The 114535-nt window shown below is 70.8% G+C and carries 102 protein-coding genes, 2 tRNA genes, 1 pseudogene and 1 riboswitch (1 of these 106 cut by a window edge); of the genes and pseudogenes, 48 read left to right on the top strand and 57 right to left on the bottom strand.

Going from position 1 to position 114535, the window contains the following annotated elements; genetic code table 11:
- From B072_RS0137890 to B072_RS0137880, 3 genes are all read left to right on the top strand, one after another.
- Positions 1 to 41 carry the 3' end of a hypothetical protein gene (locus B072_RS0137890; RefSeq protein WP_026246730.1) on the top strand. Its footprint begins 193 nt before the window's first position, so only the last 41 of its 234 coding nucleotides appear in the window; its start codon lies beyond the left edge, outside the window; its stop codon occupies positions 39 to 41.
- A 319-nt stretch (positions 42 to 360) separates the two neighbouring features.
- Positions 361 to 951 carry an N-acetylmuramoyl-L-alanine amidase gene (locus B072_RS0137885; RefSeq protein ID WP_026246729.1) on the top strand — a complete coding sequence of 197 codons (591 nt, stop codon included), beginning with the start codon at positions 361 to 363 and terminating at the stop codon, positions 949 to 951.
- A 65-nt stretch (positions 952 to 1016) separates the two neighbouring features.
- The gene (locus B072_RS0137880) at positions 1017 to 1916 is read left to right on the top strand and encodes a 1-aminocyclopropane-1-carboxylate deaminase/D-cysteine desulfhydrase (protein ID WP_018535201.1); all 900 of its coding nucleotides are present in this window, start codon (positions 1017 to 1019) and stop codon (positions 1914 to 1916) included.
- A 19-nt stretch (positions 1917 to 1935) separates the two neighbouring features.
- On the opposite strand, the gene B072_RS0137875 is transcribed toward B072_RS0137880, so the two are convergent.
- Positions 1936 to 3534, bottom strand: a complete 1599-nt coding sequence (locus B072_RS0137875; RefSeq protein WP_026246728.1) for a Na+/H+ antiporter — start codon at positions 3532 to 3534, stop codon at positions 1936 to 1938.
- A gap of 51 nt (positions 3535 to 3585) precedes the next feature.
- Between B072_RS0137875 and B072_RS0137870 the strand changes: the two genes are divergently transcribed.
- The 3 genes from B072_RS0137870 to B072_RS0137860 all read left to right on the top strand — a co-directional run bounded on the left by B072_RS0137870 (position 3586) and on the right by B072_RS0137860 (position 5548).
- The gene (locus B072_RS0137870) at positions 3586 to 3846 is read left to right on the top strand and encodes a UBP-type zinc finger domain-containing protein (RefSeq protein WP_018535199.1); all 261 of its coding nucleotides are present in this window, start codon (positions 3586 to 3588) and stop codon (positions 3844 to 3846) included.
- Positions 3847 to 4103: 257 nt separating this feature from the next.
- A complete protein-coding gene (locus tag B072_RS0137865; protein ID WP_026246727.1) occupies positions 4104 to 4517 on the top strand; it encodes an anti-sigma regulatory factor in 414 nt (137 codons plus the stop codon).
- Positions 4514 to 5548 (top strand): RNA polymerase sigma factor SigF, encoded by a 1035-nt coding sequence (locus B072_RS0137860; protein WP_078506724.1) that lies wholly within the window; start codon positions 4514 to 4516, stop codon positions 5546 to 5548. The genes B072_RS0137865 and B072_RS0137860 overlap by 4 nt, the downstream gene beginning before the upstream one ends.
- A 90-nt stretch (positions 5549 to 5638) precedes the next feature.
- On the opposite strand, the gene B072_RS0137855 is transcribed toward B072_RS0137860, so the two are convergent.
- Entirely contained in the window at positions 5639 to 6091 is a 453-nt protein-coding gene (locus B072_RS0137855) for a hypothetical protein (RefSeq protein WP_018535196.1), read from the bottom strand.
- A gap of 126 nt (positions 6092 to 6217) precedes the next feature.
- Here B072_RS0137855 and B072_RS0137850 point away from each other — a divergent pair, with 126 nt between their 5' ends.
- Positions 6218 to 7186 carry a diacylglycerol/lipid kinase family protein gene (locus B072_RS0137850; RefSeq protein WP_026246725.1) on the top strand — a complete coding sequence of 323 codons (969 nt, stop codon included), beginning with the start codon at positions 6218 to 6220 and terminating at the stop codon, positions 7184 to 7186.
- A 319-nt stretch (positions 7187 to 7505) separates the two neighbouring features.
- Positions 7506 to 7763: a WhiB family transcriptional regulator gene (locus tag B072_RS0137845; RefSeq protein WP_016639615.1), complete on the top strand. Its 258-nt coding sequence runs from the start codon at positions 7506 to 7508 to the stop codon at positions 7761 to 7763.
- Between the two features lie 212 nt (positions 7764 to 7975).
- Here the strand turns inward: B072_RS0137845 and B072_RS0137840 are convergent, their stop codons facing one another.
- From B072_RS0137840 to B072_RS0137830, 3 genes are all read right to left on the bottom strand, one after another.
- Positions 7976 to 9442: a sensor histidine kinase gene (locus tag B072_RS0137840; protein WP_026246724.1), complete on the bottom strand. Its 1467-nt coding sequence runs from the start codon at positions 9440 to 9442 to the stop codon at positions 7976 to 7978.
- Between the two features lie 405 nt (positions 9443 to 9847).
- Complete coding sequence (locus tag B072_RS0137835) at positions 9848 to 10444, bottom strand: TetR/AcrR family transcriptional regulator (RefSeq protein ID WP_018535193.1); 597 nt, start codon at positions 10442 to 10444, stop codon at positions 9848 to 9850.
- A 65-nt stretch (positions 10445 to 10509) separates the two neighbouring features.
- Positions 10510 to 11577, bottom strand: coding sequence for an SIS domain-containing protein (locus tag B072_RS0137830; protein WP_018535192.1), 1068 nt, complete (start codon positions 11575 to 11577; stop codon positions 10510 to 10512).
- A 274-nt stretch (positions 11578 to 11851) separates the two neighbouring features.
- Here B072_RS0137830 and nagB point away from each other — a divergent pair, with 274 nt between their 5' ends.
- Positions 11852 to 12637: a glucosamine-6-phosphate deaminase gene (gene nagB / locus B072_RS0137825; RefSeq protein ID WP_026246723.1), complete on the top strand. Its 786-nt coding sequence runs from the start codon at positions 11852 to 11854 to the stop codon at positions 12635 to 12637.
- 84 nt (positions 12638 to 12721) lie between these two features.
- Here the strand turns inward: nagB and B072_RS0137820 are convergent, their stop codons facing one another.
- The 4 genes from B072_RS0137820 to B072_RS0137805 all read right to left on the bottom strand — a co-directional run bounded on the left by B072_RS0137820 (position 12722) and on the right by B072_RS0137805 (position 17522).
- Complete coding sequence (locus tag B072_RS0137820) at positions 12722 to 14215, bottom strand: glycoside hydrolase family 3 protein (RefSeq protein WP_018535190.1); 1494 nt, start codon at positions 14213 to 14215, stop codon at positions 12722 to 12724.
- Positions 14216 to 14224: 9 nt separating this feature from the next.
- Positions 14225 to 15067, bottom strand: coding sequence for a carbohydrate ABC transporter permease (locus tag B072_RS0137815; protein WP_026246722.1), 843 nt, complete (start codon positions 15065 to 15067; stop codon positions 14225 to 14227).
- Between the two features lie 41 nt (positions 15068 to 15108).
- Positions 15109 to 16101 (bottom strand): carbohydrate ABC transporter permease, encoded by a 993-nt coding sequence (locus tag B072_RS0137810; RefSeq protein ID WP_018535188.1) that lies wholly within the window; start codon positions 16099 to 16101, stop codon positions 15109 to 15111.
- Between the two features lie 140 nt (positions 16102 to 16241).
- A complete protein-coding gene (locus B072_RS0137805) occupies positions 16242 to 17522 on the bottom strand; it encodes an extracellular solute-binding protein (RefSeq protein WP_018535187.1) in 1281 nt (426 codons plus the stop codon).
- A gap of 424 nt (positions 17523 to 17946) precedes the next feature.
- Between B072_RS0137805 and B072_RS0137800 the strand changes: the two genes are divergently transcribed.
- The 7 genes from B072_RS0137800 to B072_RS0137770 all read left to right on the top strand — a co-directional run bounded on the left by B072_RS0137800 (position 17947) and on the right by B072_RS0137770 (position 24770).
- The gene (locus B072_RS0137800; RefSeq protein WP_018535186.1) at positions 17947 to 18711 is read left to right on the top strand and encodes a GntR family transcriptional regulator; all 765 of its coding nucleotides are present in this window, start codon (positions 17947 to 17949) and stop codon (positions 18709 to 18711) included.
- 107 nt (positions 18712 to 18818) lie between these two features.
- Entirely contained in the window at positions 18819 to 20960 is a 2142-nt protein-coding gene (locus tag B072_RS0137795) for a carbon starvation CstA family protein (protein WP_043245476.1), read from the top strand.
- 16 nt (positions 20961 to 20976) lie between these two features.
- The gene (locus B072_RS0137790; RefSeq protein WP_234019012.1) at positions 20977 to 21132 is read left to right on the top strand and encodes a YbdD/YjiX family protein; all 156 of its coding nucleotides are present in this window, start codon (positions 20977 to 20979) and stop codon (positions 21130 to 21132) included.
- A gap of 131 nt (positions 21133 to 21263) precedes the next feature.
- A complete protein-coding gene (locus B072_RS0137785; RefSeq protein WP_078506723.1) occupies positions 21264 to 21551 on the top strand; it encodes a DUF3311 domain-containing protein in 288 nt (95 codons plus the stop codon).
- Entirely contained in the window at positions 21548 to 23173 is a 1626-nt protein-coding gene (gene mctP / locus B072_RS0137780) for a monocarboxylate uptake permease MctP (RefSeq protein ID WP_018535182.1), read from the top strand. Before B072_RS0137785 ends, mctP begins: the two co-directional genes overlap by 4 nt.
- Before the next feature lie 104 nt (positions 23174 to 23277).
- Positions 23278 to 24258 (top strand): nucleoside hydrolase, encoded by a 981-nt coding sequence (locus tag B072_RS0137775; protein ID WP_018535181.1) that lies wholly within the window; start codon positions 23278 to 23280, stop codon positions 24256 to 24258.
- Positions 24255 to 24770, top strand: coding sequence for a GNAT family N-acetyltransferase (locus tag B072_RS0137770; protein WP_018535180.1), 516 nt, complete (start codon positions 24255 to 24257; stop codon positions 24768 to 24770). Before B072_RS0137775 ends, B072_RS0137770 begins: the two co-directional genes overlap by 4 nt.
- On the opposite strand, the gene B072_RS0137765 is transcribed toward B072_RS0137770, so the two are convergent.
- Positions 24760 to 25590, bottom strand: coding sequence for a hypothetical protein (locus B072_RS0137765; RefSeq protein ID WP_158689285.1), 831 nt, complete (start codon positions 25588 to 25590; stop codon positions 24760 to 24762). The two genes, B072_RS0137770 and B072_RS0137765, sit on opposite strands and share 11 nt — an antisense overlap.
- Before the next feature lie 77 nt (positions 25591 to 25667).
- Positions 25668 to 25811, top strand: a riboswitch (cobalamin riboswitch).
- Between the two features lie 126 nt (positions 25812 to 25937).
- On the opposite strand from B072_RS0137765, the gene B072_RS0137760 reads away from it, so the two are divergent.
- Together B072_RS0137760 and B072_RS0137755 are read left to right on the top strand one after the other, a co-directional pair.
- Positions 25938 to 28298 carry a ribonucleoside-diphosphate reductase subunit alpha gene (locus tag B072_RS0137760; protein ID WP_026246718.1) on the top strand — a complete coding sequence of 787 codons (2361 nt, stop codon included), beginning with the start codon at positions 25938 to 25940 and terminating at the stop codon, positions 28296 to 28298.
- Complete coding sequence (locus tag B072_RS0137755; protein WP_018535177.1) at positions 28298 to 29317, top strand: ribonucleotide-diphosphate reductase subunit beta; 1020 nt, start codon at positions 28298 to 28300, stop codon at positions 29315 to 29317. Before B072_RS0137760 ends, B072_RS0137755 begins: the two co-directional genes overlap by 1 nt.
- Positions 29318 to 29343: 26 nt before the next feature.
- Here the strand turns inward: B072_RS0137755 and B072_RS48890 are convergent, their stop codons facing one another.
- Positions 29344 to 29511 carry a hypothetical protein gene (locus tag B072_RS48890; protein ID WP_199791133.1) on the bottom strand — a complete coding sequence of 56 codons (168 nt, stop codon included), beginning with the start codon at positions 29509 to 29511 and terminating at the stop codon, positions 29344 to 29346.
- A 94-nt stretch (positions 29512 to 29605) separates the two neighbouring features.
- Between B072_RS48890 and B072_RS0137745 the strand changes: the two genes are divergently transcribed.
- The gene (locus B072_RS0137745; protein ID WP_018535175.1) at positions 29606 to 30568 is read left to right on the top strand and encodes a helix-turn-helix domain-containing protein; all 963 of its coding nucleotides are present in this window, start codon (positions 29606 to 29608) and stop codon (positions 30566 to 30568) included.
- A 16-nt stretch (positions 30569 to 30584) separates the two neighbouring features.
- Here the strand turns inward: B072_RS0137745 and B072_RS0137740 are convergent, their stop codons facing one another.
- From B072_RS0137740 to B072_RS0137695, 10 genes are all read right to left on the bottom strand, one after another.
- The gene (locus B072_RS0137740; protein ID WP_018535174.1) at positions 30585 to 31970 is read right to left on the bottom strand and encodes a cytochrome P450; all 1386 of its coding nucleotides are present in this window, start codon (positions 31968 to 31970) and stop codon (positions 30585 to 30587) included.
- Positions 31967 to 33043 (bottom strand): terpene synthase family protein, encoded by a 1077-nt coding sequence (locus tag B072_RS0137735; RefSeq protein WP_420707611.1) that lies wholly within the window; start codon positions 33041 to 33043, stop codon positions 31967 to 31969. The genes B072_RS0137740 and B072_RS0137735 overlap by 4 nt, the downstream gene beginning before the upstream one ends.
- A gap of 345 nt (positions 33044 to 33388) precedes the next feature.
- A complete protein-coding gene (def, locus tag B072_RS0137730) occupies positions 33389 to 34042 on the bottom strand; it encodes a peptide deformylase (RefSeq protein WP_018535172.1) in 654 nt (217 codons plus the stop codon).
- A 127-nt stretch (positions 34043 to 34169) separates the two neighbouring features.
- Entirely contained in the window at positions 34170 to 35150 is a 981-nt protein-coding gene (locus B072_RS0137725) for a tetratricopeptide repeat protein (protein WP_026246716.1), read from the bottom strand.
- Positions 35151 to 35255: 105 nt separating this feature from the next.
- Positions 35256 to 36488 carry an HD domain-containing protein gene (locus B072_RS0137720; RefSeq protein WP_018535170.1) on the bottom strand — a complete coding sequence of 411 codons (1233 nt, stop codon included), beginning with the start codon at positions 36486 to 36488 and terminating at the stop codon, positions 35256 to 35258.
- Positions 36489 to 36862: 374 nt separating this feature from the next.
- Positions 36863 to 38176 (bottom strand): HD-GYP domain-containing protein, encoded by a 1314-nt coding sequence (locus B072_RS44970; RefSeq protein WP_018535169.1) that lies wholly within the window; start codon positions 38174 to 38176, stop codon positions 36863 to 36865.
- Positions 38177 to 38385: 209 nt separating this feature from the next.
- On the bottom strand, positions 38386 to 38676 hold the full coding sequence (gene rsrA, locus B072_RS0137710) for a mycothiol system anti-sigma-R factor (protein ID WP_018535168.1): 291 nt from the start codon (positions 38674 to 38676) through the stop codon (positions 38386 to 38388).
- A complete protein-coding gene (gene sigR / locus B072_RS0137705) occupies positions 38673 to 39347 on the bottom strand; it encodes an RNA polymerase sigma factor SigR (RefSeq protein WP_018535167.1) in 675 nt (224 codons plus the stop codon). The genes rsrA and sigR overlap by 4 nt, the downstream gene beginning before the upstream one ends.
- 244 nt (positions 39348 to 39591) lie before the next feature.
- Complete coding sequence (locus tag B072_RS0137700; RefSeq protein WP_018535166.1) at positions 39592 to 40239, bottom strand: alpha/beta family hydrolase; 648 nt, start codon at positions 40237 to 40239, stop codon at positions 39592 to 39594.
- Between the two features lie 199 nt (positions 40240 to 40438).
- Positions 40439 to 41254, bottom strand: coding sequence for an SOS response-associated peptidase (locus B072_RS0137695; RefSeq protein ID WP_078506721.1), 816 nt, complete (start codon positions 41252 to 41254; stop codon positions 40439 to 40441).
- Positions 41255 to 41308: 54 nt separating this feature from the next.
- On the opposite strand from B072_RS0137695, the gene B072_RS0137690 reads away from it, so the two are divergent.
- From B072_RS0137690 to B072_RS0137675, 4 genes are all read left to right on the top strand, one after another.
- Positions 41309 to 42010 (top strand): M50 family metallopeptidase, encoded by a 702-nt coding sequence (locus tag B072_RS0137690; RefSeq protein WP_018535164.1) that lies wholly within the window; start codon positions 41309 to 41311, stop codon positions 42008 to 42010.
- A gap of 36 nt (positions 42011 to 42046) precedes the next feature.
- A complete protein-coding gene (gene aroA, locus B072_RS0137685) occupies positions 42047 to 43363 on the top strand; it encodes a 3-phosphoshikimate 1-carboxyvinyltransferase (RefSeq protein ID WP_018535163.1) in 1317 nt (438 codons plus the stop codon).
- 11 nt (positions 43364 to 43374) lie between these two features.
- Positions 43375 to 44385: a ribosome small subunit-dependent GTPase A gene (gene rsgA, locus B072_RS0137680; protein WP_018535162.1), complete on the top strand. Its 1011-nt coding sequence runs from the start codon at positions 43375 to 43377 to the stop codon at positions 44383 to 44385.
- Between the two features lie 108 nt (positions 44386 to 44493).
- On the top strand, positions 44494 to 44817 hold the full coding sequence (locus B072_RS0137675; protein WP_018535161.1) for a DMT family transporter: 324 nt from the start codon (positions 44494 to 44496) through the stop codon (positions 44815 to 44817).
- A 32-nt stretch (positions 44818 to 44849) separates the two neighbouring features.
- Here B072_RS0137675 and B072_RS0137670 read toward each other — a convergent pair whose 3' ends face one another.
- Positions 44850 to 45446 carry a TetR/AcrR family transcriptional regulator gene (locus tag B072_RS0137670; RefSeq protein WP_026246715.1) on the bottom strand — a complete coding sequence of 199 codons (597 nt, stop codon included), beginning with the start codon at positions 45444 to 45446 and terminating at the stop codon, positions 44850 to 44852.
- A 164-nt stretch (positions 45447 to 45610) separates the two neighbouring features.
- Here B072_RS0137670 and hisN point away from each other — a divergent pair, with 164 nt between their 5' ends.
- Both hisN and B072_RS0137660 read left to right on the top strand, forming a co-directional pair.
- Entirely contained in the window at positions 45611 to 46408 is a 798-nt protein-coding gene (gene hisN / locus B072_RS0137665; RefSeq protein ID WP_018535159.1) for a histidinol-phosphatase, read from the top strand.
- A gap of 186 nt (positions 46409 to 46594) precedes the next feature.
- Positions 46595 to 46996, top strand: coding sequence for a cyclic nucleotide-binding/CBS domain-containing protein (locus B072_RS0137660; RefSeq protein ID WP_018535158.1), 402 nt, complete (start codon positions 46595 to 46597; stop codon positions 46994 to 46996).
- A 152-nt stretch (positions 46997 to 47148) separates the two neighbouring features.
- Here the strand turns inward: B072_RS0137660 and katG are convergent, their stop codons facing one another.
- The gene (gene katG / locus B072_RS0137655; RefSeq protein ID WP_018535157.1) at positions 47149 to 49365 is read right to left on the bottom strand and encodes a catalase/peroxidase HPI; all 2217 of its coding nucleotides are present in this window, start codon (positions 49363 to 49365) and stop codon (positions 47149 to 47151) included.
- A gap of 136 nt (positions 49366 to 49501) precedes the next feature.
- Between katG and B072_RS0137650 the strand changes: the two genes are divergently transcribed.
- The 4 genes from B072_RS0137650 to B072_RS0137635 all read left to right on the top strand — a co-directional run bounded on the left by B072_RS0137650 (position 49502) and on the right by B072_RS0137635 (position 52959).
- A complete protein-coding gene (locus B072_RS0137650; RefSeq protein ID WP_026246714.1) occupies positions 49502 to 49924 on the top strand; it encodes a Fur family transcriptional regulator in 423 nt (140 codons plus the stop codon).
- A gap of 227 nt (positions 49925 to 50151) precedes the next feature.
- Positions 50152 to 50919 carry an ABC transporter ATP-binding protein gene (locus B072_RS0137645; protein ID WP_018535155.1) on the top strand — a complete coding sequence of 256 codons (768 nt, stop codon included), beginning with the start codon at positions 50152 to 50154 and terminating at the stop codon, positions 50917 to 50919.
- Positions 50916 to 51785, top strand: coding sequence for an ABC transporter permease (locus B072_RS0137640; protein WP_018535154.1), 870 nt, complete (start codon positions 50916 to 50918; stop codon positions 51783 to 51785). The genes B072_RS0137645 and B072_RS0137640 overlap by 4 nt, the downstream gene beginning before the upstream one ends.
- Before the next feature lie 34 nt (positions 51786 to 51819).
- Complete coding sequence (locus B072_RS0137635) at positions 51820 to 52959, top strand: ABC transporter substrate-binding protein (protein ID WP_018535153.1); 1140 nt, start codon at positions 51820 to 51822, stop codon at positions 52957 to 52959.
- A 46-nt stretch (positions 52960 to 53005) separates the two neighbouring features.
- Here the strand turns inward: B072_RS0137635 and B072_RS0137630 are convergent.
- The 4 genes from B072_RS0137630 to B072_RS0137615 all read right to left on the bottom strand — a co-directional run bounded on the left by B072_RS0137630 (position 53006) and on the right by B072_RS0137615 (position 58441).
- Positions 53006 to 53079: transfer RNA gene (locus B072_RS0137630), tRNA-Met, on the bottom strand.
- Positions 53080 to 53304: 225 nt separating this feature from the next.
- Positions 53305 to 55110, bottom strand: coding sequence for a tetratricopeptide repeat protein (locus B072_RS0137625; protein ID WP_078506720.1), 1806 nt, complete (start codon positions 55108 to 55110; stop codon positions 53305 to 53307).
- A 281-nt stretch (positions 55111 to 55391) separates the two neighbouring features.
- A tRNA-Met gene (locus B072_RS0137620) sits at positions 55392 to 55465 on the bottom strand.
- A gap of 42 nt (positions 55466 to 55507) precedes the next feature.
- On the bottom strand, positions 55508 to 58441 hold the full coding sequence (locus B072_RS0137615; RefSeq protein WP_078506719.1) for a UPF0182 family protein: 2934 nt from the start codon (positions 58439 to 58441) through the stop codon (positions 55508 to 55510).
- 141 nt (positions 58442 to 58582) lie between these two features.
- Here B072_RS0137615 and B072_RS0137610 point away from each other — a divergent pair, with 141 nt between their 5' ends.
- Complete coding sequence (locus B072_RS0137610; protein ID WP_018535150.1) at positions 58583 to 59125, top strand: PPA1309 family protein; 543 nt, start codon at positions 58583 to 58585, stop codon at positions 59123 to 59125.
- A gap of 109 nt (positions 59126 to 59234) precedes the next feature.
- On the opposite strand, the gene B072_RS0137605 is transcribed toward B072_RS0137610, so the two are convergent.
- The 4 genes from B072_RS0137605 to B072_RS0137590 all read right to left on the bottom strand — a co-directional run bounded on the left by B072_RS0137605 (position 59235) and on the right by B072_RS0137590 (position 62354).
- Positions 59235 to 60323, bottom strand: a complete 1089-nt coding sequence (locus B072_RS0137605) for a PDZ domain-containing protein (protein ID WP_018535149.1) — start codon at positions 60321 to 60323, stop codon at positions 59235 to 59237.
- Positions 60324 to 60398: 75 nt separating this feature from the next.
- Positions 60399 to 60563, bottom strand: coding sequence for a hypothetical protein (locus B072_RS48885; protein WP_018535148.1), 165 nt, complete (start codon positions 60561 to 60563; stop codon positions 60399 to 60401).
- Positions 60564 to 60666: 103 nt separating this feature from the next.
- Positions 60667 to 61131: a molybdenum cofactor biosynthesis protein MoaE gene (locus B072_RS0137595; protein WP_018535147.1), complete on the bottom strand. Its 465-nt coding sequence runs from the start codon at positions 61129 to 61131 to the stop codon at positions 60667 to 60669.
- A 110-nt stretch (positions 61132 to 61241) separates the two neighbouring features.
- Positions 61242 to 62354 (bottom strand): SDR family oxidoreductase, encoded by a 1113-nt coding sequence (locus B072_RS0137590; RefSeq protein WP_026246712.1) that lies wholly within the window; start codon positions 62352 to 62354, stop codon positions 61242 to 61244.
- 192 nt (positions 62355 to 62546) lie between these two features.
- On the opposite strand from B072_RS0137590, the gene B072_RS0137585 reads away from it, so the two are divergent.
- Both B072_RS0137585 and B072_RS0137580 read left to right on the top strand, forming a co-directional pair.
- Complete coding sequence (locus B072_RS0137585; RefSeq protein WP_018535145.1) at positions 62547 to 63998, top strand: zinc-dependent metalloprotease; 1452 nt, start codon at positions 62547 to 62549, stop codon at positions 63996 to 63998.
- Positions 63995 to 64519 carry an NUDIX hydrolase gene (locus B072_RS0137580; protein ID WP_018535144.1) on the top strand — a complete coding sequence of 175 codons (525 nt, stop codon included), beginning with the start codon at positions 63995 to 63997 and terminating at the stop codon, positions 64517 to 64519. The genes B072_RS0137585 and B072_RS0137580 overlap by 4 nt, the downstream gene beginning before the upstream one ends.
- 92 nt (positions 64520 to 64611) lie before the next feature.
- On the opposite strand, the gene B072_RS0137575 is transcribed toward B072_RS0137580, so the two are convergent.
- The 4 genes from B072_RS0137575 to B072_RS0137560 all read right to left on the bottom strand — a co-directional run bounded on the left by B072_RS0137575 (position 64612) and on the right by B072_RS0137560 (position 68461).
- Positions 64612 to 65367: an AIM24 family protein gene (locus B072_RS0137575; RefSeq protein WP_018535143.1), complete on the bottom strand. Its 756-nt coding sequence runs from the start codon at positions 65365 to 65367 to the stop codon at positions 64612 to 64614.
- A gap of 17 nt (positions 65368 to 65384) precedes the next feature.
- Entirely contained in the window at positions 65385 to 66065 is a 681-nt protein-coding gene (locus tag B072_RS0137570) for an AIM24 family protein (RefSeq protein ID WP_018535142.1), read from the bottom strand.
- 11 nt (positions 66066 to 66076) lie between these two features.
- On the bottom strand, positions 66077 to 67732 hold the full coding sequence (locus tag B072_RS0137565) for a TerD family protein (RefSeq protein WP_018535141.1): 1656 nt from the start codon (positions 67730 to 67732) through the stop codon (positions 66077 to 66079).
- A 132-nt stretch (positions 67733 to 67864) separates the two neighbouring features.
- On the bottom strand, positions 67865 to 68461 hold the full coding sequence (locus B072_RS0137560; protein ID WP_026246711.1) for a M48 family metallopeptidase: 597 nt from the start codon (positions 68459 to 68461) through the stop codon (positions 67865 to 67867).
- A gap of 209 nt (positions 68462 to 68670) precedes the next feature.
- Here B072_RS0137560 and B072_RS44965 point away from each other — a divergent pair, with 209 nt between their 5' ends.
- Entirely contained in the window at positions 68671 to 69834 is a 1164-nt protein-coding gene (locus tag B072_RS44965) for a TOMM precursor leader peptide-binding protein (RefSeq protein ID WP_018535139.1), read from the top strand.
- Positions 69835 to 69901: 67 nt separating this feature from the next.
- A complete protein-coding gene (locus tag B072_RS0137550) occupies positions 69902 to 71290 on the top strand; it encodes an ABC1 kinase family protein (RefSeq protein ID WP_018535138.1) in 1389 nt (462 codons plus the stop codon).
- Here B072_RS0137550 and B072_RS47135 read toward each other — a convergent pair whose 3' ends face one another.
- The 5 genes from B072_RS47135 to B072_RS0137525 all read right to left on the bottom strand — a co-directional run bounded on the left by B072_RS47135 (position 71291) and on the right by B072_RS0137525 (position 75187).
- Positions 71291 to 71494 (bottom strand): hypothetical protein, encoded by a 204-nt coding sequence (locus B072_RS47135; RefSeq protein WP_078506718.1) that lies wholly within the window; start codon positions 71492 to 71494, stop codon positions 71291 to 71293.
- 108 nt (positions 71495 to 71602) lie between these two features.
- Positions 71603 to 71926, bottom strand: a complete 324-nt coding sequence (locus B072_RS0137540) for a hypothetical protein (RefSeq protein ID WP_018535136.1) — start codon at positions 71924 to 71926, stop codon at positions 71603 to 71605.
- The gene (locus tag B072_RS0137535) at positions 71923 to 72291 is read right to left on the bottom strand and encodes a WhiB family transcriptional regulator (protein ID WP_026246710.1); all 369 of its coding nucleotides are present in this window, start codon (positions 72289 to 72291) and stop codon (positions 71923 to 71925) included. Before B072_RS0137535 ends, B072_RS0137540 begins: the two co-directional genes overlap by 4 nt.
- 188 nt (positions 72292 to 72479) lie before the next feature.
- Entirely contained in the window at positions 72480 to 72803 is a 324-nt protein-coding gene (locus B072_RS47130; protein ID WP_078506717.1) for a hypothetical protein, read from the bottom strand.
- Between the two features lie 161 nt (positions 72804 to 72964).
- Positions 72965 to 75187: an ATP-dependent DNA helicase UvrD2 gene (locus B072_RS0137525; RefSeq protein WP_078506731.1), complete on the bottom strand. Its 2223-nt coding sequence runs from the start codon at positions 75185 to 75187 to the stop codon at positions 72965 to 72967.
- Between the two features lie 162 nt (positions 75188 to 75349).
- Between B072_RS0137525 and B072_RS0137520 the strand changes: the two genes are divergently transcribed.
- Positions 75350 to 75592: a mycoredoxin gene (locus B072_RS0137520; protein WP_018535132.1), complete on the top strand. Its 243-nt coding sequence runs from the start codon at positions 75350 to 75352 to the stop codon at positions 75590 to 75592.
- Between the two features lie 18 nt (positions 75593 to 75610).
- Here the strand turns inward: B072_RS0137520 and nudC are convergent, their stop codons facing one another.
- The 5 genes from nudC to B072_RS0137495 all read right to left on the bottom strand — a co-directional run bounded on the left by nudC (position 75611) and on the right by B072_RS0137495 (position 85656).
- Positions 75611 to 76558 (bottom strand): NAD(+) diphosphatase, encoded by a 948-nt coding sequence (gene nudC, locus B072_RS0137515; RefSeq protein ID WP_018535131.1) that lies wholly within the window; start codon positions 76556 to 76558, stop codon positions 75611 to 75613.
- An 86-nt stretch (positions 76559 to 76644) separates the two neighbouring features.
- Positions 76645 to 78057, bottom strand: a complete 1413-nt coding sequence (locus tag B072_RS0137510; protein WP_026246709.1) for a dipeptidase — start codon at positions 78055 to 78057, stop codon at positions 76645 to 76647.
- Between the two features lie 10 nt (positions 78058 to 78067).
- Entirely contained in the window at positions 78068 to 81586 is a 3519-nt protein-coding gene (locus tag B072_RS0137505) for an ATP-dependent DNA helicase (protein WP_018535129.1), read from the bottom strand.
- A 63-nt stretch (positions 81587 to 81649) separates the two neighbouring features.
- Entirely contained in the window at positions 81650 to 85012 is a 3363-nt protein-coding gene (locus tag B072_RS0137500) for an ATP-dependent helicase (protein ID WP_078506715.1), read from the bottom strand.
- Between the two features lie 278 nt (positions 85013 to 85290).
- Positions 85291 to 85656 carry an MGMT family protein gene (locus tag B072_RS0137495; protein WP_018535127.1) on the bottom strand — a complete coding sequence of 122 codons (366 nt, stop codon included), beginning with the start codon at positions 85654 to 85656 and terminating at the stop codon, positions 85291 to 85293.
- A gap of 164 nt (positions 85657 to 85820) precedes the next feature.
- Between B072_RS0137495 and B072_RS0137490 the strand changes: the two genes are divergently transcribed.
- The 3 genes from B072_RS0137490 (at position 85821) to B072_RS0137480 (ending at position 91957) form a co-directional block, all read left to right on the top strand.
- A complete protein-coding gene (locus B072_RS0137490) occupies positions 85821 to 88598 on the top strand; it encodes a lysylphosphatidylglycerol synthase transmembrane domain-containing protein (protein ID WP_026246707.1) in 2778 nt (925 codons plus the stop codon).
- Between the two features lie 78 nt (positions 88599 to 88676).
- Positions 88677 to 90224 carry an alpha/beta hydrolase gene (locus B072_RS0137485; RefSeq protein WP_018535125.1) on the top strand — a complete coding sequence of 516 codons (1548 nt, stop codon included), beginning with the start codon at positions 88677 to 88679 and terminating at the stop codon, positions 90222 to 90224.
- 185 nt (positions 90225 to 90409) lie between these two features.
- Positions 90410 to 91957, top strand: coding sequence for an alpha/beta hydrolase (locus tag B072_RS0137480; protein WP_043245495.1), 1548 nt, complete (start codon positions 90410 to 90412; stop codon positions 91955 to 91957).
- Between the two features lie 97 nt (positions 91958 to 92054).
- Here B072_RS0137480 and moeZ read toward each other — a convergent pair whose 3' ends face one another.
- The 7 genes from moeZ to B072_RS44950 form a co-directional block, all read right to left on the bottom strand.
- On the bottom strand, positions 92055 to 93233 hold the full coding sequence (gene moeZ, locus B072_RS0137475) for an adenylyltransferase/sulfurtransferase MoeZ (protein WP_018535123.1): 1179 nt from the start codon (positions 93231 to 93233) through the stop codon (positions 92055 to 92057).
- 72 nt (positions 93234 to 93305) lie between these two features.
- Positions 93306 to 94055 (bottom strand): spherulation-specific family 4 protein, encoded by a 750-nt coding sequence (locus tag B072_RS0137470; RefSeq protein ID WP_018535122.1) that lies wholly within the window; start codon positions 94053 to 94055, stop codon positions 93306 to 93308.
- Positions 94043 to 95011 (bottom strand): NAD-dependent epimerase/dehydratase family protein, encoded by a 969-nt coding sequence (locus B072_RS0137465; RefSeq protein ID WP_018535121.1) that lies wholly within the window; start codon positions 95009 to 95011, stop codon positions 94043 to 94045. The genes B072_RS0137470 and B072_RS0137465 overlap by 13 nt, the downstream gene beginning before the upstream one ends.
- A gap of 292 nt (positions 95012 to 95303) precedes the next feature.
- On the bottom strand, positions 95304 to 96764 hold the full coding sequence (locus B072_RS0137460) for a hypothetical protein (RefSeq protein ID WP_018535120.1): 1461 nt from the start codon (positions 96762 to 96764) through the stop codon (positions 95304 to 95306).
- Positions 96761 to 98680 (bottom strand): DUF3492 domain-containing protein, encoded by a 1920-nt coding sequence (locus tag B072_RS44960; RefSeq protein WP_051127386.1) that lies wholly within the window; start codon positions 98678 to 98680, stop codon positions 96761 to 96763. The genes B072_RS0137460 and B072_RS44960 overlap by 4 nt, the downstream gene beginning before the upstream one ends.
- Before the next feature lie 200 nt (positions 98681 to 98880).
- Positions 98881 to 100212 (bottom strand): DUF3152 domain-containing protein, encoded by a 1332-nt coding sequence (locus B072_RS44955; RefSeq protein WP_026246704.1) that lies wholly within the window; start codon positions 100210 to 100212, stop codon positions 98881 to 98883.
- Between the two features lie 8 nt (positions 100213 to 100220).
- Positions 100221 to 101351: an alpha/beta fold hydrolase gene (locus B072_RS44950; protein WP_051127385.1), complete on the bottom strand. Its 1131-nt coding sequence runs from the start codon at positions 101349 to 101351 to the stop codon at positions 100221 to 100223.
- A 253-nt stretch (positions 101352 to 101604) separates the two neighbouring features.
- Between B072_RS44950 and B072_RS0137440 the strand changes: the two genes are divergently transcribed.
- The 4 genes from B072_RS0137440 to B072_RS0137425 all read left to right on the top strand — a co-directional run bounded on the left by B072_RS0137440 (position 101605) and on the right by B072_RS0137425 (position 103595).
- Positions 101605 to 101823 carry a hypothetical protein gene (locus tag B072_RS0137440; RefSeq protein WP_026246703.1) on the top strand — a complete coding sequence of 73 codons (219 nt, stop codon included), beginning with the start codon at positions 101605 to 101607 and terminating at the stop codon, positions 101821 to 101823.
- Positions 101824 to 102042: 219 nt separating this feature from the next.
- Complete coding sequence (locus B072_RS0137435) at positions 102043 to 102684, top strand: TetR/AcrR family transcriptional regulator (RefSeq protein ID WP_026246702.1); 642 nt, start codon at positions 102043 to 102045, stop codon at positions 102682 to 102684.
- Positions 102685 to 102837: 153 nt separating this feature from the next.
- Entirely contained in the window at positions 102838 to 103065 is a 228-nt protein-coding gene (locus B072_RS0137430; RefSeq protein ID WP_018535114.1) for a DUF3107 domain-containing protein, read from the top strand.
- 257 nt (positions 103066 to 103322) lie between these two features.
- Positions 103323 to 103595 (top strand): hypothetical protein, encoded by a 273-nt coding sequence (locus B072_RS0137425; RefSeq protein WP_018535113.1) that lies wholly within the window; start codon positions 103323 to 103325, stop codon positions 103593 to 103595.
- A 17-nt stretch (positions 103596 to 103612) separates the two neighbouring features.
- Here the strand turns inward: B072_RS0137425 and B072_RS0137420 are convergent, their stop codons facing one another.
- Positions 103613 to 104359, bottom strand: a complete 747-nt coding sequence (locus B072_RS0137420; RefSeq protein WP_018535112.1) for a ferritin-like fold-containing protein — start codon at positions 104357 to 104359, stop codon at positions 103613 to 103615.
- 189 nt (positions 104360 to 104548) lie between these two features.
- Here B072_RS0137420 and B072_RS0137415 point away from each other — a divergent pair.
- Both B072_RS0137415 and B072_RS0137410 read left to right on the top strand, forming a co-directional pair.
- Positions 104549 to 107138, top strand: a pseudogene (locus tag B072_RS0137415) (DEAD/DEAH box helicase).
- Between the two features lie 127 nt (positions 107139 to 107265).
- Complete coding sequence (locus B072_RS0137410) at positions 107266 to 108141, top strand: alpha/beta fold hydrolase (protein WP_018535110.1); 876 nt, start codon at positions 107266 to 107268, stop codon at positions 108139 to 108141.
- A gap of 7 nt (positions 108142 to 108148) precedes the next feature.
- Here B072_RS0137410 and B072_RS0137405 read toward each other — a convergent pair whose 3' ends face one another.
- Positions 108149 to 109063, bottom strand: a complete 915-nt coding sequence (locus B072_RS0137405) for an NYN domain-containing protein (RefSeq protein ID WP_018535109.1) — start codon at positions 109061 to 109063, stop codon at positions 108149 to 108151.
- Between the two features lie 261 nt (positions 109064 to 109324).
- Between B072_RS0137405 and B072_RS48880 the strand changes: the two genes are divergently transcribed.
- A complete protein-coding gene (locus B072_RS48880) occupies positions 109325 to 109477 on the top strand; it encodes a hypothetical protein (protein ID WP_018535108.1) in 153 nt (50 codons plus the stop codon).
- 75 nt (positions 109478 to 109552) lie between these two features.
- On the opposite strand, the gene B072_RS0137395 is transcribed toward B072_RS48880, so the two are convergent.
- The 3 genes from B072_RS0137395 to B072_RS0137385 all read right to left on the bottom strand — a co-directional run bounded on the left by B072_RS0137395 (position 109553) and on the right by B072_RS0137385 (position 111849).
- The gene (locus tag B072_RS0137395; RefSeq protein ID WP_026246700.1) at positions 109553 to 110158 is read right to left on the bottom strand and encodes a MarC family protein; all 606 of its coding nucleotides are present in this window, start codon (positions 110156 to 110158) and stop codon (positions 109553 to 109555) included.
- A gap of 47 nt (positions 110159 to 110205) precedes the next feature.
- Positions 110206 to 111069, bottom strand: a complete 864-nt coding sequence (locus tag B072_RS0137390; protein WP_018535106.1) for a PHP domain-containing protein — start codon at positions 111067 to 111069, stop codon at positions 110206 to 110208.
- 141 nt (positions 111070 to 111210) lie between these two features.
- On the bottom strand, positions 111211 to 111849 hold the full coding sequence (locus B072_RS0137385) for a DUF6758 family protein (protein WP_026246699.1): 639 nt from the start codon (positions 111847 to 111849) through the stop codon (positions 111211 to 111213).
- Between the two features lie 198 nt (positions 111850 to 112047).
- On the opposite strand from B072_RS0137385, the gene B072_RS0137380 reads away from it, so the two are divergent.
- From B072_RS0137380 to B072_RS0137370, 3 genes are all read left to right on the top strand, one after another.
- Positions 112048 to 113313 (top strand): MFS transporter, encoded by a 1266-nt coding sequence (locus B072_RS0137380; protein WP_018535104.1) that lies wholly within the window; start codon positions 112048 to 112050, stop codon positions 113311 to 113313.
- Positions 113314 to 113387: 74 nt separating this feature from the next.
- Positions 113388 to 113969, top strand: coding sequence for a helix-turn-helix domain-containing protein (locus B072_RS0137375; RefSeq protein WP_018529728.1), 582 nt, complete (start codon positions 113388 to 113390; stop codon positions 113967 to 113969).
- Entirely contained in the window at positions 113966 to 114520 is a 555-nt protein-coding gene (locus tag B072_RS0137370; protein WP_018529727.1) for a transposase, read from the top strand. Before B072_RS0137375 ends, B072_RS0137370 begins: the two co-directional genes overlap by 4 nt.
- Positions 114521 to 114535 lie beyond the last annotated feature (15 nt).

Raw genomic sequence — 114535 nt, 5'->3', positions numbered from 1 at the left:
CACACATCGCGACGAACGGGGACGGGGTCCTGCGCTCCTAGGTCGTGTCCGCAAAGTCCCTCCGTCCGCCCGGAGGGCGGGCCCCGCGGCGTCAATGGGGTCTCCCCTGCTCGAACGGAGTTGAGAGCTTGGGGAAGCGTGCTCTCGGCGTGCCAGGCGTCGCGAGGCAGGAGGGACTTTGCGGACACGACCTAGCCCACCGGGCCCGTCGGCCTCTCCTTCTCCTCGGCCGCGTCGCCGATGTCCGGAACGACTCGCACGGAATACGAACGAGTCGTCCGCACAAGGCCGTTGCGGGTACAAGCAGCGGTACGAGACGGCGCGCGCGAGGCGCCCGTCGCGCGCGCGAAGGAGACGGCCATGGCCCCACCCATGTCCGCGAGCAGTTTTCTCGACGCCCTCAAGGACGAGGGTCTGACGGTGGTCGAAGTCGGCGACTGGCGGCATCACAACCGGAACCACAAGGGCTCCTGGGGCCCGGTGAACGGCGTGATGATCCACCACACCGTCACGCAGGGCAGCGCGGCCACCGTCCGGATCTGCCGCGACGGGCACGCGGACCTGCCGGGCCCGCTCTGCCACGGCGTGATCACCAAGGACGGTCACGTCCACCTGGTCGGCTACGGCCGGGCGAACCATGCGGGGCTCGGCGACGACGACGTGCTGCGCGCGGTGATCGCGGAGAAGTCGCTGCCGCACGACAACGAGGCGAACACGGACGGCAACAGCCGCTTCTACGGCTTCGAGTGCGAGAACCTCGGCGACGGCGAGGATCCGTGGCCCGCGGCCCAGCTGGAGGCGATCGAGAAGGCCGCCGCGGCGCTCTGCCGCCACCACGGCTGGTCGGAGCGCTCGGTCATCGGCCACCTGGAGTGGCAGCCCGGAAAGATCGACCCCAAGGGCTTCACGATGGCGTCGATGCGGGAGCGCATCCGGGCCCGCCTGAAGTAGTCCGCCCCCGGCAGGCGGCTCCCCACAGGCGGCGGGCACCCGGACACGTGTCCGACAATGACCGGGTGCCCCGCCCGACCACCGCCGACCTGCGCCCCCGTCTCCCGTCACCCCTGACGGAGATCGACGACGACCGCTTCGCCCGCCACGGCGTCCGCGTCCTCCTCAAGCGGGACGACCTGATCCACCCGGACCTGGTCGGCAACAAATGGCGCAAACTCGCCCCGAACCTCCAGGAGGCGCACGGCCGCCCGATCGTCACGTTCGGTGGCGCCTACTCGAACCATCTGCGGGCCACCGCCGCCGCGGGCCGCCTTCTGGACGTCCCCACGGTCGGCATCGTCCGCGGCGACGAACTGGCCGGGCGCCCGCTCAATCCCTCCCTGGCACGCTGCACGGCCGACGGCATGCGCCTGCACTTCGTCGACCGGTCGACGTACCGGCGCAAGAGCGACCCCGCCACGCTCACCGGCCTCCTCGACGCGGCCGGCGCCCGGGGCGCCCACGTGGTCCCGGAGGGCGGCAGCAACTCCCTCGCGGTGCGCGGCTGTACGGCCCTCGGACACGAACTGCGCGGCCGCGCCGACGTCGTCGCCCTCGCCTGCGGCACCGGCGGCACCCTCGCGGGCCTGGCCGCGGGTCTCGCCCCCGACCAGCGCGCCCTCGGGGTGGCGGTGCTCAAGGGCGGCTTCCTGACCGCGGAGGTCCGCGCGCTGCAGGAAGCGGCGTTCGGCGGCGTCCGCGGCACCTGGCACGTGGCGGACGACTTCCACTTCGGCGGCTACGCGCGCGTGCCCGCCGAACTCACCGCGTTCGCCGCCGACTTCGAGGACCGGCACGGCGTCCCCGTCGAACCGCTCTACGTCGCCAAGACGCTGTACGCCCTGCTCGCACTCACCGAGTCGGGCACGTTCCCCCGGGGCACGACGATCGCGGCCGTCGTCACAGGAGCGCCCTGGCCGTAGGGCCTGCTCGCCGCCCGGCTCAGTCGTCGACCTCCCGGTAGGCGGCCGCCTCCTCCAGGTCCAGCTTGCGCAGCAGCGTCCGCATCATCTCGTCGTCGATGCGCCGCTCGTCGCGCATCCGCACGAACACCTCGCGCTCGGCCGCGATCGCCTCGCGGGCGAGCCGCCGGTAGGTGTCGTCGGCGGACTCCCCGGTCACCGGGTTGGGCTGCCCGAGCCGCTCCCACACCGAGTTGCGCCGCCGCTCCAGAACGGTGTGCAGCCGGTCCTGGAGGGCCTGCGGGAGGCAGTTGCTCTCGTCCCGCATCAGCTCGTCCACCCGCTCCTCCGCGGCCGTGGACGCGGCGTTCTGGGCCTGTGCCTCGGCGAGCGTCTCGGCCTGCACGTCGCGTCCCGGGATCTTCAGCGCCTTGATGAGCGGCGGCAGCGAAAGACCCTGGACGACCAGGGTCCCGATCACCGTGGTGAAGGTCAGGAAGAGCACCAGGTTCCGCGCGGGGAAGTCCGCCCCGTCCTCCGTCGTGAGCGGGATCGAGAAGGCGATGGCCAGCGACACCACACCGCGCATCCCGGCCCAGCTCACGATGAGCGGCTTGCGCCAGTCCATGTCGCCCTCGCGCTCCCGGGTCCGCGGCCGCAGCCACCACGGCAGGTAGGTCGCCGGATACGACCACACGAAGCGCATCAGGACCACGAGGACGAACACCCCGACCGCGTACCAGACGGCCTGCGCGACGCTGTACTCGCCGAGCCGCTCGACGACGTAGCGCAGTTGCAGGCCGATGAGCGCGAAGACGGACGACTCCAGGATGAAGGCGACGACCTTCCAGACCGCGGCCTCCTGGAGCCGCGTCTCGAAGTCGACCTGCCAGGACCGGTGCCCCAGGTAGAGCGCGACGGTCACGACGGCGAGCACCCCGGACGCCCCCACCTGCTCCGCCGCGGCGTACGCGGCGAAGGGGATGAGCAGGGAGAGCGTGTTCTGCAGCACGGCCTCCTTGAGGTGCGTGCGCAGCCAGTGCAGCGGCACCATCAGCAGCAGCCCCACCCCGACCCCGCCGACGGCCGCCACCAGGAACTCCCGGATACCGCCCGCCCAACTGGCCCCCTCCCCCACGGCGGCGGCGAGCGCCACCTTGTAGGCGGTGATCGCGGTCGCGTCGTTCACCAGGGACTCGCCCTGCAGGATCGTCGTGATCCGCGACGGCAGCCCCACCCGCCGGGCGATCGCCGTGGCCGCCACCGCGTCGGGCGGCGCGATCACGGCGCCCAGGACGAGCGCGGCGGTCAGCGGCAGGTCCGGGATCAGCTCGTACGCGAGCCAGCCCACCGCCACCGTGGCGAACAGGACGTAGCCCACCGACAGCAGCGCCACGGGCCTGATGTTCGCCCGCAGGTCGAGGTACGAGCTCTCCAGCGCGGCGGTGTGCAGCAGCGGCGGGAGGATCAGCGGCAGCACGATGTGCGGGTCGAGCGTGTACTCCGGAATTCCCGGCACATAGGAGGCCACCAGGCCGACCGCGACAAGAAGGAGGGGCGCCGGCACCGGTGTCCTGCGTGCCGCCCCCGCCACCGCGGCACTCACCGCGACCAGTCCCACCAGTGGGAATACGTCCATGACTCGCCTTCCGCCCTACCTGATCACGCCGCCCGTCGTAACCTGGCCATCATGAACGAGTGCCTGCACGCCGACGCACTGCCGCACCCCGAACCGGCACCTCTCAGCGAGACCTGCCTGGAGTGTCTGGCCGCCGGCAGTCACCCTGTGCAACTGCGGCTGTGTCTGGTCTGCGGCCACGTGGGCTGCTGCGACTCCTCGCCGTACAAGCACGGCACGGAGCACTACAAGGAGACCGGCCACCCGGTGATGCGCACCTTCGAGCCTGGTGAGAGCTGGCGCTGGTGCTTCGTGGACGCCGTACTGGTCTGATCCGGAGCGGCAGCGGGATTCGATCGGCGGACGCATGGGTACGTCAACCCGGCGCCCGCTCTTTCCAATTGGGCCCGCACACCCCCTAGCCACTGTCCGTACCCGAGGGCTTACTATGAGTGACAGCAACGGGCCGGGGGTCCCCGGGACAGGAAAGTCGGGCGCGCGGTAGCGTCACCGCAGATATATGTGGCGCGTCACCCGGGGGACGACACCTCCCGGAGCCCGAAAGAGCTTGTACCACCTTGGAGGTGAGGGTGTCCCAGTTTGCAGGCGAGCCCGGGAATCAGGACTTCGTGGAAGTCCGGCTGCCGGCTGCGGGTGCCTACCTGTCGGTGCTGCGGACGGCCACGGCCGGCCTCGCGGCACGTTTGGACTTCACCCTCGACGAGATCGAGGACCTGCGCATCGCGGTCGACGAGGCCTGCGCCATCCTGCTCCAGCAGGCCGTCGCCGGCTCAGTGCTCAGCTGCGTGTTCCGTCTCGTCGACGACTCCTTGGAGGTGACGGTCTCCGCGCCGACCACCGACGGCCGGGCCCCGGAGCGCGACACCTTCGCGTGGACAGTGCTGTCGGCCCTCGCGGGCCAGGTCGACTCCACCGTGGCCGAGGACAACACCGTCTCGATCAGTCTCTACAAGAAGCGCGGCGCGGGCCCCGGCCCGGCGTGATGAACGGGGACGGTCCGGTGCGGGACGACAAACGCGGCACACGGGATCTCCCGGCCGACGGCTCGGACGGGATGCGACGGCTGACCACCGGCATCCCCGAACAGCAGGCCCGGCCGCATCCGGAAGACCGGGCGGACCCGGCCACGGACGCTCCACAACAGGCAGCGCCGACCATCAGGGCCGACGTTCGCGGGGGCTCAGGGGGATCGGACGCGCGACGGGCGGGATTGATGAGCGACCACCAGCGAAGCGGTGAGCAGCACGGCCGGCGAGATCCGCAGGACCGCAGCGGTGCACGGGCGATGTTCATCGAGCTGCGCACCCTCAAGGACGGCAGCCCGGAGTACGCGGAGCTGCGCAACAAGCTCGTGCGCATGCATCTGCCCCTGGTCGAGCACCTGGCACGCCGCTTCCGCAACCGCGGCGAGCCGCTGGACGACCTCACCCAGGTCGCGACGATCGGCCTGATCAAGTCGGTGGACCGGTTCGACCCGGAGCGCGGCGTGGAGTTCTCCACGTACGCGACCCCGACCGTGGTCGGCGAGATCAAGCGGCACTTCCGCGACAAGGGCTGGGCCGTGCGCGTCCCGCGCCGTCTCCAGGAGCTGCGCCTGGCCCTGACGACGGCGACGGCCGAGCTGTCCCAGATGCACGGCCGCTCCCCCACGGTCCACGAGCTGGCCGAGAAGCTCGCCATCTCCGAGGAGGAGGTCCTGGAGGGCCTGGAGTCCGCGAACGCGTACTCCACGCTGTCCCTGGACGTCCCGGACACGGACGACGAGTCCCCGGCGGTCGCCGACACCCTGGGCGCCGAGGACGAGGCGCTGGAGGGCGTCGAGTACCGCGAGTCGCTCAAGCCGCTCCTGGAGGACCTGCCGCCGCGCGAGAAGCGCATTCTGCTCCTGCGCTTCTTCGGGAACATGACGCAGTCGCAGATCGCCCAGGAGGTCGGTATCTCCCAGATGCACGTGTCCCGTCTTCTGGCGCGCACACTCGCGCAGTTGCGCGAGAAGCTCCTCGTGGAGGAGTGAGAGCGCGCTCCCTGTGGGCGGCTGTCCTCCTGCGCGCGAAAAGGCGCCCGGTGCACACCTCGCACCGGGCGCCTTTCCGTGCGTCCAGGTCTATTCGGATTCCTGCGCGCTTCCCGGCGTACGGATGCCGAGCGCGCGCGTGGTCTCCCGGTTCACGAGCATCACCAGCGCGACGACCGCCACCACTCCCAGCACGATGCCGCCGCCGATGGCGGCGCTGTCGGCCTGCAGCAACGTATAGGCGACGGGCAGCGCCATGATCTGCGTGATGATCGCGGGGCCGCGGCTCCAGCTCTTGCGGGCCAGCAGTCCGCGGGCGGCGAGCAGCGGCAGCAGCGCGAGCACGATGAGCGTGATGCCGCCGGTGATGGCCTGCTCCGGGTTGTCGGGGTGTCCGGCGAGCCCGGCGACCAGCATGTAGCCACCGCCGACGACGAGCGCGGCTCCTTCGAGTCCGGCCAGGGCGGCGGCCAGGGTCAGCCGGCCGGGGCGCGGGCCTTCTTCTTCGGAGGTCTCGGGGGCGGGATTCTGCTCTGAGGTCACCTTTGCAGCGTAGCCCCCGCACGGCGCCCCCGGAGAGGCCGCACCCCGCCCCGCGGGCCCGCGCGCTCTTACCCGACTCCTACCTCGGTCTGGGCGCGATCAAGGCCGCTAGGTACGCTGCCTTGCATGCGTGCACTTCTCGTGGTCAATCCAGCGGCAACCACCACCAGCGAGCGCACGCGTGACGTGTTGATCCACGCCCTGGCGAGCGAGATGAAGCTGGAGGCGGTCACCACCGAGTACCGCGGCCACGCACGTGACCTCGGCCGGCAGGCCGCGGAGAGCAAGGACATCGAGCTGGTCGTCGCCCTCGGCGGCGACGGCACGGTCAACGAGGTGGTGAACGGGCTGCTGCACCACGGCCCCGACCTCGACCGACTGCCGGGCCTGGCCGTCGTCCCCGGCGGCTCCACGAACGTCTTCGCCCGCGCCCTCGGCCTGCCGAACGAACCCGTGGAGGCCACGGGGCAGCTCCTGGACGCCCTGCGGGAGGGCCGGCAGCGCACGGTGGGCCTGGGCCTCGCCGGGGGCACCCCGGGCACGGAGGACGAGGCGGTGCCGTCGCGCTGGTTCACCTTCAGCGCGGGTCTCGGTTTCGACGCGGGGGTGGTCGGCCGGGTCGAGCAGCAGCGCGAACGCGGCAAGCGTTCGACGCACGCCCTGTATGTGCGACAGGTGGTGCGCCAGTTCCTCGGCGAGCAGGACCGCCGGCACGGCACGATCACGCTCGAACGGCCGGACGAGGATCCGGTCACGGATCTGGTCGTCTCCATAATCAGCAACACGTCGCCGTGGTCGTTCCTGGGCAACCGGCCGCTGTACCCGACCCCCCAGGCGTCCTTCGACACCGGCCTTGACGTGCTCGGACTCAAGAAATTGTCGACTCCGGCGGTGACCCGTTACGGCACCCAGCTGCTGATGTCGACGCCCGAACGGGGACCCCAGGGTAAGAACGCGGTCACGCTCCATGACCTGACGGACTTCACCTTGCATTCGAAGGTGCCCCTGCCCCTTCAGATGGACGGTGACCACCTGGGGCTGCGGACTAGCGTGACGTTCACAGGCGTACGCCGTGCACTGCGTGTGATTGTGTGAGTGGAAGGGCCCAAAGTCCTTTATCTCGAACGTTTGGGCCAGGCTCCACCCCATGGAAGTACGGCTGTGACCTAGCCGACACCGAGGAATCAAAAAAAACTTTCCTGAAGGGGTTGTATCCGCCGCCGAGGTTTGCGAATCTCTACATGGCGCTCGGGACGGCCCGCAACATCGGCCCCACAGAGAGCCCGAATCCCCTCCTCAAAACAACGGACCACCGTCGCGTTCGTGACGTTCGGCCCTTCACTTGTTGAGGGATTCGTGAAAGCGTTCACATTCACAAGCAACCTGCACGTAATACCAAGGAGAGGTAGCAGACATGGACTGGCGTCACAACGCCGTTTGCCGCGAGGAAGACCCCGAGCTCTTCTTCCCCATCGGCAACACCGGTCCTGCGCTGCTGCAGATCGAGGAAGCCAAGGCCGTCTGCCGCCGCTGCCCCGTCATGGAGCAGTGCCTGCAGTGGGCGCTCGAGTCCGGCCAGGACTCCGGCGTCTGGGGTGGCCTCAGCGAGGACGAGCGCCGCGCGATGAAGCGCCGCGCCGCTCGCAACCGGGCCCGTCAGGCCTCCGCCTGATTCCCCACCCCCCACGAGCCTGAGCCCGGCGGCGCGTACAGCGAGTACGCATCTCCCGCCCCCGAGCCGCAGCGCGCAGTACCCCCGATGCTCCCCCAGGCTCAGCCCGGGACATGACCCGAGCACGCGAGTATGGAGCCCCGAACCGTTCAACGGTCCGGGGCTCTCTGCTGTTCGCGTACGCGTAGCCCCGCCGGGGCTGCCGCCCGGGGCTACTTCTGGGAGCGCACGGGGATGTCGAGGATGACCTGGGTGCCGCGCTCGGGTGCGGGCACCATGTCGAACGTGCCGCCCAACTCGCCCTCCACCAGGGTGCGTACGATCTGCAGCCCCAGGTTCCCGGCCCGCTTCGGGTCGAAGTTCTCGGGCAGGCCGACACCGTCGTCCTGGACGGTGATCAGGAGGCGGGCGTCCTTGCTCGTGCCGCCGCGCACCGCCGAGACCTCCACCGTGCCGGTGTCGCCCTGGCGGTAACCGTGCTCAAGTGCGTTCTGCAGCACCTCGGTCAGGACCATCGAGAGCGGGGTCGCCACCTCGGCGTCGAGGATGCCGAAGCGGCCGGTGCGCCGGCCGGTCACCTGGCCCGGCGAGATCTCGGCCACCATGGCGAGCACCCGGTCGGCGATCTCGTCGAACTCCACGCGCTCGTCAAGGTTCTGGGAGAGCGTCTCGTGCACGATCGCGATGGAACCGACGCGCCGGACGGCTTCCTCCAGCGCTTCGCGCCCCCTGTCCGACTCAATGCGCCGGGCTTGGAGGCGGAGCAGCGCGGCGACGGTCTGGAGGTTGTTCTTCACCCGGTGGTGGATCTCCCGGATGGTGGCGTCCTTGGTGATCAACTCCCGCTCGCGGCGGCGCAGTTCGGTGACGTCGCGAAGGAGGACCAGGGAGCCGATCCGGGCACCCTTCGGCTTGAGCGGGATCGCGCGCAGCTGGATCGACCCCTCCTCGCCCTCGATCTCGAACTCGCGCGGCGCCCAGCCGCTGGCCACCTTGGCGAGCGCCTCGTCCACCGGTCCGCGGGACGGCGCGAGTTCGGCCGTCGTGCTGCCGAGATGGTGGCCGACCAGATCGGCCTGGAAGCCCAACCGGTGGTAGGCGGAGAGGGCGTTGGGGGACGCGTACTGGACGACGCCGTCGGCGTCGAGCCGGATCAGGCCGTCGCCGACGCGCGGGGACGCGTCCATGTCGACCTGCTGGCCGGGGAACGGAAACGATCCGGCGGCGATCATCTGCGCGAGGTCGGAGGCGGACTGGAGGTAGGTCAGCTCCAGTCGTGAGGGGGTGCGCACGGTGAGCAGGTTGGTGTTCCTGGCGATGACGCCGAGGACGCGCCCTTCCCTGCGGACGGGGATGGACTCGACCCGCACCGGCACCTCCTCGCGCCACTCGGGGTCGCCCTCGCGCACGATGCGGCCCTCGTCGAGAGCGGCGTCGAGCATCGGGCGGCGGCCGCGCGGCACCAGGTGCCCCACCATGTCGTCCTGGTAGGAGGTGGGCCCGGTGTTGGGGCGCATCTGCGCGACGGAGACGTACCGCGTGCCGTCGTGCGTGGGGACCCACAGCACGAGGTCGGCGAAGGAGAGGTCGGAGAGCAACTGCCACTCCGAGACCAGCAGGTGGAGCCACTCGAGGTCGGAGTCACCGAGGGCGGTGTGCTGGCGTACGAGATCGTTCATGGAGGGCACCAGGCGAGCGTACCTGTCGGCCGACAGGGTGCCGAAAAGTCCCGTGAAGACCGACGGGCCGCGGCGCCGGGGGTCGGGACCCTCAACCCTTTCCCTGGCACCGCAGCCCTTCAGGTGCATCGGCTTCCAGGTGTGCGGTGCCCGGGGCCGATCGAGGATCCGACGCAGTCAGGGCAGAGAGCGGCGGGTCCTCTGTCCGTCCTCCTGTGCGGGGAGGGCGGAGGTCTCCGTTACGCATTGTGGACTAGACCATTCTCCGATGTCCATGCATCGGCGGAGGTTTGTTGTCGTCTCTTCCTACGACTGTTCCTCCGATGTCCGCGATCGTCGCGCCCACGGTTACTCCAACGTACGTCCTTACCCACGCGTGCCGGAACGGGCCGGTTCAGATCCCGGTCACTTCCCCGGCCAGACCGCCATCGCGAGCTCGGCCACGGCTTCGAGCTCGGCCCTGGTCGCGCCGTCCCGCGCCTGCTGCGACATGCCCTGGAAGACCGCGGCGATGTGCCGGGCCAGAACCGTCGTGTCCGTGTCCCGCGACAGTTCCCCCGCCGCCACCCCCTGCCGCAGCCGGTCCTCGATGGCGGCGATGCTGGTCCCCCGCTGCTCGCGCAGGGCCTGCTCGACCTCGGGCGTCGTGCAGTTCGTCGCGGCGTGGATCACCAGGCAGCCGTACGGGTGCGCGGGGTCGGTGAACTCGTCGGCCGCCTCGCGCAGCAGCCGCTCGACGGCGCCGCGCGCCGTGGGCTCCTCGGCGAGGGCGCGGGCGGGGCCGGCGCCGTGGGTGGTGCCGTAGACCCGCACGACCTCCTCGAACAGGGAGCGCTTGTCGCCGAAGGCGGCGTACAGGCTGGGGGCGCCGATGCCCATCTCGCGGGTCAGGTCGGAGACGGACGTGGCCTCGTACCCGTGCTCCCAGAAGGCCCGCAGGGCCTTCTCCAGGGCGGTCTCCCGGTCGAAGGAGCGGGGCCGCCCGCGCTGCTTGGTCGCCATGGCGGCAATTCTATAGCGCCCACTAGGAAACTAGTAGCAGGGGGGACTGCCGGGATGCGGGGGGACTACCGGGTCTCGGTCACCTTGACGAGGGCTCGCGGGGCGTCCGGGTTCTGGCCGCGGGCGACGGCCACCTCGTACGCGAGCAGTTGCAGCGGCAGGATCTCCAGGACCGGCTGCACGTCCTCCGTCACCCCGGTGGTGGGCAGGACGAAACCGGCGGAGGCCTCGGCGACCCGGGCCTCGGGGCCGACGACCATCAGGTCCGCGCCGCGGTCGCGCAGCCGGTCGAGCACGGGCTGAAGCGCGAGGCCGCCCTGGCCGTCGGTGACCACGGCGACGACCGGGGAGATGTTGTCGACCATGGCGAGCGGGCCGTGCAGCAGGTCGGCGCCGGAGTAGGCGAGGGCGGGGATGTAGCTGGTCTCCATCAGCTTGAGGGCCACCTCCTTAGCCGTCGGGTAGCCGTAGCCGCGGGACGTGATCACCATGCGCTCGGCGAAGCGGTAGCGGGAGGCGAGGGTGCGAACCTCGTCGTGCCGGGCGAGCAGACCGGCGGCCAGGTCGGGCAGGGCGGCGGCCGCCGTCGAGCCGTCGGCGCCGCGCAGCCCCTCCACGAAGAGGTAAAGGGCCAGGAGCGAGGCGGTGTACGTCTTCGTCGCGGGCAGCGCCTTCTCCGGTCCGGCCATGATGTCGATGTGGTGCTCGGAGACCGCGGCGAGCGGGGAGTCCGGGTTGTTGGTGACGGCGACGGTGATCGCGCCGGCCTCGCGGGCGGCCTTCGTCGAGGCGACCAGGTCGGGAGAGCCGCCGGACTGGCTCACCGTGATCACGAGGACGTCGCGCAGATCGGGGCGGGCGCCGTACGCCGTCGTGGTGGACATGGAGGCGAGGCCGCAGGGCAGCCCGAGACGGATCTCCAGGAGGTACTTGGCGTAGAGCGCGGCGTTGTCGGAGGAGCCGCGGGCGGTGAGCAGGACGAAGCGGGGGCCGCGCGCCGCGACCTGGCGGGCCACGTCCTGGATGCGGGAGGCGCCGGTGGCGAGCAGGCGGCGCAGGGTTTCGGGCTGCTCGCGGATCTCCCGGGACATGATCCGGCCCGGGTGTTGCTGCTCCTGTTCAGGGTTGCTCATGGGCTTCCTCCGGTGGGCGGGGCGTGGGCCGGTGCTTCCACTGTGGCTGCCCGGCGCGCGGGACGCCCACCGGGCGGGGTCCCGTCGGCGGGAGGGGCCGCTCGCGCGGTTCCCCGCGCCCCCGACGGGGCGCTTCGAAGTGCCGTTGTCCGCGGGAGCGCTGAGCATGGGCAGAGAGGCCCCGCGGGGGCCTGACCCGCGGGGGGTCGCTCTGCTAGATTGGTCTATACCACATGCAGTACCCGTCCCCTCTGACCAGAACGGCAGGCCCAGCGTGGAAGTTGTGATCGTTCCGGACGCCAAGGCAGGTGGCGAGCTGATCGCCGAGGCCATGGCCCAGCTGCTGCGGCGCAAGCCCGACGCATTGCTCGGTGTGGCCACCGGCTCGACCCCGCTGCCCATCTACCAGGCGCTGACCGCGAAGGTCCGCGGCGGCGAGGTCGACGCGTCCAAGGCGCGGATCGCCCAGCTCGACGAGTACGTGGGCCTGCCGACCGGGCACCCCGAGTCGTACCGGGCGACGGTGCTGCGCGAGGTCGTGGAGCCGCTCGGGCTCGGCGAGGACTCCTTCATCGGCCCCGACGGCAGCGCCGCGGACGTGCAGGCCGCCTGCGTCGCGTACGACAAGGCGCTGGCCGAGGCCGGGGGCGTCGACCTCCAGCTGCTCGGCATCGGGACCGACGGGCACATCGGGTTCAACGAGCCGTGCTCGTCGATCGCGTCCAGGACCCGGATCAAGACGCTGACCGAGCAGACCATCACGGACAACGCGCGCTTCTTCGACGGGGACCTGAGCCAGGTCCCGCGGCACGTCATCACGCAGGGCATCGGGACCATCCTGGAGGCGCGGCACCTGGTGCTGCTCGCCACGGGTGAGGGCAAGGCCGACGCCGTCGCCGCGACCGTCGAGGGCCCCGTCGCCTCCGTCGTGCCCGCCTCCGCGCTGCAGCTGCACCCGCACGCGACCGTCGTCGTGGACGAGGCCGCCGCGTCCAAGCTGAAGCTGGCGGACTACTTCCGGCACACGTACGTCAACAAGCCTCAGTGGCAGGGCCTGTAGGCCCACCGGGCAGCACGCCCGACATGACAAAGGTGCCGGTCACCCCCCGTCCGGGGTGACCGGCACCAGTCATGTGCGGAACCGTCAGCCGCCCACGATGACCTCGGCGGCAGCCACCCCGCACACCCGCGCCGCACCGTGCGTGGCGATGTGCAGGGCGCCGCGCGGCGCGGCCTGGGGCACGCCCATCTCCACGACCGCCGTGTCGGGCCGGGCGGCCAGCAGCGTGGAGACGGCGTCGGACATCCACGCGTGCCGGTGCTCGTCGCGGACGACCGCGACGACGCGCCGCTCCCCCGCGGCGGCGAGCGCCGACGCGGCCGCGTCCGGGCCGGTGTACGAGCCCGTGGTCGTGCCGGGCAGCAGGCGCTCCAGTTCGGCGGCGACGCCCCAGGGGGTCTCGTCGCCGACGGCGATGTTGGCGACGGGCGAGAAGGCGGCCACGTGGACCGGGGCGCCGTCCACCGGCGGGACGTACCCGCCACGGGTCACCGTCAGCGCGCGGCGGGCCGCCACCAGACCGATCTCCGTGTCGGGCACGCCCCCCGACGTGCCCGACGCACCCGACATCACGGTCCATTCGGCGAGGGCGCGCACCCGGGCGGCCGCGTCCGCGAGCCGCTCCTCGGACAGTTCGCCGGAGCGGACCGCGGTGACCAGGGCGTCGCGCAGCCGCGTCACCGTCTCGTCGTCGGCGAGACCGCCGCCCACGCAGATGGCGTCGGCGCCGGCCGCGATGGCGAGGACGCTGCCGCGCTCGATGCCGTACGTGGCGGAGATGGCCTGCATCTCCATGCCGTCGGTGACGATGAGCCCGTCGTAGCCCATCTCCTCGCGCAGCAGTCCGGTCAGGATGCGGCGGGACAACGTTGCCGGGCGGTCCGGGTCGAGGGCCGGGACCAGGATGTGCGCGCTCATGACCGCCCGCGAGCCCGCCTCGATCGCCGCGCGGAACGGGGCGAGGTCACGGGCGTGCAGCACGTCGAGGCCGACGTCGATGCGGGGCATGTCGTGGTGCGAGTCGACGCCGGTGTCGCCGTGGCCCGGGAAGTGCTTGGTGCAGGCGGCGACGCCGGCGGACTGCATGCCGTTCACGTACGCCGCCGTGTGCCGGGCGACCAGGCCGGTGTCGGCGCCGAACGAGCGGACGCCGATCACCGGGTTGTCCGGGTTGGAGTTGACGTCGGCGGACGGCGCCCAGTTCAGGTTCACGCCGCACTCGGCGAGCCGGCGGCCCAGCTCGAAGGCGACCGCCCGGGTCAGCTCGACGTCGTCGACCGCGCCGAGGGCGTGGTTGCCGGGGAACGAGGAGCCCGTACGGACCTCGAGGCGGGTGACGTCGCCGCCCTCCTCGTCGATCGCGACCAGGATGTCGCCGCGCTCGGCCCTCAACTGGGCGGTCAGGGCGGACAGTTGGTCGGGGGAGGCGATGTTGCGGCCGAAGAGCCCGACCGACGCGAGCCCTTCCCCGAGGCGCCGCAGCAGCCAGTCGGGGGCGGTCGTGCCGGTGAAGCCGGGCTGCAGGACCGTCAGGGCGTCCCGCGTCAGGGTGTCCGTACCGGTTGCGAGTGTCGTCATCAGGTGGCGTTATCCCTTCACGGCGCCGGCGGTCAGGCCCGCGGCCATCTTGCGCTGGACGAAGAGGAACAGGACCACGATCGGCACGGCCATCAGGGTGGAACCGGCCATCATCGGGGCGTACTCCGTACCGTGCTTGGTGGTGAAGTTGCCGAGCCAGACCGTGGCCGTCTGGTGCTTCTGGCTCATCAGCATGAGGGCGTACAGGTACTCGTTCCACGCCTGGATGAACGCGTAGACCGACGTCGCGACCATGCCCGGGGCGAGCAGCGGGAACACCACGCGGACGAAGGCGCCGGTGCGGGTGCACCCGTCGACCTGGGCGGCCTCCTCCAGCTCCTTGGGGATGTTGACGATGAAGCCGCGCAGCGTCCACACCGTGAACGGCAGCACGAAGGTCAGGTACGTGATGACCAGGCCCGAGAGCTTGTCGTACTGGTCGAGGTCGTTCAGGAGCAGGAAGACCGGGATGATCATGGCGACCAGGGGCACCATCTGCACCGCGAGGATGCCGACGATCACGATCTTGCGGCCGCGGAAGGCGAACCGGGAGATGGCGAGCGCCGCCAGCATGCCGATCACGATGCCGATGACGACCACGACGAGCGAGACGACGAGGCTGCGGCCGACCGGGCCCCAGAAGTCCGCGATGTCGAGCGCGCGCTTGAAGTTGTCGAGCGTGAACCCGGTCGGGAAGAGGCTCGGGTCCGGGTCGATGGCGTCCTTGGCGGGCTTGAACGCCGTGTTGAGCATCCAGTAGACCGGGAAGCCGACGACGAGGAAGACGAGCAGCCCGAGGACGTTCCAGCCGGCCTTGGACTTGCGGCGGCCGCTGTCGGCGGTGATCTTCACCGGGGCGGGGGCCGCCGGCTTCACAGGGGCGGTGGTGGTGCTCACTCGACCTCTCCGATCTTGAGCATCTGGCGCATGTAGACGGCGACGACGCCGAGCAGCAGGATCACCGTGACGAGGGCGATCGCGGAGCCCTGGGCGTAGTCGTTGACCTGGAACGCCCGGTCGTACGAGTAGGTGGTGAGCAGCTGGAACTCGTCCTCGGGGTGGCCGCCGCGCATGACGAAGACCTGCGGGAAGACGCCCATGTCCCAGATCACCGAGAGCGTCGTGAGCATCACGATGATCGGCTTGAGGATCGGCAGGGTGACGAAGCGGAAGACGCCCCAGGCGCCGGCGCCGTCGAGGCGCGCGGCCTCCTCCATCTCCTTGGGCACCTGGGTCAGGCCCGCGCTGAGCGTGATGACCACGAACGGCACGGCGCCCCAGACCACCAGGAGCATGATGACGGCGAGACCCTGCGGGCCGCTGGCGAACCAGTTGTGGCCGACCATGTCGACGCCCGGCAGCTTGCTGAGCAGCGCGTTGAAGACGCCGTAGTCGGAGTCGAAGAGCCACTTGAAGACGGTGGTGGCGACGATGATGGGCATGCCCCAGCTCGCCACGAGCACGATGTTGATGAGGGTCTTCACCCAGCCCGAGACGCGCTGCAGGAGCAGCGCGATGAGCATGCCGACCACCATCGTGAAGATGACGGCCCCGGCGGCGAAGACGATCGTGCGGACGACGACCTGCCAGAACTGGCTGTCGCCGAGGATCGCGGAGAAGTTGTCGAAGCCGACCGACTCCGGCTCCTGGAAGCCCCACAGCTGGGCCTGGCCGAACTTCTGGAAGGAGAGCGTGACCAGCCTGACCAGGGGATAACCCAGGATCAGGACGAGGATCAGCAGACAGGGCGCGAGCAGGGCCCACGGGGTGGCGGCGCCGCCCGAGCGCTTCTTGCGCGGCCCTCGCGGGGACCCGCTCGCGGTGTCCGGGGGCGGTGACTGCCGCGGCGGCGGCATCTTGGCAGTGGTCGTGTCAGCGGCACTCATCCGCGCGCTCCTCAGCGGTCCCTCAGGTCGTGCAATAGGTCGAGCTAAGCCGTGTGTACGTGCCCGACGCACGGGCTGTACAGGGGTACGAGCCGCGGGGCCCCGTCGCTGGGAAGCAGCCGACGGGGCCCCGCGTCAGGTCACTTGTTGTTGATGACCTTGTCGATCTTGGCGTCCGCGTCCTTCGCGGCCTGCTCGACCGACTTCTTGCCGGTGCCGATCTCCTGCAGCATCGTCTGCAGGACCTGGGCCTTCTCGACCTTGCCCCAGCCCGGAGCCATCGGGACGAACCAGTTGGACTCGGCCGCGGTGGCCGGGACCTCGGTCTTCGGGTCGGACTTCATGGTGGCGAGGTCCGTCTTGTTGTTGGGCAGGTTGCCCTTGGCCATCAGGCCCTTCTGGCCCTTGGCGCCGGTGAAGGCGTCGATCCACTCGGCGGCGACGGCCTGCGCGTCCGACTTCGCCGGGATGGCGAGGTCCGAGCCGCCGAGGAAGACGGGCATCGCCTTGCCGGACGGACCCGGCATCACGAAGTTCTCGAGGTTGTCCTTGAGCTTGCCGGTCTTGTCGTTCTTCGGGTCGGCGGAGGTCGCGCCCTCCCAGGCCGCGCCGAAGATCAGGTCCGACTTGCCCTGCCCGTACACGATGTAACGGTCGGACTCGTCCTTGGTCTTGTCACCGTGCATGTACTTGTCGATGACGTTCTTGAACTCGGTGAGGCCCTTCTGGGACTCCGCCGAGGACAGGTTGGCGACCCACTTGCCGCCGTCCTCCTTGGCGATCGAGCCGCCGGCGTCGTAGACGAAGGACATGGCCGCGTACCAGTCACGGGTGGGCTGGTACCAGGCGTTGAACTTGTCGCCCTGCTTCTTCTGGACCTTGTCCAGGGAGGCGGTGAGCTCGTCGTACGTCTTCGGCGCGGACTTGATGCCCGAGGCCTTGGCGATGTCGGTGCGCCAGGTCGCCACGCGGCCACCGGCGTAGTAGGGGACACCGTAGGTCTTGCCGTCGTACGTCACCGAGGCCTTGAGGCCGTCCAGCCACTGCGCCGAGTTCTCGAACTTCGACGCGTCGACCGGGGCGAGCGCGCCCTGGACCATGTAGCTGAGCATCTCGGTGTTGCCCATCTCGACCACGTCCGGCACCTTGTCGGTGGCGAGGACGGCGTCGAACTTCGCGGGCTTGTCCGGCCAGCCGTAGTACTCGTGGTTGATCTTGATGCCGGGGTGCTTCTTCTTGAGCGCCGCGTCGGCCGCCTTGACCAGGTCCGGCCAGTTGTTCTGAGCGTCGACCGTCAGCCAGACGGTGATCTCCTTGGCGTCCGCCCCCGCATTGTCGGACTTCTTGTCACCGTCGCCGCACGCCGCGACCGAGACCATGATGCCCGCGATACCGATGGCCGCAATGAGCTTGCGCTTCACGTCACCCTCCTCAGGGATGCCAGCAACCCCCCACCCACAGCGACGCATCAGACGAGTAGTGCACGTGGGACTGGGACCCGGTCTCCGTTTAATGGTGTAGACCAGTACCGGGAGCTTGGCCCAGACCAATAGGCGTGTCAAGGGTGGCTGAGAAAGGTCTGTGCGTCCGTTATCGGAACGACACCAGCCCGACGCGGCAAGGGGGTTGGGCCCACACTGCCCCTCTTGCACGGGAACGCTCCCACCAATCGGCGATGTGGACTAGACCAGACCGTCAGCGGGCGGTATAAGGAGGGGTCACGGAGCGTGCGGACGCCGCAAGAGGGGTCCCGCGAAGCGAGCCGTGCCACGATGTGAACCGTGGAGCCGTGACCGATGTGCGTGAGCGTCGGTCGCATCGGCACAGGAGCCGGGAAGGCGGAGCATGAGCACCGACGTCAGCAGTGCGGAGAACGAGAGCGGGGCGCCCGTCCGTACCGCACGCGTGCCCAAGTACTACCGCCTGAAGAAGCACCTGCTCGACATGACGGAGACCCTGCCGCCGGGCACCCCGGTGCCGCCGGAGCGCACGCTCGCGGCCGAGTTCGACACCTCCCGCACCACCGTCCGCCAGGCCCTTCAGGAACTCGTCGTCGAGGGCCGGCTGGAGCGGATCCAGGGCAAGGGCACCTTCGTCGCCAAGCCGAAGGTCTCGCAGGCGCTCCAACTCACCTCGTACACCGAGGACATGAGGGCCCAGGGCCTGGAGCCCACCTCGCAGCTGCTCGACATCGGGTACGTCACCGCCGACGACACCCTCGCGGGACTCCTCGACATCACGGCCGGCGGGCGCGTGCTGCGCATCGAGCGCCTCCGCCTGGCGAGCGGCGAGCCGATGGCCATCGAGACCACGCACCTGTCGGCCAAGCGCTTCCCCGCGCTGCGCAGGTCGCTCGTCAAGTACACGTCCCTCTATACGGCGTTGGCCGAGGTCTACGACGTGCACCTCGCCGAGGCCGAGGAGACCATCGAGACGTCGCTGGCCACGCCCCGCGAGGCGGGCCTGCTCGGCACGGACGTGGGCCTGCCGATGCTGATGCTGTCGCGGCACTCGATCGACGGCTCGGGCCAGCCGGTGGAGTGGGTGCGCTCCGTCTACCGCGGCGACCGGTACAAGTTCGTGGCGCGGCTCAAGCGCCCGATGGACTGATTACCGCTCAACTTCCGCCACCACGAGCCGTGTTCGCGCCGTAGCGCACATCACACTTTCTGCCCTACGGTCCTCCCGTCGCCGCATGGACGGGAGGGGACCACCCCGTGCGTACCGCATCTCCTCGCACCATCGCCCTATGGACCGTCGTCGCCCTCGTGGGCGCCGCCGGCTGGACCGTGCTCGCACTCTCACGCGGTGAGAACGTCTCCGCCGCCTGGATGGTGGCCGCCGCCCTCGGCACGTACGCCATCGCCTACCGCTTCTACTCGAAGTTCATCGCGCACAGGGTCCTGAAGGTCGACGCGACGCGGGCCACGCCCGCCGAACGCCTCGACAACGGCATGGACTTCCACCCGACCGACCGGCGCGTGCTGCTCGGGCACCACTTCGCCGCGATCGCCGGGGCCGGGCCGCTAGTGGGACCGGTGCTCGCCGCGCAGATGGGCTATCTGCCGGGCACCATCTGGATCATCGTGGGCGTCATCCTCGCGGGTGCCGTTCAGGACATGGTGGTGCTGTTCTTCTCGACCCGCCGCGACGGACGCTCGCTCGGGCAGATGGCCCGCGAGGAGATCGGCCCGTTCGGCGGAGCCGCCGCCCTGATCGCGGCCTTCGCCATCATGATCATCCTGCTCGGGGTGCTCGCGCTGGTCGTCGTGAACGCGCTGGCCGCCTCCCCGTGGGGCACCTTCTCCATCGCGATGACGATCCCGATCGCGCTGTTCATGGGCTTCTACCTGCGGGTGCTCAGGCCGGGCCGGGTCAGCGAGGTCTCGCTCATCGGGGTCGCGCTGCTGCTGTTCGCGCTGGTGGCCGGGCGCTGGGTCGCCGAGTCGTCGTGGGCCGACACCTTCACGCTGAAGCCCTCCACGCTCGTCGTCTGGTTGGTCGCGTACGGGTTCGTCGCCTCGGTGCTGCCGGTGTGGATGCTGCTCGCGCCGCGCGACTACCTCTCGACCTTCATGAAGCTCGGCACGATCGCGCTGCTCGCCATCGGCGTCGTCGTCACGCTGCCGACGCTGAAGATGGACGCGGTCACCGGCTTCGCCTCGCGCGGCGACGGCCCGGTCTTCGCGGGTTCGCTGTTCCCCTTCGTCTTCATCACCATCGCGTGCGGCGCCCTGTCCGGGTTCCACGCGCTCATCTCGTCCGGTACGACACCGAAGATGATCCAGAAGGAGACGCAGGTCCGGATGATCGGCTACGGCTCCATGCTCATGGAGTCGTCGGTCGCCGTGATGGCGCTGATCGCCGCCTCGATCATCGACCCCGGTCTGTACTTCGCGATGAACGCGCCCGCCGGCGTCATCGGCGACACCGTGCAGTCCGCGTCGCAGGCCGTGGCGAACCTCGGGTACTCGATCTCGCCGGACGATCTGGCGCAGGCCGCGAAGAACGTCGAGGAGTCGACCCTGCTGTCCCGCACGGGCGGCGCTCCCACCCTCGCGGTCGGCGTCTCGGAGATCTTCTCGAAGGTGACCGGGGACGGGCTCCGGTCCTTCTGGTATCACTTCGCGATCATGTTCGAGGCCCTGTTCATCCTGACCGCGCTGGACGCCGGGACACGCGTGGGCCGCTTCATGCTCCAGGACATGCTGGGCAACGTCATCAAGCCCTTCAAGAACGTGAGTTGGAAGCCCGGACTGCTGATCACCAGCGCCGTCGTCGTCGGCCTGTGGGGGTACTTCCTCTGGGTCGGCGTGCACGAGCCGCTCGGCGGGATCAACCAGCTCTTCCCGATCTTCGGCATCTCCAACCAGCTCCTCGCGGCGGTGGCGCTGGCCGTGTGCACGACCCTGCTCGTGAAGTCCGGACGGCTCAAGTGGGCCTGGATCACCGGGATTCCGCTCGTCTGGGACGCCACCGTCACGCTCACCGCGAGCTGGCAGAAGGTGTTCTCGTCCGACCCGCGCGTGGGCTTCTTCCAGCAGCGCTCGAACTACCAGGACGCGATCGACGCCGGGAAGGTACTGCCGCCCGCCAAGAACATGGACGACATGCACACCGTGGTCACCAACTCCACGGTGGACGGCGTCCTTTCGGCCGTGCTCGCGCTGCTCATCGTGGTCGTCATCGTGGACGCGACACGGGTCTGCATCAAGCACGTACGGAATCCGGACTCGTCCAGGCTCAGCGAGGCACCGTACGTGGAGTCCGGCCTGACGGCACCGGCCGGGCTGATCCCGACCCGGCGGGAGAAGGAGGAACTCCGTGACGCTGGCGTCGGCAGTGCTTCGCGTGGCTAGGCAAGTGCGCTGGTACATGAGGGAGTTGACGGACGAGGCGGCGTACGAGCGGTACGTCGCGCACCTGCGGGCCACCCATCCGGAGGCCTGCGCGCCCTCGCGCCGCGAGTTCGAGCGGATGCGGACGGACCGCCAGGAATCGGATCCGCGGCAGGGGTTCCGCTGCTGCTAGAGCGGCCGTTGGGACACGACAAGGCTTCGTCCGTTATGCGGACAGGGGTTCCATGGAGCAAGACTCTCGCTTAGATTTCCCGCACGTTAAGCGTGAGATAAGTGGGACCAGCGAGGGGACGGAGCCGCGTCATGTCCGATGTTCCGGCAGGTGCGCCACAGGGTGCGCCCGAAGTGAGACAACCGGTGGTCACGCCGGTGCGCGTGATCATCGCAATCTGTTTGGCAGCACCGTTCGTGGCGATGCTCTGGGTCAGCTCGTACGCCAAGATCGACCCGACGTTCATCGGCATCCCGTTCTTCTACTGGTACCAGATGCTGTGGGTACTGATCTCGACCGCGCTCACGATGATCGCGTACAAGCTGTGGCAGCGCGATCAGCGCGGCCGTAAGGCCACTTCGGAAGGGGCGGGCGCGTGAACGGCGGCGTCAACGGTGTCGCGCTCACCGTCTTCATCATCTTCTTCCTGGCCGTCACGGTCATGGGCTTCCTGGCCGCGCGCTGGCGCAGGTCCGAGACCGAGTCGCTCGACGAATGGGGCCTGGGCGGCCGCTCGTTCGGCACCTGGATCACCTGGTTCCTGCTCGGCGGCGACCTGTACACCGCGTACACCTTCGTGGCCGTCCCGGCGGCGATCTACGCGGCAGGCGCCTCCGGCTTCTTCGCGGTCCCGTACACCATCCTCGTGTACCCGCTCATCTTCACGTTCCTGCCGCGCCTGTGGTCGGTCTCGCACAAGCACGGGTACGTGACGACGTCCGACTTCGTGCGCGGGCGCTTCGGCTCGAAAGGGCTCTCGCTCGCGGTCGCGATCACCGGCATCCTCGCCACGATGCCGTACATCGCGCTCCAACTGGTCGGCATCCAGGCCGTCCTGGACGTCATGGGCGTCGGCGGCGGCGAGAACACCAACTGGTTCATCAAGGACCTGCCGCTGCTCATCGCCTTCGGCGTGCTGGCCGCGTACACGTACTCCTCGGGTCTGCGGGCCCCCGCGCTGATCGCGTTCGTCAAGGACACGCTGATCTACATCGTCATCGCGGTCGCCATCATCTACATCCCGATCAAGCTGGGCGGCTTCGACGACATCTTCGCGGCCGCGGGCAAGAAGTTCGAGCAGATCAACCCCGCGACGGACAAGCCCGTCGGGGCGCTCGCACCCGGTTCGGCCGGCACCTGGACGTACGCGACGCTCGCGCTCGGCTCGGCCCTCGCGCTGTTCATGTACCCGCACTCGATCACCGCGACCCTCTCCTCCAAGAGCCGCAACGTGATCCGCCGCAACACCACGATCCTGCCGCTGTACTCGCTCATGCTGGGCCTGCTCGCGCTGCTCGGGTTCATGGCGATCGCGGCCGGGATCAAGGTGCAGAACGGGCAGTTGGCGATTCCGCAGCTGTTCGAGGACATGTTCCCCGACTGGTTCACGGGCGTGGCCTTCGCGGCCATCGGCATCGGCGCGCTGGTGCCCGCGGCCATCATGTCCATCGCCGCGGCGAACCTGTTCACGCGCAACATCTACAAGGACTTCATCAAGCCGGACGCCACGCCCGCGCAGGAGACCAAGGTCTCCAAGCTGGTCTCGCTCCTGGTGAAGGTCGGCGCGCTCGCCTTCGTCCTGACCATGGACAAGACGGTCGCCATCAACTTCCAGCTGCTCGGCGGCATCTGGATCCTCCAGACCTTCCCGGCGCTCGTCGGCGGTCTGTTCACCCGCTGGTTCCACCGCTGGGCGCTGCTCGCCGGCTGGGCGGTCGGCATGGTGTACGGCACGGTCGCCGCGTGGGGCGTCGCGTCGCCGACGCAGAAGCACTTCGGCGGGTCCTCCGCGGAGATCCCGGGCATCGGCGAGATCGGCTACATCGGCATGACGGCGATCGTCCTGAACGTCATCGTGACCGTGGTGCTGACCTTCGTCCTCAAGGCCATGAAGGCGCCCGACGGCATCGACGAGACGTCGCCGTCGGACTACACCGCGGACGCGGGCGACAAGGGCGTGCAGGTCGAGCTGCCCACCGTCGGGGCCGGCTCCGGTCACTAGCACCGCCGTCCGTCCTCCTGTCCGTCTGACGAGCCCCTCCGGTCCGGAGGGGCTCGTCCCGTTACGGTGACCCGGTACAGCCCACCCCCCGCCCTGGAGGAATCGTGCCCGCGCCCATCGTTCTCGACAGTGATCCCGGTATCGACGACGCCGTCGCGCTCCAGTACCTGCTCGGCACCGGCCTGTGGGACCTGAAGGCGTACACGACCGTCGGCGGCAACGTGCCCGCCGAGCAGACCTTCCGCAACGGCCGCGCCCTCGCCCGCGTCTTCGGCATCGACGGGGACGTGTCCGTGCACCGCGGCGCCGGGCGCCCCATCACCCGGCTGCCCTACTCGGCGGCCGGTGAGTTCCACGGCGCCTCGGGGCTCGGCGCCGAGACGCTGCCCGACTCGGCCGCGCCCGAGCAGGCCGAGTCCTCCGCGCAGGCGCTGCTGCGGCTCTCGCGGGAGTACGAGGGCGAGCTCACCGTGTGCGCGACGGGACCGCTCACCAATGTGGCGCTCGCGCTCAGCGAGGACCCCGGCTTCGCGCGGCGCGTGAAGAAGCTCGTGTTCATGGGCGGCGCCGCCGACGTGCCCGGGAACATCACGCCCGTCGCCGAGTTCAACGCCTGGGCCGACCCGGACGCCGTCGACCTCGTCGTCTCGTCCGGCATCGCGTACACGATGGTCGGGCTCGACGCGACGCACGGCTGGCGGTTCTCCACCGACGACCTGGCCACGCTGCGGGCGGCCGGCGAGGGCATGGCGCTCACCGCCCGTCTGATGGACTTCTACCTCGGCGCGTACCGCGAGACCGGCGGCTCACCGCTGCACGACCCGCTGGCCGTGGGCGTCTGCGCCGACGAGTCGTTCGTGACCGCCGCCGAGGGCACGGTCGTCGTGGAGTGCGCGAGCGAACTGACCCGCGGCAAGACCGTGTTCATCCCCTACGACGCCGACTACCCGCGCGCCTACTACCAGGAGTCCCCGCTGGTCAGCGCCCGCACCGCGCACCGCGGCCGGATCGCCCTCGGCACCGGGCCACGCAACTTCACCGAGGACTTCGTGAACACCCTCCTCAAGCAGCCGAGCGTCGCGTGAGCGGCCCCTCCGTCACCGTGCGGGGCGTGCGCCCCGAGGAGCACGCCCGGCTCGGTGAGCTCAGCGCCGCCGCCTATCTGGACAGCGGGCTGCTCGCGTTCGGCGAGGGCGACTGGTACGCGGACGAGCTGCGGGACGTCGCGCGCCGCGCCGGGCAGGCCGAGGTGTTCGTCGCGGTCGGCGCGGACGGGGCCGTGCTCGGCGGGGTCACGTACGTGCCCTCGCACGACCATCCGTACGCGGAGGTGGCACGCGAGGGCGAGGCCGAGTTCCGGATGCTCGCCGTCGCCGCCGAGGCGCGCGGACAGGGCGCGGGGGCCGCGCTCGTCCGGACCGTGGTGGACCGGGCGCGGGCCGACGGGCGCGACGCCGTGGTGCTGTCCACACAGCCCCTCGCCACCGCCTCGCACCGGCTGTACGAGCGGCTCGGGTTCCGCAGGGCGCCCGAGCGGGACTGGACCCCCGTCCCCGAAGTGAACCTGCGGGGCTACGAGTTGAGGCTCAGCCACTGACCTCGTAGAGGTCACTGCCGACGTTCCGGGCGAGCCGCGCGGCCCAGCGGACGGCCGCGTCGCGGTCCGCGCCCTCGCCGCTCTCCACCCGGACGAGGACGCCGCCGACGCGGACGTGGGCGCGGTAGGAGGTTCTGGTGTCGCCCTCGTACGCGATCTCCTGGACCTCCAGGTACGCCTCGTCGCCGAGCCCCTCCAGGGGCTCCACGCGGTACCGCTCGGTCGCCGTGCCCGCCTCCATGTCGGAGGCGAACTCCGGGCAGTGGCGCAGGATGTCCCGCTCGACGCGCTGCAGGTCGCGGGCGGCGGCGACCGGCAGCGACACGAGCGACTGGGTGACCACGATGTGCCCCTGGGGCGGCTGGGGCTTGCGGTCCACCCACTGGGCGTGGGACGAAGCCGTGGTGCCGCGATAGGCCGCCGTGCCGAGCCACCCCGGGTTCTCCTCGGAGTCCAGGCAGTACGACCACTGGCCGCGCCGCTGCTCCCGCGTGGACTCGAACGGCATCGTGAGCACCTCGCCGCGCTCCAGGCCCCGCCCGAAGACGGATTCGGGGAGCAGATTCTTCTTCAACTCGTCGGCCGTGAAGGTGCGTCGGGGCGCCACGGCGGCGTCCAGGCCGGGTGCGGTCGACGGGCCCGTGGGCAGGACCACGCCCGGGCCCGAGGGCGTGGCGGAGGCCGACGCCGACCGGGACGTCTCCGGCACCGGCTTGTCCGCCGCGCTCGCCTTGTCGTCATCCTGGGTGCCACAGCCCGCCAGCAGCCCCACCAGCACCGGCACCGCCGCCATCACGGCTCTCAGTCGCCCCGTACGCATGGATCCACTCTCCCCAAGATCGTCCACTTGCCGACGGCCGTCACCCTAGCCGACACAAGATGTGGGGTTGCAGCGGAAGCCCAACACAACATGTATGCTCGCTCTCGCTGTCGCCGCAGGGAAATCCGGTGGAAATCCGGAACTGTCCCGCAACGGTGAACGTAAGCCCACAAAGCGCGCGTACGTGAGTCCGATGACCTGCCGACGGTACGCCCGAGCCATCCGGCCCGGGTGTCGACGACGTCAGGGCCTCGCGGAAAGGGCCGGTGACGCGGACCCCGCCGTGCACGGGTCCGGGCCACTTCTCCTCCCCGCGGGCCCCGAGCCGAGCGAGGGAGAGCCCCACCGTGACCATCGCGCCCGCTGATCCTGCCTCAGTCGTGGCCGAGCCCGAGGCGCACGACGCCCCCGGCACCACGCTGCTGCGCACCCTGACCGAGCTGACCGCCGATCTCCCCGACGCGGATCCCGGCCGGGTCGCAGCCGCCGCGTTGCGCGGCCGCAGCGCGCACGCCGACGAGGCCGAGCTGCGCGAGCTCGCCACCGAGGCCGCGGCCGGGCTGATCTCCGAGGATCCCGTCTACTCCCGGCTCGCGGCGCGTCTGCTCACGCTCTCCATCGCCGCCGAGGCCGCCTCCCAGGGCGTCACCCGCTTCACCGAGTCGATCGCGGTCGGGCACCGCGAGGGCCTGATCGCGGACCGCACGGCCGAGTTCGTCCGGGTCCACGCGGCCCGGCTCGACGCGCTGATCGACACGGCGGGCGACGACCGCTTCGGCTACTTCGGCCTGCGCACCCTGCACAGCCGCTACCTGCTGCGCCACCCGATCACCCGCAAGGTCGTGGAGACCCCGCAGCACTTCATGCTGCGCGTCGCGGCGGGCCTGGCCGAGGACGACTCCGTACGCGCCCTGGACGAAGTCGCGGCGCTGTACGGCCTGATGAGCCGCCTCGACTACCTGCCCTCCTCCCCCACGCTCTTCAACTCCGGCACCCGGCACCCGCAGATGTCGAGCTGCTACCTGCTCGACTCCCCGCTCGACGAGCTGGACTCGATCTACGACCGCTACCACCAGGTGGCCCGCCTCTCGAAGCACGCGGGCGGCATCGGGCTCTCGTACTCCCGCATCCGCAGCCGCGGTTCGCTGATCCGGGGCACGAACGGGCACTCCAACGGCATCGTCCCGTTCCTGAAGACCCTCGACGCGTCGGTCGCCGCCGTGAACCAGGGCGGGCGCCGCAAGGGCGCGGCCGCCGTCTACCTGGAGACGTGGCACTCCGACATCGAGGAGTTCCTGGAGCTGCGCGACAACACCGGTGAGGACGCGCGCCGCACGCACAACCTCAACCTGGCGCACTGGATCCCGGACGAGTTCATGCGCCGCGTGAACGCCGACCAGCCGTGGTCGCTGTTCTCGCCGGCCGACGTGCCCGAGCTCGTCGACCTGTGGGGCGAGGAGTTCGACGCCGCGTACCGCAAGGCCGAGGCCGAGGGGAAGGCCCTCAAGACCATCCCGGCCCGCGACCTGTACGGCCGCATGATGCGCACCCTCGCGCAGACCGGCAACGGCTGGCTGACCTTCAAGGACGCCGCCAACCGCACCGCGAACCAGACCGCGGAGCCCGGCCACACCGTCCACTCCTCGAACCTGTGCACCGAGATCCTGGAGGTCACGGACGACGGCGAGACGGCGGTCTGCAACCTGGGTTCGGTCAATCTGGGTTCCTTCGTGGCCGACGGTGACATCGACTGGGAGCGCCTCGACGAGACGGTCCGCACGGCCGTCACCTTCCTCGACCGCGTCGTCGACATCAACTTCTACCCGACCGAGCAGGCGGGCCGCTCCAACGCCAAGTGGCGCCCGGTGGGTCTCGGCGCGATGGGTCTGCAGGACGTCTTCTTCAAGCTGCGGCTGCCCTTCGACTCGGCGCAGGCGCGCGAGCTGTCCACGCGGATCCAGGAGCGCATCATGCTCGCCGCGTACGAGGCGTCGGCGGACCTCGCCGAGCGCAACGGCCCGCTGCCCGCGTGGGAGAAGACCCGTACGGCGAGGGGTGTGCTGCACCCCGACCACTACGGCGTCGAGTTCACCTGGCCGGAGCGCTGGGCGGCCCTGCGGGAACGTATCGCCGCCGTCGGCATGCGCAACTCGCTGCTCCTCGCCATCGCGCCGACGGCGACCATCGCCTCCATCGCGGGCGTCTACGAGTGCATCGAGCCGCAGGTCTCCAACCTGTTCAAGCGCGAGACGCTGTCGGGCGAGTTCCTCCAGGTCAACTCCTACCTGGTGCGGGAGCTGAAGCGGCTCGGCGTGTGGGACGCGCAGAGCCGTGAGGCGCTGCGCGAGTCCAACGGCTCGGTGCAGGGCTTCACCTGGGTCCCCGAGGAGGTCCGCGCGCTGTACCGCACCGCGTGGGAGATCCCGCAGCGCGGCCTCATCGACATGGCGGCGGCGCGGACCCCGTTCCTCGACCAGGCCCAGTCGCTGAACCTGTTCCTGGAGACGCCGACGATCGGCAAGCTCTCCTCGATGTACGCGTACGCCTGGAAGTCGGGCCTGAAGACGACGTACTACCTGCGCTCGCGTCCGGCGACGCGCATCGCGCGGGCGGCGGCGCGCTCCACCGTCCCCGTGCAGACCGTGTCCGAGCCCGACGCGGTCGCCTGCTCCCTGGAAAACCCCGAGTCCTGCGAGGCCTGCCAGTAATGACGGACACCACTCCCGAGAAGAACCTGCTCGACCCGGGCTTCGAACTGACCCTGCGGCCCATGCGCTACCCGGACTTCTACGAGCGCTACCGGGACGCCATCAAGAACACGTGGACCGTCGAGGAGGTCGACCTCCACTCGGACGTCGCCGACCTGGCGAAGCTGTCGCCGGGCGAGCAGCACATGATCGGCCGGCTGGTCGCGTTCTTCGCGACGGGCGACTCGATCGTCGCGAACAACCTGGTGCTCACGCTCTACAAGCACATCAACTCCCCCGAGGCGCGGCTCTACTTGAGCCGTCAGCTCTTCGAGGAGGCCGTGCACGTCCAGTTCTATCTGACGCTCCTGGACACGTACCTGCCCGACCCGGAGGACCGCACGGCCGCCTTCGCCGCGGTCGAGAACATCCCGTCGATCCGTGAGAAGGCCGAGTTCTGCTTCAAGTGGATGGACTCGGTCGAGCAGATGGACCGGCTGGAGTCGCGGGCCGACCGCCGCCGCTTCCTGCTCAACCTGATCTGCTTCGCCGCGTGCATCGAGGGCCTGTTCTTCTACGGCGCCTTCGCGTACGTCTACTGGTTCCGCAGCCGGGGCCTGCTGCACGGTCTGGCCACCGGCACCAACTGGGTGTTCCGCGACGAGACGATGCACATGTCGTTCGCCTTCGACGTGGTCGACACGGTCCGCAAGGAGGAGCCGGACCTCTTCGACGACCAACTGCGGCAGCAGGTCACCGACATGATCAAGGAGGCCGTCGAGGCGGAGCTGCAGTTCGGCCGCGACCTGTGCGGTGACGGCCTGCCGGGCATGAACACCGAGTCCATGCGCGAGTACCTCCAGTGCGTCGCCGACCAACGCCTGCAGCGCCTCGGGTTCGCGCCGGTCTACGGCTCGGAGAACCCGTTCTCCTTCATGGAGCTGCAGGGCGTCCAGGAGCTGACGAACTTCTTCGAGCGGCGCCCGTCCGCCTACCAGGTGGCGGTCGAGGGCTCGGTCGGCTTCGACGAGGAGTTCTAGGCCGCGGGGTTCTGGGCCGCGGAGTTCTAGGCGGCGGTCTCGAACCGGGCGCGGTGGGAGGGGTGTTCCTCGTCCCGCCGCGCCTTCTTGATCTGCCGGTCGATCCGGCGGTCGTGCGCGATCCCGTACAGGGACGGGGCGGCGAGGAGGAGGAAGACGACGAGGACGGTGAGGTAGTTCATCGCTGTGTTCATGTCCCTTACTCTCCCGCTGCCCGGCCCCGCCCGGCAGTGGCAGGACTGTCACTGACCCTCGAATTACTGCCAGGCGTGCGGCACACTGGGAAGCATGCTGAAGAACGTGGCCGCAGTACTGCTCGACGGTGTCCATCCCTTCGAACTCGGCGTTGTCTGCGAGGTGTTCGGCCTCGACCGCAGCGACGCGGGACTCCCGGTGTACGACTTCGCGGTCGCCTCCACCGAGGGCCCCTCGCTCACCACGCACGTGCCCGGCATGACGGTCTCCACCCCGTACGGCCTCGAACGCCTGGAGGAGGCCGACCTCATCGCGATCCCGTCGGCGGGACGCCGCTTCGACGGCTATCCGCCGGAGCTGCTCGACTCCCTGCGGCGGGCGGTCGACCGGGGGGCGCGCGTGCTCAGCCTGTGCGCGGGGGTGTTCGTGCTCGGCGAGGCCGGACTGCTCGACGGGCGCCGGTGCGCGGTCCACTGGCGGTACGCGCGCGATCTCGCCGTCACCTATCCGCGCACCCGGGTCGATCCCGATGTGCTGTACGTCGACGAGGGACCGGTCATCACCTCGGCCGGCACCGCCGCGGGCATCGACGCCTGCCTGCACATCGTGCGCTCCGAGCACGGCGCCGAGGTCGCCAACGCCGTCGCGCGCCGCATGGTCGTGCCGCCGCACCGCGACGGCGGCCAGGCCCAGTACGTGGAGCGGCCGCTGCCCGCGACGCGCTGCGACACCGTGGGGGACGTACTGGCCTGGATGGAGCGGCACTTGGGCGACCCGGTGACCGTGGAGGACCTCGCCGCCCGGGCGCTGATGTCCCCGCGCACCTTCGCCCGGCGCTTCCTCCAGGAGACGGGCACCACCCCGTACCGCTGGCTGCTGCGCCAACGGGTGCTGTTCGCGCAGGAGTTGCTGGAGAGCTCGGACGAGACGGTGGAGGCGATCGCCGGGCGTGCCGGGTTCGGCAACGCCGCGGCGATGCGCCACCAGTTCATGAAGGTCCTGGGAACGACACCGAACGCCTTCCGCAGGACCTTCCGGGTGAGGCTCGCGAGCTAGCCCGTCGGCGGGCGGGCTAGCTTCTGGCCTCCACCCGCAGCAGCGGGCTCTTCGGCTGCAGGGTGATCCCCATCTGCGGCGTGGCATCCGTCTCGGGGACCTGCACGAAGCGCCACTTGGCCACCAACGCGCCGAGGATCAGCGCGAGTTCGGCCATGCTGAAGTGGTCGCCGGGGCACTTGCGGTTGCCGGTGCTGAACGGCTGGTGCGCCCTCTGCGCGGCGGCCGTGGCCCGATCCGGCAGCCAGCGGTCCGGGTCGAAGTCCAGCACCCGCTCGAACGAACGCGGGTCGCGCTGCATCGCGTAGGGGCTGTACACGATGTCCGTCCCGGCCGGAATCCGATACCCGCCGAGCGTCGTGTCGACCGCCGCGACGCGCGTGAATATCCAGACAGTCGGCCGAATCCGCATCGACTCGGTGATGAGGTTCCGCATATATGCGAGTTCTTTGAGGTCACCGAAGGCGACCGGCCCGCCACCCGTAACGGATTCAACTTCTTCGTACAACCTCCTTTCGTGCTCCGGGTGTTCGGCGAGAAGCTGGAGGGTCCAAGTCAGGGTCTTCGCGACATTCTCGCCACCCGCCACGAGGAGGGCGATGACTTGGTCGTGGACCTCTTGTTCATCCACCTGTTCACCGTTCTCGTCCCGGGCCTCGAGCAATGTGGTGAGGAGGTCCTCCGCATTGCTTCCCCGAGTCCCTTCGGCCCTTCGCTCGGCGATGATCTCGTCGACGAGACGATGCAAATCGGCCAGTGCTCGCTCGAATCGCCGATTGGCCGGAAGAGGCAGCCGGTAGAGCGGTCCCACGGAGAGGATCATGCGTCGGTACATCCCGTTGAAGACGGTGCCGAGCGCTGTGCACAGCCGCTCCGAACGCTCGTCGAGCGCCCCGACGTGCAGCAGGGTGCGGGCCGCGATCCGGGTCGCCGTGCGAAACATCTCGGCCGCGACGTCGACGGTCTGCCCGTCGCGCAGCCGCTCCGCCGTGGCGTGCGCCTCCTCCGCCATCAGCGCGCCGTACTCCGCGACCCGCTCCGCCCGGAACGCGGGCTGCACGGCCCGCCGCTGACGCCGGTGCCGCGGCCCGTTGCTGGTCGCCACGCCCTGGCCGAGCAGCACGCCGAGCGTTTCCCACAGAGCCCCGCCGACCAGGTAGTCCGGGCTCTTCAGGAGCGTCTCGACGAGCGCCGGGTCGCAGACCGCGACGGCGGTCCTCGGGCCCAGCTTCAGCCGCACCACGTCGCCGCCGTCGCGCAGCGAGGCGAGGAAGCCCAGCGGGTCGCGCAGCAGGTTCCAGGCGTGGCCGACGAGCGGCGCGCCGCCGGGGGCGGGCGGCGGCGGTCCGTGGTCCGCGTCCGGTGCGGGTGCCGGGTTCGGCACGGTGGATTCGATGGTCATGCTCGCTCACCCACTTGATCGGTCTGGGGTGCGTCGGTGATGTACGGCGGGGTGGCCCGGTCGTCCCAGGTGTCGACCTGATAGCGCCCCGATTCGTGGTGGAACCAGTACACGGAACTGAACCAGTTCCGCATGTTCTCCACACTCGACCTGATGGCCGCCGCGAGTTCCTTTCCGTGCGCACCGATGTGCTCCGCGGCGCTCGCGGTCCGCTCGATGTCGCGCTCCGCGGCGATGAATTCGGCGACCGTTCCCTCAACCCTTCGATGGACTTCCGCAGCGGCTTCCCGTACGGAAATTCCCTCGTGCTTGATGAGGCTGATCCCGAGGTTGTGCAATTCCTTTCCCGCGAGTTCCTTGGGCAGCGAGCACAGGTCGTTGTACCAGGCGGAGAAATCCTGGGTGGCGAGCGCCGCCCGCATGAATGCCTCGTTCTTCCGCACCCATGTGGGGAGTTCGTACTGGGCGACCGGCTCGAGCAGGTCTATCCAGATCCAGTGGGCGAATGTCCGCCGGCGAAGGCCGATGTATTCGTCGACCGTCGGCACCTTCCCCGTCATGCGGTTGCGGAACTCCTCGTCGTACGCGTCGATCACCACATGGAAGTGGCGGGCGAACCGCGCGTCCCAGGACCGGCTGAGCCGGCCGTAGAACCGGCGGAAGCAGTCCGCGAAGCCCGCGACCAGTGGATCCGCGTGGTCCAGGTGAAGATGTGGCGCTTCCGTGGCCGCGTGCAGCTGGACGGCGAGCCGCCGCCAGCTCGCCGTCCTTCCGTGCACCACGTCACGGTCGTGCCGGTCGTCCCAGGCGAAGAACCACGCGCTGAAGTCCGCTATCGCCGCGAGCAGTTCGTCGGGGGCGCCGATGTAGTAGCCCGCCACCAAGTCCGTGTAGCACAGACCATCGGCATATTTCTCCACCTTGTCGGCGGGCATCAGTCGTTTTTCGAGCAGCCAGGTGCGCGTCCTCTGCTGAAGCTTTGGCCAATACGGATGCAGTTTGCGAGGAAACGCATCCTCGATCACCGGCAGCGCAAGCGCCGGTGGGACTGCTGCATGTGGATAAGCAGGCACGAACAAACCCCTCTCTGTCGCCCGAAGGCGTACGCCCCTCCCGCACTGCCGGGCGCGCGCCGTTGCGTATCCCCGCGCTTTCTATTCAGCACCACAACTGACCGTTCTGGGAACGGATTTGCTCCCCTCACTACCCCTAGTCACCGGATTCGTCCCCTTACATGACCGGATCTGAATCACGTCCGGCCTGTCCTGTTCGCACACGCGGGCGCACGCGGGTACGTACGATCGGCGGCGGGACCGCGGCCCGCGGCAGTGGGCGCACACGCGAACGGCGCCCGGCCGGAATCATCCGTACCAGGCGCCGCTTCAGGGCTCAACTACCCCACAGGGCCGAAGAGTTGCTCAGTCGTTGGCGACCACGGGGTAGCGCGGGGTGCCCTCGGCCATCTGCTTCAGGGCGTTCTTGCGCTCACGCTTGGAGAGGCGGTCGATGTACAGGTACCCGTACAGGTGGTCCGTCTCGTGCTGCAGGCAGCGCGCGAAGTAGCCGGTGCCGCGCACGGTGATCGGGTTGCCCTTCTCGTCCTGGCCGGTGACCACCGCGTAGTCCGGGCGTGCCAGCTCGGCGTAGGCGGTCGGCACGGACAGGCAGCCCTCGTTCGAGTCGTCGAGGCGCCGCTGCTCGGCGGGCAGTTCCCGCAGGACCGGGTTGACGACGACACCGGTGTGGCGCACGCCCTCGTCGTCCGGGCAGTCGTAGACGAAGACCTTGCGGTCGACGCCGATCTGGTTGGCGGCGAGGCCGACGCCCTCGGCGGTGCGCTGGCTGGCGAACATGTCGTCGACGAGCTGCGCGAGCTCCGCGTCGAACTCGGTGACGTCCTTGCACTCCTTGTGCAGGACCGGGTTCCCGACGACGGTGATCGGGCGCGACGTCCCCCGCTCCCGGTATGCCGCCTCGCGCGCCTCGCAGTCCTCGGTGTCGACGACGAAGCCCTCGTCGTCGACGGGAAGCACGCCGTCGTGCTGCTGGTCGTCGGTGTCCTGCTGAGCCATGACGGACGTAAGCCTTCCTAGGGAAACGGGGTGTTCCTACAGGGTACGGGGAGGCAAGGAGCGCCCCGTCAGGGGCGCGGGGGAACGGCGCGAGCGACCACGACGGGTCCGCGGACGGCAACGCACCTCAACACACCTCTTCGAGATCCCGCCAGTCCCGAGAGTCCGGCGAATCCGCGACCCACCCGTCCAGCAACCCCCGCACCAGAGAGGCCGGCGCGGCCACCCCGCACTCGCGCTCCGGCACCCACAGCTGCCCGTCGGTCCGGTGCCCCAGCGGCCCGGGGTGCCCCGGCTCACTGTGGTCGTGCGGATCGAGGTGCTCCCCGTCGCCCTCGTCGGACGGCATCCGCGACTCCGAGCACATCCGGCACAGCAGCCGCACCGACGACGACCAGTCCTCGGCGGCGAACCCGGCGTCGGCGGCCAGCCGCTCCAGGGCGTCCCGGTCGGACTCGGTGGCCGCCTCCAGGAGCACGACCCACGTGGGTACGGGCGAGGGCGCCCAGAGCTCGATCTCGTCGAAGACGGGGTACGAGTGCCCGGCGGTGGTGGTCCGCTCGCCGTGCGGCACCCCGTCGTGCAGGACGACCTCGCCCCAGCGGCGCCCGGAGGAGGGCAGCGGGATGGACAGCACCTCGATGCGCGCGGGGTCCAGCCTGCGCCCCCACACGACCTCGGCCTCGCCCTCCGGCGAGAGCCGCACGGCGGCGCTGCCGAGCTCCATCCCCGTGGGCTCCCCGGCCGCGGTGGCGCCGCCGGGCACCTTGAGCCCGTACGCCTGCCAGGCCCGCCGGGCCAGCGGCCAGTCCTGCAGGGCGGTGGCGGCGATGCCCACGTTCCACCAGTCAGGGGCGCCGGTCTCCCGGTCGAGCAGCGCGACGGCCCGCAGACCGGCGGTGCGCGCCTGCTCCCAGTCGTGCCGGAACTTGTGCAGCAGCGCGAGGTTGAACCAGGACTCGGACAGCCACGGCTCCAGGTCCGCGGCGCGGGTCAGCAGCGCGCCCGCGTCCTCGTACCGGCCGTCGCCGATCAGCGTGAACGCACGATCTGTGGCCTGCCGCCACGAGGCGGAGGGCCGGTGCCGTCCCTTGCCGAAGATCCTCACGATTCCCGCCTGCCGATACTTGAGGTCTGTGCCCCCGGACACCCTCTTTGGTCGCTCCTTCGCATCCAACCACGGACGGTCGGACACCCGCTCATTACCCATGGGTTACCCAGCCGACCCTAGGCTCAGACCGGGGTGCGAGACCACCCGCGCGAGCGCCTCCACCACCTCCGGCTGGTACTGCCGGCCGGTGGCCAGACGCAGCTTCTCCAGGGCGGCGAGCGGCCCCTGGGGCCCTGTTCCCCTGGACATCTCCTCGTAGGCGTTCGCTGTCCGCACAATCCGCGCGGTGAGCGGCTGTTCACGGTACGGATCGGCCTGCCGCTCGACGACGACGGCGACCTGCGCGTCCACGCCGGTCTGCCGGACGACGGCGCCGCCGAGGAGGGCTATGCGCCGCTGCTGGGCGGGCGGCAGCTCCGCGGTGGCCCCTTCGGCCACGGGATCGACGAGGGAGAGCTGCCCGATGTCGTGCATCAGCGCCGCGTACTCCAGAACGGTCAGATCGGGCCCGGACAGCCCCAGGTCACGCCCTATGGCACGGCTCAGCGCCGCCACCCGGTGGGCGTGCCCGTGCGGGGTGTAGCCGGCGATCTCGGTGGCGCGGGCCAGCGAGGCGATGGTCTGCCGGTACGTGGCCTTGACCGCGGAGTAGCGCCGGAAGGCCAGCTGGGTCAGGAGCAGCGGCAGGCTGATGACGGGCAGCGCCCACAGTCCGGCGACGGCGACGGCGAGCGCCATGACGGCCCCCGTCGCGCACACGGCGGACCCGATGCCGAGCATGGCCCGCATCTCGTCGCGCAACAGCGGCCCGAACGGCCAGCGCGTGCGCGCTCGGGACATGGCGGCGGCGAGCACGGCGTCGCACAGCCCGGTCAGCGCGAGCAGTCCGACGACGGCCAGCGCGTAGTACGCCCCGTCGCCGAACCAGTCCGCCAACCTGCGCTGGTTGTACAGCGGTTGGAAACAGACCGCGGCGAACCACACGGTCAGTACGCGCCGCGCCATGTGATCGAGCGAGGGACCCTTTCCGCGGGCCACATGCGGTACGCACCCGACGAGCGCGCCCGCGACGGCGACGGCGACGACCTGCAGCACCCCGTGGTGCGTGGCTTCCCCTGCCTTCTCCCCCAGCAGCGCGTACCCCAGCGCCCCCGCGGCCCCGAGCGGCGCCGACTCCCGGTCCCCGCCCCCGCCCCACCGCGTCAGCTCCCCCACGGCGACGAGCAGCCCGAACCCCACGGCGATCGCCCGCTCGTCGAGCCCCCGCCACGCGGTGCTCCACAGAGCGAGCAGTGTGACGGCCCCGGCGACGACATACACAAGCACCACCACCACAGGCACCCGCCCCCTCCCCCGAACCTCACCCCCCGCCCGGGCCCCACCCCACGCCTTGGGCAACCCGCCCCCCACTCCCACCCTGGTCCACTCGCCCATCGCTCTCGCCTCGGTCCCCCCGGCCACCGTCTCCGGCAGGTCGCCCGCCGCCCCCGACCTGGGCGACTTCGCGGCCGCCCTCGCCTTGGGCAATCGGCCACTTTGGGCGGCATGGTGGGCAAGGCGGCCCCCGGCGCCGGGCGCCTCCTGGGCGGGCCGCCACCCCGGCGCGGGGCGGCGCCCCCCGGCACCCCGCGCCCCGCCGCCGGCCCCCCGCACCGGCTCCGAGCCGCGCCCACCACCACCGGGCACCCCTGAATCAGCCCCCGGCCCCGTCACAGCGACGCCGCCCCCGGCACCGGCACCCCTTCGGACCGGGCCGCGGGCACCCCGCCCGCCTCGTCCGCCGTCACCACCGGATGCCACCCCTCCCGTCGCAGCGCCCGCACCAACGCCCCGACCATCACCGGATCGAACTGCGTCCCCGCGCACCGCTCCAGCTCCGCGACAGCGACCTCCACCGGCCGCGCCCGCGAGTACGTACGCGTGGAGGTCATGGCGTCGAACGCGTCCGCCACCGCCACCACCCGCGCGAACTCCGGGATCTGCGTCCCGACGAGCCCGTACGGATACCCGCTGCCGTCGAGCCGCTCGTGATGGTGGAGGATCGCCGCCCGCGCCTCCCCCAGGAACCCGATCCCGCGCACCATCTCGTGCCCGTACTCGGGATGCAGCTGGATGATCTCCCGTTCCTCGGGAGTCAGCGGGCCGTCCTTCCTCAACAGCCGTGTGGGAACGCCGAGTTTGCCCACGTCGTGCAGGATCCCGGCGAACCGCAGCACCTCGGCCCGCTCGTCCGGCATCCCCAGCTCGCGCGCGATCATCATCGACGCCTGGCCGACCCGTTCGCTGTGCCCGCGGGTGTACCCGTCCTTGATGTCGACGGCCTGGACGAGGGCACGGATCGTCGCCTGATGGGCGGACCGCTCGCGCTGGTACTGGGCGAACACCCAGCAGGAGATGTACATCGGCAGCAGGATGAGCAGCGCGGAGACGGGCCCGTACGAGCTCGTCCAGAGCACCGCCATCATGAGCCCGGCAAGCCCGTGCACCGCGACCGGCGCCAGCGAGCGCAGCAGCAACCCGCGCCACGCGGCCCGCAGCGGGACCCGCTCGGCCGCGGCGAGGATCCCCCCGTCGAGCACGGCGAGCACCCCGCAGAAGACGAGGACGGCGGCGCCGCCGGGTGCGAGGGCGTAGGGAAATCGCGGCGCGGAGATCGCCTCGGGCCCGCCGAACGCACCGAAGACCTGCGCGGACGCCCATACGGCGAGGGCGAGTTGAGCCGCCCGCCACACCCGGCGCAGCCCTTTGGGGCGCCGCTCGACGGGACCGAGCAGAGCGCCCGGAACAGCGACGAGCGCGGCGGCGGCCGGCGGCAGCACAAACGCTCCTGCGAGCAGTACCGGGAAGAACGTCCCCATCCCCCGAGGCGCCCGTCCGGCCTGCCCGCAGCCCACGTACACGCAGGCGAGCAGCGCGACGGCGGGCCAGGAGGTGTCGGAGAAGAAGGCGGGCGCGGCACAGAGGGCACCGGCTCCCGCTGTCAGCAGCACATACGCACCGGCCACCGGCGGAACCGACCGCATGCCCAACTCCCTCCCCGTGACACTCAGTTCACGGAGACCAGAGATTAGGCCGCGGGGCGCGCCGTCCGGGCGGCATCACGTCGATTACCGGGACAGAAGACCCCGGATTAGCACGATCGAGTGAACCGAGCGGCGAACGCGCCCCCAACTCCCACCTCAGATGCGGCAGTTGGCCACAGAGGCGCCGGAGCGGCGCGGCTCACGGCCGCTCAGGCGAGCGGACTGCCCTCGTCGGGCGTCGCCTGGCCGGAACGGATCACTTCGATCCGTCCCATGACCTTGGCCCGCAGATCGCTGGGCACGTCGTCCGAGCCGCAGCACCGCTTGACCAGCTTCTTCACGGCCTGCTCGAGGCCGTACTTCTCCAGGCACGGGGAGCACTCCTCGAAGTGCACCTCGAACTTGGTGCAGTCCGGATCCGGCATCTCGTGGTCGAGATACTCGTAGAGATGGTCCAGGACCTCACTGCAGTCCGTCTCGTGCGGCTCTCCGCAGCTCATGAGCCCGAGCCTTTCGCTTCGTCCGACTCTCCGGCGCCGGCCGGGACGAGCCCGCGGTCACGGGCGTAGTCCTCCAGCATGCCGCGCAGCTGGCGGCGTCCCCGGTGGAGCCGGGACATCACTGTCCCGATGGGTGTCCCCATGATGTCCGCGATCTCCTTGTACGCAAAGCCCTCTACGTCGGCGAGATAGACGGCGATGCGGAATTCCTCCGGGATCGCCTGCAGGGCCGACTTCACGTCCGAGTCGGGCAGGTGGTCGAGCGCCTGCGACTCGGCGGAGCGCAGACCGGTCGACATGTGCGACTCGGCGCGCGCCAGCTGCCAGTCCTCGATCTCCTCGGCGGCACTGCGCTGGGGCTCGCGCTGCTTCTTGCGGTACGAGTTGATGAAGGTGTTCGTCAGGATCCGGTACAGCCACGCCTTGAGGTTCGTGCCCTCACGGAACTGGTGGAACGACGCGTACGCCTTGGCGTACGTCTCCTGCACCAGGTCCTCGGCGTCCGCCGGGTTGCGCGTCATGCGCAGCGCGGCCGAGTACATCTGGTCGAGGAACTCCAGCGCGTCCCGCTCGAAGCGCGCGCTGCGCTCGGCAGCGCTCTCCACCGGCTCGGGCCCCTCGTCCGCCTGGCCGTGTTCGGTCCCTGCGTCGGTCCCTGTGACCGGACCCACCTCCTCAAACGACGTCGCGAGACCCAAAGAGGTCCCACTCGAATCGGAGGATAGACGACGATCCGGTCCGCCCGCCGCCCGAATAGGAGCGGTCTTGGCCGCGCTCAGCACCGTCCACTCCAGGTCAGGAGTGGTGGCACGGCTCGGGCAGATGGTCGAACCCATGCGGCGGACTTCCTCTCGTACGAACTCTGTGCACCGACAGTCCGCACAACAGTGGTCGCGCACTCGACATTCCCGGGCGCTACCCCCGAGGCCGGTCGAGTGACCGGACCCACGTGACGACGGCCCCGGTGATGACGTCGAGGGCCTCGTCCTGCCCGATGTCGGCCCGTTTCGGCACGGCGAACCCGTGGTCCCCGTACGGCACTTCGACGAGCTCGTACGCGCCCTGGTCCGGGAACTCGGCGGGCTTCCCGAACGGGTCGTTGCCGCCCTGTACGACGAGCGTCGGCACCCCGGCGCCGATCAGTTCCTCGGCCCGGGACTTCTCGGGCCTGCCCGGCGGGTGCAGCGGGAAGCTCAGCGCGAGCACGGCGGCGGCGCCCAGCTCCCGGGCGGTCCGGCAGGCGACGCGGGCCCCGGCGCTTCTGCCTCCGGCGATCACGGGCAGCCCGGGCCCGCTCAGCGCGGGCCACAGCCCCCGCCACCCGGTGTCGAGGGTCTTCGGCGCGGGGGCCACCTTCTTCCCTGCCACGCGCCAGGGCTGCTCGACCAGGGCGACGGTCACTCCGTGGGCGGGCAGGGTCGCGGCGAGGGCCTGCAGATCACGGGCCTCGATGCCACCGCCTGCGCCGTGGCTCGCCGCCAGGACCAGGTGCGGGTTCCTGCCCGGATACCAGGTGACGCGGGCGTCACCTGTCTCGGTGGGGACGATCTCGGTTCGGGTCACCGGGCCATGATCGCCCAACGGGGGCGGGTGTCGGTGGAACGTGGGCGGCCGCGGGTGGTCTGTGGCTGGTCGCGCAGTTCCCCGCGCCCCTGAGACGAGCTCCGCTCACCCAGGGGAGGCTGCGCGCAGCGCACGCTTCAGGGGCGCGGGGAACTGCGCGAGAAGCCCCACCGGGCCCGCACCCGGCAACGTGACGCCCTCAGAAGAGCGTCCCCTCCTCCGGCCCCTCCAGCTCCGTCAGCAGCTCGGGCCCGTTGTTGCGGACATTGCTCACCGCGGTGGACACGGGATACGCCCGCATCAATCCCTCCGGCGGAGCCGCGAGCAGCGACCGCACGTCCTCGACCTCGGTCCGCGCCGGGTCCAGCCACGCGTCCCACCGGTCCGGCGTCAGCATCAGCGGCATCCGGGGATGAATGTCCGCGAGCGACCGCGGCCCCTCCTTCGGCGCGACGCCGAGCGGCGAGGTCTCCGCCTCCAGCGTGATCACGGAGCACGTCACCCACCAGGCCAGCGGATGCTCGTCCGGCAGCGTGCGGTCCCGCCAGAACTCGTACAGGCCCGCCATCGCGAACACCGACCCGTCCGCAGGCGTCACGAAGTACGGCTGCTTGCGCGGCCGCTTCTTCTTGCCCTCGACCTCCAGGTCCCGCTCGGCCGTCGCGGTCACCCACTCGTAATAGCCGTCGGCGGGGATGATGCAGCGCCGTGTGGCGAAGGCCTTCCGGTACGACGGCTTCTCGTGCACGGTCTCGGCCCGCGCGTTGATCATCCGGGCGCCGCCCTCCGGCGTCTTCGCCCACGACGGCACGAGCCCCCACTTGAGCTTGCGCAGCTGGCGAACCGGACGCGGGTCCTCGGCCTCTTTCACGGGGCGATCGAGGACCGCGTAGACCTCTTTCGTGGGAGCCACGTTGAAGTCGGGCTCGTACGCCTCCTCCGGCTCCCACTTCTCGATCTCAAAGATTCCTGCGAGATCCTCGGGCCTACGACTCGATGCATACCGTCCGCACATACGTGCCACAGTGCCAGAAACACGCCCCCCACCGAACGGGAGCCCGCAAACCCCATGGACGCCAGCCTCTGGGACCGCATCTTCGGAACCCAGTCCGACCCCGACGAGTGGGTGGTGATCGCCACCGGTGTCGTCGCCCTCGCCGCGATCGTCCCGCACAACGTCTGGCGGCTCTCCCGCAACGCCATCACCATCGCCCACGAGGGCGGCCACGGCCTGATCGCCCTGTTGATGGGCCGCCGCCTCGACGGCATCCGGCTGCACTCGGACACCAGCGGCCTGACCGTCAGCCGCGGCAAACCGCACGGCATCGGCATGATCCTGACCGCGGCCGCCGGGTACACGGCCCCGCCGCTGCTCGGCCTCGGCGGCGCGGCGCTCCTCGGGGCCGGGCACATCACGCTGCTGCTGTGGGTGGCGACGGCGCTGCTCGTGGCGATGCTGGTGATGATCAGAAACGCGTACGGGGTGCTCACCGTCGTGGTCACGGGCGGCGCGTTCGTGCTGGTGTCCTGGCTGGCGGGGCCGCAGGTGCAGGCGGCGTTCGCGTACGCGGTGGTGTGGTTCCTGCTGCTCGGCGGTGTTCGTCCGGCGTTCGAGCTGCAGTCGAAGCGGCGCCGGGGCGGGGCCGGGGACTCCGACGCGGACCAGCTCTCCCGCCTCACGCACGTTCCCGCGGGAATGTGGCTCTTTTTCTTCCACGCCGTCTCACTGTGCTCACTACTGGGCGGCGGTCGCTGGCTCCTGGGGCGGTGAACGGGTGGCTCCGCAGGGGCCCACTAAAGTAAAGGCATGACCACGAACCCCGCGCACACCGCTCTCTGGCCCGCTCCCCTCGCGAGCGGCGCCGTCGACGCCACCGTCCAGGTGCCGGGGTCCAAATCCGTCACCAACCGGGCGCTCGTCCTGGCCGCCCTCGCCGCCGAGCCGGGCTGGCTGCGCCGCCCGCTGCGCTCCCGCGACAGCCTGCTGATGGCGGGCGCCCTGCGCGCGATGGGCGTCGGCATCGAGGAGGGCGTGGGCCCCGACGGCTCCGGCGAGGCCTGGCGCGTGATCCCGTCCGGGCTTCAGGGCCCGGCCACGGTCGACGTCGGCAACGCGGGTACGGTCATGCGCTTCCTGCCGCCGGTCGCGGCACTCGCCGACGGGCCGATCCGGTTCGACGGCGACCCCCGTTCGTACGAGCGTCCGCTGCACGGCGTGATCGACGCGCTGCGCGTGCTCGGCGCCCGGATCGACGACGAGGGGCGCGGCGCGCTCCCACTGACCGTGCACGGCGGCGGCGCGCTGGACGGCGGCCAGGTCGAGATCGACGCCTCGTCGTCCTCCCAGTTCGTGAGCGCCCTGCTGCTGTCGGCCCCGCGCTTCAACCAGGGAGTGGAGGTCCGCCACACCGGCTCCTCCCTCCCGTCCATGCCGCACATCCGCATGACGGTCGACATGCTGCGCGCGGTCGGCGCCCAGGTCGACACCCCGGAGTCGGGCGGCGAGCCGAACGTGTGGCGGGTCACCCCCGGCGCCCTGCTCGGCCGCGACATCACGATCGAGCCGGACCTCTCGAACGCCCAGCCGTTCCTGGCGGCGGCCCTGGTCACCGGCGGCTCGGTGACGATCCCCGACTGGCCGGCCCGCACCACGCAGCCCGGCGACGCGCTGCGCGACATCTTCACGCAGATGGGCGGCAGCTGCGAACTGACCGAGCGGGGACTGGAGTTCACCGGTTCCGGCTCGATCCACGGCATCGACGTGGACCTGAGCGAGGTCGGCGAGCTGACCCCCGGCATCGCCGCCGTCGCGGCCCTCGCCGACGGCCCGTCCAGCCTGCGCGGCGTCGCCCACCTGCGCCTGCACGAGACCGACCGGCTCGCCGCGCTCACCAAGGAGATCAACGAGCTGGGTGGTGACGTGACCGAGACCGCCGACGGTCTGCACATCCGCCCGCGCCGGATGCACGGCGGGATCTTCCACACGTACGACGACCACCGCATGGCCACCGCGGGCGCGATCATCGGCCTGGCCGTGGAGGGCGTTCAGATCGAGAACGTGGCGACGACCGCCAAGACCCTGCCGGACTTCCCCGCCATGTGGACCGGAATGCTCGGGGCGTAGGGGACATCGCGATGCGCCGCTACGGCAAGAACACCGACGAGGACGACATCCGCCAGCGCCCCAACCGCAAGGGGAACCGGCCGCGGACCAACATCCGGCCCAAGCACGAGGACGCGGCGGAGGGCATGGTCCTCACCGTCGACCGGGGGCGGCTCACCGTCCTCATCGACGACATCCCGGTCCACGCCATGAAGGCCCGTGAGCTGGGCCGCAAGGCGGCGATCGTGGGCGACCGGGTCTGGGTCGTCGGTGATCTGTCCGGCAAGAAGGACACCCTCGCCCGCATCGTCCGCATCGCGAGCCGCACCTCGGTGCTGCGGCGCACGGCGGACGACGACGACCCGTACGAGCGCGTCGTCGTCGCCAACGCCGACCAGCTCGCCATCGTCACCGCGCTCGCCGACCCCGAGCCGCGCCCGCGCATGATCGACCGCTGCCTCGTGGCGGCGTACGACGGCGGCCTCTCCCCGCTCCTGGTGCTCACCAAGTCGGACCTGGCGGAGCCGTCCAAGATCCTCGACCTGTACGGCGACCTGGACATCCCGTACGTGGTCACCAGCCGCCAGGAGCTGGAGGACGGCACGGCCGTCGCCCGGGTCCGCGAGCAGCTGGACGGCAAGATCACGGCGTTCGTCGGTCACTCGGGCGTCGGCAAGACGACGCTCGTGAACGCGCTGGTGCCGGAGGACCGCCGGCGTTCGACGGGGCTCGTCAACGCCGTCACCGGCCGCGGCCGCCACACCACGACCTCGGCGCTCGCCCTGCCCCTGTCGGGCGACGCGGGCTGGGTGATCGACACTCCGGGCGTGCGCTCCTTCGGCCTGCACCACGTGGACCCGTCGCGCGTCATCCACGCCTTCCCCGACCTGGAGCCCGGCACGGAGAACTGCCCGCGCGCGTGCAGCCACGACGAGCCGGACTGCGCCCTGGACGCCTGGGTGGCCGAGGGTCACGCGGACCCGGCCCGGCTGTACTCGCTGCGCCGTCTGCTGGCGACGCGCGAGCGCCGCGATGGCGACTGACCTCCGGCTTGTTTGCTGCCCCCACGCTCCGGTAAAGGCATAATCGCACCAAGCCGGACGCAAGATCGCAGGTTGACCGGGATCAGTGGAACGCGGGAGGCACAACACATGGCGTGGTTGCTGGTCGTCGTCGCAGGGCTTCTGGAGACCGGTTTCGCCGTCTGCCTGAAGCTCTCGCACGGCTTCACCCGCCTGTGGCCGACGATCGCGTTCGCCTGTTTCGCGCTCGGCAGCTTCGGTCTGCTGACCCTGTCTCTGAAGAAGCTCGACGTGGGACCGGCGTACGCGGTGTGGACGGGCATCGGCGCGGCGGGCACCGCGATCTACGGAATGATCTTCCTGGGCGACATGGTCTCGACCCTGAAGATCGTCTCGATCAGCCTGGTCATCGCGGGCGTGATCGGCCTCCAGCTCTCGGGGTCGGGGCACTAGGTCGGCCGCTCGCCCGCGCCGGGGTGCCGCCCTCAGCCGGGGCCCCGCCCACGCCCCAGGACCTCCCGCACCAGCCGCCCGACCCCACCGTCCCCGGCCGGCGCCATCACACAGGACAGAGCGAGCCGCACCGCCACCTCGCAGTCCCGCACCAGCGCCTCGCCCTCCACCTTCGAGGCCCCCGCCACCCCGAGCGCCCCGAGCGCCCGGTCCCGTACGGCCGTGACGAAGTCCCCCGGCGCCGGCAGCGGACCGTCGGCGCGCCGCTGGGCCGGCACCGCGGAGGAGGACGGCACCGCGGACAGCGTCGGCGACGGCAGCCGCTCGCTCCAGCACCCCGTGAGCACGGCCCGCACCAGCGGATTGCGCCGGGCGCAGCTCACCGTCCACTCCGCGACCGCGTCGAGCCCGCCCTCCTTCAGGGCCCGGTCGACCCCCGCGAGGTACGCGTCGGCCTCGCGCCGCACCAGCGCCCGGGCCAGGCCCTCCTTGCTGCCGAACTCGTTGTAGAGCGTCTGCCGTGACACTCCGGCCACGGCGGCCACGTCGACCATCCGGACCCCGCCCCACGGCCGTCGCGCGAGCGCCGTGTAGGCCGCGTCCAGAAGGGATTCCCGCGCTGCAGGCATCGTCGCCTCCCCGGGCCGCCGTGTACGTACGGCTTGTTTCGCCAGAGTTGACGGGCTTGTCCGCACTGTCAATAGCCCGCGCACCCCCACGGCGCCGGTCTCGGCCCCGGTTCCGGACACGGGCCCTGTGGCCCCGGACCGATCACGGTCGATACTGTGCAGGCATGCCCGATTACCACGATGATCTGCGTCTCGCCCACGTCCTCGCCGACGCCGCCGACGCCGCGACGATGGCCCGCTTCAAGGCGCTCGACCTGAAGGTCGAGACGAAGCCGGACATGACGCCGGTGAGCGAGGCCGACAAGGCGGCCGAGGAGCTGATCCGTGGCAACCTCCAGCGGGCCAGGCCGCGCGACGCGATCCTCGGCGAGGAGTACGGCATCGAGGGCACCGGCCCGCGCCGCTGGGTGATCGACCCGATCGACGGCACGAAGAACTACGTACGCGGCGTCCCGGTCTGGGCGACGCTCATCTCCCTGATGGAGGCGGGCGAGGGCGGCTACCAGCCGGTGGTCGGAGTCGTCTCGGCGCCCGCGCTCGGGCGGCGCTGGTGGGCGGCGAAGGGCGCGGGCGCGTACACGGGCCGCAGCCTGACCTCCGCGTCCCGTCTGCACGTCTCCAAGGTGAACCGGCTGGCCGACGCCTCCTTCGCGTACTCCTCGCTGAGCGGCTGGGAGGAGCAGGGCCGGCTGAACGGCTTCCTGGACCTGACCCGGTCGGTCTGGCGCACGCGCGGCTACGGCGACTTCTGGCCGTACATGATGGTGGCCGAGGGCTCGATCGACATCTGCGCGGAGCCGGAGCTCTCCCTGTGGGACATGGCGGCGAACGCGATCGTGGTGACCGAGGCCGGAGGCTCCTTCACCGGCCTCGACGGGCGTCCGGGCCCGCACAGCGGCAACGCGGCGGCGTCGAACGGCCTGCTCCACAACGAGATGCTCGGCTACCTGAACGCCCGCTGACCCTCGCGCGCGTGCGCGGCGGGCGCCCCTGAACTCGCCTCCCGCGCCCCCTTGTTGGTATTCCCTTTACCTGTAACTCTGAGAGTCCCCCCACTTGTGAACTTGTGAACCGCTTCACGCTTCCCGCTGCCGGGAAGCTTCGCGGAGCGGCGGACAAGTACCTCGCACAGGAAGGTGGCTCCATCCATGCTCGTCCGTGACGCCATGAGCACGATGGTCCTCACCATCGGACCCACTCATACCCTGCGCCAGGCGGCCCGGCTGATGTCCAGCCGCCGCGTCGGAGCCGCCGTGGTCCTCGACCCCGACGGCTGCGGCATCGGCATCCTGACCGAGCGCGACATCCTCAACTCCCTCGGCCTGAACCAGAACCCGGACTCCGAGACCGCGGGCGGCCACACCACGACGGACGTGGTCTTCGCCGCACCGTCGTGGACCCTGGAGGAGGCGGCCGAGGCGATGACGCACGGCGGCTTCCGGCACCTCATCGTGCTCGACGGCCAGGAGCCCGTCGGCATCGTCTCGGTGCGCGACATCACCCGCTGCTGGGCACCGGCACGCCGGCGCGCCTCGGCCCTGACCGTCTGAGCCACGTACGACAAAGAGGGCCGGCTCCCCGAGGGGAACCGGCCCTCCCGCTCTCGGCAGGCGTCCGGGTCAGCTGGCCGCGAAGGGCCATGACCGCGGCCTCCGGACGCGAACCGAAGTCAGGAGCCCGAAGGCTCGGCGCTGGTCGTGACTCAGCGCAGGTCGAACCGGTCCAGGTCCATGACCTTCGACCACGCCGCGACGAAGTCCTTGACGAACTTCTCCTCGGCGTCGTCGCTCGCGTAGACCTCGGCGAGCGCGCGCAGCTCGGAGTTGGAGCCGAAGACCAGGTCGGCACGGGTGCCGGTCCACTTCACGGCGCCGGAGGCGTCGCGGCCCTCGAACTCGTCCTGCGCGGACGACGTGGACTTCCACGTGGTGTCCATGTCGAGCAGGTTGACGAAGAAGTCGTTCGTCAGCGTGCCCGGACGCTCGGTGAGGACGCCGTGCTTCGAGCCGCCGGCGTTGGCGCCGAGGACGCGCAGACCGCCGACGAGGACGGTCAGCTCGGGCGCGCTCAGGTTGAGCAGGTTGCCCTTGTCGATCAGCAGGAACTCGGCGGGGAGGCGGTTGCCCTTGCCGACGTAGTTGCGGAAGCCGTCGGCGGCCGGCTCGAGCGCGGCGAACGACTCGACGTCCGTCTGCTCCTGCGAGGCGTCGACACGGCCCGGCGAGAACGCGACCTCGACCGGGACGCCGCCGTCCTTGGCCGCCCGCTCGACGGCCGCGGTGCCCGCGAGCACGATGAGGTCGGCGAGGGAGACCTTCTTGGCGCTCTTGGCGTTGAAGGACTCCTGGACACCCTCCAGGGCACGCAGCACCGTGGCGAGCTCGTCCGGGTTGTTGACCTCCCAGCCGCGCTGCGGCTCGAGGCGGATCCGGGCGCCGTTGGCGCCACCGCGCTTGTCGCTGCCGCGGAAGGAGGAGGCGGCGGCCCAGGCGGCGGAGACCAGCTGCGCGGTGGTGAGGTCGGTGCCGAGGATCTGCTCCTTGAGGGAGGCCACGTCCGCGGCGTCGATCAGCTCGCCCTCACGCGCGGGCAGCGGGTCCTGCCACAGCAGCTCCTCGCTCGGGACCTCCGGGCCGAGGTAGCGGACGACCGGGCCCATGTCACGGTGCGTCAGCTTGTACCAGGCGCGGGAGAAGGCGTCCGCGAACTGCTCCGGGTTCTCGTAGAAGCGCCGCGAGATCTGCTCGTAGACCGGGTCGAAGCGCAGCGAGAGGTCGGTGGTGAGCATCGTCGGGCGGTGCTTCTTCGAGGAGTCGAAGGCGTCCGGGATGGTCGCCTCGGCGTCCTTGGCGATCCACTGGTGGGCACCGGCCGGGCTCTTGGTGAGCTCGTACTCGTGCTCGAAGAGGTTCGCGAAGAAGCCGTTGCTCCACTGCGTCGGCGTGCTGGTCCAGGTGACCTCGAGGCCGGACGTGATGGCGTCCTTGCCGACGCCGGTGCCGTGGCTGCTCTTCCAGCCGAGGCCCTGCTGCTCCATCGGCGAGGCCTCGGGGTCGGCCTCGACGTTGTCGGCCGGGCCGGCGCCGTGGGTCTTGCCGAAGGTGTGACCACCGGCGATGAGGGCGACGGTCTCCTCGTCGTTCATCGCCATGCGGCGGAACGTCTCACGGATGTCGCGGGCCGCGGCGACCGGGTCCGGGTTGCCGTTGGGGCCCTCGGGGTTGACGTAGATGAGGCCCATCTGCACGGCGCCGAGCGGGTTCTCCAGCTCGCGGTCGCCCGTGTAGCGCTTGTCGCCGAGCCACTCGGTCTCGGGACCCCAGTAGACGTCCTCCTCGGCCTCCCACACGTCCTCGCGGCCGCCGGCGAAGCCGAAGGTCTCGAAGCCCATGGTCTCGAGCGCGACGTTGCCCGTGAGGATCATGAGGTCGGCCCACGAGATGTTCTTGCCGTACTTCTTCTTCACCGGCCACAGCAGACGGCGCGCCTTGTCGAGGGACGCGTTGTCCGGCCAGCTGTTGAGCGGGGCGAAGCGCTGCTGACCGGCGCCGGCACCGCCGCGGCCGTCGCTGATGCGGTACGTACCGGCCGAGTGCCAGGCCATACGGATCATCAGCGGGCCGTAGTTGCCGAAGTCGGCCGGCCACCAGTCCTGCGAGGTGGTGAGCACCTCGGCGACGTCCTGCTTGACGGCGGCGAGGTCCAGCGAGTTGAAGGCCTCGCGGTAGTCGAAGTCCTCACCCATCGGGTTCGCGACCGCGGGGTTCTTGGCGAGGATCTTCAGATTGAGCCGCTCCGGCCACCACTGACGGTTTCCACCGCCCTGGGTCGGATGCGCCGCACGCCCGTGCGCGACCGGGCAGCCACCCTCCCCCTCCGTCTTCGGGTCAGTGACGATTGCTTCGTGATTCTCGGACATTGGGGGCCCTTCCGGAGTCGTCCTGTCGCTTGGCCTGAGCCGTTTGTGATCCTACAATGGACATTGTCTAAGTCAAGCAAGGCTCCAAAGTCACACCTGATCGGGACCTGGTCCCCCGACTGTTAGGCTGGTCTTTATGAGTGACCTGTTGGAACGACTGCGCGGACGCGGCTGGCGGATGACCGCGCAGCGCCGTGTCGTGGCCGAGGTCCTCGACGGGGACCACGTCCACCTGACGGCCGACGAGGTCCACTCGCGCGCGGTCGCGAAGCTGCCCGAGATCTCGCGGGCCACGGTCTACAACACCCTGGGTGAGATGGTGTCGCTCGGCGAGGTCATCGAGGTCGCCACGGACAAGCGCGCGAAGCGCTACGACCCGAACGCGCACCGCCCGCACCAGCACCTGGTCTGCGCCCAGTGCGGCCAGATCCGCGACGTCCACCCCACGGGCAACCCGCTGACGAGCCTCCCCGATTCGGAGCGCTTCGGCTTCACGATCTCCGACGTGGAGGTCACGTACCGGGGCCTCTGCCCGAACTGCACCCGCGCGACGGCGTAGTTCCGTACTACTCCAGGACCGGCCCGCACCGATAGGTGCGGGCCGGTTTTGTCGCGCGGGGAGGCAGCGGCGCAGCCGCATGCCTCAGGGACGCGGGGAACTGCGCGATCAGCCCCCACCGGCCCGCACCCGGCCGCGAACCCCGGCACCCCCACCCCTTCCGGAATCTGACGCCCCGTCATATTCTCGCGGGCGCCCACCACACATCCCGCACCCCGGAGGGCCCCGTGCACCCAGAACCTCCCAAGCTCCAGGCACACGACCTCACCCGCACCTTCGGTACCACCCACGCGCTCGGCCCCCTGGACCTCACGGTCACCCCCGGCGAGTTCGTCTGCGTCGTGGGACCGTCCGGCTGCGGCAAATCCACGCTCCTGCGCATAGCCGCGGGCCTGACCCGCCCCTCCACCGGCACCCTGGAGATCCGTACGAGCAGCCCCCGCCCGGCCGCGATGATCTTCCAGGACTACGGCATCCACGACTGGAAGACGGTCCTGGCCAACGTCCGCTTCGGCCTCGACATCCAGAAGGTGCCGCGCAAGGAGGCGAACACCCGGGCCCGCGACTGGCTCACCCGCATGGGCCTCGCCGACTTCGCCGACGCGTACCCCTCCGCGCTCTCCGGCGGCATGCGCCAGCGCGTGGCCATCGCACGGGCGCTGGCGGTCGAGCCCGAGATCCTCCTCATGGACGAACCCTTCGCCGCGCTCGACGCCCAGCTCCGCACGATCCTCCAGGACGAACTCCTGGCCCTGACCCAGTCCACGCACACCACCACGCTCTTCATCACCCACAGCCTGGAGGAGGCGATCGTCCTCGGCGACCGCGTCCTGGTGATGTCGGCCCGCCCCGGCCGGGTCATCGCCGAACGCCGCCCGCCGTTCCCCCGCCCCCGCACGGGAGGCATCCGCTCCACCCCCGAATTCAACGCACTCAAGGGCGAGTTGTGGGACCTGCTGCGCGGCGAGGTGCACCAGGAGGCGATCCCCGCATGACCACGTCCACCCCTGCCAAGACGGCCGCCGGCGATCTCCTGGTCCGCGCCCCGGGACCGCGGGAACTCCACCCCACGCGCACCCGCCGCAGGCGCCGCGCCCTGGAACTCTCCCTGGCGATCGCGGTCCCGCTCGCCCTGGTCCTGCTCTGGCAGCTGGCCGCGGCGCAGTCCTGGATCGACGAGCGCGTCTACCCGGCTCCGTCCACGATCCTCGCCGACGGCTGGGACAGGGCCGCCGACGGGGAGCTGTGGCCGGACGTGTGGGCCACCCTCAAGCGGGTCCTCGCGGGCTATGCGATCGGTACGGTGACGGGCTATCTGCTGGGTCTGCTCATGGGCTCGATCCCCTTGGTCCGAGCGGCACTCGAGCCCTTGCTCGACGCCCTGTACGTCGTACCCAAGCTCGCTCTCCTCCCCGTCTTCCTCAACATGTTCGGCCTCGGCGAAGGCCCTCAGGTCGCACTCGTCGCGGCGACCGTCTTCTTCTTCGTGTGGATCTCAACGATGGCGGCGGTGGTCTCGGTTCCCGCCGGGCACAGAGACGCGGGACAGGTTTTCGGAGCGTCGCCGTGGCAGATGTTCCGCCATGTCCTGCTGCCGGCCTCGCTGCCCGCCGTCCTCGTCGGCGCCCGCATCGCGGCGGGCGTGGCCGTCCTCGTCATCGTCGCCTCGGAACAGATCGCCGCGACGAACGGCCTCGGCCACCTCATCTTCGACGCCCGCGCGCTCTTCCAGAACGACGTGATGTTCGTCGGCATCGTCTGCGTGGCCGTGCTCGGCGTCGTCTTCTCCGAACTGGTGCGCCTGGCGGGCCGGTTCCTCACCCCATGGGCCCCGCGCGACCGCGGCCGAGGCCAGTCCTGACTTCTCTCTCATCGCGTCCTTGTACGGAGGTCCCATGCGCACCAGAACCATCGGTACGGCCCTGCTCGCGACCGGCGCCCTGCTGCTCGGTACGGCGGCCTGCGCCAAGAACGACACCTCGTCGTCCGGCGCCGCCGCGAAGCCCCGCACGATCAAACCGGTCGACGGCTGCGGCAAGGGCAGCTGGACCGATCCCGCGGACCGGGCCCCCGACCGCAAGCCCGCCCGCTGCTCGTCCGGCGCCCCGGCCCCCGTCGAGCTCGGCAAGACCCGCAAGCTGACGATCGCGACGGGCACGCTCAGCGCCGAGTACGTGGCCCCGCTCGAAATGGCCGTCAAAAAGGGCGAGTTCAAGAAGGAGGGCCTGGACGTCACCCTCAAGGTCCTCCCCACCCCCGACGCCCTCCCCCTCCTCGCCAAGGGCGACATCGACGCGCAGTGGGCCGCCCCCGAGGCCGCCGTCATGAACGGCATCCTCGGCGGCTTCGACATCAAGTGGGTCGCCGGGAACTTCTCCCCCGACCCGAAGTCCAAGTCCGGCCTCTGGGTCCACCTGAAGGACGGCCAGAGCGCGTCCCACGTGAAGATGGCCGGACGCAAGATGGGCACGATGATCGGCAAGGGCTCGGTCATCTCGTACCCCATGAACACCGCGCTCGAGGAGCACGGCGGCGGCCTCGACAAGATCCAGTTCCAGCAGCTCGGCTCGGCCGACGTACTGACCGCCCTGCAGAACGGCGGTGTCGACTCGGCCTGGCTGCTCGACCCGGTCTGGCGCAAGGTCGACGGCGACAAGCGCTACGCGTTCCTCGGCGGCCAGCCGCAGGGCGAACCGCTCGGCGGCCTCCTGTTCGGCCCGAACCTGCTCTCCGAGGACCCGGACGCCGGCGTCGCGTTCCTGCGCGCGTACATCCGCACGGTCAACACGTACTTCGCGGGCGACTACAAGAAGGACCCGGCCTTCGTCACGGAACTCGCCTCGCTCCTCAAGACCGACAAGGCGGTCCTGGAGTCGACCCCGTCCCTGCGCATGGACTGGGAGATCCGCTCCGGCACCACGGACCGGCTGCAGGAGGCGTACAAAGCGGCGGGCGTCTCGAAGGGCGAGCCGTTGCCGGAGTCGAAGACGGTGGACAGGAAGCTGTACGAGGAGGCGGTGGGCCACCGACCCTGAAAAACACTCAGGCCCGGAACCTTAGGTTCCGGGCCTGAGTCATCAGTAGCGGGGACAGGATTTGAACCTGCGACCTCTGGGTTATGAGCCCAGCGAGCTACCGAGCTGCTCCACCCCGCGGCGATGAACACAACTCTACGGCAAGCCCCCGACCAGCGCAAATTCACTGCCCCACCCTTGGAACGCCTTGGGTAATCCGCCGAGACTGGCCGCCGCCTTGGGCAATCTGCCGCCAAGGGCGGCAGGGTGGGCAAGGCGGCACCCCGGCGCGGGGCGAGCGCTCATCCGGCTCGCACCACAGTCCGGCCGGGACCGCTACAGCCCGGCAGGCCCGCCACGGCCCCGCTACGCCGAAAGCTCCTGCCGCAAAGCGTCCCGCAACCGCCCGGCCCGCTCCGCGACCTCCGCAGGACCGAGCTCCACGGCCCGAGAAGCCCACTTCTGCCCCTCGGCAAGATCCCCGCGCCGCGCGCACAGCAGGGCGAGCCGAAGCGCCGCCCGCCCGTGCCCCGCATCGGCCGCCCGCGTCCACCACAGCGCGGCCTCCGGCTCACTCCCCTCCCGGGCGAGCAGCAGCCCGAGATTGAACGCCCCGTTCCGCGACCCGGCCTCGGCCGCCGCCCGGTACCACCGCGCGGCCTCGACGACGTCACCGCGCGCGGCGGCGAGCATCCCGACCCGCACCTGGGCCCGCCGGTGCCCGTGCTCGGCAGCGCGCTCGTACCACTCCTCACACTCGGTCTTCGCCGTCACCGGCTCCCCCAGCTCGTGCCGGGGCGCGGGCGGCGTCCGCACGTCGAGCAGGGACGCCAGTCGGTACGCGGCCTCGGGGCTGCCGCCACCGGCCGCACACCGCAGATGCCGCTCGGCGCTCTGCTCGTCGCCCTCGCGCAGCCGCGCGATACCGGCCTGCAGGGCGGCCTCGGTGTGCCCGCCGGACGCGGCCCGCTCGTACCACTGGAGCGCCTTCTGGGCGGCGGCCTCCTCCTCGCGACCCGCGTAGAGGATCCCCAGATTGAAGGCGGCGTCGACGCTGCCGGCCTCGGCCGCCTTGGAGAACCAGGGCTCGGCGCCGACCGCGTCCTCGTTCTGCAGGAGCAGCACGGCGAGCGCGTTGGCCGCCTCGCGGTGCCCGGCGTACGCGGCCCGCCGGTACCAGCCCTCGGCCTGCGCGGTGCGCTTCTGCTCGGCGCACAGCAGGCCCAGGTTGTACGCGCCGTTGTTGTCGCCCGCGTCCATGGCGGCCCGGTACCAGCGCTCGGCGGTCTGCGTCTCCCCGCGCCGGGCATGCAGCGCGCCCAGCGCGTTCGCCGCGTTCCCGTCGCCGTCCTGGGCGGCGCGCAGCCACCACACGGCGGCGCTCTCCTCGTCGCCCGCGTCACGCAGCAGGAACGCGAGGGCGCACGCGGCGCGCGGCTCGCCGTCCTTGGCGGACGTCAGGTACCAACGGCCGGCCTCTTTCAGGTCGCCGCGCTTCTCCAGGATCGCGCCGAGGTGCAGCGCGGCCCTGCGGTGCCCGCGCGCGGCGGACTGCCGGTACCACTGCTCGGCCTCCTCGGCGGGGTTCCTGGTGTCGCCGGCGACGAGCACATCGGTGCCGCCCTTGCGGTCGAGCGCCCGAGCGAGCCGGTAGGCGGCCTCCCGGTGGCCGCGCTCGGCGGCGACCCGCATCCAGCGCTCGGCACCCACATCGCTGCGGTGTTCGAGCAGATCGGCGAGGGCGTACGCACCGAGCGTGTGGCCCTGCTCGGCGGACTGGCGCAGCCAGTACTCGGCGGCGGGCTCGTCCCCGCGCTCGCGGTGGTAGCGGCCCAGGGCGTGGGCGGCGGGCGCGGAACCGGCGACCGCGGCGATCCGCCACCATCCCGCGGCCTCCTCCGCATAGCCGCGCTGGTGGAGCAGGACACCCAGGTTGTTGGCGGCGGCCCGGTCGCCCGCGCCCGTGGCGTTACGCAGCAGAGGCTCGGCTCCGTCGAGATCACCGCGGCGCAGCAGCATGGCGCCGAGGACGCTCATCGCCTCGACGTCGCCGGCCTCCGCGGCCAGCCGCTGGCGTGCTTCTTCCACAACCTCGCCGGGTTCGTCCCGATCTGTCGGCTGCACAAACCGCCCTGTCTCCAACAGAGTTGCCTTGTCCCCCATAACGTCCATCGTCGCACCACCTGCAACCTGGGTACACCTCGTATACCGCAGCCAGTGAGGTCACTTCAGCGTTTTGTCGACATGCCCACAGGGAGACAAGTGAAACACAGATTCCCCAACTCTCCCCGGGCGAAGCATGGTTCGCACATACGTGGGACGTACATGGCACGCACCTGATACAGCCCTGGTACGCACCCGGCACGCGTCGCACATGCCAGTGGCTCGTGACATCCGGGGCTCTGACGCACCGAAGGCCCGGAAGCCTTAGCTTCCGAGCCTTCGATCATCAGTAGCGGGGACAGGATTTGAACCTGCGACCTCTGGGTTATGAGCCCAGCGAGCTACCGAGCTGCTCCACCCCGCGCCGTTGTGTCCAAACCGTACCACGGCGCGAGGTGTGTCCTGCTCAGCTGCCGGCCGACGCCTCCTTGTCGCCCTTCTTGTCACCGCTGCCGGCCTTGCCGTCGCCGCTCTTGTCGGCGTCCTGCCCGGCCTTCTTGTCGGCCTCGGCCTGCGCCTTCTCGGCACGGTCGAGGGCGTCCTGCAGCTTGTCCTGGGCCTCTCCGTAGGCCGCCCAGTCGCCTTCCTTGATGGCCTTCTGGCCGTCCTCGAAGGCCTTCTCGGCGTCGGCGAGCGCTTCCTTGACCGTGGAGTCGGCCGGGGTGGTCGTGTCGCCCCCACCCGGCTTCTCCGGCTCCGTGGCCGAGCCCCCGTCCACGTCGAAGGCGTCGTTCAACGCGTCCGACAAGGAGTTCGCGAAGCCCATTCTGTCGCCGTACGCGACCGCGACCTTGCGCATCAGCGGGTACTCGGAGTTGCGCCCCTGTGCGTAGATCGGCTCGACGTAGAGGAAGCCCTTGTCGAGCGGCACTGTCAGCAGATTGCCGTACAGGACCGTCGAGTCGGCGCCCTTCATGTCGCGCACCCAGTTCGCCACCGGATCCCAGGAGTTGAGCTTGTTCTGCACCTGCTCGGGTCCCTGGACCTTGTCCTCGGTGACTCTGAGCAGCTTTATGGCGCCGTAGTCCTTACTGGTCGCGTCGGCGTCCACCGCCATGAAGGCACGCAGGTTGGGCCTGCCGCTCGGGGTGAACGTCGTCGTCAGCGAGAACTGCTGGCTGGTCTGGCCCGGCATCTTCATGGACAGGTAGTACGGCGGGACCGCGCTGTTGTCCTTCTTGGTCGGGTCGTTCGGGACCTGCCAGGCGTCGGACGCGTTGTAGAACTGGTCCGAGTCCGTGACGTGGTACAGGCTCAGCAGCTCGCGCTGGACCTTGAACATGTCCTGCGGGTAGCGCAGGTGCTCCTTCAGGTCGGCCGGGATCGCGCTCTTGGGCTGGACCGTGCCGGGGAACGCCCGCTTCCAGGTCTTCAGAACCGGGTCGCTGTCGTCCCACGTGTAGAGCTTGACCTCGCCCGTGTACGCGTCGACGGTCGCCTTCACCGAATTACGGATGTAGTTGACCTGGTTCTGCTGGGCCACCACGGAGCGCTGGCTGTCGCCCTCGTTGAGGGAGTCGGCAGTGGTGTCGCCGAGCGTCGTGCGGGACGCGTACGGGTAGCCGTTCGACGTCGTGTAGGCGTCGACGACCCACTTGATCTTTCCGTCGACGACGGTCGGGTACGCGTCACCGTCGATGGTCAGCCACGGGGCGACGGCCTCGACGCGCTCCTTCGGGGTGCGGTTGTACAGGATCCGCGAGCCCTCGCCGATGGCTCCCGAGTAGAGGATCTGCGGCTCGCTGAAGGACACCGCGTACGCGGCCCTGTTGATCGGGTTCGACAGGTTGACGCCGCTGTCGCCCTCGTAGCTCGTGGTCTTCTGCGTGCCGTCTTCCTGCTCGTAGTCCAGCTCCTTCTGCGGCCCGCCGACGATCGAGTACTGCGTCGTCTTCTCGCCGTAGTAGATGCGCTGGTTGTAGTTCCCGAGGTCACCGCCGGTCGGCAGACCCGACTCGGTGAACTGGGGGGCGCCCTGGGACGTCGAGGTGCCCTTCGCCGTCACGGCTCCGTAGCCGTGCGTGTAGACGAAGTGGTCGTTGATCCAGTTGCGCTTGTCGAGCTTGCTCAGGTTCAGCTCGCGCAGACCCACGACGGTGTCCTGGCCCTTGTACCGGTCCACGTCCAGGGTCGTCGGGAACTGGTAGTACTTCCGCTGCTGCTCGAGCTGCTGGAAGGTCGGCGAGACGATGTTCGGGTCGTTCAGGCGGTAGCTGGCCGCCGAGTCGGCCTCCGTGCGCTGCTTCTTGGTGTCCTCGTCGGACCCCTCACCGCTGTAGTCCGCGACCGCCGACTTGTCGATGCTGTACGCCTTGCGCGTCGCCTCGATGTTCTTCTGGATGTACGGCGCTTCCTTGGACTGCTCGTTCGGCTGCACCTGGAACTTCTGCACGATGGCCGGGTACAGGCCGCCGATCAGGATCGCCGAGAGCACCATCAGGCCGAAGCCGATGACCGGCAGCTGCCAGGTGCGCCGCCACAGGGTCGCGAAGAACAGCACCGCGCAGATGGCGGCGATGCAGAAGAGGATCGTCTTGGCGGGCAGATAGGCGTTCGCGTCGACGTACCTGAGGCCCGTCCAGTTGTCCGTCGCCTTGAAGTCGCTCGACTTCACCGCGAGCCCGTACCGGTCGAGCCAGTACGCCACGGCCTTCAGGGTGACGAAGACGCCCAGGAGGACGGAGAGGTGACCCGTCGCGGCCGCCGTGGCGCGCGCGCCCGGGCTGGTGATGCGCAGCCCGCCGTACAGGTAGTGCGTCAGCGCTGCGGCGACCAGGCCGATGACGGCGGCCGCGAAGCCGAAGCCCAGCAGGAAGCGGTACCACGGCAGGTCGAACGCGTAGAAGGACACGTCCAGGTGGAACTGCGGGTCCTTCTGGTTGAACGGCACCCCGTTCACGAACATCAGCCATGTGCGCCACTGGCTCGCGGCCGAGGCTCCCGCGATCAGACCCACGAGGGCGGTGATCCCGAGCAGCAGCCACTTCTTGAAGGGCGCGATGCCCATCCGGTAGCGGTCGAGGCTCTGCTGTTCCGTCGACATGGCGCTCAGCGGCGGACGCAGCCGGTGCGCCAGCCAGATGTTCACGCCCACGGCGAGCGCCATGAGCAGACCGAAGACGAAGAAGAGTCCGATCTTCGTCCAGAGCGTCGTCGTGAACACGGACGAGTAGTTGACCGAGCGGTACCAGAGCCAGTCCGTCCAGAACCCGGCGAACATGACGAAGGCCATGCCGAGCACGGCCAGGACGCCCAGCGTCAACAGCAGCGTCCGGGCACGCCGGGAGGGGCGTCCCACTCTGATCCGCGGCCCCGTCGGGCCCCCGCCCCGGTCCGGCATCTGGAAAGCCAAGGTGCGCACCTCGAAAGTTCGGTAATCGATCTGTTCAGGCCCCCGAGATCGCGGACCCCTCACCTATGCAACTTACTCAGGCTTTACTCAGTTCCCGGTTCGGGGGAGGAACGAGGCAGGATTGTGACCATGTCCAACACCCCCATGGCAGCAAGCCCCCTCACCCGCTCCGTTCTCGAGATCGACGAGTACGCCTCCGGGATGGGCTGGGACCAGCCCGCCCGCCTGTTCGCCCTCGTCGACACCGCCGCGCTCCGCGTGCAGGAACCCGCTCTCGCCGCCCAGCTCGGCCTGGAGAGCGAGGGCGAGGTCACCGGCTTCACCCCGATCCTTCAGGACGAGGTTCCCGCCTCCAAGCCGCTGGACGAGTTCCTCGGCACCATCGCCTGGCCCGACGCCGTCGCGGGCTGCGCGCTGACGGTGGAGCGCCTCATGCTGCCGCCGTCCGCGGAGGCGACCGTCCCCGAGGGCCTCAGCGGCAAGAAGCTCACGCAGTGGGTCGCCGAGCACCCGGACCGCCAGGAGGTCCGGATGACGGTCGCGGTGCTGCGCGACGGCACCCGTGACTCGGCGCTGCGGCTGCGCGAGAAGGACTCGCCCACCGAGGTCCTCACGGGGTCGGACCTGGTCCCGGGCCTCGCCGATGCGCTGGCGGCGACCTTCGCCGAGTGAGCCGTACGAGGCTTTCTCCGTCCACGTAGAGGGGCGCCGCGGGAAAATCCCGCGGCGCCCCTCCACGTAGAGCCTGCAGATGCAAACACCGGCTGTGCGCAGCCCGGTCTCAGCTCTTGGTGGTGCACTTCGGCAGAGCGGCGGTGTCGCCGCTGCGGATGTCCTTCATGGCGTCCATGGCGTCGTCCAGGGTGTTCACCTTGATGAGCGTGAGCCCGTCCGGGGTGTCCTTGGCCGCGGTCGCGCAGTTGTCCTTCGGCGTCAGGAAGTACTCCGCGCCCTTGTCGCGCGCGCCGACGAGCTTCATCCCGATGCCGCCGATCGGGCCGACCTTGCCGTCGTCGTCGATGGTGCCGGTGCCGGCCACGAACTTGCCGCCGGTCAGGTCGGTGGGCGTGAGCTTGTCGACGATGCCGAGGGAGAACATCAGGCCGGCGCTGGGGCCGCCGACGTCGGCGAGCTTGATGTCGATCTGGAACGGGAAGGTGTGGTCGGTCCCTGCCTGGATGCCGACGATCGCCCGGCCGTCATCGGCCTTGTCCGTCCTGATCGTCACGTTCTCCGTACCGGTGGCCTGCTTGCCCTCCTTCTCGGCGGCGGCGGCCTCCTTGACGGGCACGACGGTGAAGACCACGTTCTCGCCGGGCTTGTGCTCGGTGACGAGCTTCGCGACGTCGGTGGGCTTGGTGACCTTCTTGCCGTCGACTGCCTTGATGACGTCACCGGCGTGCAGCTTGCCCTCGGCGGGGCTGTCCTTGACGACGGTGGAGACGATCACCCAGGACTTCACGGGGATGTCCAGCTCGTTCAGGGCGGCGACCTTGGCGCTCTCCTGGGACTGGCTGAACTCCTCGGCGTTCTCCTGCGAGGACTGCTCCTCGGTCTGGCCGTCCGGGTAGAGCGTGTCGTGCGGCACCACGATGCTGTCGTGGGCGAGCCATCCGTAGACCGCGGACACCAGGTTCATGTTGAAGTCGGCGCTGGTGACCCGAACCGTCGTCATGTTGAGGTGCCCCGACGTGTCGTACGTCTTGTGTCCGGAGATCTGGATCACGGGTTCACCGCCGTGGTCCGCGAGGGTGTTCACCGTCGGGCCCGGGGACATCTCCGCGTAGGGCACTTTGATGAGCACCCCGGCGCAGAGCAGCGCGATCAACATGAGGGTCGAGGCGAGCATCGTCGCGGTGCGGCGTGGCATGGAACGACAGTACGGGACGCGTCTGTCAGTGCACCTGTGGGGCCGGTCCGTATGGCCCCACCCCTCACGCGGCCCTCACGTACCGGAGTGCGACTTCTCCATCGCCTCACGGAAGCGTTCGTAGCCGCTGAGTTCGGTCACGTCACCGGTCTTGTGGCGGTTGCGCCCGGCCCAGACGCCCCAGAACCCGGCGCCGACCGCAGCGACAACCGGAATGAACAGCCACGTGAGTGCTGCCATGCCGACCTCCCGACCCCATGTGCGACCGCAACTGACTGATCAGCAGATTAACCATCCGCACTGTCAACGCTCGCCGCAGGGGTGCGGTTACGCAACCGGAACCTCAGCAGGCTCCGACCCACTCTTCTGTCCCATCGGAGAACTTCTGGTGCTTCCAGATGGGCACTTCGTGCTTCAGGTCGTCGATGAGCTTGCGGCACGCCTCGAAGGCCTCGCCGCGGTGCGGGCAGGACACGGCGACGACGACGGCGAGATCACCGACCGTCAGATCACCGACGCGGTGGACGGCCGCGAGCGCGCGCACCGGGTACTCGGCGACGACCTTCTCCGCGACGCGCCGCATCTCGGCCTCCGCGGTCGGGTGGCACGAGTACCCGAGCAGGTCCACGTCGGCCCCGCCGTCGTGATTGCGCACGGTCCCCACGAAGAGCGCGGTGCCGCCCGCCGCGTCGTCGCCGACGGCCGTGAAGACCTCGTCGACGGAGAGCGGAGTCTCTCGAATGGCGAGCAGCTTGATGGGATCCTGCGCCGCTCGCTCGCCGGGGTGATCGTGCTGGGTGGGTACCATGTCCTCATGGTGCCGCACGCCACCGACAACGTGGAATTGCTCTTTCCTACAGGGTGACCGGCTACGGGCAGGCGTTCCGCACGGCGGAACGGGTGGGCGCGGTCCAGGCCTCAGATGCGCCGCCGGGCCTTCCGGACCCGCCGCACCACCGCGGCCGTACCCAGCAGGGCCACCGTCGCTCCCGCCGCACCGGCGGCCGTCGCGTCCTTGCGCCCGAGCCGCCGCCCGGCCACGGTGCGCCGGCCCGCGACCTCCTCCAGCAGCTCCGCGAGCACCTCCTCGTTGGTCCACTGCGGGCGCCACCCGGCGTCGTGCAGCCTGCTCCCGCTGACCACCCAGGGGTACATCGTGTAGGCCAGGTCCCCGGCGGGCGACGGCGTGAGTCCGATCCGGTGCAGTCGCGCCGCGGCGCCGAGCGCGACGGCCGAGGGCAGCTCCATGCGGCGGATCCCGCTGAGCTCCTCGACCTCTTCCTGTTCCAGCCACCCGTCGCAGCCGACCGCGAGCTCTCCGTCGACCTTCTCCAGGACCGCGTACTCGAGGGCGCTGCACAGGTCCTCCACGTGGCAGAACTGCCAGGCGGGCCGCGAACCGGCGACCACGAGGAGGCGCGGCGACTCGAAGTAGCGCGTGAGGGCCGTGTCCGTGCCGCCGACGAGGACCGCGGGACGCACCACGGTGACGTTGAGGCCGGGGTGAGCCCGGGGCGCGCGGCGCGCGAGTCGCTCGATCTCCAGGAGGTCGCCGACTCCGGTCGCCTCCGCGGTGGCGCGCAGTTCCGCGTCCTCGGAGAGCGGCAGCTCGTTGTCGGCGAGCGCCCCGTAGACCATCGTCGAGGTGCAGAGCACGACACGGTGCACGCCGGCCGCCGCGGCGGCGGTCAGCACGGTCTGGGTGCCGCGCACGTTGTAGGCGGTGCGGGCCGCCGGGTCGGACTCCAGATCGAGGTCGAGCGCGAGGTGCACGACGACGTCCGCGCCCCGCAGCTTCTCGGCGATGGCCGGATCCCGCACGTCCAGGATGTGCCAGGTCGCGGACGCGCACTCGCCCCGCCGCTCGTCGATGGCGAGCACCTGCTTGATCGCTTCGGAGGCGGCGAGCCGCTCGGTGAGCAGGGCTCCGATGCCGGACGCGGCACCGGTGACCGCGACGACGGGACCGCGCACGGCCGCACTGGTTGAGGGGTTTCGCGCTGCGCGAACCTGCGGATCTGGGGAACTCACCGGGCGTCTCCAGCGGTTGTCTTCAATACGTACGTGTATGACGCGTACGTACCAGGAGGCATCCATCCTGCCGCAGGCCATGAGTCGGCGAAGCACCGAGGCCCTATCCCGTCACGGTGTCTACGCTGGGTGTGTGTAGTCGGGCAGTCGCCACCGGGGCAGAACCGGTGGCCTTACCAGCCGAGGAATCCCGTGAGTGACACCCCATTCGGTTTCGGCCTTCCGCCGGAGGAGCCGGAAGACGGCGACGAGGGCAAGAAGAAGGACCAGCAGGGCGGTGGCGGTCAGGGACCGGCCAACCCCTTCGGATTCGGCGGTTTCCCGGGCCTTCCAGGCGCGGGCGGCCCCGGCGGCGCGGGCGGGGACAACCCGTTCGCGGCGATGTTCGGATCGATGAATCCGAACGATCTGGGGGCGGCCTTCCAGCAGCTCGGCCAGATGCTCTCCTACGAGGGCGGCCCGGTGAACTGGGACATGGCCAAGGACATCGCCCGCCAGACGGTCTCCCAAGGCACGCAGGACGGCGTGAAGGACGCGAGCGTGGGCTCCGCCGACCGCACCGCGGTCGAGGAGGCCGTACGCCTGGCCGACCTGTGGCTGGACGACGCGACGTCGCTGCCTTCGGGCGCGCACTCGGCCGTGGCGTGGAGCCGCGCCGAGTGGGTCGAGGCGACCCTTCCCGCGTGGAAGGAGCTCGTCGACCCGGTCGCCGAGCGCGTCGGCCTGGCCATGGGCGACGTGCTGCCCGAGGAGATGCAGGCCATGGCGGGCCCGCTGATCGGCATGATGCGCTCCATGGGCGGCGCCATGTTCGGCTCGCAGATCGGGCAGGCGCTCGGTGTGCTCGCGGGCGAGGTCGTCGGCTCCACGGACGTCGGTCTGCCGCTGGCCCCGGCCGGCAAGGCCGCGCTGCTCCCGCTGAACGTCGAGGCGTTCGGCAAGGACCTCGGCGTCCCGCAGGAGGAGGTCCGCCTCTACCTGGCGCTGCGCGAGGCCGCCCACCAGCGGCTGTTCGCGCACGTGCCGTGGCTGCGGTCGCACCTGTTCGGCGCGGTCGACGGATACGCGCGCGGCATCAAGGTCGACACCACGAAGCTGGAGGACGTGGTCGGCCAGTTCGACCCGCAGAATCCGGAGCAGATCCAGGAAGCTCTCCAGCAGGGCATGTTCCAGCCGGAGGACACCCCGGAGCAGAAGGCCGCCCTGGCGCGCCTGGAGACCGCTCTGGCGCTCGTGGAGGGCTGGGTCGACGCGGTGGTCCACGCGGCCGCGAAGCCGCGCCTGTCGTCCGCCGACGCGCTGCGCGAGACGCTGCGCCGCCGCCGTGCGACCGGCGGCCCGGCGGAGCAGACGTTCGCGACCCTGATCGGCCTGGAGCTGCGTCCGCGCCGCCTGCGTGACGCCTCGCGCCTGTGGGCCTCGCTCACGGACGCGCGCGGTGTCGACGGCCGTGACGGCCTGTGGGCGCACCCGGACATGCTGCCGACGGCGTCCGACCTGGACGACCCGGACGGCTTCGTGCACCGCGAGCAGCTGGACTTCTCCGAGCTCGACAAGATGCTCGGCGAGGCCGCCGACGGCACCGGCGAGAAGCCGAACCTGTCCAAGGACGATGACGGCAGCGAGGACGACGACACCAAGTGAGCCTGTACGACGACGCGGTCCTCGTGCTCAAGAGCTACGAGGACCAGCCGGAACTGCGCCAGGCCTACCTGGACCATCTCGCCACGCACGGCGACGCCGGCCTGTGGAGGCCCTGCACGGCGGGCCATCTGACGGCGAGCGCCCTGGTGATCGACCCCGAGCGCGGGCGCGTGCTGCTCACGCTCCACAAGAAGCTGCAGATGTGGCTCCAGATGGGCGGTCACTGCGAGCCCGGCGACGCGACGCTGGCGGCCGCGGCGCTGCGCGAGGCGACCGAGGAGTCCGGCATCCCGGGCCTCACGCTGCTGCCGGGGGGCCCGGTGCGTCTGGACCGGCACCCGATCCCCGGCCCGTGCGCCCAGCACCTGGACACGCAGTACGCGGCGCTCGCCCCGGCGGACGCCACGGAGGCGATCAGCGACGAGTCGCTGGACCTGCGCTGGTTCCCGTACGACAAGGTCGCTGACGTCGCCGACGCGTCAGTGGTCCGCCTGGTGGAGGCGACGCGGGCGCGCCTTTGAGGACGTACGCGCCTTTGAGGACGTACGGGTAAGGGGCGGACACCATGGTGTCCGCCCCTTACCCGTTGTCTTCTGCCTGTTGCCGTGAGCGGCTAGCTCCAGACGTTCCCCTGGTTCGCGCCGCGGGCGCCCTGCTGCCCCATCCCGTACTGGGCGGCGAGGCCACCGCCGATCGCCGCGTTCTGCGGCGGCAGCAGCTCGCTGGGCTGGACGAGCGCGTAACCGCTGCCCATGAAGCTGAGCTCCCAGCCCTCGCCGGTGTTGCCGCGACGCCGCCAGACGCCCGAGGAGTGCGTCTGGGCCTGCATCTGGACCCGGAGCCTGGTCGACCAGGCGACGATGGCGTCCGCGTCGGCGTTGACGTACTTGTCGGGCGTGACCTGCATCATCAACGGCTGGCCCGACGTCATCAGGGCGACCTTGCCGCGGCCGGTGATGTTGAGCTGGTACTTGCCGGAGCCGGAGATGCCGAACTGGCTGTCCACGGCGATGACCTCATGGTGCAGCGAGGAGTCCATCGCCAGCACGTAGCTGCTGTCGACGGTCAGACCGTCCTGCTCGACATCCACTACGTGGATGTACTGGGCGAGGTTCGCGAGATAGACGACGCCCTGGCCGTGGCAGCGCATCAGGCTGAGACCCTCGCCGGTGGTGGCGCGTGCGCGCCGCTGCCCGGAGGTCTGGTACTCGCCGTCGAACTCGACGAGCCCCTGATAGGCGACCATCGCGCCCTTACGGGCGACGATGTCGTCGTGGCCTTCCAGGACGACCCGCAGCATCTGCGGGTTCTGCACCGTGTAGCGCTCCTGGGACTGCTGCTCGGCGTATGCGAAAAGCGGGCTCTGCATGGTGTTTCGTTCCCCCCTCAGCCCCGGGCTCGGAGACGGTCGGTGCTGTCCTCGCTGGGCTGTACGACGACGATGCCCTCGCCGGAGAAGCCCATCTGGTAGGCCTCGCCGCTGCCGCGCCCGATGAGCGAGCCGGCCCGGAAGCTGCGCTTGCCCTTGACCTTGAGCTTCGGCGACCAGGCGATGAGCGCGTCCGGGTCCACGTACGTCTCGTCCTCGCCGCGACCGCAGTCGACGACGATCGGGGTGCCGCGCGAGGTCAGGGCGACGAAGCCCTGGCCGCTGATCGTGATGTTCCACAGGCCCTGGCCCGCGAACTTGGCGAGGCCCTTCACGCGCTCGACGCCCCACTGGAGGTGCGCGTCGAAGGCGAGCAGGTTGGTGCCGTTGACGGAGATGGAGTCGCCGCCGAGGTTGATGACGACGACATCCGCGCCGTAGTCGGCGAGGTACAGCAGGCCGTCTCCGGAGGCCTTCATCAACGGCGCGCCCTCGCCCGTGATCCAGTCGCGTGCGATCTGGCGTACGGCGGGCGGGTTGGGCTCGTACTGGACGAAGCCTTCGTAGGCGACCATCGAGCCCACGCGCGCGAAGAGGTCGTTACCGGTCTGCATGGCGACCTTCAGCATGTTGCTGCCGTGGTTCTCCATGCGGGCGGCGATCGGGGTCGGGGCGTAGCCCGTGAGTGGCTGGTTCATGACGGGCTCCCTCAGACCTCGTACGGCTGGACGACGATGAAGTTGCCGGGTGCGCCCCGGAACTGCAGGTTCACGCCTTCGCCGCTGTGGCCCGGGTAGGAGTTGCGGCGCATGCGGACCTGGCTGGTGACGATCGCCTGGGCGGCCGCGGACCAGGCCACGACGGCGTTGGAGTCGGCGAACGTCGTCGGCGTCACCGGCAGCACGACCGGGGTGCCGTGCGTCTTCACGACGACGGTTCCCGTGCCCTGGAACTGCATCACGAACAGGGCACCTCCCGGGATGCCGTGTCCCTCGATCCTGCGCACCTCGTACTGGAGGCTCTCGTCGAAGGCGAGCACGTTCTCGGAGGAGACGCAGAGCGCGTCGCCCTGGAGCTCGATGGGGTGCACGTGGGTGGCCTCTTCGGCGAAGAACACCTGGCCGCGGCCGGTGCAGCGCATCAGCTGCATCTCCTGGCCGGTGGCGTTGCCCACGATGCGGCCCGCGAAGCCGGCGCCCTTGTAGCTGAATTCGACCTTGCCCTGGTAGAGCACCATGCTGCCCTGCCGGGCGAGCACGGCCTGATCGCCGCCGGCGCCGAGGTCGACGCGGATCAGCTTCTTGTTCTGCGGTGTCCAGCGCTGCCCGGTGGGTGCCTCGCGGTACTTCTCCAGGGCGGCCGTCACGCCGGGCGCGGGCGCCTGCTGCGGGACGCCTTGCGGCGTGCCGTACGGGGACGGGGCCGCGGGCGGCTGCCCGTGGCCCTGCGGGGCGGGCGGCGTCTGCGGCTGCTGGCCGTAGCCGGGCGGCAGGGACGCGCCGCCCTGGCCCGGGACCTGCCCGAACTGGGGCTGCTGCGGCTGCTGCTGCCCGTACGGGCTGGGGGCGGACGGCGGTGGCACGGCGCCCGGCGGCGTGGCCAGCGGCGCGGCGATGGTCGGGGCCGCGTGGATCGCAGGCGCGGCCGGGGTGGGTGCGGGCGGCGGTGTGGGGCTCTGCGGCGGCGCGAAGTTCTGCGGTGCCGGGGCCGGCGCGGGAGCGGGGGGCGGCGGGGGCGCGGAAGGTGCGGGCGCACCGAAGGCGGGCGGCGCCGAGGCCTGTGCGGGCGGCGCGAATCCGGGACTCGCGGTCTGCTGCGGCGCGGCGGCGGGCTCCTCCTCGGCGACCTCACCGCCGAAGTTCTTGAGCAGCGCGTCCAGGCCACCGTCGAAGCCCTGTCCGACGGCCGCGAAACGCCAGACGTCCTTCAGGTAGAAGTCGCCCAGCATCACGGCACGTTCGGTGGAGAACTCGCTGCCGTTGAAGGAGTACCGGACGACCTCCTCACCACCGGCGACGATCCGGATGTAACCGGGGGCCACCTGCGACATCTGTCCCGCGCCGTCGACGGTCGCGGTGAACGACAGCTTGTGGATGTTCGCGGGGATCTTGTCGAGCGTGACACGGAAGGACTCGGTGTCACCGGCCTGTGCGCCCAGCAATTGGACGGATTCCTCGGGGGTCTTCGGCTGGTTGAAGAAGACGAAGTAACGGTCGTCGGAGAGCCGTTCCTCGGCGTCGAGGCCGAAGCAACTGATGTCGAAGGTCAGCCCGGGACCGGTGATCTGTACGCCTACGTACAGATCCGTCCCCGCGGTGAGGTCACTGATCTTGGCCTTGTGGCCGCGTTGGAATTCCCTGGCCATGCGTAACGACCGTCCCCCATCCCGATGGTGATTGCGTCGCGCCAGGCTAACTGCAAACCCCGGGAGTGGGACATGTCGGTACAGCCCTGGTACAGAACCGTCCCGGAAGTCCCCTGAGCCTCAGGCCCGCGGTCAGTCGCCGCGCGCGGCCGGCAGGTGCGGCAGCCGGTCCGCGGCCACCACACCTTCGAGGTAGCCACGCGCCCGCTCGGTACGCGGATACGCCTCCAGCAGCCGCCAGAAGCGCGGCCCGTGACCGGGCACCAGCAGATGCGCGAGCTCGTGGATCAGCACGTAGTCGATGACGTACTCGGGCATGCCCTGCAGGCGGTGCGAGAGGCGGATGCTGCCCTCGGCGGGGGTGCAGGAACCCCATCGGGTGTTCTGGTTCGTGACCCAGCGAACGGACGCGGGGCGGGCCTTGCCGTCGAGGTACTGCTCGGAGAGTTGCTCGGCGCGCTCGGCCAGCTCGGCGTCCCCGAGGACGCGCTTGCTCTCCTGCGCCGCGAGCTTGTCGAGCATGACACCGACCCAGCGCTTCTCCTCGGCCTCCGACATCCGGGCCGGGATGAGGACCACGGTGCGATCGCCCTCGCGGTAGGCGGAGACCGTCCTGCGCCGCCGGGAGCTTCTGCGGACCTCGACCGCGCTCGCCCCAAGGCCGCCTGGCGGCGGTTTCGTCGTGCTGCGCTGCGCGGTCGTGGCACGGTGCAGTGGGTCGGCGGGCACGCCCCGACGTTACCCGCTGTACAGGGCGGAAGTCCCGCCTCCGGAACTCTTCGGTGTGCTGCCGCGCCACCGTCGTTCCATTGGTACGACTATCACCCACCGCCTGTGGACAACCGTCGGCACGCTCGCCGATCGGGCGGGCATGCTGGCCCTCGATCGACGCGAACGGCACCCGCCCCATCGGCGGGTACACAGCACGGGGGACAGTCATGCATCCGCTCCTCAAGCCTGCGCTGCGGCGCGGCTGGCACGACCTGAACACGGTCCAGTTCGGCGTGACGCCGGCACACGCGGTGGTGCTCGGCCCGGTCGACACGGCCACGGGAAGCTTCCTGACCCTGCTCGACGGAACACGGGGCGTGCCCCTGTTGCGCGACGAGGCCAGGCGGATGGGTCTGCCCGACGGCCATGTGGACGCGCTCCTCGACCGGCTGGCCGACGCGGGGCTGCTCGACGACGCGACGGGCGGCGGCCCGGGCGCCGACACCCTGCGTCGGCGCACCGAGGTGATGGACCGGCTCCGCCCCGACCACGCCGCGCTGACGGTCACCACGTCCGAGCCGGGCGAAGGCATGAAGAGATTGACGGCGCGGCACGCCATGCGGGTACAGGTGCGCGGGGCCGGACGGGTGGGTGCGGTCATCGCCTCGGTCCTCGCGGCGGCGGGCGTCGGCCACGTCGACGTCCGTGACGGCGGCTGCGTCGCGCCGTGGGACGTGGCGCCCGGCGGCCAGCCGACGGAGGCGGTGGGCGAGCGCCGAGAGGTGTCGGCACGGCGGGTGGTGCGTGCCGTGGCCCCGCTCCGGCCACCGCGCCCGGACCGCCGCAGGTCGGCCTCGCGCCTGACGGATCCTGAGCAGGGTGAGCCCGCGCTCTCGCTGGTGATCGTCGCGCCGCGGGACGGCCTCGCGGTCCGCTCCCCCGACCCGTCCGCCGTCGAGGACCTGATGGCGGCGGGCATCCCTCATCTGTACGCGGGTGTGGTCGAGGCCACGGGAGTGGTGGGGCCTCTGGTCCTGCCCGGTGGCACGGGCTGCGCGCACTGTCTGCTGCTCGGACGTACCGATCGCGACCCCACCTGGCCGCGGTTGCTGGCCCAGTGGGGTTCGGGCCGCACCGCGCGTCAGGTGCAGGCCTGCGACGTGGCGCTCGCCACCGCCGTGGCGGGGCTTGCCGCAGCTCATGCGCTGGCCTTCCTGGACGGCGAGTTGCCGTCGAGCACCGGAGCGCGGTGGGAGGCGTCCGCGCCCGGGCTGGACTGGCACGCGCGGCCGGTATGGCCGCATTCGGAGTGCCCGTGCGGTGCGGGTGAGGGAGGTAACGGGCAGGAGACCCCCGTGGAGGAAGAGCCGCACGACACAATGGCGGGGTAGGCAATGGCCGACGGCGCCACGACGCCTGGACATGCGCGGCACGGCTGTCCGGCACTTGGAGGGGTGTATGTCTGATCTTCCCCGGAAGGCGGTTACCCGTACCGCCAAGCTGGCCGCACTGCCCATCGGCTTCGCGGGACGTGCGACCTGGGGCATCGGCAAGCGCATCGGCGGCAAGTCCGCCGAGATCGTCGGCCGCGAGTTGCAACAGCGCACGGCGGAGCAGCTGTTCAAAGTGCTCGGCGAACTCAAGGGCGGGGCCATGAAGTTCGGGCAGGCGCTGTCCGTCTTCGAGTCCGCCCTGCCGGAGGAGGTGGCGGGCCCCTATCGCGCCGCTCTGACCAAGCTCCAGGAGGCTGCGCCTCCGATGCCGACCCGCACCGTGCACACGGTCCTCGAACAGCGACTCGGGGAGCAGTGGCGCGAGCTGTTCCTGGAGTTCGAGGAGAAGCCGTCGGCCGCGGCGTCGATAGGCCAGGTGCACCGCGCGGTGTGGCGCGACGGCCGGGAGGTCGCCGTGAAGGTCCAGTATCCGGGCGCGGGCGACGCGTTGCTCTCGGACCTGAATCAACTGGGCCGCTTCGCCCGCCTGTTGGGGCCACTGATCCCGGGGATGGACATCAAGCCGCTCATCGCCGAACTGCGCGACCGCGTCTCGGAGGAGTTGGACTACGCGCTGGAAGCGCAGGCACAGCAGACGCACGCGGAGGAGTTCGACGACGACCCCGATGTCGTGGTGCCGCGCGTGGTGCACCAGTGCGACCAGGTCCTCGTGACGGAATGGATCGACGGGATACCGCTCGCCGAGATCATCAACGACGGCAACAGGGAACAGCGCGACCGCGCCGGTCAGTTGCTGGCCCGCTTCCTGTTCTCCGGACCCGCGCGTACGGGGCTTCTGCACGCGGACCCGCACCCCGGGAACTTCCGGCTGCTGCCCGACGACAAGGGTGGCTGGCGTCTCGGCGTGCTGGACTTCGGCACCGTGGACCGCCTCCCGGGCGGACTGCCCGAGCCGATCGGCGACTCCCTGCGGATGACGCTGGACGGCGAGGCGAGCGCGGTCTACGAGCTGCTGCGCGAGGAGGGCTTCGTCAAGGAGTCGATCGAGCTCGAACCGGACGCGGTGCTCGACTACTTGCTGCCGATCATCGAGCCGGCCCAGGTCGAGGAGTTCACCTTCACCCGCTCCTGGATGCGCAACCAGGCAGCACGGATCGCCGACCCCCGCTCCCCCGCCCACCAACTGGGCAAGCAGCTCAACCTGCCCCCGGCGTACCTGCTGATCCACCGGGTGACGCTCAGCACGATCGGCGTGCTGTGCCAGCTGGGCGCCACGGTACGACTGAGGGACGAACTGGAGGCGTGGGTACCGGGATTCCTGCCCGAGGAGTACGAGTACGAGGAGGACGTGTCCGAGGTGGGGGCGCAGCAGCCACCGGCCGCCGAGGCCTGATCACCACCAGTCGGAGTCGAGCCGCCCCTCGATGGCCCTGATGTTCTCCCGGGCGCAGGTGTCGCAGAAGTAGCGTCGCACGCCGCCCTCGACGGAGCACGTCCAGGTCAACGGCAGGTCTTGGACGGTCGTGCCGCACCGGGCACACACGAGGGCCGGCCGATCCGATGGCTGCGCGGAGTCCCCGCCAGGACGAGACGTCACCCGGCGACGATAACTCCGTGCGCCGGTGATCGCCCGGTCCAACGCACCGCGGGGGCCGGCCCGATCCGGACCGACCCCCGCGTGAACAGCTGAGTGCTGCGTACTGGATTACTGCATGACGGCCATGGCGAGCGCGCGGCGGGCGCGCAGCGACGCGCGCTCGGCGCGACGCTGCATCCGACGGGCGATCACCAGGCGCATGGCCTGGCGTTCGACGTCGGCCTCACGCAGCCGCTCGTGCATATGCGCACGAGCCAGGGCTTCTGGGATGAGTTGCATCTGTCGGGTCCTGTTCTGACGCGAGTCGTTCGCGTCGGATGTAGAAAAGTCTGAGGTCACGGAGCCGGCGGGCTCGCTCGTGGACGGCTTCATCGAGGCCTGCTTCTTGGGGTCGTGCGTCAGGGGGCGGTCGATCGTTCCAGGGGTGTTCATGCCGCGACCGGGTTCTTGCGCGGGCGGCCACGCGGCCGCTTGCGGGCCACGACAACTCCCTGGACGAACAGCTCGCCACCCCAAACGCCCCACGGCTCACGCCGCTCCTTGGCACCGGCGAGGCAGGCCTCGACCAGCGGGCAGGTACGGCAGAGGGACTTGGCGTACTCGACATCCGCCGGCGACTCCGCGAAGAAGACCTCGGGGTCGTAGGCACGGCAGGGGACGGGCACGCCGAGGTTCTCGATGGCGTCGTCGAGCGCGGTGAGCGCAGTCAGCGGGTTCAAGGTGGAGTCCTCCGTGGGGACGGGCGGGGGAAGAGGTTCTGAAGGCGGTACGGACGGGGCGTGCGCTTCGAGTTGCACGGTTTCGTCTTCCTCGTCTGTCGTTCCGGCCGGTGGGCCGGGTGGCGGTGGTACCGGGTTCTTTTTTGTTGTCCCGAGGCCCCTTCGTACTGGTCCCTCGGAAGACCGCTGGTTCTTCCGGGAAAACAGAAGGGCCGCGGATCCCGGATGGGGTTCCGCGGCCCTGAAGGCGCCGGCCTGATCGAAGATCAGGCTGGATCACTCCAGGGTTCAGGCCCACGGAAGGCCCACATCGTGTGGTGCTGCGTCGTCTGCTTCCGGAATCCGGCACCGGCCGCTGCAAAGGCATAGGCCTGAGCCTGTGCCGTCGCTACTGCTTCCGGTGCCTTGGTCGGTCGCTCATTGCCCTCGTGAATCGGAAGGGACGCGAGGGACATGCCGGACTCCGGACGCATGGCGTTGATGCCAGACAGACCGGTGCCCAGGTTCGAGAAGCCGAGCAGGCAGGAAGCGACGACCGAGCGATCGGTCATTTTGACGGTGCTGATGGAGCTGGCGTTGATGCTGATCACTGGAATCGCCTCCTCTCGGCGTCTAGGGGACCGGTGAACCGGTCCGACGGCTTTCAAGTACAACACGGAACCAGGGCCTTCGAGAAGGCCGCTGCTTTCGTGATTAAGAACCTATGGGGATTGCTGGGGCATGCGCAAACTATTTTTTCGACGAGTTTGAATCAGTCGTCCTCCACGACGTCATCGACCTCATCTCCCACTGCCTGACCTGCGCAAATGGCGAGGACATCGGAGCCGTACGTCCGAAACTTCCGTCGGCCGACGCCCGGGATGCGGGACAGGTCACGCTCGTCGTCCGGCGAGGCCTCCGCGATGGCGATCAAGGTCTTGTCGGTGAAGACACAGAACGCCGGCTGCCCGAGCTCGGCCGCCGTGCGGGCGCGCCACTCGATGAGCCGCTCGTACAGCCCTTCGTCCATGTCGGACGGGCAGTCCTCGCAGCGCATCAGCTTCATCTCGGCTGCGTCGAGCGTGTGCCCGCACACGCGGCAGCGCGCCACCTTCCTGTCACCGCGGCGACGAGCCCCCGCGGGCGGCTCCCATGCGGCGTCGTCCGACCGCACACCGTGCTCGACGCCGCCGCGCCCACCGTTCGCACCGCGCCCGGCGGGGCCGGTGGAGCCCGGCCTCAGGCCGTCGAGGAAGCGACTCGGCCTGCGATTCGGCCGGCCACCCGGCGAGCGGGACAGTGCCCAGGAGATGCCGAGGTGGCGCCGCGCGCGGGTCACGCCGACGTACAGGAGCCGTCGCTCCTCCTCGACCTGCTCGTCGGTCTTGGCGTACGAGATCGGCATCATGCCCTCGGCGACACCGACCAGGAACACCGCGTCCCACTCAAGGCCCTTCGCCGCGTGCAGCGAGGCGAGCGTGACGCCTTCCACCGTAGGGGCGTGCTGGGCGTTCGCCCGCTCGTCGAGCTCCGCGACGAAGTCGGCCAGGGTCGCCTCGGGCTTGGCCCGCGCGAAGTCCTCGGCGAGCCGGGCGAGGGCGGCGAGGGACTCCCAGCGCTCGCGCGTGACGCCGGATCCGGCGGGCGGCTGGGTCGTCCAGCCCTCGCCGGAGAGAACGGCTCTCACCTGGGAGGGCAGGTCGACGGCCTCGTCGAGTCCCGCGTCGTTGTCCCCGAAGCGGGCCGCCGCGCGCAGGGAGTGTCCGGCCTTGCGGACCTCGGGCCGCTCGAAGAAGCGCTCCGCGCCGCGCAGCTGGTAGGGCACTCCGGCGTCGGCGAGGGCCTGCTCGTAGATCTCCGACTGCCCGTTCGTCCGGAACAGGATCGCGATCTCGCCGGCGGAGACCCCGGAGGAGATCAGCCCGCGGATGCGCCGGGCCGCGCCCTCGGCCTCGGTGGGCTCGTCGGCGTATTCGACGTACTCCGGCTCGGGACCCGCCTCGCGCTGTGAGATCAGCTCGAGCCGGTGCTCGGCGGCACGGCCCTTGGCCCGGGCGAGAACGCCGTTGGCCAGGTGCACGACCTGGGGCGACGAGCGGTAGTCGCGGACCAGCTTGACGACGGTGGCGCTCGGGTGGCGGGTGCGGAAGTTGAGCAGGTGGTCAGGGGTGGCACCGGTGAAGGAGTAGATCGTCTGGCTGGCGTCGCCGACGACGCAGAGGTTGTCCCGGTCGCCGAGCCACAGGTCGAGCAGGCGCTGCTGGAGGGGGCTGACGTCCTGGTACTCGTCGACGACGAAGTGCTGGTACTGGGCGCGGACCTGCTCGGCGATGTCCTGCCGGTCCTGCAGGATGCCGACGGTCAGCAGCAGCACGTCCTCGAAGTCGATGACGCCGCGGTCCCGCTTGAGCTTCTCGTAGTCGGCGTAGATCTGGGCGATCTCGGCAGGATGGCGGGGGGACTCGCGACCCACCTTGTGGGCCGCTGCCGCGTAGTCCCCGGGGACGGTCTGGGTGACCTTGGACCACTCGATCTCCGCCGTCACGTCGCGCAGCTCACCGCGGTCGAGGCGGATGTGCGAGGCGGCCGCGGCGTCGGCGACGAGCTGGATCTTGCGGTCGACGATCCGGGGCAGCTCGCCACCGACCGCTTTCGGCCAGAAGAACTGGAGCTGGCGCAGGGCGGCGGAGTGGAAGGTGCGGGCCTGCACTCCCCCGGCGCCGAGCTGTCGGAGCCGGCCGCGCATCTCGCCCGCGGCGCGGTTGGTGAAGGTGACGGCGAGGACGGTATTGGGCTGGAGGATCCCGGCGCGGACGCCGTACGCGATGCGGTGGGTGATCGCGCGCGTCTTGCCGGTGCCCGCGCCCGCGAGCACACACACCGGACCGTGCAGGGCGGTCGCCACGGCGCGCTGCTCGGGGTCGAGCCCGTCGAGCACCGCGTCGGGCGATTCCGGGACCTGCGGGAACAGGGTGGAGTGCGTTGCTGCTGTCACCCCGCCATGCTGCCAGGTCGGCGGGGGCGGATGCGTCGCGTTGTCCACAGGCTGTGGGTGCCGGTCATACTTATGCGCCCGACGTGCGGGAATGAGTGCCCGGTCGCGTACGTTCGTCTCATTGCGAACACGTATCCCCAGCCACTTAGGAGCGCGAGGAACATGCCGGGCACTGTGACGATGTACAGCACCACCTGGTGCGGCTACTGCCAGCGGTTGAAGAAGCAGATGGACCGCGAGGGCATCGCGTACACCGAGGTCAACATCGAGCACGACCCGGAGTCCGCGGCGTTCGTCGAGAAGGCGAACGGCGGGAACCAGACGGTCCCCACCGTCCTCTTCGACGACGGTTCGACGCTGACCAACCCCTCGCTGGCGCAGGTCAAGCAGAAGATCGGCGTCTGAGGCTCCCGGAGCCGGGGCCTACAGCGCGTCGCTGGGCTTCGGCAGGGGCTTGCCGTACCAGAGCTCGATCAGGCGGGCCGCAATCGAGATGCCGTAGGGAGGCATGACCTCCTCGGACTCGAAGGCGGCCCGCAGGTCGTCGCGGGAGAACCAGCGCGCCTCGTGGATCTCGTCCCCGTCGACGTTGATCTCGGTGGACGTGGCGTGCGCCATGAAGCCGAGCATCAGGCTGGACGGGAACGGCCAGGGCTGGCTGGCGACGTACTCGACGTCGCCGACGATCACACCGGCCTCCTCCCACACCTCGCGGCGCACCGACTGCTCGATGGACTCGCCGGGCTCCACGAAGCCGGCGAGCGTCGAGAAGCGGCCTTCGGGCCAGTGCACCTGGCGGCCGAGGAGGATGCGGTCCTGCTCGTCGGTGACCGCCATGATCACGGCCGGGTCGGTGCGCGGGTAGTGCTCGGCCCCGCAGGCCTGGCAGCGGCGGATGTGGCCCGCGGCGGCGATGACGGTGCGTTCGCCGCAGCGGGAGCAGAAGCGGTGCAGTCGCTGCCAGTTCTCCAGGGCGACGGCGTGCACCATGAGGCCGGCGTCACGCTGCGAGAGCAGCATTCCCGCCTCGCGCAGCCCGGCGGGGCGCGCGGACTGGTCCATGCGTCCGGGAAGTGTGTCCTTCTGCAGCGCGAAGTAGCTCACGCCGTCGTCGTCGGTGCCCAGGAAGTACCGGTGCGCTTCCGTGAGGGGGGCTTCGAACGACGGCGTCATGACCAGTTCCGTCGTGCCGTCCGATGTCTCGTCGATGAGCACCTGGCCGCCGGAGACCACGAAGACCCGGGTCGTGGGGTGGCTCCACGCGGCGGCGAGCCACGCCTCGTCGAGGCGGTGGTGGGCGGCGCGGTCGATGCCGCTGGGGGCGGCGAGCGAGAGCGGTCGGTCGGCGGTGCGGTCGGTCCAGGTGGTCACGGGTGCTTCCAACTCCCCCGGTGGAATGGGTGGTTCGGCAGGCGGTTCAGCAGGACGTACGGCGGGGCGGGTGCGCTGTGCTTCGTTCAGGGTGCATCTGCCCAGCTCTCGGCAAGATCGCCCCACAGGTAGGCGGCTGTTTCCACGCCCTTCATGAGGAGGTCGAGTTCGACCTTCTCGTTCGGGGCGTGCCAGCCGTCCGAGGGGACGGAGATGCCGAGGAACAGCACAGGTGCGTCGAGGACGTCCTGGAGGTCGGCGGCGGGGCCCGAGCCGCCTTCGCGCGTGAAGCGGATCTTCTGCTCGAAGGCCTGCCCCATGGCGCGGACGACGGACTGCAGGGCGGGGTGGTCGAGCGGCGTGAGGCACGGCCGGGTGGCGGCCCCGAACGTGATCTCGTGCCGGATCCCGGCGGGCAGCTGTTCGGCGACCCAGGCGGTGACGGCCTTCTCTACGTGGTCGGGGTCCTGGCCGGCGACGAGCCGGAAGGAGAGCTTGAGCTGGGCCGACGACGGCACGATCGTCTTGCCGCCGGGGCCCTGGTAGCCGCCGCCGATGCCGTTGACCTCGGCGGTGGGGCGGGCCCAGATGCGCTCCAGGGTGGTGTGCCCGGCCTCTCCGTGGGTGGCGTGGGACTTCGCCGTGCGCAGCCACTGCGCCTCGTCGAAGGGCAGCTCGGCGAAGAGCTCGCGCTCCCGGTCGGTGAGCTCGACGATGCCGTCGTAGAAGCCGGGGACGGCCACGCGCGCGTGCTCGTCGTGCAGCGCGGCGACCAGGCGGGCGGCGGCGGTCGCCGGGTTCGGGACGGCGCCGCCGAAGGAGCCGGAGTGGATGTCCTGGTCGGGCCCGTACAGCTCGAGCTCGCAGTCGGCGAGGCCGCGCATGCCGGTGCAGACCGTGGGGGTGTCCTCGGACCACATGCCGGTGTCGGAGACGATCACGGCGTCGGCGGCGAGCCGCTCCTTGTGGGCCTCGATCAGCTCCCGGAAGTGCGGGGAGCCGGACTCCTCCTCGCCCTCGACGAGCAGCTTGAGGGTGACCGCGGGGGCGGTGCGGCCGGTGGCGGCGAGGTGAGCCCGCACGCCGAGTGTGTGGAAGAACACCTGCCCCTTGTCGTCCGCCGCCCCGCGCGCGTGGAGGCGATTTCCCACGACGACGGGCTCGAAGGGTTCGGTGTCCCAGCCGTCCTCGCGGGCGGCGGGCTGCACGTCGTGGTGTCCGTAGACGAGCACCGTGGGGGCCTGGGGGTCCTCGGAGGGCCACTCGGCGAAGACGGCGGGGGCGCCGGCCGTCGGCCACACCTCGACGGTCGGGAAGCCCGTCTCGGTCAGCTTGGCGGCGAGCCAGTCGGCGCTGCGTCGCACGTCCGGTGCGTGGGCGGGCTGGGCGGACACAGAGGGGATCCGCAGCCACGCGGCGAGGTCGTCGAGGAAGGCCTCGCGGTGGTTCTCGATGTACGCACGGACGGTGCTGACGGCGTTGTCAACGGGCTTGCTCATGGTCACGAGCCTAGTCCCCCGCCGGAGTGTGCTCGTCCGGCGGCTCTTCCACGACCTGCGGCTCCTGGGTGAGGAGTCGCTCCAGCTCCGCCCGTCCGGGCAGGCTGCGCGGGCGGACCGTCTCTCCTGTGCGTACGTACAGGAAGGCGGCGTCCACCGACTCCGGCGGCACACCGTGCTGCTCGGCCCAGGCGAGCCGGTAGATGGCGAGCTGAAGAGGGTCGGCGTTCTGCTGATGGCCGGTCTTCCAGTCGACGATCTCGTACGTGGTCGCGTCGCCTTCGCCCTGCTTGTAGACGGCGTCGATGCGGCCGCGCACGACGCGCCCCGCGATGGCCAGCTGGAAAGGGAGCTCGATCCGGTACGGGGTGCGGTGCGCGTACGACGTCCGCTCGAAGGCTTCCTTGAGCGCTTCCAGGTCGCGCTCGTCGGCGATCTCGGCGTCGCTGCCGGGCAGCTCTTCCGGGTCGAGCAGCGGCAGCCTCAGCTCTTCGAAGCGGGATTCGACCCAGGCGTGGAAACGGGTGCCGCGGCGGGCCGCCGGCTGCGGCGGGGCGGGCATGGGCCGGGCCAGCTCCTGGGCGAAGCCGTCGGGGTCGGCGGCGATGCGCATCAGTTGGTAGGCGGTGAGCGAGTGCGGCACGGGTACGTCGCGCACGGCGGCTCGGGCTCGCATCAGCTCCCCGGCGAGGGCGTCCAGGTCGCGGTCCCAGGAGTCGATGGTGCGGGCCTCTTCAGGCGTGAGCTCGGGCTCGGGGGCGAACGCGGGGTGCGGCACCGCGGCGGTCGGCCCTTGAGGCACGCGCGCGTGGGACCGCGTCTGGGGGTGCGGGGCGGGGTGCGGGACCGTCGGGCGCCGGGAGGGCAGGTTCTCCCAGTCGTCCGGGAACTCCTCGTCCGCGTGAACGGGTTCGTCCTCGTCGAGGAAGTCGTCGTCCGGCGGGGGCGGCCAGTCCGGGTCCTCGAAGGGCGGCTCTTCGTGGGCGGCCGGGTGGGGCTGTGTGTGGGCGCGTGCCTGTGCGGGGCCCGCGGCGCGCTCCAGGTGGGCGAGGACGGTGTCGGCGGCCTGGCGGCGGCGGGCCAGGGAGGCCTCGTCCAGGGGCAGGGGCCAGGCCTGCTCGGCCGACGCCTCCTGAAGGGCCGGGTTCTCCTCGTCGTCGGCCGGTTCGTCCGCCCATGCCTCGATCTCGCCGTGTCCGGCGGCGCAGTGGTCGTACAGCGCCTGAAGGAAGTCGGAGGGGCCGCGCTTCTTCTTCTGGGAGGGGCCCCACCAGTGGCCGGAGCCGAGCAGCAGCGTGCGGGGGCGTGTGAACGTCACGTAGCCCAGGCGCAGTTCCTCGGTGTGCTGGTGGTCCTTCATGTCGGTGTGGAAGGCCTTCATGCCCTTGGAGTCCCACGCCTCGATGTCGGGCAGGGTGGCGGCGTCGCCGCGCAGGGCGTGCGGCAGGACCTTGCCCTGGGCGGTCCACTTCTCGCGGCCCTGGGTGCTCGGGAACGTGCCGTTCACGAGCCCGGGGACGGCGACGACGTCCCATTCAAGTCCCTTGGACTTGTGGGCGGTGAGCACCTTCACGGTGTTCTCGCCGCCCGGCAGCGCGTTGTCGAGGCCCTTCTCGTACTGGGCGGCGGTGCGCAGGAAGCCGAGGAAGGCGAGCAGCGACGCGGAGCTGTCGTTGGCCGCGAAGGAGGCGGCGACGTCCAGGAAGTTGGACAGCGTCTCGCGGCGGCGGGCCGCCAAGGCGTGCGGGGACGCCGAGAGTTCGACCTCCAGGCCGGTGACCGCCAGGACGCGGTGCAGTACGTCCATGAGGGGGTCGGACAACGAGCGGCGCAGGTCGCGCAGTTCGGTGGCGAGCCGGGCGAAGCGCACGCGCGCGTCCGGCGAGAACGGCAGCCCGTCGTCGTCCCCGTCGGCCTCCACCGAGGTCTCCAGGAACGTGTCGAGCGCGTCCGCCAGCGATATCACCTCGGACGGGTCGACACCTTCGACGGCCTCGGCCAGGCGACGGTCCGGATCGTCCTCGCCCCCGCGCGCGTGGGAGACGAGAAAGCGCGCCCTGCGGCCCAGGAGAGCGAGGTCGCGGGCACCGATGCGCCAGCGCGGTCCGGTCAGCAGGCGGACCAGGGCGGCATTGGCCCCGGGGTCCTGGAGCACCTCGCACACGGCGACCAGATCCGCCACCTCCGGGAGGTGCAACAGCCCTGAGAGGCCGACCACTTCGACGGGGATGTCTCGGGCGACGAGCGCGCCCTGGATCTCGGCGAAGTCGGTCGCGGTGCGGCACAGGACGGCGATCTCACCGGGCGCCTTGCCGGTGGCGACCAGGTGGGCGATGGAGTCGGCGAGCCAGTCGATCTCCTCGCTGTGGGTGCGCAGGAGAGCGCAGCGCACGACGCCGTCGCGCTCGGCCCCGGGGGCGGGCCGCAGGGCCTCCACGCCCGCGTGCATGGCGCGCAGCGGCTCGGCGAGGCCGTTGGCGAGGTCGAGGAGGCGGCCGCCGCTGCGGCGGTTCTCGCTGAGGGCGAAGCGGGTGGCCGGGCGGCCGTCGGCGTACGCGAAGTGCAGGGGGAAGTCGTCGAGGTTGGCGACGGACGCGCCGCGCCATCCGTAGATCGCCTGGCAGGGGTCGCCGACGGCGGTGACGGCGTGACCGGTGCCGCCGCCGAACAGGCCCGCGAGCAGAATGCGCTGGGCCACGGAGGTGTCCTGGTACTCGTCGAGCAGGACGACCCGGAACTCGTCGCGCAGGATCTCTCCCACCTCGGGCCGGGTGCTCGCGAGGGTCGCGGAGAGGGCGATCTGGTCGCCGAAGTCGAGGACGTCCCGTGTGCGCTTGGCCGTCCTGTAGTGGGCCACCAGCTCGGCCAGCTCCAGGCGCGCGGCCGCGGCGTCGGGCACCTTGCGCAGGTCCGCGTTGCTGAGCTTGGCGCCTTCCAGGTCGCGGAGCAGTTCCTGGTCGTACGCGCGCAGTCTGCCCGGCTGTACGAGGTGTTCGGCCAGCTCGGAGTCGAGTGCGAGCAAGTCGCTGACCAGGTCCGCGAAAGAGCGGGTGAGGGCCGGATAGGGGCCCGGTGCCTCGCGCAGCACGCGTGCGGCGAGCTGGAAGCGGGTGGCGTCGGCGAGCAGCCGCGTCGTGGGTTCGAGCCCGATGCGCAGGCCGTGATCGGTCAGGAGGCGGCCCGCGAAGGCGTGGTACGTGGAGATCACGGGCTCGCCCGGAGGGTTGTCCGGGTCGATGGTGTCGGGGTCGGTGACGCCCGCCTTGATCAGTGCCTTGCGGACACGCTCGGCCAGCTCGCCGGCGGCCTTGTTCGTGAACGTGAGGCCCAGGACCTGTTCGGGCGCGACCTGCCCGGTGCCCACCAGCCAGACCACGCGCGCGGCCATCACCGTCGTCTTGCCCGATCCGGCCCCGGCCACGATCACCTGCGGCGCGGGCGGCGCCGTGATGCAGGCCGTCTGCTCCGGGGTGAACGGGATGCCCAGCAGCTCCTTGAGCTGCTCGGGGTCGGTGAGGCGTGTGGTCACCTCATCGAGGCTAACCGGCACCACTGACAGCGCCGGTCCGTTCCACCGCGGTGGAGGCGCACGTCACTCCACGACGTGCCTGCCCTCGGGTCGCGCGCTGCACGAGGCCCGGAACGCGCAGTGGGTGCAGTGCTGGCCGGTGGTCGGCGCGAAGCGCTCGTCGAGGACCTTGCCGGCCGCGGTGGCGAGGAGATCGCCGACCCACTCCCCTTCGAGCGGTTCCTGGGCCTGCACCTTGGGGATCGTCTCGCCGCCGTCCTTCTTCGCGGCGCCCTGGCGCAGCTGCACCAGTTCGGCGCCACCGGGATGGGGGCGCGCTCCGTCGAACGGTTCGTCCACAGCGCCCTCGCTGACGGCCAGCTGGTAGACGGCGAGCTGTGGGTGGCGGGCGACGTCGGCGGCGCTGGGCGCCTGCTTCCCGGTCTTGAAGTCGACCACGTAGGCGCGGCCTTCGGCGTCCCGCTCGACGCGGTCCATGGAGCCTCGGATGCGTACTTCGTAGGAGCCCGCTTCCAGCGTGACGTCGAAGTCGTGCTCGCTGGCGACGGGGGTACGTCCGCTGCGGTCCATGACGTGCCACTGGAGGAAGCGTTCGAGCGCCACGCGCGCGTGCTCCTTCTCCTGCGCCGACTTCCAGGGTGCGTCGAAGGCGAGGGCGTCCCATACGGAGTCGAGGCGCTCCATGAGGACGGCCAGGTCCGCGGGGGTGCGCCCGGAAGCGACCTCGTCGGCCAGGACGTGCACGACGTTGCCGAAGCCCTGGGCCGCGGTGGCGGGAGCGTCGGCCTTGACCTCGCGGCCCAGGAACCACTGCAGCGCGCAGGTGTTGGCGAGCTGGTCGAGGGCGCTCCCGGAGAGCACGACGGGCTTGTCGCGGTCGCGCAGCGGGACCTTGCTCTCGGTGGGCTCGTACATGCCCCACCAGCGGTAGGGGTGAGCGGACGGCACGAGGGGTCTGCCGTCGTCGTCGCTGAGTCCGGCGAGCCGGGCCAGGCGGCGGGCGGCGGCCTCGCGGAGCCCTTCGGAGACGCGCGGGTCGACGGTCGTGGAGCGCAGCTCGGCGACCAGGGCGGCGACGGACAGGGGGCGACGCGGGCGGCCCGTGACGTCCTTGGGTTCGACTCCGAGTTCGGTCAGGAACCGGGACGGCTGGTCGCCGTCGTCGGCGGGGGCCTTCACGGCGGTGACGACCAGGCGCTCCCGCGCGCGCGTGGCGGCCACGTAGAACAGTCGGCGCTCCTCGGCGAGGAGGGCGCCCGGCGTGAGCGGTTCGGCGAGCCCGTCGCGCCCGATGCGGTCGGCCTCCAGGAGGGAGCCGCGGCGCCGCAGGTCGGGCCACAGGCCCTCCTGCACGCTCGCGACGACGACGAGGCGCCACTCGAGGCCCTTGGAGCGGTGCGCGGTCATCAGGCGGACGGCGTCGGGGCGCACGGCGCGCCCGGCGAGCGTGTCGGCGGCGATGTCCTGGGCCTCGATCTCCTCCAGGAAGTTGCGCGCGCCGCTGCCACCGGTGCGTTCCTCCGCGCGGGAGGCGACCGCGAACAGTGCGCACACGGCGTCCAGGTCGCGGTCGGCGTTGCGTCCCGCGGCACCGCCGCGCCGGGCGGCTCGCTCCAGGCGTTGCGGCCAGGGCGTGCCGTTCCACAGTTCCCAGAGGACTTCTTCTGCGGTGCCGCCTTCGGCGAGCATCCCGCGGGCTGCGGCGAGCAGCATGCCGAGGCGCTGCGCCCCGCGCGCGTATGCCGGGTCGTGCGCGGCGAGCCGCTCGGGCTCGGCGAGGGCGCGGGCGAGCAGGTCGTCGGAGGGCGGCGGCACGTGGTTGCCCGCGGTGCGCTCCTCCTCGCGCAGGGCACGCCCGAGGCGACGCAGATCGGCTGCGTCCATGCCGCCGAGCGGCGAGCCGAGCAGTGTGAGGGCGGTCTCGGTGTCCAGCCAGCAGGGCGCCCCGGAATCCTCGGCCTCCTCAGCATCGGCGTCCGGAGCATCGGCGTCCGGAGCCTCCGAAGCATCGCCTTCTGGAGAAGCGGCTTCCGCGGAGCCCTGCGCCACCGCCTTCAACGCGGTCAACAGGGGCGTCACCGCCGGTTCGTGCCGCAGCGGCAGGTCGTCCCCGTCTATGTCGACCGGGACGCCTGCGGCCGCGAGAGCGCGCCGCGCCGACGGGATGCTGCGGGCGCCCGCGCGCACCAGGACGGCCATGTCGCTCCACGGGACACCGTCCTCCAGGTGGGCGCGCCGCAGGATGTCCGCGATGTTGTCGAGCTCCGTACCGGAGGTCGGGTACGTGTAGACCTCGGCCCGGCCACCGTCGCGTACCGGGGCGAGCTCTCGGTGGGCGCGCACCTTGTCCGCGGGGAGCCTGGTCAGCGGCATCCGCTGGGTGACGCGACGGGTGGCCTCCAGGAGGCGCGCGCCGGAGCGCCGGGAGGTGGTGAGCACCTCGACCGGGGCGGGTGCGCCGGTCGCCCGGGGGAAGTCGTGGGGGAAGTCCAGGATGCCGTTCACGTCCGCGCCGCGGAACGCGTAGATCGACTGGTCGGGGTCGCCGAACGCGACCAGGGTGCGGCCTCCCCCGGCGAGCGCGTGCAGCAGTCGTACCTGGGCCGGGTCGGTGTCCTGGTACTCGTCGACGAACACGGCGTCGTACTGCGCGGCCAACTGGCCGGCGACCTCGGTGCGGTGCGCGAGCAGCACGGCGCGGTGCACCAGCTCCGCGTAGTCGAGCACGCCCTGCATGTCGAGGACGTCCAGGTACTCGGCCAGGAAGGTGGCGGCCGCGCGCCAGTCCGGGCGGCCGATACGGCGGGCGAACGAGTCGAGGGCGGCAGGCCCCAGTCCCAGCTCACGGCTGCGGGCGAGCACCGCGCGCACCTCGTCCGCGAAGCCGCGCGTGGTGAGGCAGGCGCGCAGTTCGTCGGGCCAGCGCACGTGCGCGAGACCGGCCTGCTCCAGGTCGATCTGGCCCGCGAGCAGGTCTCGTACGGTGACGTCCTGCTCGGGGCCGGACAGGAGCCGCAGGGGCTCCGCGAAGAGTTCGGCGTCCTGGTGGGCGCGCACGAGGGCGTAGCAGAACGAGTGGAACGTCGTCGCCTGCGGGGAACGTGCCGCTCCGATGCGCAGCGCCATACGGTCGCGCAGTTCGACGGCGGCCTTGCGGCTGAACGTGAGCACAAGAATGCGCCCGGGTTCGGTGCCCTCGGCGATGCGGGCCGAGACCGCCTCCACAAGGGTCGTCGTCTTGCCTGTCCCGGGACCGGCCAGCACCAGCAGGGGGCCGTGAGCGTGGTCAACCACCGCACGCTGATGTGCGTCCAGACGAGGGGGGTCCACCGGCGCCGGCGGGGTACGCACCAGTCGGTACGCGCCGGGAATCCCCTGTCGAGCCTGGTGCGGCGACAGGTGCCGGGTGGACGAAGAGGAGCTCACGTGGATCGCTGGTCCTGGTGGGTGTGCTGGTGGTCGATGCGCCGTCCGCGTGCGGCGGGGGCTACGGGGTGAAGGAGGTGTCTGCCATCGACGGTGCCGTCGACGCTACGCCGTCGAGTGTGGCGGAAGCCGGGCTTCCGGTGCCTCCCTCGCGCCCCGTTCGGCACAGGTGTGCGCTGTCTCACGAACGGACACGGACGCCGCGGAGTGCCCCGCGCTCCCCGTTTCCCCCGTACGGGCCACCGGCACCCCGCCCGCGCGCGGGATGGCCGAAGCTGTCAATTGTGAGCTTCCGTACGTGTCTGCCCGTCCCACCGCGCGCGCTTCATGTCGAGGCGCGGCAGATGGCCCGCGGCGGCGCGGGAGGCCTCGCGCAGCGGCGTGCTCTCCTCCCGGTAGTGGTCGAGCGCCCGCAGTTCGTGGCCGGGCAGCAGCGCCCCGTCGGCGCGCACGACACGCCACCACGGCACCGCTCCTCCGTAGAGGGCCATCACGCGCCCGACCTGGCGCGGCCCGCCCTCCTCCAGCCACTCGGCGACGTCCCCGTACGTCATGACGCGCCCGGGCGGAATCAGCTCGGCCACCTCGAGGACTCGCTCCGCGTACTCGGGAAGTTCTCCTGCCGGCTCGCTCTCCTCGCTCATCCGGCCCATCCTGCCCCACGGCACCGACAACATGGCGGGACCTACGGGCGGCGCCATGGAGGGACGTACAGGAAGGCGCTTGCCGACGACTTTGCGCTCCTCGAATGCACCCTGATGCCCCCCTATGGCGATGGGACATGCCACCATCGTGCGGGCGGTGACTGGTGATACGAGATCAAGAAGAGACGACGGAGCAGCAGAGCGTGCACCCCGACAAGGCGGAGGGCACCTCTGTGACACCGGCGCGCCCTGAGGACACGGCCGAGACGGCCACCGAGACCAAGCACGAACAGCCGCTGCACGATCCCGACTGCGCCGAGTCCGACGCGCACGCGGAGCGGGTCGACGGCGACGAACCGTTGCTCCCCGCGCGCGTGCACCGTCCTTCCGATCTCATGCGCCTGCTCGCCGGCCTGCTCGCGGTCGCCGTGCTGCTGGCCATCGCCGCGTTCGCGCACGCCACGACGACGGGCTTCGCCCAGGACATCAACAAGGGCACCGAACAGGCCCCCGACCTGCTGACCAAGTTCGCGGGGTTCGCGTCGAGCATCGCCATCCTGCTCGTCCCGGTGGCGTTCGCCATCGAGCGGCTGATCAAGCGGGACGGACTGCGGATCGCCGACGGTGTGCTCGCCGCGGTGCTCGCCCACGGGGTGACGCTCGCGACCGACCTCTGGGTCGCCAAGGCGGCGCCGCAGTCCATCCAGGACGCGCTCACCAAGGTGTCGCCCAGCGACATCCATGCGCTGACCGACCCGGTGCACGGCTACTTGGCGCCCGTCATCGCCTATATGACGGCGGTCGGCATGTCCCGGCGACCACGATGGCGTGTGGTCCTGTGGGTGGTGCTCCTGCTCGACGCGTTCACGATGCTGGTCACCGGTTACACGACGCCGTTCTCGATCATCCTGACGATCCTCATCGGCTGGACCGTCGCCTACGGAACGCTGTACGCGGTCGGCTCCCCCAATGTGCGCCCCACCGGGCAGACGCTCCTCGCGGGCCTGCGCCACGTCGGCTTCCACCCCGTCAACGCCTCCCGCGAGGAGGCGCATGAAGGCGCCACGGAGAACGGCGACCGGGGGCGGCGCTACTTCGTCACCCTGGAGGACGGTGCGCCCCTGGACGTCACGGTCGTGGACCGGGAGCAGCAGGCTCAGGGCTTCTTCTACCGGGTGTGGCGGCGCCTGACGCTGCGGGGCATCACCACGGGCCGCAGCCTCCAGTCGCTGCGCCAGGCGCTGGAGCAGGAGGCGCTGCTCGCCTACGCGGCCATCTCGGCCGGGGCGAACGCGCCGAAGCTGATCGCCACCTCCGAGCTCGGCCCCGACGCCGTGATGCTCGTCTACGAGCACGTCGGCGGCCGCTCCCTCGACTCGATGCCGGACGCGGAGATCACCGACGAGCTGCTGAGCGACACCTGGCGGCAGGTGCAGGCGCTCCAGTCACGGCGGATCGCGCACCGGCGGCTCGCGGGCGACGCGATTCTGGTGGATCGTTCCGGCAACGTGATCCTCACGGATCTGCGCGGCGGGGAGATCGCCGCGGGCGACCTGGTGCTGCGTATGGACATCGCGCAGATGCTCACGACCCTGGGCCTGCGCGTGGGCGCCGAACGGGCGGTCGCGTCGGCCGTCGGCGTGCTCGGCCCCGATCCGGTCGCCGACTGTCTGCCGCTGCTGCAGCCGATCGCCCTCACGCGCACCACCAGAGCGACGCTGCGCAGGCTCGGGCGGGAGCGCGCCCAGCGCGAGCGCGAGGCCGTCCTGGAGGCGTCCAGCAAGGCCAAGCAGCTACGTGCGGATGATGCCGCCGCCGAGAGCGACGCGAAGAAGTCCGTACGCGCCGAGAAAAAGACCGAGAAGAAGACCGAGAAGGCCGAGCGGCAGGCCGAGAAGCGGGCCCTCGACGAAGCCCTGGACGAGGCCCGCGAGGAGGATCTGCTCACCCAGATCCGCCACCAGGTGCTCCGCATCCGGCCGCAGGCGCCCGTCGAACCGGCGCGTCTCGAGCGCATCAGACCGCGCACACTGATCAGTTTCATCGCCGGTGCGATCGGCGCGTACTTCCTGCTGTCACAGCTCACGCACATCGACTTCGGCGCGATCGTCGGCGAGGCCGAGTGGGGCTGGGTCGGCCTCGCCGTGGTCTTCTCCGCGCTCAGCTATGTGGCCGCGGCGATGAGCCTGCTCGGCTTCGTGCCGGAACGGGTGCCCTTCATGCGGACCGTCGCGGCCCAGGTCGCCGGTTCGTTCGTGAAGATCGTCGCTCCGGCGGCGGTCGGCGGCGTGGCGCTCAATACGCGCTTCCTGCAGCGGGCCGGTGTACGTCCCGGTCTCGCGGTCGCCAGTGTCGGCGCCTCGCAGTTGTTCGGCATGTGCAGTCACATCCTGTTGTTGCTGACCTTCGGCTACCTGACAGGGACGGAGAAGACGCCCTCCTTGTCGCCTTCCCGTACGGTCATCGCGGGTCTGCTGACGGTCGCTGTGCTCGTCCTTGTGGTGACGTCGATCCCCTTCCTGCGGAAATTCGTCGTCACGCGCGTGCGGTCGCTGTTCGCCGGTGTCGTGCCGCGCATGCTCGACGTCCTGCAGCGGCCGCGGAAGCTGCTCACCGGCATCGGCGGCATGCTGCTCCTCACGGCCTGCTTCGTGATGTGCCTGGACGCCTCGATCCGCGCCTTCGGGGACAGCACCACGAGCCTGAGCCTGGCCAGCGTGGCGGTCGTCTTCCTGGCCGGCAACGCGCTCGGTTCGGCCGCGCCGACACCGGGCGGTGTGGGCGCCGTCGAGGCGACGCTGACGGTGGGTCTGATCGCGATCGGCCTCCCGAAGGAAGTGGCTGCGCCCGCGGTGCTGCTGTACCGACTGCTCACCCTGTGGCTGCCCGTACTGCCGGGGTGGCTGTTCTTCAACCACCTGACCCGTAAGGGCGCGCTGTAGGACCTCACGGCCTGCCGGTCCTCACCCGCACAGCCCGTAGCAAGCGCGCCCCGCACCCGGCCGCCGCAGGATGGACGCATGCCCATTGCGTCCCGGCCCCGCGCCGCTGCCCTGGCCGTCACCGCTGCTCTGCTCTCCGCCTCGCTGGCGGCGTGCAGCAGCGACTCGCAGGACGACGTGGATCTGCCGTCCCAGAACCTGAGCTGGAAGGACTGTCCGGCGCCGTCGGACTCCGAGGGCGGAGGGGCCTCGCCGTCCCCGCTGCCGGGCGGCTCCGCATGGCAGTGCGCCACCATGAAGGCGCCACTCGACTGGGACGACCCCAAGGGCGACACCATCGACCTCGCCCTGATCCGCGCCAAGTCGAGCGGCGACGAGGACAAGCGCATCGGGTCGCTGATCTTCAACTTCGGCGGTCCCGGCGGCTCGGGCGTCACCACCCTGCCGGCGTTCGGCTCCGACTACGAGAAGCTGCGCACGCGCTACGACCTGGTCAGCTTCGACCCGCGCGGAGTGGGCCGCAGCGCGGGCGTCGAGTGCGAGGACGACGACCAGCTCGACGAGTACTTCGAGCAGGACTCGACGCCCGACGACACCGAAGAGCGGAACAAGCTCGTCGACAACATCAAGACGTTCAACGGCGCCTGCGAGAAGAACTCCGGCAAGGTCCTGCCGCACGTCCGCACCACCGACGCGGCCCGCGACATGGACCTGATGCGTCAGGTGCTCGGCGACGACAAGCTGCACTACTTCGGCATCTCCTACGGGACCGAACTGGGCGGCGTGTACGCCCACTTGTTCCCCAAGAACGTGGGCCGCGCCGTGTTCGACGGTGTCGTCGATCCGACCGAGGCCCCGGAGCAGAGCTCCCTCGGCCAGGCCGAGGGCTTTCAGCTCGCTCTCGACAACTACGCGAAGGACTGCACCTCCAAGGTCGAGGACTGCCCCGTCGGCGACACCCCGCAAGAGGTCAAGGACAAGATCGCCAAGCTGCTGACGGAGCTCGACGAGAAGCCGATCCCGGGGATCTTCCCACGCGACCTGACCCAGACCGCGGCGACCAACGGAATCGCGCAGTCCCTCTACTCGAAGGACTTCTGGGAGTACCTCACCGAGGGGCTGCAGCAGGCGTACGACGGCGACGGCAAGATCCTCATGGCGTTGTCCGACTCGATGAACGGGCGCAACGACGACGGGAAGTACAGCAACATGCAGGCGGCCAACGTGGCCATCAACTGCGCCGACTACAAGCCGCGTTACACGGCGAAGGACGTCGAGGCGAAGCTGCCCGAGTTCCGCAAGGCCTCGCCGCTGTTCGGCGACTATCTGGCCTGGGGCATGCTCAGCTGCACCGGCTGGGCCGTCGACGGCGCGGCCGACCACCCGGACGTGAGCGCCTCCGGGTCCGCCCCGATCCTCGTCGTCGGCAACACCGGAGACCCGGCCACCCCGTACAAGGGTGCGAAGAAGATGGTCGACGCGCTGGGCGACGGTGTGGGCGTCGAGCTGACGTACAAGGGCCAGGGGCACGGGGCGTACGACAGCGGCAACTCGTGTGTGCACAGCGCTGTGAACGGCTATCTCCTCAACGGGAAGGTCCCGAACGAGGGAACGGTCTGCTCGTGATCCCGGGGGTTGTCCACAGGCTCGAGCAGCCACCCGCGGGCCTTCCTACGATGGCCTGACTGTCTCTCGAACGGGGGCAGTCGAGGGGGGAGGTGCCCATGGCACCACAGGAATCGCGGGCCCGCGCAGGCGCCCGCACACGCGCAGGAACAACGGTCCGCGCACTGGCTCTGGCGACCGCCGTGATGCTGACGGCCGGTCTGGTCACCGGCTGCAGCGACGCGGACGGAGGCGACGGCGGCGACGCGGCGAAGCCGTCTCCGTCGTCGCCGGCCGACGGCCCGTCGCGCTCGGCCGGCTCCTCCCCGAGCGCCGCGGCGCCGACCGCCCTGCCCTCCTCAGTCACCGGGCAACGCCTCGACTGGGGCCGTTGCAAGGGCACGGCGAGCACGCCCGCGCCCGGCTCCGACTGGCAGTGCGCGACCCTCAGGGCCCCGCTCGACTACGCACGTCCGACAGGATCGACGATCGGGCTCGCCCTCATCCGGGCCACGTCCCGTGGCGACGGCAGGGCGCGGATCGGTTCCCTGTTGTTCAACTTCGGCGGACCCGGCGCCTCCGGCGTCGATCTGCTGCCGGCCTTCGCCCCGCAGTACGCGAAGCTGCGCGAGCGGTACGACCTGGTGAGTTTCGACCCGCGCGGCGTCGCGGCGAGCCGCGGTGTGCGCTGCCGCGGAGACCGGGAGACACAGGCCGCCGAGGCCATCGATCTCACCCCGGACACCGCCGCGGAGGAGTCGGCGTACTTCAAGGACGCCACCGACTTCGGCAAGGGCTGCGCACAGCAGGCCGGCCGGCTGCTCGGTCATGTGTCGACCGTCGAGGCGGCCCGCGACATGGATCTGATGCGCCAGGTCCTGGGCGACGACGAGTTGCACTACATGGGCGTCTCGTACGGCACCGAACTCGGCGGTGTCTACGCCCACTTGTTCCCCGGCACAGTGGGCCGGCTCGCCCTGGACGCGGTGGTCGATCCGAGCGTGGGACGGGTCGGGCACGCCGAGAACCAGGCGCGAGGGTTCCAGCGGGCGCTGGACAACTACCTGGCATTCCGCGGCATCGACCCGAAGACGGGCTCACGCGAGATCGCGGCGCTCCTGAAACGGCTCGACGCGAAACCGCTGCCCACCGCGAGCGGCCGCGAGCTGAACGAGTCGCTGGCGACCACCGGCATCATGGTCACCCTGTACCACAAGGCCAGTTGGCCCGCCCTGACCCGAGGCCTGAGGAACGCGGAGAAGGGGGACGGCACGGCGCTGCTCGCGCTCGCCGACGCCTACAACGACCGGGACACGAACGGCCGTTACGGCACGACGACCCATTCGCAGCGCGCGATCTCCTGCCTCGACGACAAGGCGCGGCCGTCGGTGGCGCGGGCCAAGGCCCTGATGGCGAGGTTCCGGGGGATCTCGCCCGTCTTCGGGGAGGGCATGGCCTGGGACACGGCGGGCTGGTGCCACGACTGGCCGGTGCCCGGCCAGTGGGAGAACCCCGACGTGAGCGCGCCGGATGCGGCGCCGGTGCTCGTCGTCGGCAACACGGGCGACCCGGCCACCCCGTACGAAGGCGCCCGCCGCATGGCGGACGAGCTGGGCACGGGCGTCGGCGTCGAACTGACGTGGAAGGGCGAGGGGCACGGGGCGTACGGCTCCGGCAGCTCCTGCGTCGACACCACGGTGAACGCGTATCTGCTGGAGGGTCGAATACCGCGCGACGGCAAGGTGTGCTCCTGACACCGCCGGCCCGTCCCGCGCACGGCCCCGGCACGCCGGACGGGCCCCTCGCGTGCTGCGCGGGGCCCGTCCGGAAGTGTCACGTCGACAGGGCCTACTAGTAGATCGGCTTGTCCGGCTCGATCTGGTTGACCCAGCCGATGACGCCGCCGCCGACGTGCACGGCGTCGGAGAAGCCCGCGGACTTCAGCACGGCGAGGACTTCCGCACTGCGGACACCCGTCTTGCAGTGCAGGACGATCTTCTTGTCCTGCGGCAGCGACTCGAGGGCGGTCCCCATGAGGAACTCGTTCTTGGGGATCAGCTTGGCGCCCGGGATCGAGACGATCTCGTACTCGTTCTGCTCGCGGACGTCGATGATCTCGATGTTCTCGCCGTCGTCGATCCACTCCTTGAGCTGCTTCGGAGTGATCGTCGAACCGGCGGCCGCCTCCTGGGCCTCCTCGGACACGACGCCGCAGAAGGCCTCGTAGTCGATGAGCTCGGTGACGGTCGGGTTCTCGCCGCAGACCGCGCAGTCGGGGTCCTTGCGGACCTTGACCTGGCGGTACTGCATCTCCAGGGCGTCGTAGATCATCAGGCGGCCGACGAGCGGGTCGCCGACACCGGCCAGAACCTTGATCGCCTCGGTGACCTGGATGGAGCCGATGGACGCGCACAGTACGCCCAGGACACCGCCCTCGGCGCAGGAGGGGACCATGCCGGGCGGCGGGGGCTCCGGGTACAGGCAGCGGTAGCACGGCCCGTGCTCGGACCAGAAGACCGAGGCCTGGCCGTCGAAGCGGTAGATGGAACCCCACACGTAGGGCTTGTTCAGCAGCACGCACGCGTCGTTGACGAGGTAGCGCGTCGCGAAGTTGTCCGTGCCGTCGACGATCAGGTCGTACTGGCTGAAGATGTCCATCACGTTCTCGGCTTCGAGCCGCTCTTCGTGGAGGATCACGTTCACGTACGGGTTGATGCCGAGGACCGAGTCCTTCGCGGACTCCGCCTTCGAGCGGCCGATGTCGGCCTGGCTGTGGATGATCTGGCGCTGCAGGTTCGACTCGTCGACCTCGTCGAACTCCACGATGCCGAGCGTGCCGACGCCCGCCGCGGCGAGGTACATCAGCGCCGGCGATCCCAGGCCGCCGGCGCCCACACAGAGCACCTTGGCGTTCTTCAGCCGCTTCTGCCCGTCCATCCCGACATCCGGGATGATCAGGTGGCGGGAGTACCTGCGAACCTCGTCGACGGTGAGCTCAGCAGCTGGCTCGACCAGGGGTGGCAGCGACACGGAGACCTCATTAATGCAGCTGGTCGGTATCTACGTACGGTTGTTCCGTCTGTAACACTGCCACGCTCCCCTTCATTCCGAGACACCAGGTCCGATACGCGAGACGAGTTCGTCCCAGTAGCCGGGCATCGTCTCCCAGGGGTCCGTCAGGCCTCCGCGGTCCGTGCGATCGGTGAAGTAGATGGTTCCCGCACCCTGCCAGCGCGCGATGCGCAGCGCCTCTTCCAGATGCCCGCGTGGCATGCCGTGGACGAAGTGGCAGAACTTCTCGGGCGGATACTCGGCGGTCCACTCGGCGACCTGGGACCAGCGGTAATCGCTCCAGGGCCCGGTGAACGTCACCAACTGGTCGGCGGATTCGGCGTATCCGGGGTACGGGTGGGTGCCGTGGCCGAGCACGATGTACGCGTCGTCGACGAGGGCGCGCAGGGTCGTGACGGTGCGGCGGACCTCGGGCAGGGCGGCACGCTCGGTGGGACAGCGGTCGATGCTGAAGCCGTCGACCCGGTACCAGTCGAGGAAGCGGTGCGCGTCGGAGACGAGTTCGCCGAAGGAGCGGGCTCCGTAGGTCATGTCCAAGTGACCAAGAACACGGATGCCGGCGTTGCGCAGGCGACCCGCCGCGGCCAGGCAGTGCGGGTCGGGGCGGGTGCCCGGACCGTTGGCGATGTTCAGGACGACCCAGTTCAAAGGGGTGGCCGGGCGGGTGAGTTCGGCCCATTCCGCGGGGGCGACCAAGGGGTGGGCGAAGCCCGGGACACCGAAGCCGAGGCGTACGTCGGTGCTCGACTGTCCGGTCGCGGTGGGGGTCAGATACGGCATGCCGCCTCCATCCAGATGTCGGCGAGGGACTCTTCGAGGTTGATGCGGGGGCGCCAGCCGAGCCGGTCGCGAGCCGTGCGCACATCGGCCTGCTGCCAGCTCCCGCAGCCGTCCGGGTACGGATACGCGGCGGGCGGGCTGTGCATCCCGTGGTCGGATTCGGATCGCGGGTGCCCGACGGATTGCCGGACCCCGAGGGAAGGTCCGTCGAGTTCGTGGAGGGCGCCGCCGAATCCGGCGACCCGGGCGAGCACGGCGGCGGCGTCGCGCAGCCGCACGGCGCGGCCCGAGCCGATGTTGATGACGCCCTGCGCGGCGGAGAGCGAGGCGGCGTGCACGGCGCGCGCCACATCGCGCACGTCGATGAAGTCGCGCTGCGCGCCGAGGCCACCGAGCTTCAGCTCACCGTCGCCCGCCTGCATCGCGCGGCGCATGGCCTCGGCGAGCCGGCCGAGCGGGGATCCGGCCGGGGTGCCGGGGCCCGCGGGTGAGAAGACGCGCAGGACGACGGCGTCGAGGCCGGAGCCGAGGACGAGTTCGGTGGCGGCGAGCTTGCTGACGCCGTACGGGCCGCCGGGCCTGGGCACCGCGTCCTCCGCGGTGGACGAGCCGGGCTGCGAGGGGCCGTACTCCGCGCCGCAGCCGATCTGCACCAGGCGGGCGCCGCAGCCGCTGCGGCGCAGGGCCTCGCAGACGGTGGCGACGGCGACGGTGTTGTGCCGGGTGAGGTCGCGGGCGCCACCCCGGGTGGCTCCGGCGCAGTTGATGACCACCCCGGGGTGCACGGCGTCCAGGAAGCGGGTGAGCGCGCCCGGGCTGCCGGTGGCGAGGTCGAAGCGGACGTCGGCGTCGTCGCCCCGGCCAAGCGCGGTGAGCTGCACGGCGGGGTCGGCGAGCAGCCGGTCGGCGACGAAGCGGCCGATGTACCCGTTGGCTCCGATCAGCAGGACCCTCATCGGACGCCTCCCGGGGTTCGCGTCGCGGTACGCGCCGCGCGCGGGAGAGCCCCGTCGCGGGTTCCGTACTGCCCGTGGGTGCCGCGCTGCCCATGAGGTCCGGAGTATCCGGCGTATCCGGTGCCTCCGGGAGGAGGGGTGGTCATCTGGCGTTCTCCTTACGGATGTTGCTGAAGGTCGATGGATGGGCCCGCGGTGTCGGCCCCGCGGGAGAACGGGGGGTGTCATGCGGCGTGCGGTGCGCACGGAAGCAGCGCGCACTCGGCCGCGACACGGGTGGTTCCTGTGGGGGTCATGGGGCGTCCGCCGGGCTGTCGGTGCTCGCGTGGGCGGAGGCTCGGGTCAGGGTGCGGTTGGCGTGGATCAGCAGGGCCAAGGCGGCGACGGCACAGGTCGTACCGGGCACCACTCCGGCGCCCGCCGCGTCGACGACGCTCTCCACCGGGGCGCCCAGGACATCGCAGCCGGGCAGGCGCGCGGCGAACACGGTGGCGACGGCCAGGGCCTCGGCACCGGTCGCCACGCCGAGCACCACGGTGGGCGCGTGGGTGCGGCCGTGCGCGGTGAGCAGGCGGGCGAGCAGCAGCAGGAGGCCCAGGGCGCCGGCGCCCGCGTAGTCCACGTCCTGGTCGAGCACGGCCCCGGCCACGCCGAGCAGCACGGCCAGGACGACGGCGAACAGGAGGAGGCAGCCGAGGAGCAACGGGCGTACGGCGGAGGTGAATTCGGCGAGTCCCCGGCTGACGGCGAGGCGCCGGCGGGCGCCGGCGACGAAGAACCGGGCGCACCAGGTCGCGGGGGCGACGGCGGCGGCGAGCGCGAGGAGCGGGGCGGTGGCGGCGCCCCAGGGCTCGTCGGGGCCGCCGGCCAGTGCCGCGTTCAGGAGGCCGTCGCCGAAGACCGCGTAGGCGAGGAGCCACCAGACCCAGACACGGGTCGCGGGTGCGGGCGGTCCTTCGGCGGCGCGCAGCGGTCCGCGGCGCAGCGTCGTGCGCAGCGCGGCCGCGACGGCGAGCGCGCCGCCGATGGCGACGGCCAGGTGTGCGGTGCCCGTGGTGACGTTCAGGACGAGCAGGACGAGTGCGCAGACGGCGCCCGGCAGCAGGGCGAGCGCCGCCCATGCGCCGCGTACGCCGGTGGTCCGGGCGGGGGCGGCGACGGGCGGTTCGCCCGGCTCGCCGTCCCGCGGCATGCGGGCGTACATCTCCTCGGCGAGCGAGAACACATCCTTGTGCCGGTAGCGGGCGGCGGTCCGGTCGGTGACACCGTGCGCCTCCAGCCCGGCGGCGATCTCCAGCGGGTCGACGGCGCGCTCGCACAGTGCGCGGTGGCGGTGCATCAGGGACTTGACCGGGTCCACTCCCGAACGGCGTTGCTGAGTACGGGCGTTGGTGCTGCCGGAAGACGAGCCCTTCTTGCCGATGGAGCGCGTCGCTGCGCCCCGGGAAGCGCTGTGCGGGACCTCGCCGCCCGGACCGGCGCTCGTCGCGGCGCCCGCCGCGCCCTGCGCGCCTTCCCCCTCTTCCGCGCCCGCCGCGCTCTCCGCTCGCCGCCAGGCCCCGGGCTCGTGCAGCAGCTCCGCGTCGAGATCGCGGAGGTCGTCGGGGCCGGGCTCGATGCCGGGCGGCTCCGCGACGGACAGGGAGAGCGCCTCCTCCGAACCGGTTCCCCAGGCTCCGGCGGCCACCGGCACCCGGGGCACGTCCGCCCCCGCCCCGCCGCGGCCCGCGTCGGACCTGTCGCTCCCGCTCATGCGTCACTCTCCCCGCCGCCCCGGGTCGCCCCGGCCAATTCCTCACGCGCACCGCCACCGGCCGCGTCGTCCGACGCCCAACTCGGCGTCCCCGCGCCGGTGGAGCGGCCGACCAGCCAGGACCCGCCGCCTCCGGTCCCCGGTGCCGTCCACCGACCCGGCACATGGGCCTCCGGCGGATGGGAGAACGGCACGGGCTCGCCCGCGTCGTCCACGGCCTCCCGGCGTACCGGGCAGTGCGACACGATCTCCAGGTAAATGCCGCGAAATGCCGTGACGTTCTGCTCGACGGTGAACAGTTCGAGAGCCCGCGCGCGGGCGGCCGCGCCGAGGCGCTCACGGCGCTCGGGGTCGCGCAGCAGCGATACGCACGCCTCGGCGAGCGCCCGCGGGTTGCGCGGCGGGACCACGAGACCGGTGCCGCCGATCACCTCGACGACGGCGCCCACATCGGTCGACACGGTCGCGCGCCCGCAGAACATGGCCTCGACCAGGCTGATCGGGAAGCCCTCGACGACGCTGGAGAGGACGACGATGCTGCCGGAGCCGTAGACGTCGGCGAGGTCGATGGCCTCGGGGCCACCGAGTTCCTCGAACGAGACGGGGTTCTCGCCGACGGCGTGGATGCCCTCCGCCTCGTCGGGGAAGAGCTGCGCGGCCAGGCCCTTGCAGTGCCCGAGGTATGCCTCGGCCTCCTGGTCGCCACCGGGGCCCGTCGCGGCCGGCAGCGCCCCCACGATCCGCAGCCGCGCCTTCGGCTCTTCCTTGCGGACTTCGGCGAACGCGTGCAGCAGGGAGATGAGGTCCTTGGACGGATCGATCCGCCCGACCCAGACGAGCGTGTCCGGGTCCCCAGGCTCCTCGCGCTCACCCACCTCGGCGAAGCGGGTGGCCTCCATGCCGGGGTGGACGGTGCGCAGCTTGGCGCGGTCGGCGCCGCACCGTTCCTGCCAGCGCCTGGCGTGGGCGTTGCCCGGGGTGATGACGGCGGCCTGCCGGTAGACCTCGGCGGCGAGCCGGCCGTGGAAGGCGGCGAGCAGCGCCCGCACCGGCGCGCTCAGCTCGGCGTCGCCCGCGGCGATGTACCGGGCGCGCAGCTGCACCCCGTACTCGGTGACCAGCAGCGGGACGCCGAAGAACCGCTTGGCGACCAGTCCGGGCAGGGCCGCCGCCCCGCCCGACGTGGCGTGGCAGAGGTCGACGGCTCCGAGCCCGCCACCACCGGTCGAGCCACCGAAGGAACCACCGAAGGAGCCACTGGAGGAACCGCCGGAGGAGCCCACGGACGGGTCGTCGTACCAGTCGAGGGAGAGCGGCCGCAGCGCGCACTCCACCTCCCCGGCGAAGGCCAGCAGGTCGGGCACCCGGGCCGCCCTGGCCGCCCGCAGCGCGCCCGGCGCACGACAGGCGCGCTCCAGAATGCGCACGGCGGTCTCGGAACGCAGGGCGGACCCCAATCCACCCTCGTCCCGGGCCAGCTCGGCCAGCCCGTACAGCGCACTGGCGAAACGGTCCGCCTCGCTGAACCCGAGACCGCCTCCGGCGCCTTCTCCCCCGTCGGAAGCGGAGCCGAAGAAGCCGGCAGCACCGGCCCCGTCACCGGAACCGCACACCACGGCCCCGACCAACTCCCCGTACAGCGTGGCGAATCGACGCCGGGCCCGGCGCCCGAGCGCGCCGTCGCGCACGCCGGCCTCGCCGCTCCCCGCCCACGTCGTCCACATCGGCGCGGTTCGCACCCGGCTGACCTGCGGAGGCAGTTCGAGCCAGCCGGCGTCCTCCTGCTCCTGGCTGCGACTGAGCGCGTAGATGTCGAACTCGTGCTGCTCGAGCCCGCGCACAAGCCGGTCGCACCAGAGTCTGGCCTCACCGCTCACATACGGATAGCCACCCTCTGTCAGCAGTCCGATGCGCACGCGTCCACCCCCGATCTCCCGTATGGGGAGCCGCCGTTGGACCGGCGGCTCGCAGCGGGACGAACGTATGCGGACATGCCGGTGGCGCGACGGACGGTTGTCCATCGCGCCACCAAAAGGGGTGAACGGTCGTAACTTTCGCGTGCGCGTGACGTTCTGTCGCGCTAAGAGATCATCCAGCTACACAACGCTACGAAGCGTCAAGCGTTGGGGTACACCCAGGGGTTGGGCTTGCAGGTGATCCCCTCGAAGGTCAGGAACTTCGTCTGCTGCTGCATGACGGGCGCGAGCGCGCCGTCCTGCGAGCAGGTGACGTGGTTGAAGCCGAGTCGGTGACCGACCTCGTGGTTGATGAGCATCTGCCGGTACGGGTGGATGGCGCTGCCGTGGAGCACGTCGTCGTACGTCTTGGATCCCTGCGCCCACCGATAGGCGTTGATCATCACGCGGTCGGTGGCGGCCGAGTCGCACGATACGTTGTCCTCGGTCGTGTCGAGCCCCGACTTCTTGCACCAGAACGCGGTGGTCCCCGGGCTGGCCAGCGTGATCACGAAGTCCGGCTCGCCGGAGGAGATCCGCTCGAAGGTGCGGGCCCCCTCGTGGGCCCAGCTCCTCTTGTCGTTCAGGGTCTTCTGCACGGCCTGCGCGAACAGCTTGCTGTCGAGGCCGAGCCCCTTCTCCACGTCGATGCGGTAGCGGAACTTCTGCCCGCGGCCCGGCGCCTTGTCGAAGCCGCCGACCGCGTCGAACTTCCCCGAGGCCTTCAGGTCCGCCGCGAGCGGATACTTCTTGGCCATCTTCTGGTCGTACGTCGCCGGGGCCGCCTGCGCGGTCCTCGACGGCGTGGCCCGGTCGTCGGAGCGCGACGCCGAGTCGTCGTGGGCACGCGTACCGTCGGCCGCCCGCGACGTCCCGCCGTCGGCCGAGTCGCCGCCCCGGTCGGTGACCTGACCTGCGACGACCACGGCGAGCACGGTGATGACGGCCGCGGCCGCGATGCCCGTGTAGGTGAGTCCCCTGCCGCGCTTCTCGCGCCCGCCGTCCCAGTCGTCCAGGCCGACGGAGCCCGACACCACACCCGAACCGGGCCCCTCGGGGTCCGGCTCCGGCCCGGAAGAAGGCGCTTCGGCGTCCCACTCCGTGACGGAGGCGTACGGGTCACGATCCACCCGCGTGTCGAACGCGTCGAACGCGTCGAACGCGTCGACATAGTCCTGCCGGGGCTGATGGGACCGCGGGCGCGGCACCACCGGCGTCCCGGAAGGCGGCGTCGAGCCGTCCTCGGCCCCGCGGCCGCTGTCGGAGGGGCTCCAGCCGCCACCCCGCTCCCTCTGCTCGGGGTGACCGCCGCGGGCCCGTGGAGCGCTCGGCCGTGCGGGGGTGTGCGCCGCGGCGCCGCCCTCGGGCGCGGTCTCCCTGCGTCGACGTCCATTGCCGGGGCCCGCCTGCGACGAGCCCTGGGCCACGGGAACTACTGGTATGTCGGCCGTATCGCCGTTGTCTGCCGGTCCTCGGCGGCTGTGCCGTCCCACTGGCCGCCTCAGCTCCCCATCTTCGATCGGTTCGTCGTGCTCGTGCCTGTGCTTGTGCTCGTGCGGTCCGTCGTGTCGCCCGCGTCGCCGTCCACCGCGTCGCCCGCCTCATCGAGCACGCGCGGCCCGTCGGCCTCTCTCCACTCCCCGGACTCCCCCGACTCCCGCACCCCGTTCAACGCCTCGGTGTCGGAGAGGAGTTCCCGGAACGCCGTCGCGACCGTATCGGGATACTCCATCATCGCGACATGCCCCGCGTCGGGGAGCGTGAGGAGGCGCGACTCCCGGAAGGTGCGCGCCGCGCGCGCCGCCATCCGGTACGAGACGAGCTGGTCGCGGCCGCCGTAGACGAGCAGGGTCGGTGCGAGCACCCGCTCGGCCTGCCGCCACAGTCCGTGCTGGCCGCCGAGCGTGTAGGCGTTCACGACCCCGCGCGCGGAGCGGGCCATCGCGTCCCAGAAGTACGGCAGCCGCAGCCGCCGCTCCATCTCCTCGACGGCCGCCTGGAACCCTTCCGGTGTGACCCGCTCCGGATCCCCGTAGCAAAGGGCCGTGACGCCCCGCACCCGCTGCTCGGCCGTCCACTCCTTCGTCAGCCGGGTGAAGAGCGCGGCGACACCGGGCACGGCGAGCAGCCCGGTCGGCAGGGCGGTGCGCTGCACACGGATCTCGGGCAGCGCGGGCGACACCAGCGTCAGCGTGCGGACGAGATCGGGGCGTACGGCCGCGACGCGCGTGGCCACGGCGCCGCCCAGCGAGTTCCCGAAGAGGTGCACGGGGCCCCGGCGCTGCGCGTCGAGGTAGCGGATGACGGCGCGGGCGTGCCCGGTCACCGAGTAGTTCCCGTCGTCCGGCGGCGGCGAGTCCCCGAAGCCGGGCAGATCGACGGCCTCCCCGTCGACGACGTCCTCGAGTCGCGGCATCAGTGCCGACCAGTTCTGCGAGGAGCCGCCGAGGCCGTGGACGTAGAGCGCGGGCGGCAGCCCCTCCCGGGCCCCCGGTCTCGACCGGACCGACAGCGTCATCCCGGGCAGCCCGACCGAGCGCAGCCGCTCGCCCTCCTCGACCTTGACGGCTCCCGGCTTGGGCGCCACAGCGGCGACGGCAGGAGGCACACGCGGCGAATCGGTCGAAGACATGCGGCATATGTTACGAGGTGATCACGCAGTGGTTCGTGTGTTCGCCGTCACAGATCGCGCACAGCTCTCCCCAAAGCTCATCCGCCACCGCCCCGGCACCACCCCACCGCGGCCCCGCCGTCGCACCCGTACCGCACCCCGCCCCCGGACGGAAGATCGCGTCAGGAGATCGCATAGCGCCCCGATCGGGTGTCTCCTACGCTCGATACAGGGCACCCGCCCACGCACGAACAGGTGAGGAAGGGAGCCAATGATGACGGTCGATCCGAGCGATCCCGAGACCTTCACGGACAGCAGCCCCACGGAGATCGGCGTGGAGCTGCCCGAGGCCGACGCCGCGGAGCAGTCCGCCGATCTCGCCCCTGACCAGGACGATGTGCCGGGCGAAGAGGCCGATCCGGACAGCTCGAACGAGGCGGACCGGGCAGAGCAGGCCCGGGTCGTCGCGCTCGACGAGGACGACTATCGCTGACGCGGCAAGGTGCCCCGCGGGGGCTGTCGACCGTCGGCGCATCCGCCCGGACAGGCACACCGGTATGCGCCGCTTTGCGCCCTCGGGCCCGCTACGTGCAGCTTTCGCGGCCGTCCGGTCCGTGAAATTCTGCGCTCGCACCGCGCACATCCTGGTTACCCAAAAGTACGATGACGGCGCGGCGCACACCGCAGCACACGGACGATATTGGGAGGCGGCGTGACAGCCATCGAGCAGACCGAGGCAGCGCGCCCCAAAGGCACGCGCCTGCCGCGCCGTGCCCGACGCAATCAACTCCTGGGCGCGGCCCAGGAAGTGTTTGTCGCACAGGGGTACCACGCGGCCGCGATGGACGACATCGCCGAGCGCGCCGGGGTCAGCAAGCCGGTCCTCTACCAGCACTTCCCGGGCAAGCTCGAGCTCTACCTGGCCCTTCTCGACCAGCACTGCGAGTCCCTGCTGCAGTCCGTCCGTACGGCGCTCGCGTCCACGACGGACAACAAGCAGCGCGTGCAGGCGACCATGGACGCGTATTTCGCGTACGTCCAGGACGAGGGCGGTGCGTTCCGCCTCGTCTTCGAGTCGGACCTGACGAACGAGCCGGCGGTGCGCGAGCGCGTCGACCGCGTCAGCCTGCAGTGCGCCGAGGCGATCTCGGACGTGATCGCCGAGGACACCGGCCTGTCCAAGGACGAGTCGATGCTGCTCGCCGTGGGGCTCGGCGGCGTCTCGCAGGTCGTCGCGCGCTACTGGCTGTCCAGCGAGAGCCCGGTACCGCGCGACAAGGCGGTGCAGCTGCTGTCGTCGCTCGCCTGGCGCGGCATCGCCGGGTTCCCGCTGCACGGCTCGGACCAGCACTGAGCATCACTGCCCCCACCCCGCACTTTTGTTCCCCCCTGCTGTTCGCTCTTGGCGTGCGGCCGGGGCGCCGGGAGCCTCGCCTCACCGGGCTAATCTGTGCTGGGTACGGCGCGGTCGTCCGCGCACATCAGGGATCGTCGGAGGGACAAGGCCGTGGAGGTCAAGATCGGCGTGCTGCACACGCCCCGCGAGATCGTTCTGGAGAGCGACCAGTCCACCGAGGATGTCGAGAGCGCGGTGGCCGCGGCGCTGTCGGGCAAGTCGCAGCTGCTCTCTCTGACGGACGAGAAGGGCCGCAAGGTCCTGGTCCCGGCCGACCGCCTCGCCTATGTGGAGCTGGGCGAGCCCGCGGTTCGGAAGGTGGGCTTCGGCCCGCTGTAGAGCTCCACGGAGCTCAATCGGGCTGCACAGAGCCACAAGGAGCTCGGAGAGCCACACGAGAAGGGCCTGACGGCCACCGGCCGTCAGGCCCTTCTTCCTTGCACAACGCCCTGCACGGCTCCAGCGCAGCCCCGGCACAGCCCGCTACACAGAGCGAGCACAGCGAATGCACACGGGGAGGGTTGCATTCCGGGTGCCAGGGGTAGACCGGCTAGGACCGATTTGCACCTAGTGGCCGCGCGGGAGGGACCCTCACCATGCTTCTTGAAGCCCTTGGCTCCGCACTGCTCGGCCTGGCACTCGCCTGGGCCGCGAGCCATCGCCTGCCGCACCGGCTGCCGTCGCGCACGCTGGTGCTGCCGACCGGAATCGCCGGCGCCCTGTTCGGAGCGTTCGTCACGCACACCTCACTGGGCTCCGGCCACGAGCTGGCCACGCTCGGGGGCTCCGTCGTGATGGCGGTGGCTCTGCTGTCCCTGCTGCTGCGCCCCACCCGTGGCAGAGCGCGGCAGCTGACGCCGTACGCGTAGGCGCTGAGCGCCAAGCCCTAAGCGGCGAGGCCGAGGGCCGCCATCCGCTTGGTGTGCGCCTCGGTGATCCGCGAGAACATCTTGCCGACCTCGGCCAGGTCGAAGCCGTCGGCGACGCCCCCGACCAGCATCGTGGAGAGCGCGTCACGGTCGGCGACCACGCGCTGCGACTGCGAGAGGGCCTCGCCCATCAGGCGTCGCGCCCACAGCGCGAGCCGGCCGCCCACGCGCGGGTCGGCGTCGATGGCGGCCCGCACCTTCTCGACGGCGAACGAGGCGTGCCCGGTGTCGTCCAGGACGGACAGCACGAGCGAGCGGGTGTCCGTGTCGAGCCGGGCCGCGACCTCCCGGTAGAAGTCGGAGGCGATCGAGTCACCGACGTACGCCTTGACCAGACCCTCCAACCAGTCCGACGGGGCGGTCTGCTTGTGGAAGCCGTCGAGTGCCTCGACGAACGGGTCCATCGCCTCGGTCGGCTCCGCGCCGACCGCTGCGAGCCGGTCGCGCAGCTGCTCGAAGTGGTGGAACTCGGCGGAAGCCATCTTCGCCAGCTCCGCCTTGTCGGCGAGCGTCGGCGCCAGCTTGGCGTCCTCGGCGAGCCGCTCGAAGGCGGCCAGCTCGCCGTACGCGAGGGCGCCGAGCAGGTCGACGACGGCGGCGCGGTAGTTCGCGTCCGCGGACGCGGTGGCCCAGTCCTGGGCGGCGATCCCGGTCGGAGCGTCGGTCGCTGCAGTGGCGGGCTTGGCGTTGTCAGGCGTCTCCATGGAGCGCACAATAGCCCGCTCGCCGCCACACGGAACTCCCTGGTCAAGGAGTGTGACAACGGCTACGTGACCAATTCGGCCATCGCACATGCGCGTTTCCGGGGTACAGTGGTAATGAGCCCGCCGAGTGCAAGCCAGTTTGTATGACACTGCAATGGCGCTTGCACGTACATGCGACGGGCCGCACGAATGAGGATGCCCGGTCGGTGGCCCGATCGGCTCCGACCCGACAGCCCTCCGGGTCGTACGTCTCGAGACGTACGGATCGAGGAGGGGCCCTCAGCGGCACGAGCGCTCGAGCGTCGGCAGTGGTCCCGCGCCATCCGGTCCACCCGCTTCTGCGGATCGAGACCGGCGTACCAAAGGCACGGCACTGGCACGGTCAAGACCCCCGCGTTCGCCTCGTACCGCACCTCACAGAAGAGGCAACACCCTGACTACGCAGACTTCGACATTCCGTCAGCTCGGAATCCTGCCCGAGACGGCAGAGGCCCTTGAGGCCGTCGGTATCGTCCACCCCTTCCCCATCCAGGAGATGACCCTCCCCGTCGCCCTCTCCGGCACGGACGTCATCGGCCAGGCCAAGACCGGTACGGGCAAGACCCTCGGTTTCGGTCTGCCGCTCCTGGAGCGCGTCACCGTCCCCGCGGACGTCGAGGCCGGCCGGGCCACGCCCGAGCAGCTGACCGACACCCCGCAGGCCCTCGTCGTCGTCCCGACGCGCGAGCTGTGCCAGCAGGTGACCAATGACCTCCTCACCGCCGGCAAGGTGCGCAATGTGCGTGTCCTCGCCATATATGGCGGTCGCGCCTACGAGCCCCAGGTCGAGGCCCTCAAGAAGGGCGTCGACGTCATCGTCGGTACGCCCGGGCGCCTTCTCGACCTCGCGGGACAGAAGAAGCTGAACCTCTCGCACGTCAAGGCGCTCGTCCTCGACGAGGCCGACGAGATGCTCGACCTGGGCTTCCTGCCCGACGTCGAGCGGATCATCAACATGCTTCCGGCGAAGCGTCAGACGATGCTGTTCTCGGCGACCATGCCGGGCGCCGTCATCGGCCTGGCCCGCCGCTACATGTCGCAGCCCACGCACATCCGCGCCACGGCGCCGGACGACGAGGGCCAGACGGTCGCGAACACCAAGCAGCACGTCTACCGCGCGCACAACATGGACAAGCCCGAGATGGTCGCGCGCATCCTGCAGGCCGACGGCCGCGGGCTCGCGATGATCTTCTGCCGCACCAAGCGCACGGCCGCCGACATCGCCGACCAGCTGCAGAAGCGCGGTTTCGCGTCCGGCGCGGTCCACGGCGACCTGGGCCAGGGCGCGCGTGAGCAGGCGCTCCGCGCGTTCCGCAACGGCAAGGTCGACGTGCTGGTGTGCACCGACGTCGCCGCGCGCGGCATCGACGTCGAGGGCGTCACGCACGTCATCAACTACCAGTCCCCCGAGGACGAGAAGACCTACCTGCACCGCATCGGCCGCACCGGCCGCGCGGGCAAGAAGGGCATCGCGATCACGCTGGTGGACTGGGACGACATCCCGCGCTGGCAGCTGATCAACAAGGCCCTCGACCTGAAGTTCAACGACCCGGTCGAGACGTACTCGTCCTCCCCGCACCTGTACGAGGAGCTGAGCATCCCGGCGGGCACCAAGGGTGTGCTGCCGCGCTCGGAGCGTACGCGTGCCGGCCTCGGGGCCGAGGAGATCGAGGACCTGGGCGAGACCGGTGGCCGCGGCGCTTCGTCGCGCGGTGGCCGCGGTGGCCGCCCCTCGCAGGACCGCGACCGGGATCGTGACCGTGAGCGTCCCTCCCGTACGCCGCGTCGCCGTCGGCGCACGCGCAACGGCGAGCCGGTCGCCGGTGAGGCGACGGCCACGGCCGCTCCCGTCACGCCGGTCTCCGAGGACGCCTCCGCGCCCGCCGAGCCGCGCACCCCGCGCCGTCGTCGTCGCACGCGCAACGGTGCGGCCGCTCCGGTCGCTCCCGCGGCCGAGGCCGTCGTCGAGACGGTGGAGACCGTGGCCCCGGTGACCGTGGCCGAGACCGACACCGAGGCCCCTGCCAAGCCGCGTCGTCGTACGCGCAAGAAGGCGGAGGCCGTCGTCGAGACGGTCGAGTCGGTGGCGCCGGTCGCGGAGACCGTGGTGGAGCCGGTCGTGGAGACCGAGGCGAAGCCCGCTCGCACCCGTACCCGTAAGAAGGCCGAGCCGGTCGCCGAGACGGTCGAGGTCGCCGAGGCCAAGCCGGTGCGCACGCGCACCCGCAAGAAGGCCGAAGTCGCCGTCGACACCGCCGAAGCCGTCGAGGCCAAGCCCGCCCGTACCCGTACGCGCAAGAAGGCCGAGCCCGTCGCCGAGACGGTCGAGGTCGCCGAGGCCGCTGCCGAGACCAAGCCGCGCCGCACGCGCAAGAAGGCGGAGGCCGCGGTCGACACCGCGGAGGCCGTCGAGGCGAAGCCCGTCCGTACTCGTACGCGCAAGAAGGCCGAGCCGGTCGCGGAGACGGTCGAGGTCGCCGAGGCCAAGCCGGTGCGCACGCGCACCCGCAAGAAGGCCGAAGTCGCCGTCGACACCGCCGAAGCCGTCGAGGCCAAGCCCGCCCGTACCCGTACGCGCAAGAAGGCCGAGCCCGTCGCCGAGACGGTCGAGGCCGCCGCGGAGACCAAGCCGCGCCGCGCTCCCCGCAAGAAGGCGGAGGCGCCGGTCGAGGTCGAGGCCGCCGAGGCCAAGCCGCGCCGTACCCGCAAGAAGGCCGTGGCCGAGGCCCCCGAGGCCTGAGCACGTCATCGGTAGAAGGCCCGGGTCCCGCACACGCGGGGCCCGGGCCTTCGCCGTACCACCCCGGCCGCCGAGCCCCCTGCCCCTCCGTGTCGCCCCGGCCGACCCCACCACGTAACCTCGCGGCATGAGCAGGCCCCCGACCTTCACGCCGCCGCCCGGTACCCGTGCCCACCGACTGGCCACCGCGCGCGGCGAGTTCGCCGCCCTCACCGGTGAGCCGGAGTCCGGGCGGCCCGTCCGCGGCACCGTCCTGCTGCTGCCCGGGTTCACCGGCAGCAAGGAGGACTTCATCGCGCTGCACGGCCCCCTGGGCGCGGCCGGGTACCGGACCGTCGCCGTCGACGGGCGCGGGCAGTACGAGTCGGGCGGCCCGAAGGACGACGAAACCCCTTACGCGCAGGGCGAGTTGGCACGTGACGTGCTCGCCCAGGCCGCCGCGCTCGACGTACCGGAGGTGCATCTGCTCGGGCACTCGCTCGGCGGGCTCGTGGCACGGGCCGCGGTCATCGCGGATCCCGGGCCGTTCGCGTCCCTGACGCTGATGGCGTCGGGCCCCGCCGCCGTCACCGAGCCCCAGCGGCAGCGCGTCAAGCTGCTCCAGGACGCGCTCGCCGCCCTCGACATGGCGCAGGTCTGGGAGGCCATCCAGGCCCTCGACACCGCCGAGGACGTGGCCGACGTGCGCGACACCACGGACGGGGACGAGCTGCGGCGGCGCTGGATGCTCAACAGTCCGGCCCAGCTCATCGCCACCGGACGGCAGTTGTGCACCGAGCCGGACCGGGTCGACGAACTGGCCGCGCTCGCGCCGCCGGTGCACGTCGTGTCGGGCGAGCGGGACGACACCTGGCCGGTGCCGCTGCTCGACGAGATGGCACAGCGGCTCGGCGCCGAGCGCTCCGTGATCGCCGGGGCCGAGCACTCCCCCAACACCGACCGCCCGCTGGAGACGGCCGCCGCGCTGGCCGCCTTCTGGGACCGCTGCACCGAGGCTCGGTGACCCGCGCCTAGTACTGCGCCTGGAGGTGGCTCCAGAACCCGTCGCGCAGCGCCCGCCGCAGGTCGGCGTGGCCGCGCAGCGAGTACTGGAGCATGCTCTCCGCCTCGACGAGCAGTTCCTGGTCGACCGAGCCGGGCAGGTAGGGGTGGCCGGGCAGCAGCTGCGCGAGGGATTCGGTGCCACGCTCCCCCAGCCAGCGCGCGGCGAGCTGGGCGCCGACGAAACGGACCTGGTCGCGGCTCGGGCGCGGCTGGTCCGTGTTGTCGTACGAGGCGGTGGCGCGGCGCGAGACGTACGGCTTCACGAAGTCGAGGTCGAACGTGCGCTGGCTGTCGACCTCCCAGAGGAGCGGCTCGGCCTGGTTGCGGCCCTCGGGCGCCTCGATGCCCCAGAGGTGGACGCGGGCGCCGTAGCCCTGGGCCGCCTCGACGGCGGAGACCAGGTCCTCGTCGCCGCCGAGGAGGGCGGCGTCGCTGATGGCGCGGTGCCGGGCCAGCGATTCGAGGTCGGTCCTGATCAGTGAGTCGACGCCCTTCTGCTGGTTGTTCGCGTTCAGGTTGCCCAGCCGGACCTTGACGTCGGGCAGCTCGGCGATCGACTGCTGCTCGGTGGTGTGGATGCGGCGCCGGGCGCCGTCGTACCAGTACACGCGCAGCAGCCGGCTGTCCGCGAAGATCGTGCGGGCCTTGTCGATGAGCGCGTCGATGATGCCCTCGGCGTCGAGGTCGAAGGCGCGCCGGTCCTCGGTGCCCGCGACGAGGCGCCCGGCCGCGGCGTAGAGGTATCCGGCGTCGACGAAGATCGCGTGGGTCGACGGGGTCTTCGCGACCTCCGCGAGCATCCGCCGCAGCAGGTCGTTCGTGGCGTCGAGGCGGGCGGTGAGGTCGTCCGGAGGACTGCTGTCCGGGTCTGTTGCGTTCATCGCCGCCCATTGTCCCGGGCGTCACACGGCGTGCACAACCGGTCTCGCTACTCGTCAGTAATTAGTTTCTCGAAAAATTTCTTTAGCGTAGGGAATGTTTGCAGGGGGCAACCCGTTGTACCCATACAGAACGCGGGGCACTGTAGCCACGCAATCCACTCTTAACGGGCAGGCAACCGCCTGGCCGTACGGCGGGACGAGACTGATGTCCTGCACCAGCAGTTCTCCTTCAGGAGGATGACCAGACGAAGGGAGAAGCCCTTGCGCTTCGAAATCATGCGACTCGACGACGTCGACGGCACCGCCGTGGACACCACCGTCGTGGACGCCGCCTCCGTCAACCGGATCGTTCAGCAGGCCGCCGCCATCGGGCAGCGCCTCTACATCCGCCCGGCCGAGTCGGCCGCCTCGTAACGGCGTAGCGACTCACACACTTCGAAGCCCCCGTACGCACGGTGCGTACGGGGGCTTCGCGCGTGGGTACGGGGATCAGCTCGACCGAATCACCTGGGTCACGCCGTTGATGATCTGCTGCACGGCGATCGCCGACAGCATCATGCCCGCGAGCCGGGTCACCAGGACCACGCCGCCGTCCTTGATGACTCGGATGATCACCAGCGAGTAGCGCATGACGAGCCACAGGACGACGTGGATGGCGAGGATCGCCGACCAGACCGAGACCTGGCTCGAGAACGAGTCCGCCTTCTGCACGGCGAGGATGACGGAGACGATCGCGCCGGGCCCGGCGAGCAGCGGCATGCCGAGCGGGACGAGGGCGACGTTCACGTCCTTCGTCTGCTTGGGCTCGTCCGTCTTGCCGGTCAGCAGGTCGAGCGCGATCAGCAGCAGGAGCAGACCGCCCGCGATCATCAGGGCGGGCACGGAGACGTGCAGATAGTCGAGGATCCGCTGGCCCAGGATGCCGAAGACGGTGATGACGCCGAAGGCGACACAGACGGCCTGGAAGGCCATCCGCTTCTGGACCTTGGCGGGGCGGCCCGCGGTGAGGGCGAGGAAGATCGGGGTGATTCCGGGGGGATCCATAATCACAAAAAGCGTGAGAAAAAGGGATCCGAAGACGGCAGCGTCGAACACAGTGGGTCTTGCCTTGCGGGAGTGGAGCGGAGAGGTGGGGGCGAGCGTCAGGCGCGGCGTCCGCCGGCGCCGGGTACCGGGAAGGCGCCCGTGGCGCGGCGCGTGATCTCCCCGTAGATCTCGGGGTCGGTGGTGTACTCGCCGAGGACGCACGTCTTGCGGCTGCCGTGGTAGTCCGAGGAGCCGGTGGTCAGCAGCCCGACGTCGGCGGCGAGGCCGCGCAGGCGGTCCCGGGTCGCCGGGTCGTGGTCCATGTGGTCGACCTCGATGCCGTCGAGTCCGGCCTCGGCCAGCTTCGCGATCGACGTCTCCGGGACGGTGCGGCCCCGCTTGGTGGCGGCCGGGTGCGCGAAGACGGTGACGCCTCCGGCGGCCTTGACCAGGCGGATCGCCTCGAAGGGGTCGGTCTCGTGCTTGGCGACGTACGCGCGGGCGCCGTCGGCCAGCCAGTTCTGCGTGAACGCGTCGGAGACCGTGGGCACGACGCCCAGCTCGACGAGCGCGGAGGCGATGTGCGGGCGGCCGACCGAGCCGTCGCCGGCGATCCGGGCGACCTGCTCCCAGGTGACGGGCACGCCCAGCTCGTTCAGCTTGGCGATCATGCCCTTGGCGCGCGGGACGCGGTCGTCGCGGACCAGCTCGCGCTCGGCGAGCAGTTCGGCGTTCTCCGGGTCGAAGAGGTACGCCAGCATGTGCATGCTCACGCCGTCGAGGCGGCAGGAGAGCTCGGCGCCGGTGACGAGGGTCAGCCCTTCCGGGAGGGCCGCGATCGCCTCGGCGTGCCCGCGCGTGGTGTCGTGGTCGGTGAGTGCCACGACGTCCAGACCGGCAGCGGCGGCGTTGCGCACCAGCTCGGCCGGGCTGTCCGTGCCGTCGGAAGCGGTGGAGTGGGTGTGCAGATCGATGCGCACGGCTGCGTACTCCAGGCTCGGACGGGGACGGACGGGGACGGACGGAAGGAAGCGGCCGCTCCAGGATAACGGGGATTTCGCACACTCCCGTCACGAGTGAACCGCGGCCCGGCCCCTTACGCGTACGGCGGCTTCACCGGCTCACTGGAGGATCTGCGGCGACAGTGCCCCGCACGGCAGCAGCTCCACCTCGGCGCCCGCGTCCCGCAGATCGGTCAGCACCAGTTCGTCGTACATCAGCAGTCCGGACTGCGCGGGCCACACGATCGCCCACAGCCACAGGCCGCGCGCCTCGCCCGCGAACACGGCACGGTCGTCCGCGCCGCCCCGCACCTGCCACATCGCGGTGGGCCGGCCGGCCGCGACGACCTTGGCCTGCGGCGGCCCGACGACGTCCATGTGCGGTCCGGGGTCGGGGCCGTCGATGCCCGCGTAGCGCGCGCCGAGCCCGACGCCGAGCTCCTCGGCGACGAGCACCAGCTCGCCGATGCCGCCGAGCGGCGCGGGGCCGGAGCAGGCGACGGCGGTGGCGCGGCCGCCGTGCCGGTCGTCCCCCGCGTTCGCCACGCCGGTGAACAGCCAGCCGACGGGCAGCGGCCACGGCATCCACACGGGTACCTGGGCGCGGCGCACCACGACACTGAGCGCCTCGACGCTGGGCGGGATCACAGGCTGCAGCGGATGCACGGTCCCGTGCACATCACACTGCCAGGAGTCGGCAAAGAGTCCGGGAGCCCTGACCCGGCCACCACACTTCGGGCAACTGGGTTCGCCCCTCATAAAGCCCCACGGTCCTCCCCGTCCCGCGCCGCGTCAAGGACGATCACCCGTCCGGAGTGCGCCGATCCGCCCTGTTCCACCCGCACAGATACATGTAGCTTGCATTAATTAGCCGCTCTAACTTATCGTGTGTATACGGCAACCATCCGGGACGCAGAACCGGAACACGGACGGCCGGAACACGGAAGAAGGACGGGCATGAGCCACAGCGGTACGGGCAGTACAAGAGGTCCCGCCGAAGGGGACACGTTCGACGCAGGTGCGGGCAGCCTCCTGCGTCAACCGAAGGCGGTCTGGGCGACCGCCGGGGCATCCGTCGTCGCGTTCATGGGCATCGGGCTCGTCGACCCGATCCTGCCGTCGATCGCGCAGGGGCTTCAGGCGACGCCGAGTCAGGTCTCCCTGCTCTTCACCTCGTACTTCCTCATCACCGCGATCGCGATGCTGGTGACCGGGTTCGTCTCCAGCCGGATCGGCGGCAAGAAGACCCTGCTCGTCGGGCTCGCGCTGGTCGTGATCTTCGCGGGTCTCGCCGGCACCTCGGACTCCGTCGGCCAGCTGGTCGGCTTCCGGGCCGGCTGGGGCCTGGGCAACGCGCTCTTCGTGTCGACCGCGCTCGCCGTCATCGTCGGCGCGGCGGCCGGTGGCTCCGCCGCCGCGATCCTGCTCTACGAGTCCGCGCTCGGCCTCGGCATGGCGTGCGGGCCGCTGCTGGGCGCCCTGCTCGGCAACGCCAGCTGGCGCTACCCGTTCTTCGGCACCGCCGCCCTGATGGCCATCGGGTTCGTCTGCATCACGGTGTTCCTGAAGGAGCAGCCGAGGCCCGCGCGGAAGACGTCGCTGCTCGACCCCATCAAGGCGCTGGGGCACGGGGGCCTGGCCTCCGCCGCCGTCTCGGCCTTCTTCTACAACTACACGTTCTTCACCGTGCTGGCCTTCACGCCGTTCGTGCTGAACATGACCCCGTACAAGTCGGGCGGGGTGTTCTTCGCCTGGGGCGTGCTGCTCGCGCTCTTCTCGGTGGTCGTGGCGCCGCGCATGCAGGCCAGGTTCGGCTCGCTGAAGGTGCTCGGCGGCTCGCTGGTGCTGCTCGCCGTGGACGTGCTGGTCCTCGGGTACGGCAGCCACACCGCGGCCATCGTCTGCACGATCCTGTCCGGCGCCTTCATCGGCGTGAACAACACGGTGTACACGGAGCTCGCGCTCGGCGTCTCGGACGCGCCGCGGCCGGTGGCGAGCGCCGGATACAACTTCGTGCGCTGGTTCGCCGCGGCCGCCGCCCCCTACTTCGCGCCGAAGATCGAGGAGTGGAGCAACATCCACATCCCGTTCGTGGTCGCCGCGGTCACGGCCGTGCTCGGTGCCGTCGTCGTCTGGGTGCGCAGGAACGCGCTCACGCACGAGGCCGAGGAACTGGAGCCGCGACACGCCACCGAGGACGGCGTGACCGTCTTCGCCAACTAGTGCTGGATTCCTCTTTGGCGGGGTAGGTGTAGTCATGAGGGGTGCTGATTCGGGCTGCTCGGGGGCGAGTTGCTGTGCCGAAGTTGCTGTTGGCCCGTCCGGCTTCGGACGAGGCGGAGGAGATCAAGGTCCGCAGGCTGGCCGGGGCGAGGCACGCGCCGGCCGATTGGATCCTGCGGGCGAGGATCATCGCGCTGAGCTGGGATGGCCTGCGCGTTCCGGTGATCGCGGCCCGGCTGGGCTGCCATCACAAGACGGTCCGCAAGTGGTTGTGCCGGTTCAACGCTCAGGGCCTGGACGGGCTCGGGGACCGGCCCGGGTGCGGGCGCAAGCGCCGGATCACCGAGGACGAACGATCCCGCATCATCGCGTTGGTCAAGCTGGCCCCGCCCGGACGGCTGGAGGTCCAGCCGTCTAACGAGCTGTGGGCGGCCGACGTGACCGGGCCGGAGGAGTGGACCCTGGACGCCCTGGCCGCCACCGCCCAGGCCGAGGGCATTCAGGTGGGACGGTCCCAGGTCCGGCGGATCCTGCTGGCCGAGGGCGTGCGCTGGCGCCGTACCCGCACTTGGACCACCAGCCGTGACCCGGAGTTCGCCCCAAAAGGACGAGGATCGTCGGCCTCTACACCGACCCGCCATCGGACGCCACGGTGATCTGCGCGGACGAACTCGGGCCGGTCATCCCGCGCGCCTTTGCGCCCGCGCCCGGCTGGTCACCGGACGGGCACCGGATCAAGGCGGAGCTCGACTACAGCCGCGGTCCGGAGAAGACCTGGGTCTACGGAGGGCTGCGGGTGCGCGACGGCATCGAGATCACCACGACCGCTTCCTCCCGCAATAGCGTCAACTACCAGCAGTTCCTCCACAAGGTCGAGGACGCCAACCCGGCTGGGCCGATCTGGATCGTGACCGACAACCTGTCTTCTCACAACAGCAAGTCCACCCTCGAGTGGCTCGAGGATCACCCGAGGATCTTCCACGCGTTCATCCCGGTGGGGGCCTGCTGGCTCAACCTCCAGGAAGGCTGGTGGCGCATCTTCCGCAAGGCCGCGCTGGCAGGACGCTCCTTCTGCGGCCCTGACGACATCGCCGAGGTCACCGCCGTGGCAACCGCCCAGCTCAACGCCCGCGCCAAACCCTGGATCTGGGGCCGACCACCCCCACCCACCCGCACCCTCCGGCGCCGTTTTGAGTACCGCCTTTGAGGAATCCAGCACTAG

Source organism: Streptomyces sp. HmicA12 (assembly GCF_000373565.1).
Lineage (GTDB): Bacteria > Actinomycetota > Actinomycetes > Streptomycetales > Streptomycetaceae > Streptomyces.
Note: the sequence above shows the minus strand (reverse complement) of the source record. Positions and strands in the feature narration are given on the sequence as shown.

What these genes read in the sequence shown, in the direction of transcription:
- B072_RS0137470 (WP_018535122.1), bottom strand. Translation starts at nt 94,055, where the DNA reads ATGCCGTATCTGACCCCCACCGCGACCGGACAGTCGAGCACCGACGTA.
- B072_RS0137800 (WP_018535186.1), top strand. Translation starts at nt 17,947, where the DNA reads ATGAGCACCGACGTCAGCAGTGCGGAGAACGAGAGCGGGGCGCCCGTC.
- B072_RS0137520 (WP_018535132.1), top strand. Translation starts at nt 75,350, where the DNA reads ATGCCGGGCACTGTGACGATGTACAGCACCACCTGGTGCGGCTACTGC.
- B072_RS0137575 (WP_018535143.1), bottom strand. Translation starts at nt 65,367, where the DNA reads ATGCAGAGCCCGCTTTTCGCATACGCCGAGCAGCAGTCCCAGGAGCGC.
- B072_RS0137785 (WP_078506723.1), top strand. Translation starts at nt 21,264, where the DNA reads ATGTCCGATGTTCCGGCAGGTGCGCCACAGGGTGCGCCCGAAGTGAGA.
- aroA (WP_018535163.1), top strand. Translation starts at nt 42,047, where the DNA reads ATGACCACGAACCCCGCGCACACCGCTCTCTGGCCCGCTCCCCTCGCG.
- B072_RS0137380 (WP_018535104.1), top strand. Translation starts at nt 112,048, where the DNA reads ATGAGCCACAGCGGTACGGGCAGTACAAGAGGTCCCGCCGAAGGGGAC.
- B072_RS0137385 (WP_026246699.1), bottom strand. Translation starts at nt 111,849, where the DNA reads ATGAGGGGCGAACCCAGTTGCCCGAAGTGTGGTGGCCGGGTCAGGGCT.
- B072_RS0137485 (WP_018535125.1), top strand. Translation starts at nt 88,677, where the DNA reads ATGCCCATTGCGTCCCGGCCCCGCGCCGCTGCCCTGGCCGTCACCGCT.
- B072_RS0137830 (WP_018535192.1), bottom strand. Translation starts at nt 11,577, where the DNA reads ATGAGCAACCCTGAACAGGAGCAGCAACACCCGGGCCGGATCATGTCC.
- B072_RS0137480 (WP_043245495.1), top strand. Translation starts at nt 90,410, where the DNA reads ATGCTGACGGCCGGTCTGGTCACCGGCTGCAGCGACGCGGACGGAGGC.
- rsgA (WP_018535162.1), top strand. Translation starts at nt 43,375, where the DNA reads ATGCGCCGCTACGGCAAGAACACCGACGAGGACGACATCCGCCAGCGC.
- rsrA (WP_018535168.1), bottom strand. Translation starts at nt 38,676, where the DNA reads ATGAGCTGCGGAGAGCCGCACGAGACGGACTGCAGTGAGGTCCTGGAC.
- B072_RS0137790 (WP_234019012.1), top strand. Translation starts at nt 20,977, where the DNA reads ATGAGGGAGTTGACGGACGAGGCGGCGTACGAGCGGTACGTCGCGCAC.
- B072_RS0137810 (WP_018535188.1), bottom strand. Translation starts at nt 16,101, where the DNA reads ATGAGTGCCGCTGACACGACCACTGCCAAGATGCCGCCGCCGCGGCAG.
- B072_RS0137595 (WP_018535147.1), bottom strand. Translation starts at nt 61,131, where the DNA reads ATGGTACCCACCCAGCACGATCACCCCGGCGAGCGAGCGGCGCAGGAT.
- B072_RS0137885 (WP_026246729.1), top strand. Translation starts at nt 361, where the DNA reads ATGGCCCCACCCATGTCCGCGAGCAGTTTTCTCGACGCCCTCAAGGAC.
- B072_RS0137425 (WP_018535113.1), top strand. Translation starts at nt 103,323, where the DNA reads ATGCTTCTTGAAGCCCTTGGCTCCGCACTGCTCGGCCTGGCACTCGCC.
- B072_RS44950 (WP_051127385.1), bottom strand. Translation starts at nt 101,351, where the DNA reads ATGTCTTCGACCGATTCGCCGCGTGTGCCTCCTGCCGTCGCCGCTGTG.
- B072_RS0137755 (WP_018535177.1), top strand. Translation starts at nt 28,298, where the DNA reads ATGACGGACACCACTCCCGAGAAGAACCTGCTCGACCCGGGCTTCGAA.
- katG (WP_018535157.1), bottom strand. Translation starts at nt 49,365, where the DNA reads ATGTCCGAGAATCACGAAGCAATCGTCACTGACCCGAAGACGGAGGGG.
- B072_RS0137410 (WP_018535110.1), top strand. Translation starts at nt 107,266, where the DNA reads ATGAGCAGGCCCCCGACCTTCACGCCGCCGCCCGGTACCCGTGCCCAC.
- B072_RS0137660 (WP_018535158.1), top strand. Translation starts at nt 46,595, where the DNA reads ATGCTCGTCCGTGACGCCATGAGCACGATGGTCCTCACCATCGGACCC.
- B072_RS0137420 (WP_018535112.1), bottom strand. Translation starts at nt 104,359, where the DNA reads ATGGAGACGCCTGACAACGCCAAGCCCGCCACTGCAGCGACCGACGCT.
- B072_RS0137740 (WP_018535174.1), bottom strand. Translation starts at nt 31,970, where the DNA reads ATGACCATCGAATCCACCGTGCCGAACCCGGCACCCGCACCGGACGCG.
- B072_RS0137510 (WP_026246709.1), bottom strand. Translation starts at nt 78,057, where the DNA reads ATGAGCAAGCCCGTTGACAACGCCGTCAGCACCGTCCGTGCGTACATC.
- B072_RS44965 (WP_018535139.1), top strand. Translation starts at nt 68,671, where the DNA reads ATGCATCCGCTCCTCAAGCCTGCGCTGCGGCGCGGCTGGCACGACCTG.
- B072_RS0137840 (WP_026246724.1), bottom strand. Translation starts at nt 9,442, where the DNA reads ATGAACGATCTCGTACGCCAGCACACCGCCCTCGGTGACTCCGACCTC.
- B072_RS44970 (WP_018535169.1), bottom strand. Translation starts at nt 38,176, where the DNA reads ATGCGGTCGGTTCCGCCGGTGGCCGGTGCGTATGTGCTGCTGACAGCG.
- B072_RS0137460 (WP_018535120.1), bottom strand. Translation starts at nt 96,764, where the DNA reads ATGAGCGGGAGCGACAGGTCCGACGCGGGCCGCGGCGGGGCGGGGGCG.
- B072_RS0137650 (WP_026246714.1), top strand. Translation starts at nt 49,502, where the DNA reads ATGAGTGACCTGTTGGAACGACTGCGCGGACGCGGCTGGCGGATGACC.
- B072_RS0137550 (WP_018535138.1), top strand. Translation starts at nt 69,902, where the DNA reads ATGTCTGATCTTCCCCGGAAGGCGGTTACCCGTACCGCCAAGCTGGCC.
- B072_RS0137465 (WP_018535121.1), bottom strand. Translation starts at nt 95,011, where the DNA reads ATGAGGGTCCTGCTGATCGGAGCCAACGGGTACATCGGCCGCTTCGTC.
- B072_RS48890 (WP_199791133.1), bottom strand. Translation starts at nt 29,511, where the DNA reads ATGAACACAGCGATGAACTACCTCACCGTCCTCGTCGTCTTCCTCCTC.
- B072_RS0137675 (WP_018535161.1), top strand. Translation starts at nt 44,494, where the DNA reads ATGGCGTGGTTGCTGGTCGTCGTCGCAGGGCTTCTGGAGACCGGTTTC.
- B072_RS0137845 (WP_016639615.1), top strand. Translation starts at nt 7,506, where the DNA reads ATGGACTGGCGTCACAACGCCGTTTGCCGCGAGGAAGACCCCGAGCTC.
- B072_RS0137850 (WP_026246725.1), top strand. Translation starts at nt 6,218, where the DNA reads ATGCGTGCACTTCTCGTGGTCAATCCAGCGGCAACCACCACCAGCGAG.
- B072_RS0137405 (WP_018535109.1), bottom strand. Translation starts at nt 109,063, where the DNA reads ATGAACGCAACAGACCCGGACAGCAGTCCTCCGGACGACCTCACCGCC.
- def (WP_018535172.1), bottom strand. Translation starts at nt 34,042, where the DNA reads ATGGCTCAGCAGGACACCGACGACCAGCAGCACGACGGCGTGCTTCCC.
- hisN (WP_018535159.1), top strand. Translation starts at nt 45,611, where the DNA reads ATGCCCGATTACCACGATGATCTGCGTCTCGCCCACGTCCTCGCCGAC.
- B072_RS0137635 (WP_018535153.1), top strand. Translation starts at nt 51,820, where the DNA reads ATGCGCACCAGAACCATCGGTACGGCCCTGCTCGCGACCGGCGCCCTG.
- B072_RS0137625 (WP_078506720.1), bottom strand. Translation starts at nt 55,110, where the DNA reads ATGGACGTTATGGGGGACAAGGCAACTCTGTTGGAGACAGGGCGGTTT.
- B072_RS0137870 (WP_018535199.1), top strand. Translation starts at nt 3,586, where the DNA reads ATGAACGAGTGCCTGCACGCCGACGCACTGCCGCACCCCGAACCGGCA.
- B072_RS0137875 (WP_026246728.1), bottom strand. Translation starts at nt 3,534, where the DNA reads ATGGACGTATTCCCACTGGTGGGACTGGTCGCGGTGAGTGCCGCGGTG.
- B072_RS0137640 (WP_018535154.1), top strand. Translation starts at nt 50,916, where the DNA reads ATGACCACGTCCACCCCTGCCAAGACGGCCGCCGGCGATCTCCTGGTC.
- B072_RS0137495 (WP_018535127.1), bottom strand. Translation starts at nt 85,656, where the DNA reads ATGAGCGAGGAGAGCGAGCCGGCAGGAGAACTTCCCGAGTACGCGGAG.
- B072_RS0137690 (WP_018535164.1), top strand. Translation starts at nt 41,309, where the DNA reads ATGGACGCCAGCCTCTGGGACCGCATCTTCGGAACCCAGTCCGACCCC.
- B072_RS0137440 (WP_026246703.1), top strand. Translation starts at nt 101,605, where the DNA reads ATGACGGTCGATCCGAGCGATCCCGAGACCTTCACGGACAGCAGCCCC.
- B072_RS0137610 (WP_018535150.1), top strand. Translation starts at nt 58,583, where the DNA reads ATGTCCAACACCCCCATGGCAGCAAGCCCCCTCACCCGCTCCGTTCTC.
- B072_RS48885 (WP_018535148.1), bottom strand. Translation starts at nt 60,563, where the DNA reads ATGGCAGCACTCACGTGGCTGTTCATTCCGGTTGTCGCTGCGGTCGGC.
- B072_RS0137835 (WP_018535193.1), bottom strand. Translation starts at nt 10,444, where the DNA reads ATGGCGACCAAGCAGCGCGGGCGGCCCCGCTCCTTCGACCGGGAGACC.
- B072_RS0137765 (WP_158689285.1), bottom strand. Translation starts at nt 25,590, where the DNA reads ATGCGTACGGGGCGACTGAGAGCCGTGATGGCGGCGGTGCCGGTGCTG.
- B072_RS0137570 (WP_018535142.1), bottom strand. Translation starts at nt 66,065, where the DNA reads ATGAACCAGCCACTCACGGGCTACGCCCCGACCCCGATCGCCGCCCGC.
- B072_RS0137695 (WP_078506721.1), bottom strand. Translation starts at nt 41,254, where the DNA reads ATGTGCGGACGGTATGCATCGAGTCGTAGGCCCGAGGATCTCGCAGGA.
- B072_RS0137605 (WP_018535149.1), bottom strand. Translation starts at nt 60,323, where the DNA reads ATGCCACGCCGCACCGCGACGATGCTCGCCTCGACCCTCATGTTGATC.
- B072_RS0137565 (WP_018535141.1), bottom strand. Translation starts at nt 67,732, where the DNA reads ATGGCCAGGGAATTCCAACGCGGCCACAAGGCCAAGATCAGTGACCTC.
- B072_RS0137745 (WP_018535175.1), top strand. Translation starts at nt 29,606, where the DNA reads ATGCTGAAGAACGTGGCCGCAGTACTGCTCGACGGTGTCCATCCCTTC.
- B072_RS0137670 (WP_026246715.1), bottom strand. Translation starts at nt 45,446, where the DNA reads ATGCCTGCAGCGCGGGAATCCCTTCTGGACGCGGCCTACACGGCGCTC.
- B072_RS0137540 (WP_018535136.1), bottom strand. Translation starts at nt 71,926, where the DNA reads ATGAACACCCCTGGAACGATCGACCGCCCCCTGACGCACGACCCCAAG.
- B072_RS0137820 (WP_018535190.1), bottom strand. Translation starts at nt 14,215, where the DNA reads ATGACGACACTCGCAACCGGTACGGACACCCTGACGCGGGACGCCCTG.
- B072_RS0137615 (WP_078506719.1), bottom strand. Translation starts at nt 58,441, where the DNA reads ATGCCGGACCGGGGCGGGGGCCCGACGGGGCCGCGGATCAGAGTGGGA.